This window comes from Pseudomonas sp. SK3(2021) (genome assembly GCF_016772375.1).
Taxonomy (GTDB): Bacteria; Pseudomonadota; Gammaproteobacteria; order Pseudomonadales; family Pseudomonadaceae; genus Aquipseudomonas; species Aquipseudomonas chlororaphis_I.
This window is the reverse complement of the sequence record NZ_CP061943.1, coordinates 5,513,651-5,625,581: the sequence shown is the minus strand read 5'-3', so window position 1 is coordinate 5,625,581 and position 111,931 is coordinate 5,513,651. Positions and strand designations below refer to the sequence as shown.

The following is a 111,931-nucleotide window of genomic DNA, read 5'->3' as shown; positions in this document are numbered from 1 at the left end:
TGGTCACCACCAGCTCGTCCAGCACGGAATTTTCAATGTTCTCGATTGCTCGACCCGACAGCACAGGGTGTGTGCAGTAGGCAAAGACCTTGGCAGCGCCATGCTCTTTCAGGGCCTTGGCCGCGTGGCACAGGGTGCCGGCGGTATCGACCATGTCGTCAACCAGGATGCAGGTACGGCCTTCAACGTCACCGATGATATGCATCACTTCAGAGTGATTGGCTTTCTCACGGCGCTTGTCGATGATCCCGAGATCCACGCCGAGGGATTTGGCAACGGCACGTGCACGCACGACGCCACCAATGTCCGGGGAGACGATCATCAGGTTTTCGAAACGTTGGTCTTCGATGTCATCCACCAGAACCGGGGAGCCGTAGATGTTATCTACCGGAATATCGAAGAAGCCCTGAATCTGGTCAGCATGCAGATCGACCGTGAGAACACGGTCGATGCCGACTACGGTAAGCATGTCAGCCACGACTTTCGCGCTGATAGCCACACGTGCGGAACGCGGGCGGCGATCCTGACGGGCATAACCAAAGTAAGGAATTACAGCAGTGATTCGAGTCGCTGAGGAGCGGCGGAAGGCATCAGCCATCACGACGAGTTCCATCAGGTTATCGTTGGTCGGAGCGCAGGTCGGCTGAATAATGAAGACGTCTTTACCACGGACATTTTCATTGATCTCAGCGGTAATTTCGCCGTCGGAAAACTTTCCAACAGAGATGTCACCGAGAGGGATATGCAGCTGACGTACGACACGCCGAGCCAGATCGGGGTTGGCGTTCCCCGTAAAGACCATCATCTTGGACACGCGCAGTACCTGAAGGCTGAGGGTATACCTGGATGAGTATAAGGAAAATGGCAGGGGCGGCTGGATTCGAACCAACGCATGGCAGGATCAAAACCTGCTGCCTTACCGCTTGGCGACGCCCCTGTATCTGTTGCATCAAGTGCCTGGCACTTGGTTCCTTTTAGAGCAGGTTTTGCAGCTTGCGATGCAACATCGAAACGTTGCTTCCTTTTGCTACAAACCCTGTAAGGGTCTCTGTAAGAAGGGCCGAGACTTTATCAGCTTCAGCTTTGCTTGGGAAGCCCCCAAACACACAACTTCCAGTTCCGGTCAGTTTTGCTTCGGTGAATTTACCTAGCAAATTCAATGCGTTACGTACATCTGGATAACGCCTTGCAACCACCGGCAAGCAGTCATTTCTGCTGTTTCCCTTGGGAACGGGGCGCACTTTAATGGGCGGAGTGTCACGTGTCAACAGCGGATCTGAAAAAATTTCTGCTGTACTTACAGAGACTTGCGGCACAAGCACAAGATACCAGGGCTCCTCGGGGTCTACCGGGGTGAGTTTTTCTCCCACGCCCTCGGCGAAAGCCGCATGCCCACGCACGAAAACCGGCACGTCGGCGCCCAGGGAAAGGCCCAGTGCGGCCAGGCGATCTTCGTCCCAGCCCAGTTGCCAGAGGTGATTCAGGCCCAGCAGGGTAGTCGCCGCATTGGAGCTGCCGCCACCGATGCCGCCGCCCATGGGCAGGACTTTCTCGATCCAGATGTCGATGCCCAGTGGGCAAGCGGACTGTTCCTGAAGCAGCTTGGCTGCCCGCACGATCAGGTTGCTGTCGTGGGGGACGCCGGCGAACTCCGTATGCAGGCGAATGACGCCGTCATCGCGCACGGCGAAGGTGATTTCATCGCCGTAATCGAGAAACTGAAAGATCGTCTGCAGTTCGTGATAGCCGTCTTCGCGGCGACCGAGAATGTGCAGCATCAGATTGAGTTTTGCCGGGGAGGGCAGGGTCAGTCGTGGCGCGCTCATGCTTACTGCCCCAGCTTGCGTGGTTGCCATTCCTTGATCACCAGCGTGACGTCAAGGTCGCGGCCATGCAGCTTGATCCGCTCGGGCAGCCAGTAACCGCTCTGTTGTGCGTAACTCAGGTATTCGACCTGCCAGTTGTCCTGTTCGAGATTGGACAGGCGGCTGTCGCCATCCAGGGTCAGGTGGCTCTTGCTGTCGGGGGCGGGCAGCCCGCGAACCCACCAGGCCAGATGGGAGACCGGCAGGTTCCAGCCCAGCTGTTCTTCGAGCAGGGCTTCCGGGGTTGGCGCTTCATAACGTCCCTGGTTGGCGACCTCCAGCGCGACCTGGCCGGGACGACCGGTCAGGCGGGCGGCGCCACGACCCAGCGGACCGGACAGGCGAATATCGTAGTAATCCTGGCGTTGCAGCCAGAACAGCGTGCCGCTGCCCGAATCCTTGGGCGCGCGAATGCCGATCTTGCCGTTGATCTGCCAGCCATCGAGGCCGGCCAGCTGCTGTTTGTGTTCGCGCCATAGCGCGGGGCTGCCATGGCCCTCGACGGATTCGCGGGTGCCGAAACCCGAGCAGCCGGCGAGCAGGGCGATCAAGCTGAAAACGATAAGGTGGCGCAAAAACATAGTCTTAAAGGGTCTCTGATCCGGTCAGGCGCTTGATGGTACTGCGCAGGATAGGGCTGTCGGGCTGGTCCTTGAGGAACTTGCTCCAGATCTGTTTGGCTTCGCGTTGCTTGCCGTTGGCCCAGAGCACCTCGCCCAGGTGCGCGGCGACTTCCTGGTCGGGGAAGCGCTCCAGCGCCTGGCGCAGCAGGCGTTCGGCTTCTGCGAGGTTGCCCAGGCGATAGTTCACCCAGCCCAGGCTGTCGAGTACCGCCGGATCGTCCGGGGTCAGTTGGTGGGCCTGTTCGATCAGGGCCTTGGCTTCGGCGTAGCGGGTCGTACGATCCGACAGGGTATAGCCGAGGGCGTTCAATGCCATGGCGTTGTCCGGCTCGCGCTTGATGATCAGGCGCAGGTCCTTTTCCATCTGGGCCAGGTCGTTGCGCTTCTCGGCCTGCATCGCCCGGGTGTAGAGCAGGTTCACGTCGTCCGGGTATTGCTGCAGGGCTTGCTGGAGAACCTTCCAGGCCTTGTCCCCCTGTTTGTTGGCGGACAGGGTTTCGGCTTCGATCAGGTACAGCTGGATGGCGTAGTCCGGCTGGGTGTCGCGGGCGGCGGCCAGGCGTTTTTCGGCTTCGGCGGTACGGCCGTTGTTCATCAGGATGTCGGCCTGACGCAATTGTGCCGGCAGGTAGTCGTTACCTGGGCCGACCTGGCCGTATTCCACCAGCGCGCCCTGCGGATCGTTGAGCTCTTCGGCGATGCGGCCCAGGTTCAGGTGCGCCGAGTCGACGTGGCTTTCCCGGGCGATCAGGTCTTCCAGGTAACCCTTGGCCTCTTCCCAGTCCTTGGCTTCCAGGCAGACCAGCGCCAGGGAGTAACGCAGTTCGTCGTCTTCCGGGTACTGCTGGACCAGGCTGGAGAACTGGGCCTTGGCGTCGTCCATCCGATCCTGCTCGACCAGCATGCGCGCGTAAGTCAGGCGCAGGCGCTTGTCGTCCGGGTATTTGCGAATGCTTTTTTCCAGCAGCGGCAGGGCTTCGTCGGCGCGGCTGAGGCTCTGCAGCAGGCGGGCGCGCAGGAGGATCGGGGCGATTTCACCTTCTTCCGGCGGGTTCTGCTCCAGCAGTTTCAGGGCTTCGCGGGTGTCGCCGTCCTGTTGCAGCAGCAACGCCTTGCCAAAGACCAGTTGACCGTTGTTCGGGTGTTTCTGCAGCAGGCGGTCGAAGCTTTTCATCAGGCCGTTGCGGGTGTCCTGATCGGTGTCGGCGGCCGACAGCGCGAGGAAATCGAAATGGGTATCGCCCTTGCCCAGCAGGACTTTCTCCATATAGACCATGGATTCGTCGTAGCGCCCGGTGCGGGCCAGTTGGATGGCGGCGGCGCGCTGGGCTTCCAGGTCTTGCGGGGCGTTTTTCGCCCAGATCAGCGCGGTGTCCAGCGCGGCCTGGTCGGCGCCCAGGTATTCGGCGATGCGAAACGCCCGCTCGGAGATGCCCGGGTCCTGGGTATTGATGGCTTGGGTGACATAGTTGTCCAGGGCAATGTCGAAACGATTGCGTTGGCCAGCCAGCTCCGCGCTCAGCAGGCTGAAGATCGTGTCTTCGCTGAACGAGGAGTAAACCTTGGGCTTTTCAGGAGCCGGTGTGCTGTCTTCGACCGGCGGTGTACCGTCCGGGGAAACGGGGGCCAAGGCCTGGCAGCCGCTGAGGAAGACAAAAGCGAGGAGCAACGCGGAAGATCTATTCATATAGGAAGAGGACGACTAACCTGCGGTCGGATCATCATGACACAAGCCTTCGGCCAAACATAACCGAGACTCAGCGGATGCCTTACAGAGGCAGTCTATTGGGACAATAGTCGGCAGTGGTTGTTCTGAATCTTTCGAAGTAGGACAATTGTCGGCTTCTCGACATCATCAGCGACCTTGAATGGCCTTCCTCGCACTCGGTATTAACCACAAGACTGCTTCAGTAGACGTCCGCGAGCGCGTGGCCTTTACCCCTGAGCAGTTGGTTGAGGCCTTGCAGCAGCTCTGCCGCCTCACCGACAGCCGCGAAGCTGCGATCCTCTCCACCTGTAATCGCAGTGAACTCTATATAGAACAGGATCACCTTTCGGCGGATGTCGTACTGCGCTGGCTGGCCGAGTACCACCATCTGAGCCTCGAAGACCTGCGCGCCAGTGCCTATGTGCACGAAGACGATGCGGCCGTTCGTCACATGATGCGTGTCGCCTCGGGGCTGGATTCGCTGGTGCTGGGCGAACCGCAGATCCTCGGGCAGATGAAGTCCGCCTACGCTGTGGCGCGTGAAGCCGGAACCATTGGGCCGCTGCTGGGGCGGCTGTTCCAGGCCACCTTCAGCGCCGCCAAGCAGGTGCGCACCGACACCGCCATCGGCGAAAACCCGGTTTCCGTGGCTTTTGCCGCGGTGAGCCTGGCGAAACAGATTTTCAGCGATCTGCAGCGCAGCCAGGCACTGCTGATCGGCGCCGGCGAGACCATCACCCTGGTCGCCCGCCACCTGCATGACCTGGGGGTCAAGCGCATCGTGGTCGCCAACCGTACCCTGGAGCGCGCCAGCACCCTGGCCGAACAGTTTGGAGCCCATGCCGTGCTGCTGTCGGATATCCCTCAGGAGTTGGTGCACAGCGACATCGTCATCAGCTCTACCGCCAGCCAGTTGCCGATCCTGGGCAAGGGTGCGGTGGAGAGCGCGCTGAAGCTGCGCAAGCATAAGCCGATCTTCATGGTGGACATTGCCGTTCCGCGGGATATCGAGCCGGAAGTCGGTGAGTTGGACGACGTTTACCTCTATACCGTCGACGATCTCCACGAAGTGGTCGCCGAAAACCTCAAGAGCCGCCAAGGCGCGGCGCAGGCGGCGGAAGAACTGGTGAACATCGGCGCCGAGGACTTCATGGTGCGCCTGCGCGAGCTGGCTGCGGTGGATGTGCTCAAGGCGTATCGTCAGCAGAGCGAGCGCCTGCGCGACGAGGAATTGCAAAAGGCCCAGCGCATGCTGGCCAACGGCAGCAGCGCTGAAGACGTCCTGATGCAACTGGCTCGCGGCCTGACCAACAAATTGCTGCATGCGCCCAGCGTCCAGTTGAAAAAACTGACCGCTGAAGGCCGCCTGGATGCGCTGGCCATGGCCCAGGAACTCTTTGCCCTCGGTGAGGGCGCTTCGGACTCTTCGGATAAAAAACCGCAATGAAAGCGTCACTGCTCAATAAGCTGGATGTCCTCCAGGACCGTTTCGAGGAACTGACCGCGTTGCTTGGCGACGCCGAAGTCATTTCCGATCAGGCCAAGTTCCGCGCCTATTCCAAGGAGTACGCCGAAGTCGAGCCGATCGTCGAGACCTATAAACAGGTACTCAAGGTCCAGGCCGACCTCGAGGGCGCCCAGGCGCTGCTCAAGGACAGCGACCCGGACATGCGCGAAATGGCGGTGGAAGAAGTCCGCGAGGCCAAGGAGCAACTGGTCGAGCTAGAAAGCACCCTGCAACGCATGCTGCTGCCCAAGGACCCCAACGACGGGCGCAACGTGTTCCTGGAAATCCGCGCCGGCACTGGCGGCGACGAGGCGGCGATCTTCTCCGGCGACCTGTTCCGCATGTATTCGCGTTATGCCGAGCGGCGTGGCTGGCGGCTGGAGATCCTCTCGGAAAACGAGGGCGAGCACGGTGGCTATAAAGAAGTCATCGCCCGGGTCGAAGGCGAGAACGTCTACGGCAAGCTGAAATTCGAATCCGGCGCCCACCGCGTACAGCGGGTGCCGGCCACCGAATCCCAGGGCCGCATCCATACTTCGGCCTGCACCGTGGCGGTGCTGCCCGAGCCGGACGAACAGGAAGCCATCGAGATCAACCCGGCGGACCTGCGGATCGACACCTACCGCTCCTCCGGCGCCGGTGGCCAGCACGTCAACAAGACCGACTCGGCGATCCGCATCACCCACATCCCGTCGGGCATCGTGGTCGAGTGCCAGGAAGAACGTTCCCAGCACAAGAACCGGGCGCGGGCCATGTCCTGGCTGTCGGCCAAGCTCAATGACCAGCAGACCAGCGCCGCGGCCAATGCGATCGCCAGCGAACGCAAGCTGCTGGTGGGGTCGGGCGACCGCTCCGAGCGCATCCGCACCTACAACTTTCCCCAGGGCCGGGTGACCGATCACCGCGTCAACCTGACCCTCTACTCCCTCGATGAAATCCTCGCTGGCGGCGTCGAAGCGGTGATCGAGCCGCTGCTGGCCGAATACCAGGCGGATCAACTTGCGGCGCTGGGCGAGTAAACACAATGACCATCATCGCCAGCCTGTTGCGCGCCGCCCAATTGCCCGACTCACCGACGGCCCGTCTGGATGCCGAGTTGTTGCTGGCCGCTGCCCTGGGCAAGCCGCGCAGCTTCCTGCACACCTGGCCCGAGCGGATCGTGCCCAGCGAAGCGGCACTGACTTTCGCCAGTTACCTGCAGCGGCGCCGCTCCGGCGAGCCGGTGGCCTATATCCTTGGCCAACAGGGCTTCTGGAAACTCGACCTGGAAGTGGCGCCACACACCCTGATCCCGCGTCCCGACACCGAATTGCTGGTGGAGGCGGCGCTGGAACTGCTGCCCGCCACACCGGCCAAGGTGCTCGACCTGGGTACCGGCAGCGGCGCCATCGCCCTGGCCCTGGCCAGTGAGCGCCCGGCATGGCGGGTCACCGCGGTCGACCGGGTGCTGGAAGCCGTGGCCCTGGCCGAACGCAATCGCCAGCGCCTGCAACTGGACAATGTCACGGTGCTGAGCAGCCATTGGTTCAGCGCCCTGCAAGGCGAGCGTTATCAGTTGATCATCAGCAATCCGCCCTATATCGCCGACGCCGACCCGCACCTGGCGGCCGGCGATGTGCGTTTCGAGCCGGAGAGCGCGCTGGTCGCGGGCAAGGACGGGCTGGACGATCTGCGCCTGATCATTGCCCAGGCGCCAGGGCACCTCGAAGCCGGCGGCTGGCTGATGCTGGAGCATGGCTACGACCAGGCACCGGCGGTGCGCGACCTGTTACTCGGCCAAGGGTTCGCCGAGGTGCACAGCCGTGTCGACCTGGGGGGGCATGAGCGCATCAGCCTGGGGCGGCTGTCGTGCTGAACGATCAGGAGTTGTTGCGCTACAGCCGGCATATTCTGTTGCAGCACGTCGACATCGACGGCCAGTTGCGACTCAAGGCCAGCCGCGTATTGATCGTCGGCCTGGGCGGCCTGGGCGCTCCGGTGGCCTTGTACCTGGCCGCCGCGGGTGTTGGCGAGCTGCACCTGGCCGACTTCGACACGGTCGACCTGACCAACCTGCAACGCCAGGTCATCCATGACACCGACAGCGTCGGCCTGAGCAAGGTCGATTCGGCGATGCGTCGCCTGTCCGCGATCAATCCCGAGATCCAGCTGGTGCCCCATCGTGCCGCGCTGGATGCCGACTCCCTGGCGGCCGCGGTCACGGCGGTGGACCTGGTGCTCGATTGCACCGACAACTTCTCGACCCGCGAGGCGGTGAACGCCGCCTGCGTCGCCGCCGGCAAGCCGCTGGTCAGTGGCGCGGCGATTCGCCTGGAAGGGCAGCTGTCGGTGTTCGACCCACGGCGTCCCGAGAGCCCGTGCTACCACTGTTTATATGGGCACGGCAGCGAAGCCGAGCTGACCTGCAGCGAAGCCGGCGTGGTCGGGCCGCTGGTGGGCCTGGTGGGCAGCCTGCAGGCGCTCGAGGCGTTGAAGCTGCTGGTGGGGTTCGGCGAGCCGCTGGTGGGCCGCCTGTTGTTGATCGATGCCCTGGGCACGCGCTTTCGTGAACTGCGGGTCAAGCGTGACCCAGGCTGCAGTATCTGTGGAGGCCAGCATGCGTGAAGCGCCGATCGGTGTCTTCGACTCCGGCGTCGGCGGCCTGTCGGTGCTGGCGGAGATCCAGCAGCGCCTGCCCCATGAGTCGCTGCTATATGTGGCCGATTGCGGCAACATTCCCTACGGCGAGAAAACCCCCGAATTCATCCGTCAACGTTGCAGCCTGGTCGCCGGTTTTTTCCGCGAGCAGGGTGCCAAGGCGCTGGTGCTGGCCTGCAACACCGCGACCGTGGCCGGCGTCGCCGAGCTGCGCCGGGACTATCCGGACTGGCCCATCGTCGGCATGGAGCCCGCGGTCAAGCCGGCTGCCGCCGCTACCCGCAGCGGTGTAGTCGGCGTGCTGGCCACCACCGGGACCTTGCAGAGTGCCAAGTTCGCCGCCTTGCTCGATCGTTTCGCCACCGACATCAAGGTCATTACCCGGCCATGCCCGGGCCTGGTGGAACGGATCGAGGCCGGTGACCTGCACAGCCCCGCGTTGCGCCAACTGCTGCAGGGTTATGTCGAGCCGCTGCTGGCGGCTGGCTGCGACACCATCATCCTTGGCTGCACTCACTATCCGTTTCTCAAGCCGTTGCTCAAGACGATGATTCCCGAGGACATCAGCCTGATCGATACCGGGGCCGCGGTGGCCCGCCAGCTGGAGCGCCTGCTGGGCGAGCGCGAGCTGTTGGCGGCGGGGCCTGCACGCCAGGCTCAGTTCTGGACCAGTGGCGATCCGTATCACTTCAGACATATCCTGCCGCTGCTCTGGAAAGAAGCGGGAGAGGTGCAAGGCTTCGCTTTATAAATAAATCCTGCAGGAGCGCTGATTTGCGCTGAACTTCTGTTCAAGCGCAGATTTCTATTAACGTGTCTGCGGAATCTGTACAACACCATACAAATCGTTTGAAAAGGATGTTCCTGATGAGACGAGTGTTTTGTTTGGCTGCACTTGCAGCCGCACTATTGGGGCAAAGTTTTTCGGCACAGGCGGCCGGTGTCGAGTTTTCGGTGGGGCAGACCGGCGATTCGACCCAGACCTATCGCCTGGGCATGCAATTCGATTGGGATAAAAGCTGGCTGCAAAGCGATGTCGGTCGCCTGACCGGCTACTGGAGCGGCGCCTATACCTTCTGGGATGGCGACGAGAAGTCCAGCAACCACAGCCTGTCGTTCTCGCCGGTGCTGGTGTACGAATTTGCCGGGCAGAACATCAAGCCTTACATCGAGGCGGGGATCGGCGTGGCGCTGTTCGCCAACACCGAGGTGGAGGACAACAAGCTCGGTTCGGCGTTCCAGTTCGAGGACCGCTTCGGTTTCGGCCTGCGTTTCAACGGCGGGCATGAAGTCGGTCTCCGTGCCACGCACTATTCCAACGCTGGTATCGCGACGCCCAACGACGGTGTAGAGAGCTACTCGCTGCATTACACCATGCCGTTGTAAGACCCTTTTCAGCGATACGCCGTGGCGATGCCGCGGCGTTCGTTGAGGCAGTCCGCCTCCCCCATTTCGAACTCTCGGCAGATCAGTGGCCGTTGTTCGTAGATGCTGCACAGCATGCTGTTGCGATCCAGTGCGGCGCACCAGCCATCATCCAGCCGCAGCATGACTTCGCCACCCCAATCGTCGGTGTCGATAAAACGTTCGGGCACCCCGGTTTCGGTGATCAGCATCACTTCCAGTTGGCAGCAGCAGGCCGCGCAGCTCGAGCAGGTGACCGCCGCTTCGGCGATCTGGGTGACAGGAATAGTGGTCATAGGCGCGCAGTGTAAGGCAGTGGCCGCAGGCTGTGTGAAACCACTGACGGGCGCCTGCCGCCCCCTCACTCCTGATACGTCTCGGCAACCTCTCGTGACGGCAGGTTCTTGAAGGCTGCCAGGGCGCGTTCGCGGGACATCGACAGATCGACCATCGGTGGCGGGTAACCGGCCACGCCGAACAGGCCGCCCATGGTGGCCGGGTTGTGGATATCTTTTTCATTCAGCCCCGCCAGCTCTGGCAGCCAGTGCCTGATGAAAGTCCCTTGGCTGTCGAACCTCTGCGACTGGCTCAACGGGTTGAAGATCCGGAAGTAGGGCGCCGAGTCGGTGCCGGTGGATGAACTCCACTGCCAGCCACCGTTATTCGCCGCCAGGTCGCCGTCGATCAGGTGGCGCATGAAAAAACGCTCGCCCTGGCGCCAGTCGATCAGCAGGTTCTTGGTCAGGAACATCGCCACGATCATCCGCAGGCGGTTGTGCATCCAACCGGTTTCCAGCAACTGGCGCATGGCCGCGTCGATGATCGGCAGGCCGGTGCGCGCCTGCTGCCAGGCCGCCAGCTCATCGGGGGCATCGCGCCAGGCCACGGCTTCGGTTTCCGGGCGGAAGGCCCGGTGCCGGGACACCCGTGGGTAGCCCACCAGGATGTGCTTGTAGAACTCGCGCCAGAGCAGTTCGTTGATCCAGGTGACCGTGCCGGGGCTGCCGCTGGCGAACTCGCCCCGGTTGTTTTGCAGCGCCGCGTGCAGGCATTGGCGTGGCGACAGCACGCCGGCGGCGAGGTAGGGCGAAAGCTGGCTGGTGCCGGGCTTGGCCGGAAAATCGCGCTCGGCCTGGTAGTGGTCGAGCCGGGCCTCGGCAAAATGCGCCAGGCGTTGTTGCGCCGTGGTTTCACCGGCTGGCCAGAGTGCCTGCAGGTGCGGGCCGGGTGTCGGGAACCCTTCGACCTGCCGGGGCACCGCATCGGCCTTTATCCTCAGCGCGACTTGCGCCCTGGGAGCCGCGAGCCGTGGCGGCAGGGCGCTGTGCAGCCGGTGATAGCAGACCTTGCGAAACTGGCTGAAGACCTGAAAGTAGCCGCCGCTCCTGGTCAGCACACTGCCGGGACGGAACAGCAACTGGTCGAGGTAGCTGTGGAAGCTCACGCCCTGGCTCTTCAGCAGGCTGGCCACCGCCGTATCGCGGCGACTCTCGTGAATACCGTATTCCTCGTTGACGTGCAGCGCCTCGATGGCCAGTTCCCGGCACAGCTGCAGCAGCACCTGGGGCGCCTGTTCCCAACTCGGCGCTTGGCGAACCAGCAGCGGGATGTTCAGCCGGGCCAGGTCGCTGCTCAACTGCTCCAGGTTGCGCAGCCAGAAGTCGACCTTGCACGGCGCATCGTCATGCGCCTGCCATTGCCGCGGGCTCAGCAGGTACAGGGCCACAGTCGGCCCGCGCTGGGTGGCGGCGCTCAGCGCGGTGTTGTCATGCAGGCGCAGGTCGCTGCGTAGCCAGATCAGTTGCATGGGCGTTCCTGTATTTAGAGAAGTCCTAGCCCGGTCAGGGCCTGGTGCGCCGAGAGCGGGTCTGTGGCGAGGTGCAGGTGGGCGATCTGGTTGCTGCAGGTGGCCAGTTCGGCGTGGTGGATGCTCACTGCGGGGCCGACGATGAATGTCGGGCGGTCGAGGCCGCCGAGCAGGCGGGGCAGTTGCCGCAGGTTGATCGACCGGCTCGCGTACAGCAGCACGCCGCGCGCTTTCAGGCGCTCGACGGCCAGGGCCAGCTCACCGGGGGGCAGCGGCCAGTCGAAGACTGCCACCGGGCAGTCGCTATTGCTGATCAGCCAGGCGCAGAGCCACAGGTGTGGCTCCAGCGGCAGGCCCGAATGATTGATCAGCAGCAGCGGGGCGCCTTGCAACTGGCGGTTGTTGTGATAGACCCTCATGGCGAATTTGCTGCGCAGCCAGGAATGGAAAAACACCCGTTCCATCTGCATGCCGAAGCGGCCCTGCCAGCGCTGTTCGAGTTCCTCCAGCAGCGGTAGCAGCAGGTGTTCGCACAAGGTTCGCGGCGGGTAGAGCGCCATGGCCTGGTTGACGCTTTCGTCGACCTGGCGCTCGGCCAGTTGGCTGATGGCCTGGATCAGGCCCTGGCGTTGCAGGTGCCAGTCGTTGCGGGTCGCTTCGCCGGGTGCGGGCTCGGCGTCCAGCAAGTGCTTGACCTGGCTGACCGCCACGCCGCGATTGAGCCAGGTCAGGATCTTCAGAATGCGTTGCACGTGCTCGTTCGAAAACAGCCGGTGGCCCTTGGCGGTGCGCTGCGGCACGATCAGCCCGTAACGGCGTTCCCAGGCGCGCAGGGTGACAGCGTTGACCCCGGTCTGGCGGGTTACCTCGCGAATTGGCAACCAGCCTTGCCCGTGGGTGCGATCGGATTCGCTGGCGGCTGCATCCGGGTCGTCGAACGTGGAGTCGTTCATGGTTCAGAGCGCATTACGCAGGCTGAGAGTTTCCGGATGGGGCTGCAGGTAGACCTGTTGCGCGATGTAGGGATCGGGGTGCCGGCGCAGGTGATGCTTGAGCAGGGTCAGCGGCACGACCAGCGGCACGATGCCGTGGCGGTACTGGCCGATGAGGTGCTGCATTTCCTGTTTGTCTTCGTGGCTGATGGCTTGCTTGAGATAGCCGCTGATGTGTTGCAGTACGTTGCTGTGGGTCCGGCGGGTGGCGCACTTTTTCAGGGCCACCATCAACTGGCTGAAATAACGCGGGCCGACTTGCGCCGGGTCGCCTCGGCCCATGCTGCCCAGCAGGTTGCCGAGGGTTTTGTATTGCACCGGGTTGTGGGCCATCAACAGGTACTTGTAGCGCGCGTGAAAGTCGGTCAGGCGGCGCCGGGTCAGGCCTTGCCTGAGCACATCCTGCCAGGCGCTGTAGGCGAACACCCGGGTCAGGAAGTTTTCCCGCAGCACTGGATCCTTGAGCCGGCCGTCTTCTTCCACCGGCAGGTCCGGATGGCGGCTGCAGAACGCCTGGGCATGGATACCGCGCCCGCTGAGCTCGGCGGGACGGCCCTGGTCCTGGTAGACCTTGACCCGCTCCAGGCCGCAGGACGGAGATTTCTGCATGAAGATGTAGCCGCAGAGGTTGTCCAGTTCAGCGGCCATGCGCTGGCCGTAATCCGTGAGGGCCTGGGTGACATCCATGGCTGGATTGACGCTGCCAACGGCCCGCGGTTGCCGCGGATCGCCCACCAGGCGGATCGGTTCGCGGGGGGTGCCCAGGCCGATGGCGACTTCCGGGCACAGCGGGACAAACTCGAAAAACTCAGCGAGGGCCTGGCTGCACAGGCGCGATTCCTGATGCCCGCCGTTGTAGCGCACAGGCGCACCCAGCAGGCAGGCGCTGATGGCGATTCTCGGTTTGTTGGGCATATGAAGGGCGCTCCGGATTTTTGTGTACAAAAATAAGATTTTGTACAACTTTGCCTCATCATAGGATCAAAGGTGTGCAAGTCAAAGTATTTTGTACAAGTTTGCGCCGCGGAGCCTTTCGGGCATTTCTTGCTCATCTGGAGGGCGCCGGACTGTACCCGTTCGATGAGTGGCTGACTGACTCATGAGTGCGTGCTTTCACGGAACAGTCCGATCAGCAGAAGGGTGTTTCGGGTTTTGGAGCGGAGGAGACAGGCTGCTGTCCATGGCGACAGCAGCTACGTTACGCGGGGTGATGCGCTTACAGGTTTTCGTGCAACCGGCGGGCCGCCTCCTGCCCGCTGAGCCAGGCCCCTTCGACGCGACCGGACAGGCACCAGTCGCCGCACACATAGAGTCCCAGGTCGACATCCGCCAGGGCTCCCCACTCATGGCTGCTGGCCGGGCGGGCGTAGAGCCAGCGGTGGGCAAGGCTGAAGCTCGGGGCAGGCATGGCGCTGTGCAGCAGTTCGGCGAATGCGCCGTGCAGCTGTTCGATCACCGCTTCTTTCGGCAGGTCGATGTGCTGGCGGCTCCAGGTGCTGCTGGCGTGCAGGACCCAGGTGTCGAGGCTGTTGTCGCGTCCTGGCTTGCTGCGGTTGCGGGCCAGCCAGTCCAGCGGGCTGTCCTGTACGAAGCAGCCTTCCACCGGGGTTTCCAGCGCGGTCTCGAATGCCAGGGCGACAGCCCAGGTCGGGTCCATTTTCACCCCGGCGGCGGCGCTCGCCAGCTTCGGCGCGGCGGCCAGCAGGGCGGTGGCCTGGGGGGCCGGCGTGGCGATGATCACGTGGCTGAACGGGCCGTGGGTGAAACCTTCGGCATCCTGCAGGTGCCAATGCTGTTCACCGCGGTAGACCTCGGTGATGCGGCAGGCGAAATGCACCTCCGTTTCACCCAGCAAGCCACGGGTAATGGCGCTCATGCGCGGGGTGCCGACCCAGCGGGTCTGTTCGTCCGGCGACGGGGTGAGCTGGCCGCCATGGAAGTTGTACAGCTGCGGCGCCCATTCGGCGGCCCAGCCATTGGCTTGCCAGCGCTGGACTTCGGTGACGAAGCGCCGGTCGCGGGCGGTGAAATACTGAGCGCCCATATCCAGCGCGCCGGCGTCGCTGCGCTTGCTGGACATACGCCCGCCGCTGCCGCGGCTCTTGTCGAAGAGTTGCACGACATGCCCGGCGTCTCTCAGCGCCTGGCTGGCGGAGAGTCCGGCGATGCCGGTACCGATGATTGCGATGGGTACGGTCATAGGGGCCTCGTTTACCTTTCTGTGCAGACTACGCCGTCGTTAAAATCTGTACAATTTTGTTTTTTGGTATAACTTTCGGCGCTATCGGTTTTACAGGGTGTCCTATTGTTAAACACAGAGCCTGCCCGATTGAAAAGATCCCTGCTTATAAAAATAGACTAGTGATCCGGGTAAAACGCCACGCGAGGAAGATGTCATGCACATATTGCTGACCGGCGGTACTGGTTTGATAGGACGTCAACTCTGCCGTCACTGGCTGACCCAGGGCCATCAGTTGACCGTATGGAGTCGTCGGCCTGCCGAGGTGCCCAAACTGTGTGGCACTCAGGTCCGCGGCATCGCCCGCCTGGACGAACTTGCGGAGGAACCGGTCGACGCCATTATCAACCTGGCGGGAGCGCCGATCGCCGATCGACCCTGGACCCACAAGCGCAAGGCGCTGCTCTGGAGCAGCCGCATTACCCTGACGGAAAAGCTGCTGGCCTGGCTGGAAAGCCGTAAGCAGAAACCCGGGTTGTTGATCTCCGGGTCGGCGGTGGGCTGGTACGGCGATGGCGGGGAGCGCGAGCTGAACGAGGACTCGCCCCCCGTCAGCGAGGACTTCGCCAGCCAATTGTGCATCGCCTGGGAGGAGACCGCGCAACGTGCCGAAGCCATGGGCGTGCGGGTGGTACTGATTCGTACGGGCCTGGTGCTGGCGGCCGAGGGCGGCTTTTTGTCGCGCTTGCTGCTGCCCTTCAAGCTGGCCCTGGGCGGGCCGATCGGCAACGGTCGGCAGTGGATGCCGTGGATTCATATCAAGGATCAAATCGCCCTGATTGATTTTCTTCTGCACCGCAGTGATGCCAGCGGTCCTTATAATGCCTGCGCGCCCAAGCCGGTGCGCAATCGCGAGTTCGCCAAGACCCTGGGCAGCGTCTTGCACCGGCCGGCGGTAGTGCCGGTGCCGGCCTTTGTCTTGCGCGTCGGCCTGGGGGAGTTGTCGTTGTTGTTGCTGGGGGGGCAGCGCGCGGTCCCTGCGCGGTTGTTGGCCGCCGGATTCACTTTCCAGTTCACTGATTTGCGTGCGGCCCTGGACGACTTGTCCAGCCGCCTCTGAAATAGGACGTTGCATGACCGATCACGCGTTGCTCCTGGTCAACCTGGGTTCGCCGGCCTCCACCTCGGTGGCGGATGTGCGCAGCTACCTCAATCAATTCCTGATGGACCCTTACGTGATCGATCTGCCGTGGCCGGTCCGGCGGCTGCTGGTGTCGCTGATTCTGGTCAAGCGCCCGGAGCAGTCGGCCCATGCCTACGCCTCGATCTGGTGGGAGCAGGGTTCGCCGCTGGTGGTGCTCAGCCGCCGTTTGCAGGACGCCATGGCGAGTGAGTGGAAGCACGGCCCGGTGGAACTGGCGATGCGTTATGGCGAGCCGTCCATCGAGTCGGCATTAGTGCGTCTGGTGGCCCAGGGGCAGAAGAAGATCACCCTGGCGCCGCTCTATCCACAATTTGCCGACAGCACCGTGACCACGGTGGTGGAAGAGGCCCGGCGGGTGATCCGGGACAAGAAGCTGGATGTGCAGCTTTCGGTGCTGCAACCGTTTTACGATCAGCCGGAGTACCTCGACGCACTGGTGGCCAGTACCAGGCCACACCTGCAACAGGACTTCGATCATTTGCTGCTGAGCTTCCATGGCTTGCCCGAACGGCACCTGAAAAAGCTCAATCCCGGCCACAGCCTGGAAGGCGATTGCTGCCGCGACGCGACCCCCGAGGTGGCCGCCACCTGTTACCGCGGCCAGTGCCTGAACACGGCCCGGGCGTTCGCCGAGCGCATGGGGCTGCCGGACGACAAGTGGTCGGTGTCGTTCCAGTCCCGTCTGGGGCGTGCCAAATGGATCGAGCCTTATACCGAGGCTCATCTGGATGAACTGGCCCGGCAGGGGGTGAAGAAGATCCTGGTGATGTGCCCGGCGTTCGTCGCCGACTGCATCGAGACCCTGGAAGAGATCGGCGATCGCGGTCGCGAGCAGTTCCGCGAAGCGGGAGGGGAGGAATTGGTGCTGGTGCCGTGCCTGAACGACGACCCGCAATGGGCCAAGGCATTGAACGCCTTGTGCGAGCGTGCGCCCTTGGCGTTGTAAAAGCATCGCGGGCCAGCCTCGCTCCTACGGCAATAGCGTCTGTAGGAGCGAGGCTGGCCCGTGACAGGTTTCCGGCTGACGCGGATCCTCAGATCAGCGGCTCGTCAGCCCTCTTGTTCTTCCAGCTGTCGTTGCCCGGCAGGATCAGGTTCAGCGCAATCGCGACGATGGCGCACAGGGCGATCCCTTTCAGGCCGAAGTCGTCCGGACCGGTACCGGTACCGATCAATACCCCGCCAATCCCGAACACCAGGGTCACCGAGACGATCACCAGGTTGCGGGCTTCGCCCAGGTCGATCTTGTGACGGATCAGGGTGTTCATGCCCACCGCTGCGATCGAGCCGAACAACAGGCAGAGAATCCCGCCCATCACCGGTACCGGAATGCTTTGCAGCAGTGCGCCGAACTTGCCGATAAACGCCAGGCTGATGGCGAAGATCGCCGCCCAGGTCATGATTTTCGGGTTGTAGTTCTTGGTCAGCATCACCGCGCCAGTCACTTCGGCATAGGTGGTATTGGGCGGACCGCCGAACAGGCCGGCGGCAGTGGTGGCGATGCCGTCACCGAACAGGGTGCGATGCAGGCCGGGCTTCTTCAGGTAGTCGCGACCGGTCACGCTGCCGACTGCGATCACCCCGCCGATGTGTTCGATGGCGGGTGCCAGGGCCACAGGAACGATGAACAGGATCGCCTGCCAGTTGAACTCCGGCGCGGTGAAGTGCGGCAGGGCCAGCCAGGGCGCCGCGGCGATCTTCGCGGTATCGACCACGCCGAAGTAGAACGACAGGGCAAACCCCACCAGCACCCCTGAGATGATCGGCACCAGGCGGAAGATGCCTTTGCCGAACACCGCGACGATCAGGGTGGTGAGCAGCGCCGGCATCGAGATCAGCATCGCCGTCTGGTAATGAATCAACTCGGTGCCGTCGCCGGCCTTGCCCATCGCCATGTTGGCGGCGATCGGCGCCATGGCCAGGCCGATGGAAATGATCACCGGACCGATCACCACCGGCGGCAGCAGCCGGTCGATGAAACCGGTGCCCTTGATCTTCACCGCCAGGCCCAGGAAGGTATAAACGAAACCGGCCGCCATCACGCCGCCCATGGTCGCGGCCAGGCCGAACTGGCCCTTGGCGAGAATGATCGGGGTGATGAAGGCAAAGCTGGAGGCCAGGAATACCGGTACCTGGCGCCCGGTCACGAGCTGGAACAACAGAGTCCCGAGACCCGCCGTGAACAGCGCCACGTTGGGGTCGAGACCGGTAATCAGCGGCATCAACACCAACGCGCCAAAGGCCACGAAGAGCATCTGCGCGCCAGACAGCACCTGGCGCCAGAGCGGATCGTTGAACTCATCCCGCATGCTCAGGCGTCCTTCTGCTTGGTGCCGAAGATCTTGTCGCCGGCATCGCCCAGGCCCGGGATGATGTAGCCGTGCTCGTTGAGTTTCTGATCGATGGAAGCGGTGTAGATGGTCACGTCCGGGTGAGCTTTCTCGACGGCTTCGATGCCTTCGGGGGCGGCGACCAGCACCATGGCGCGGATGTCCTTGCAGCCAGCCTTTTTCAACAGGTCGATGGTCGCGACCATGGAGCTGCCGGTGGCGAGCATCGGGTCGATGATCATGGCCAGGCGTTCGTCGATTTCCGGAACCAGTTTTTCCAGGTAAGTGTGCGCCTGCAGAGTCTCCTCATTGCGGGCCACGCCCACGGCGCTGACCTTGGCGCCCGGGATCAGGCTGAGCACGCCTTCGAGCATGCCGATACCGGCGCGCAGGATCGGCACCACGGTAATCTTCTTGCCGGCGATCTTCTCGACCTGGACAGGGCCGCACCAACCCGGAATCTCATAGGATTCGAGCGGCAGGTCCTTGGTGGCTTCGTACGTCAGCAGGGCACCGACTTCCTGAGCGAGCTCGCGGAAGTTCTTCGTGCTAATGTCGGCGCGGCGCATAAGGCCAAGTTTGTGTCGGATCAGCGGATGGCGGATCTCACGGATGGGCATAGGGAAAGGCTCCGGCGGCGGGCAAAAAAACCGGCCTAGATTAATCTATCCGAGGGTGTTGTCCTATAGACATCTCAGTACGTTAGTCCAGAAACGCTTGATTCGACCGGGCCGGATGCGTACCTTTGCTCGCTTTTCCGAAACTGCCACCCCCCTGGAGAGCGCCATGTCCGCTGATCTCGAGCATATCCGTCAAATCATGCGCGAGGCTGACTGCCTGTACACCGAAGCTGAGGTCGAGGCGGCCATCGCCCGAGTCGGTGCACAAATCAATGAACAACTGGCGGAGCGCAATCCGGTGGTGTTCTGCGTGATGAACGGTGGCCTGATCTTCTCCGGCAAGCTGCTGACCCATCTTAAATTCCCGCTGGAAGCTTCCTACCTGCACGCCACCCGCTATCGCAATGAAACCAGCGGCGGCGAGCTGTTCTGGAAATCCAAGCCGGAAGTGTCCTTCATCGACCGTGACGTGCTGATCATCGACGACATCCTCGACGAAGGTCATACCCTGGGCGCGATCATCGACTTCTGCAAACACGCCGGTGCCCGCGCGGTGCACACCGCCGTGCTGATCGACAAGGACCACGACCGCAAGGCCCGTCCCGACTTGAAAGCCGACTACGTTGGCCTGCCATGCGTGGACCGCTACATCTTCGGTTACGGCATGGACTACAAGGGTTACTGGCGCAACGCCGCCGGCATCTTTGCCGTCAAGGGCATGTAAATCATGAGCGGGCCGAGCTTTCTGGATCAGTCGCTGTTTGCCGAACTGGCCGAAAAAGCCTCGGCCAGCCCCCGTGGTCGCCACCACCACAACTTCCATCAGATGCAAGAGCCTTGTCACCGCTTGGCGGTGGGGCTGCAACCATCCACCTACATCCCTCCCCATCGCCACCTGAGCGACGACAAGGCCGAGACCCTGCTGGTGCTCAAGGGGCGCCTGGGCCTGCTGATTTTCGACGACGCCGGTCAGCTGTTGGGTAAACGTGTGCTGCAGGCGGGTGGGGATTGCCTGGGCGTCGACCTGCCGGTCGGTATCTACCACGGCCTGGTGGTGCTTGAGCCCGATAGCCTGATGTTCGAATGCAAGGCCGGGCCTTATCGTCCGGTCGGCGAAGGTGAACTGGCCGCTTGGGCTCCCCGCGAAGGTGAGCCGGGTGTGGCCGAATACCAGGCCTGGATGCGCGCCCAGTTCGACTGAGCGCCATCCTCGCTCCTGTAGCCGCTGCCGCAGGCTGCGATCGAGTGGCACGCTCGTAGCGATCTCAAGGATGTCAGAGGTCCTGCGGACCTATCGCAGCCTGCGGCAGCGGCTACAGGGTGCAAAGGACAACCCATGCTAGAGTGCATCACCCTTGCCTGGAGTCCCTCATGAGCCTGTTGATTCGCAGTTGCGCGGCCTTTGTTCTGATCCTGAGCCTGCCCCTGGCCGCCGCCCCGGCGCCCATGCACGCGCAGTTCCTGCCCCCCGATGAGCTGACCCTGCGGGATGCCGCCCCCGAGCAGCAACAGTTGTTGCAGGTCACCGAGTACTCGGTGGTCATCGGCAGCCAGCGCCAATCCAACCAGCAACCGATCCCGGTCACTTCGCCGCTGCTGGTCCGTCTCAAGGGCAAGCCGCTGAACAAGGGTGCGACCATCAGCCAGGTGCTGGTGAATTTTGACGGCGAGAGCAAAAGCCTGAAAAAACCGCAGTTCGACGACAAGACCAAGACCCTCACCCTGTTCTACCCGCTGGCCCAGTATCGGGTGGTGATGGACCTGCTGCGCAACGACACGGTGTATTGCCAGTTCCTCAGCTATGCCAACGGCCACATCTGGGCCGATCTGCACACCGGCGCGGTACGCTCGCGTTGAGGCCCGACGCGGCCTGGGGGTAAACTGCCTGCCCCGTGAAATGTCTGCGAGCTGGAGTCGGCAATGCGTAAAGATAAGAAACAAGTGATTGGTGACGAGATCGGCGATGCGCAGATCAAACTGTTCCTCGATTTCGAGCCGGCCGACGCCACTTCGCCGTCCCTGCACAAGCTGATCAAGGCCTATCGTGGCCTGCGTATCGACGACTTCGAGCGTTTCCTGGTGTTCTTCGTCGAGGCCGGCTACGACCTGGACGGCAAGGACGAACACGGCAAGGACTTCGTGGCCCTGGTCCAGGACCAGCGCAACGCCGCCGACTACATCGAACTGATCGAGAAAGCCCACGGTTGAAAGCTCGTCGCCCCGGCTGTGGTTGTCTTTAAGCGGCCATAAAAAAAACGCCCCGTTCTCCAAGAGAGCGGGGCGTTTTTCATGGGCGTGGCTTAAGCGTAGCTTTCGGCTTCGCTGCTCTGCTCGACCAGCTCCAGGCTGACGTTGTTCTCGCTATTGATCTTGCGATACAGCGTGGCGTCGGTTTCCAGGGCCTTTTCACGGGCCGGGAAGATTTCCTTGAGCTTGCTGGCCCACTCACCGGTCGCCTTGGCCGGGAAGCAGCGCTCGATCAGTTCGAGCATGATCGAGACAGTCACCGAAGCGCCTGGCGAAGCGCCAAGCAGGGCGGCGAGGGAGCCGTCCTTGGCTGCGACCAGTTCAGTGCCGAACTGCAGCACGCCGCCTTTCTTCGGATCTTTCTTGATGATCTGCACCCGCTGGCCGGCCACTTCCAGGCGCCAGTCTTCGGCCTTGGCTTCAGGGTAGAAGCGGCGCAGGGATTCCAGGCGTTGTTCCATGGATTGCATCACTTCGCTGACCAGGTACTTGGTCAGGTCCATGTTGTCGCGAGCCACGGCCAGCATCGGGCCGATGTTGCCGGCGCGAACCGACAGCGGCAGGTCCATGAAAGAACCGTGCTTGAGGAATTTGGTGGTGAAGCCGGCGTAAGGTCCGAACAGCAGGGACTTCTTGCCATCGACCACCCGGGTGTCCAGGTGCGGCACCGACATGGGTGGCGAACCCACGGCCGCCTGGCTGTAGACCTTGGCCTGGTGCCGCTTGACCACTTCCGGGTTGTCGCAACGCAGCCACTGGCCGCTGACCGGGAAGCCGCCAAAGCCTTTGCTTTCCTCGATGCCCGAAGCCTGCAGCAACGGCAGCGCCGCGCCGCCGGCACCGAGGAACACGAACTTGGCGTCGACGTCGCGGCTGTTGCCGCTGTTGACGTCCTTGATGCTCACGGTCCAGCCGTTGTCCTTGTTGCGTTTCAGACCGGTCACGCGCTTGCAGTACTTGACCTGGGCATCGGGTGCGCTGGTCAGGTGCTTGAGCAACTGGTTGGTCAGGGCGCCGAAGTTGACGTCGGTGCCGTTGATCACGCGGGTGGCGGCGATGACTTCGTCAGCCGGGCGGCCAGGCATCATCAGCGGCATCCACTCGGCCATCTTGGCCTTGTCCTCGGTGTATTCCATGTCCGCGAAAGCGTGGTGCTTGCTCAGCACTTCATAGCGCTTCTTCAGGAAGGACACACCGCTCTCGCCCTGGACGAAGCTCAGGTGTGGCACCGGGCTGATAAAGGACTTGGACGAGCCGAAGGTGCCTTTCTTGGTCAGGTAGGACCAGAACTGCTTCGACACCTCGAACTGGGTGTTGATGTGCACGGCTTTCTTGATATCGATGGAGCCGTCGGCGGCCTGTGGCGTGTAGTTCAGCTCACAGAGGCCGGCGTGGCCGGTACCGGCGTTGTTCCACGGGTTGGAACTCTCCGCGGCACCCGAATCCATCAGCTCGACGACTTCCAGCTTGATCGCGGGGTCGAGTTCTTTGAGCAGTACAGCGAGGGTGGCACTCATGATGCCGGCCCCAACCAATACGACGTCTACTGCTTCGTTATGCGCCATTAACGCGTCTCCAAAATCTGCAGCACCAAATTGACGGCATAGCTGCCAGGAGTAGGGGGCGGTTCACGTTATGCCCCGGGTCACTCATGGCCAGGATCGCCATGTCCGAATCTTCGCAATTTTTCGCAACTTCGACGGACGCTACCAACCGGGCCTGATCCGCGTATGAACGCATTTCAGGGCAGGGGGGGCAATTCGACTTATGGTCAAGAGTCCGTTTGTGCAACCAAATCCGTAGCGGACAGGCTTCAAGCGCAAGTATCTGAGGCGTGCTCGGTCCTGTGTAATCGGGCTGTTGTAGACGCTAATGGTGCCAGTACAGACGCAAAACTATTCATTTGCTCGCCACACTCTTGTGAAGTTGTGAAAACCCGTTTTTTCACGCTCTTTTGAAGACGTGAACCTCAAAAAAGGGCTGTCCAAGCCTGGCACCGGCCCGAGGGGTGAATGCCGACATGGAAACACGTGGCATTAACGGGCGAACAGCTCAGTGGCCGAGCAATGGCAGCTCTGCAGATGCGCGAAAAGCGGTGGTTTGCAAGATGAACAGCAAGCACGCCGGCTTCACTCGATCTGTGTGGGCGGCTCTCTGTGGGCAATGCGGGGGAGCTGAGGCTGATGCGTCAGCGATGCTGCGAGGCCCGATCAGGAGACGTCCTTATAATCGGGGGGAGATTGTAACGAAGAAACGCGCAGAAATGATCCTGTTTAATGACTTTTATTAGGCTTTTGGTCAGGTAGCCATCATCGGTTGCACCCGGGCGCGGGCAAGGCGTGGGCTGACACGGGCGCTGGCGGGCAGCGGCTGGTGCAACCAGTTGAGACGGATTTCCTCGATTTCCACCCAGCCGTCGCCCATTGGCGGCACTTTGCAGTGTTTGAACGCCTGGCAACGGCCCTGGGGGTCGAGCTTGGCGAAGCTGCGGTATTTCTGGCGCGGAGCGAACAAGGACCAGAGGAAATGCATGGCGATGTACCTGTTGGGCAGTTGCGATGAAGAATGCCGCCTGGGCGTTACATGGCCATGTAACGCTCGTGACGGGGAGGTTACAGCAAGCGCCTGGTACCGAACCTGTATGAGAGCTGACTGACTCGCGCCGGGCCGCTGGTTAGCGGCCGCCGACCCCCGCTATACTGCGCGCCTGTCTGTGCCTGATTTCTGGAGAAATGAGCATGTTGCAACGCCTGTTGTTCGGTTTGATCACTGTGACCAGTTTGACGCTCGCTGGTTGCGCCCATAGCCCGCAACAACTCAGCCCGGAACCGAAGCTCACTACTCAGCTCGCGCCGGTCGGCCATGGCCAGCCTGTGGTAGTGAAAGTGGTCGACGGCCGTCCGTCGCCGACCCTGGGTACCCGTGGCGGGCTTTACCCTGAAACCAGCGCGATTACCGTCCAGGGCGCGCAGATCCTGCCGAAGCTGCAGGCCCAGGCCGAAGCCGCGGTGCGCCTGCTGGGCTTTACTCCGACCGCCAACGCGCTGAACGCTCCGCAACTGACCGTGACCCTGGCCGAGCTGAAGTATCAGTCGCCCAAGGAAGGCCTGTACGTGACTGAAGCCACCATCGGCGCGACTTTCCGCTCCGATGTGCAGAACGCCAACCGCCGCTACAGCGGTCGTTACGGCGCGTCCCTGGACCAGCGTTTCGGCATGGCGCCGAACCAGGAAACCAATACCAAGCTGGTCAGCGACGTACTCAGCGATGCCTTGACCCGCCTGTTCAAGGACCCGAGCATCGGCCAGATCCTCGGCGAATGATGGTAGCCGCTGCCGCGGGCTCGGGCCGCGTTCGGACGATAAGGCCCGAAGGGCCTTGCTTGACGGTTTCGGCGCTGTACACAAAAAGCCCGGCTTCCACAGAAGCCGGGCTTTTTATTGGCTGTCGATATGTTTAAAGCCTCGCCTCACGCCGCCTCGACGTAAAAATCCAGCACGCTGACCCCTGTCAGCAGGTCGGTTTCCGGCAGGTCGGCATGCTGGTGCCCGCCGAGGGCGCAATACACCAGCCAGTGGCGGTCCTGGACGTTGAAGGCCAGGCCACCGACCAAGGCTTCCTGTTCGTCGCTGGGGGCGATCAGGTAGAGGCGATCCTGGTTTTCTGCGTGCAGCATGACAAGCTCCGTGTCGGTTTCGAGGGGCGCCACACTGGCCTGTTTGTATGACGAACGTATGACAGGGCGAATTAACCGGCCAGCGGGTTGTTATCTGTCGGAAAGCCCAGGCAGAAAGTGGGCCTTTGGGTAAAATCCGCGCCGCGAGCCGCCAGGGCTCGTTATCCGGTTTCATTCGAGGTTCGTGATGTCGCTGCAACTGATCTGGTCGCTGTTCAGCGCCCACCCCGCCAAGCTGATCAATATTCTTGCCTTGCTGTTCGCCTTTCCCGGTAGCTGGTTGTTGCACGCCACCCGACGTCGCGAACAGCGCGCGCTGGCCAATCTGGCCGCCCAGGATCGATCCCGCTCCCAGGAACTGCCGGCGCAGGTGCTGGACGATGCGACCTTGCGCATGAACCGGTTCTTCTACCGCTTCGGTTTTGCCTGCCTGGGGCTGGCATTGCTGGTGTCGTGGGTCAGCACCCGGTTCTGATAGGCCCGGCGATCGCTATCGCGAGCATGCTCGCTCCTACAAGGGGCGTTACTCGCAATCAACGTACAGAAACGACAACGGCGCCCGAAGGCGCCGTTGTCGTGTGCGGTGAGCGTTATGGCAAGGCCAGTCCCGCCTTGACCCGATACTGATTGCGCACCGGCGTCGCATATTGCAGCACCAGGTACGGGCGATACTCTTCCGGGCAGGCGTCCAGGCGCCGTTGCCACTCTTCCTGGGCCTTGGCCAGTTCGTCCGCCGGGAACACCTGGGCCGCGCTTGGCACTTGCAGCGCCGGATCGGCACCGCTCCACTGGGCGTAAGCCAGGTAGTGCACCGGGAACAGGCGGTAACCGCCGAGGATCTGCCGGTCCATCTCCGCCGCCAATTGCTTGGTGTCCTCGAACAGTTCGCTGATCGGTGCGGCGAAGTTCACGTGGACCCGGCCTTTATAGCCGGTGATGCCCTTGGCGATGCTGATGTCGTCCTCGCCTGGAGCCTTGGTATAGCTGCCGGTGGTGGCGCGGATATACAGCTCGCGGGCCTTGGCCTGATCGCAAGGATCGTATTCGTAGCTGATCGACACCGGGGTCAGGTTCAGCGACTGGATGACCTCGCCGAACGGCTCGTCCTTGCGGCTCATGTGGAACATCTTGAGGATTGCCGACTCGGTACGGTCGTCGCCGTCCTTGGCCCGGCCTTCGGCCTGGGCGATCCAGATCGACGCGCAATCGTTGCGGATCGAGTGGTTGATGTAGGCCGACAGCAGTTGGTAGGCGGCCATTTTTTCCCGGCGACCGGTGATCGAACGGTGCACGATGAAGCTCTTGTTCAGGCGCATCAGGTCGCTGACGAAAGGCTTCTGTAGCAGGTTGTCGCCGATGGCGATGCGCGGGGTCGGCAACCCAGCGTGGTACACCGCGTAATTGACGAAGGCCGGGTCCATCACGATGTCGCGGTGGTTGGCGATGAACAGATAGGCGCTGCCGGACTTGAATTGCTCGACCCCGGTGTAGGTCACGCCGTCGGTGGCCCGTTCGATGGTGTGGTCGACGTAGAACTCGACCTTGTCCTGCAGGGTCGCCACCGAAGTGACTGCGGCGAACTCACGACGCAGCCGATGAGCTATAAGGGGTTTGAGCAGCCAGCCGAAAGCGCCGGCAAAGCGCGGGAAGCGGAAGTGGGTGAGGATATCTAGAAACGCCTTGTCGCCGAGCAGCCTTGCCAGCACCGCTGGTACTTCACTGTCGTCGTAAGGTCGGATGGCATCGAATTCGCCCATCATGCTCTCTTGTTGGAAACGGCTAGGTAAGAAAAAGTTTGGATCGAAAAATAGCCGGGCGCGGTCTGAAAAGTAAGCTCAGATCTCAATAGCCCTGCAAATAGACCGGCGATTATACGCACAAGTCACTCCGGAGGCCGCGATGCTGGAAACCGAGCACTATCAATGCCCCTACTGCGGGGAAGACGCCGAGGCCGTGCTGGACCTGTCCGGGGGCGATCAGCAGTACATCGAGGACTGTCCGGTCTGCTGTCGGCCCATTGTGTTCACGCTGCAGACCGACGGTCAGGAATGGATGCTCGAGGTGCGCAGCGAAAACGAATGACGGGGGGCTTTATGCGGCGAATCTACGAACCGGAAAACCTGCTGGAAGGGGAATTGCTCCAGGGCATGCTGGCCAGCGAGGGGATCGAAGCGCATCTGGTGGGGCGGGATTTGCTCGGCGGTACCGGGGAGTTGCCGATGTTCGGCCTGCTCGGGCTGGCGGTGGATAACGACCAGGCGCAATACGCCCGGGAGCTGATCGCCGCGTACAATGCCGCGCTGCCGATACCTGGCGACGAGCCGGCCAATCATGCCGGTGTGCTGATCTGTTAGGCTGGCCGTCGATTTTCCGAGAGTTGTTTGCCCCATGTGTGGACGTTATGCCCTGTTTCGCTGGAACCAAGCGTTTGCCGCCTTGCCCGGATTCCCGGCGGATCAGCAGGCGCAGTGGAATATTTCGCCCAACGATTCGGTGCTGATCCTGCGCAGCAGCGACGGCCAGCGCAACCTCGCCCGCGCCCGCTGGGGCCTGACGCCGCCCTGGCTGACCGATCTGTCGCGCACCCCGGCCCATGCCCGTGCCGAAACCCTGGCCGAACAGCCGATGTTCCGCGAAGCCTTTCGCCAGCGCCGCTGCCTGCTGCCGGCCAACGGTTTTTACGAATGGCGCGGCGGCACCCGCAAGCGCCCGTACTGGCTGACGCCAGGGGAGGGTTCGTCGCTGTTCTTCGCGGCGATCTGGGAAGCCTATCCGGTGCAGGAACAGGTCTGGCTGAGCACCGCGGTGGTCACCCAGCCGGCGGCCAGTCAGCGTCGGCCATTGATCCTCGATGCCCAGGGCCAGGAAGCCTGGCTCGATCCCGAGACGCCCTTGCCAGTGCTGCAAGCCTTGCTGGCCAGCCCGCCGGCTGCCTTGCGCGAGCGGGTGCTGGCCAACCTGGTGAACGACCCCAAGCTCAATGCCCCGGAATGCCTGACCCCGGGCTGACGCCCTCCCTGTGGCTCCAATCCGGAATCGTGTGGCCTGAATCAGCGAGCGCTTGGCACGAAATGCCGCCCAGCTCGATCGCAGCCTGCGGCAGCGGCTACAGAGCCCGTGTCGGTTTCTTGAGTCGCGCCGCAATTCCTGTAGTTGCCGCCGAAGACTGCGCAAAGTCCGCAGGACCTCCAGCCTTCGCATGGGGCACGCCTGCTTTGCGGTCGATCGCAGTGCTTACACCTTGAACTGATTGATCAGGCGCCGCTGCTGCTCGGCCAGCTTGGTCAGGCCGGCGCTGGCTGCGCTGGACTCGTCGGCGCCGCCCGCCACTTCATTGGCCACCTGGCCGATATTGATCACGTTGCGGTTGATGTCCTCGGCGACGGCGCTCTGCTCTTCGGCGGCGCTGGCGATCTGGGTGTTCATGTCGTTGATCACCGAGACCGCTTGAGTGATGGTTTCCAGGGCCTCGGCCGCTTTCGCCGCGTGCTGCACACTTTCGTCGGTGCGGTTCTGGCTGTCTTCCATGACCCGCACCACATCGCGGGTACCTTGTTGCAGCTGTTGGATCATCGACTGGATTTCTTCGGTCGCCTGCTGGGTCTTCTGCGCCAGGTTGCGCACTTCGTCGGCCACCACGGCAAAGCCGCGGCCTTGTTCGCCGGCGCGGGCGGCTTCGATGGCGGCGTTGAGGGCCAGCAGGTTGGTCTGCTCGGCGATACCGCGAATGGCAATCAGGATCGCGTTGATGTTCTCGCTGTCCTTGGCCAGTGTCTGCACGACGCCCACGGCCCTGCCGATTTCCACGGCCAGGGCGCCAATGGCGGTCGAGGTGTCGCGCACAATCCGCATGCCCTGGCTGGCGGCCTGGTCGGCATGGTTGGCGGCTTGCGCGGCCTGGGTCGCGTTGCGCGCCACGTCCTGGGCGGTGGCGGTCATCTCGTGCACCGCGGTGGCCACCTGGTCGATCTCGGCCATCTGCTTGTGCACGCCCTGGTTGGTGCGAATGGCGATATCGGCGGTGTGTTCGGAGGAGTCGCTGACGCTCTGCACCGAGGTCACCACCTGGCTGATCATCGCCTGCAGCTTGGCCAGGAAGGTATTGAAGCCCTTGGCGATCGAGCCCAGTTCGTCGGCGCGGTCACTGCTCAGGCGGCGGGTCAGGTCGCCTTCGCCCTGGGCGATATCGTCGAGCATGGCCACCATCTGCTTGAGTGGACGGGCGATGCCGTGGCCCACCAGCCAGATCACCAGCAGGCCGAGGCCGGCGATGATCAGGCCGACCATGGCCATGCCGAAGGTGTCGGCCTGGCGCTGTTCGGCCAGGTCGTTCTGCAGTTTCTGCAGGTCGGCCATGACGGCGTCCAGCGGCAGTTGCAGCATCAGGGTCCAGCGGGCGTCGGTCTGGCCAATGCCGAACGGCAGGTACAGCTCGATCCGCCCGTGGGCCTGATCGACGTTGTAGTTCACTTCGCCGCGCTTGAGGTTGCCCAGCTTGGCGACTTCTTCGCTGTCGAGAATGTCGCTGACCTTTTCACCGAACTTGCTCGGGTCCTTGGTGTAGGCCACCAGCCGGCCATTGCCACCGATCAGGGCCATTTCGCCCACACCGTTGTAGAGCTTCTGGTTGGCGCCCAGGAGCATTTCCTGGATGAAGTTCACCGACAGGTCGGCGCCGACTATGCCCTGGAAGGCCCCGTCGAGCAGGATAGGTTGAATAAAGGAGGCGAGCATGACGATCTTGTCGCCGACCTTGTACGGCGCCGGATCGATCACGCAGGATTTCTTGCTTTCCTTGGAGCACAGGTAGTACTCGCTGGCGCGTACGCCGGTGGACAGGACTTTCTGGTCGTCCACGTCCACCAGTTTGTCCAGGCCCAGGCTGCCGTCTTCGTTGCGGAACCACCACGGCAGGAAACGCCCGTTGCTGGCATCGATACCCACCACCTTGGTGTCGACATAGGCGCTGTCGTTATGATCGATGGCATTCTTTTCCCAGCCTATATAGGCACCGAGAATCTTCGGGTTCTGCGCGACATTTTCCTTGATCAGGTTGATCAACTGTTCGCGGCTGAGATTGAGCTGTGGATTGCCGTCCGCGCCCTTGCTGCCGATCAGCGCGTTGACCCGCACCAGCCCGCCGGCGATCAGCAGGGGCGCCTCGAGTTCACGCTGGATCTGGCTGACCTGGGTCTGGGCCAGACCGACCAGCCGCTGCTCGATGACTTGCTCGAACTGAGCCCGGGTTTGCTGCTGCACCATCTCTTGGGTCCGGGCACCGGCGAACAGGGCGTACAGCACCAGGGCAACGACCACGCTGAGGACGATGGCACCGGCCAGGGCGGCTACGGAAAACTGGATCGACTTGAATTTCATAAGGGCTCCGGACGCAGGAATGACGTCTGCCCCGATGTATCGGCAAGGCCCTCGCCGACCATGAGCGAGGATTGGAAAAATGGCTGTTTTGTAGGCTGGCATGTCGCAAATGGATAGCTGCCGGCCGTTGTCGGATGCGGTGGGGAGGGGGCTGTGAATTTTTTCCTACGCGGCCCTGTATCTGAAAACAGCGTGCTACACGTCCGTTGTATCTAGCGTCGATACACAACTGAGCCTAGGATACGCGCCATGTTTTCAGGGAGTGTCTTCATGAGTAAGAAGCAGGTTTTGGGTGCACTCACCGCTGCATTGCTGCTGTCGGGTTGCCAGTCGGTCAACACCACCAACAGCGGCGCCGTCGGGGTCGATCGCAAGCAGTACATGTTCAGCATGCTGTCGAGCGATGAGCTCAACCAGTCCTACGCGCAGTCCTATCAGCAGACGATCGGCGAGGCGAGCAGCAAGAACGTACTGGACAAGTCCAGTGCCAATGCCAGGCGCATCCAGGCGATCGCCAATCGGCTGATTGCTCAGGCCCCGGTCTTCCGCCCTGATTCCGCGCAGTGGAACTGGGAGGTCAACCTGATCAAGAGCGACGAGCTCAACGCCAACTGCGGCCCTGGCGGCAAGATCATTTTCTACAGCGGGCTGATCGACAAGCTGCAATTGACCGACGATGAGATCGCCGCGGTCATGGGCCATGAAATCGCCCACGCGCTGCGCGAGCACAGTCGTGAAGCGATGTCCAAGGCTTACGGGGTCAGCGCGCTGAAGCAGATCGCCCTGATCGCTGGCGCGCCACAGGAAGCGGTCGCCGTGGGTGACAACGGGGTCAACCTGTTGATGACCCTGCCCAACAGTCGTGGCAATGAAAACGAAGCCGACCTGATCGGCCTGGAACTGGCGGCCCGCGCCGGCTACAACCCGAACGCGGCCATCACCCTGTGGAACAAGATGAGCAAGGCTTCGGAAGGTGCGCCGCCTGAGTTTCTCAGTACTCACCCGGCGTCCAACAGTCGTATTTCCTCGTTGGAAGCGGCGATTCCGAAGGTGATGCCGTTGTACCAGCAGGCCAAGAAGTCCTGACGTGATGACACGGTGAGCAAACCGGCTCCCACGCAAAAAAAGCCCCGACTGGTTCGGGGCTTTTTTGCATCCGCAGGTTTGCGCGAAAGCGCGCCTGCAGAATGAGGCGCTTACAACCAGCCGCTGCTCTGCATGGCCTTGTACACCGCGACAATGGCCAGGATGAAGAACGCCGAGGCCGCGAGGCGACGGATCAGGGTCAGGGGCAGTTTCTCTGCCGCGAAATTGCCGGCCAGTACCACTGGGACGTTGGCGATCAGCATGCCGGCGGTGGTGCCGATGATCACCAGCCACAGTTCCGGGTATTGCGCCGCGAGCATGACCGTGGCGATCTGGGTCTTGTCGCCGATCTCCGCGAGGAAGAACGCGATCAGTGTGGTCAGGAAGGGGCCGAACTTGCGGGCGGTGCTGGCTTCGTCGTCGTCCATCTTGTCTGGCACCAGGGTCCAGAGCGCGGTCGCGGTAAAGCTCGCGGCGAGGATCCAGTGCAAGGTCGCATCCGAGAAGAAGCTGCCGAACCAGGCGCCTACCGCACCGGCTGCGGCATGGTTGGCCAGGGTCGCGGCGACGATGCCGGCGATGATCGGCCAGGGTTTGCGAAAGCGCGCGGCGAGAATGAGGGCAAGCAGTTGCGTCTTGTCGCCGATTTCGGCCAAGGCAACGATCGCTGTGGGAACCAGTAGAGAATCCAGCATCAGGGCATTCCTAAGGGGCGGGTCGACACGGCTATGACACGTACAGCCTTCCCGCCCCGGGTAAGGTGTGCGTGTCATAGGTCTTGTCAAACCCTGCGGTCCGTCTGTGCGGACTCTTGGGTCGCATGCGCCATGATCTGAGGATCAAGTATGTTGACGCATGCCGGGCGAGCGTGGCGCTCGCGGGAGACTACTCCCCTAGGACGGAGCGGATTCTGCCTAGGCAAAATCCATTCGGCAAGCGTTCTTTTGCAAAAAGGTTTTCAGCCGCGCTTGGCGCTGTAGATGCGAAAACCCTGGCCTTCGGCCTTGATCGAACAAGGGCCGAGATGCTCTTCGATCAGTGGTTGATAACGCAGGAAACTGTTGGCCACCAACCGGAGTTCGCCACCGGATTTCAGATGTTTGGCTGCTTTTCGCAGCAGGTTCTCTGTCGCCTGGTAGTCCGTGTGGACCCCGACGTGGAACGGTGGATTGGTCAGGATGGTGTTCAAACCCATGGGCGCGGCATCGATGCCGTCACCGGTCAGGACTTCGGCTTGCAGGCCATTGGCGGCCAGGGTCAGGCGACTGCTGGCAGCGGCGAAGGCGTCGACATCGAGCAGGGTCACGCTGTTATGCGGGTAGCGCCGTTTGATCGCCGCGCCCAGGACCCCGGCGCCGCAACCGAAATCCAGCAGGTGGCCGCTGGGCAGTTTGTCCAGGTGTTCCAGCAACAGGGCGCTGCCGCGATCCAGGCGACCATGGCTGAACACCCCCGGCAGGCTGACCACTTTCAGCGGTCCTTCGGCCAGCGGCAGTTCATATTCCTGGGCCAGGCTTTCCAGGCTGACGGCTTGTGGCGCGTTCTCTACCGTCACTTGCCACAGCTGGCAGTGCCGCGCGCTGTCGAGCTTGCGCGGTTTGCCGAAGGGGTTGAGCTGCTTGGCCGCGCGTTCGACGCCGCTGCGTTTTTCCCCGACCAGGTACAGCTCGCGCCCGGCCAGGCGCGAGGCGAGGGCGTTGAGCAGGTAGTCGGTCAGTTCCTTGGACTTGGGCAGGAACAGCACGGCGTTGGCAAAGGCTTGCTCGGGGGCGGTCACGCCGAAGTGGCTGCGCCCGGCGAAACGCGCATCCAGCGCGGCCTGGTCGCCAGCATGCCAGCACCAGCCATGGGCGGCTGGCAGGCGGCCGAGCAGATCGTCGGCGGGCAGGCCGGCCAGCAGCAGCGAGCCTTGAAACAAGTCAGCCTGACGAAGCAGTACTTCACTGCGCGGATCCATAATCTGCTCCTGGGAAAAAAGTGGCGCAGTTTATCAACTGACGACTCGCAGCGCTGTACCGCTGAAAAACGCCTGGGCGTTTTCCGCCAGCTGGCCGACGATGCGCTGCCGGGCTTCGCGGCTGCCCCAGGCGTTGTGTGGGGTCACGATCAACCGTGGGATGTCATGGGCCAGCAGCGGGTTGCCGGTGGTTGGCGGTTCGACGCTCAACACGTCGGTGGCTGCGCCGCCCAGGTGACCACGGCGCAGGGCGTCGGCCAGGGCCTGCTCGTCGATCAGGCCGCCACGGGCGGTGTTGACTACAAAGGCCTGGGGCTTGAGCAGGGCCAGCTCCCGGGCGCCGATAAAGTGCCGGGTGTGTTCGTTGAGCGGGCAGTGCAAGGTCAGCGCATCGACTTGCGGCAGCAGTTCATCCAGCGGTAAACGATCAGGGCGGGCCGGACGACCGGGAATCTGCCCCAGCAGCACGCGCATGCCGAAGGCTTCGGCCAGGCGGGCGACGGCGCCACCCAGCTCGCCATGGCCCAGCAGGCCCAGGGTCTTGCCTTGCAGCTCGACGATGGGGAAGTCCAGCAGGCAGAACTGCCGGGCCCGCTGCCAGCGACCGTCACTGACCGCCTGGCGGTAATCGTCGAAGCGGGTGGCGAGGTTGAGCAGCAGCATGAGGGTGTGCTGGGCCACCGATGGCGTGCCGTAGCCCTGGCAGTTGGCGACTGTAATGCCTTGGGCGCGGGCGGCGGCCAGGTCGACATTGTTGGTGCCGGTGGCGGCTACCAGGATCAGTTTCAGTTCGGGGCAGGCGGCCAGGGTTTCGGCATTGATCGGCACTTTGTTGCTGATTGCCACCTGGGCTCCCTGCAGGCGCTCGACCACCTGTTCGGGGTTGCTCCGGTCATGCAGTTGCAGTTCGCCGAAGCTGTGGCGCAGCGCGCCGAGATCGAGGTCGCCGAGGTCCAGGGAGCTGTGGTCGAGGAAGACGGCGCGGCGCTTGTTAGTCATCAACTGTACCTTTTGCACGAGGGTCTGAAGGCGTAATCTGCCGAGCCTAACAGATGAAATAATTAGATACACAGGAGTGTCCATGTACCTCGCCGAGTTCTTGACCGTTGCCCTTATTCACCTGCTCGCCGTGGCCAGCCCGGGCCCGGATTTCGCCGTCGTGGTGCGCGAAAGCGTGACCCACGGTCGCCGCGCCGGCACCTGGACGGCATTGGGCGTCGGTACCGCGATCTTCCTGCACGTGGGGTATTCGCTGCTGGGCATCGGCCTGATCGTGTCGCAGTCGATCGTGCTGTTCAACGCGCTGAAATGGGCCGCCGCCGCTTACCTGCTGTACATCGGCTACAAGGCCCTGCGCGCGCAGCCGGCCAAGCCGGCTACCGAGAACCTGCACCTGGAAGCCGGCGAGCGCACTGCGCGCGGCGCCTTCACTTCCGGTTTCGTGACCAACGGCCTGAACCCGAAAGCGACGCTGTTTTTCCTCTCGCTGTTCACCGTGGTCATCAATCCGCACACGCCCTTGGCCATCCAGGCCGGCTACGGCGTGTACCTGGCGGCGGCGACGGCTACCTGGTTCTGCCTGGTGGCGCTGCTGTTCAGCCAGCAGAAAGTCCGCGCCGGTTTTGCCCGCATGGGCCACTGGTTCGACCGCACCATGGGCGCGGTGCTGATTGCCATCGGAGTGAAGCTGGCCTTTACCGAGATGCATTGAGTCGGTCTTTCCCGCTTAGGTTCTTATCGGATATTTCTGATCATTAATTGGGATTAATCGTACAATCGTCCGCTTTTATGCCACTCCGGCCGGTCGAGCCCCTTGACCGCCCGGAGGGCGCGCGAGACCGGACGCTTGATGACGATACAAAAAGTACCGCAGCAGTTGCTCTATCTGGTTTATGGCGGCAAAGAAGTTTATCGCCATGAAGCGAAATTCAGCATTCTGACGGCCCTCGACCAGAGCAAGAGTGCCGAGCCGCTGGTGATTCGGGTCATGACCGACCGTCCCGAGGATTTCCGCGGCTGGCCGGTGCACGTGGTGCCGTTGAGTACGCAAACGCTGGTCGAGTGGCAGGGCGACCAGGGCTACTACCATCGGCGCAAGGCCTGTGCCTTTGCCGCGGGCCTTGGGCTGGCGGACAAGACCCTGTTTGTCGATACCGACACCTTGTTCGAGACCGATCCCCAGCGGCTGTTCGATCGTATTGCGCCCGGCCAGTACCTGATCGATGAAGACGAGTTTCTCTGGTCCGAAGTCCGTACCCGCCCCGAGTTCGTCAAGCTCGACCGCTACCTGCAGTCCCGCGGTCGGTCGGTGCCCGACGATCAGCGCCTGTTCAACAGCGGGGTCTGTGGCCTGACGGCTGGCGACGGTCCGTTGATGCAGGCCTCGATTGCCCTGATCGATGAGTGGAGCGCGCATATCAAGGACCTGCACACCCTGGAACAGATCGCCCTGTCATTTGCCTTGCGCGGTCAATCCGTGGGCGAGAGCAAGAATTGCATCTATCACTACTTCTCCGACAAGGACTTCTTCCACGCCATGCAGGCGCTGTTCTTCCAGCGTCACGGCGAAGCCTTCCGGCCGGAGTTGTTGCGCATGCAGCGCGAGGTGCCACGGCGCAAAACCTTGCCGTCGCTGTTTCAGCGCTCGCGGATCAAGTTCTACTTGAGGCGGCAGAACAAGGACATGCAAAAGGTCGGGCGCGACCTGCTGTATGGCAGCTGTGGCCCGATCTCACCTTATGTCGAGGCTTGTCGCCATGTCTGGTGGGATCAGGGTCTGCGCCAGATCCAGCGCCGGGGCATGAGCCAGCAGGCGCCGATTCGCGCGCTGGCGCGTGGCGAATGGCCGGCCGGGTTGCCCCGGCCGCAAAACCGCGACGTGGAAAAACGCCTGCGCCACTACCTGCAACAGCGGTTGCAGCCGCACGGGCCTGCGCACGTGGCTAAGTAATGGGGCCTAGCGCCTTGAGCTGATTCAGGGCACCGAGATATTCCCGCGGATGGTTGCCGAGCAAGCGGCAGAACATCGCGCTGAAGGCCCGGGCGCTGCCATAACCCAAGGCCGTCGCCACTTGCTGCACGCTCTCGCCGGCGATCAAACGTGGCAGGGCTTCCATCAGGCGCAGTTGCTGGCGCCAGGCATTGAAGCTCATTTGCAATTCCTGCTGAAACAGCCGCGCCAGGGTTCGTGAACTGGCGCCGACCTGCTGCGCCCAGTCTTCCAGGGTATTGGCATGATCCGGCGTCTGCAGCAGCGCCTGGCAAATGGCTTGCAGGCGCCGGTCACGGGGCATGGGGATATGCAGCGGCAGGTTTTCCAGGTGGGCGACTTCTTCCAGCATCAGTTGCTGGATCAGTGGGTTTTCCGCGTGTTCGCGATCCTGTACGGCCCGCAGGATCAGCTCGCGCAGCAGCGGCGTGACCGCCAGCACACAACATTGCTGCAACGAGGGCGGCGACAGCTCGGGGGCGATGAACAGCGAACGCATGTGCACATCGCCGGCCATGAAGATTTCATGTTCCACCAGGGGCGGAATCCACACCGCGCGGGTCGGTGGCAGGACCCATGCGCCCTGGGCCGTTACCACGCGCATGGTCCCGCGCACCGCGTACAGCAGCTGTGCCTCGCGATGCCGGTGCAACTCCTGGTGGGCGCCGTCGAGATAGTCGCGTGGGTAGGCGCTGACCGGGCCGTGTTGAAAGTGGCTGATTAACATGTCTGATTTGATGACTTTATTGTCAGGAGTGCGTTTTATAGCCAACCTAGCATAACGGCATACCTACAACGAAACAGCGTGCCGTCATGAATCAGTCTCGAAACGTAATCCGCTACATCAACGCCGCCCATGTGATCGATCACATGTTCATGCTGATCTTCCCCGCCGCCGTGCTCGGTATGACCCAGGCCTTCGACCTGGACTATGCCGCGCTGATCGGTCTTTCCCTGGGCGGCTTCATTGCCTTCGGCGCCTGTTCGCTACCGGCCGGCTGGCTGGGCGACCGCTGGAGCCGGCGGCAGATGATGCTGCTGTTCTTCTTCGGTATCGGCGCTTCGGCGATTCTCATCGGCCTGAGCAACAGCTCGACGATGCTGATGGTCGGCCTGACGTTGATGGGTGTGTTTGCCGCGATCTATCACCCGGTGGGCACGGCGATGCTGGTGGCCTATGCGCAGAACCGCGGGCGGGAGATCGGCAACAACGGCATGTGGGGCAATCTCGGCGTGGCCTTTTCAGCATTGGTCACCGGGCTGCTGATGGCGCATTTCGGCTGGCGTTCGGCGTTCATCCTGCCGGGCGTGGTGGCGATTGCCCTGGGCCTGGGGTTTGCCTGGCAGGTGCGTGAAGAGCCTATCCCGGCACGGCCCCATGTGCCGCTCAAGGGCGTGGGCGGCCAGCGTATTTCCATGGCCATGGTGTTTGGCGTCCTGGCCCTGGCAACCGCGACCGGTGGGGTGGTGTTCAACGCCACCACCATGACCTACCCGAAGCTGTTCCAGGAGCGCCTGCAGGACTTGTTCGCTTCGCCGCAGACCCTGGGCCTGGTGGTCAGCCTGGCGTATGCCTTCGGCGCCGTGGCGCAACTGAGCATTGGCCGGGTGCTGCATCGCTTCAGTCTGAAATGGCCCTTTATCCTCTTGACCCTGTGCCAGGCGCCGCTGCTGTTCGGCCTGGCCGAGGTCGAGGGCTGGGCGGTCATTGTGCTGGGAGCGGCCTTTATGTTCGTGGTGTTCGGGCAGGTCACGGTGAACGATGCGATGGTCGCCAACTTCGTAGCCCCGCAGTGGCAGTCCCGGGTGTTTGCCTTGCGCTACTGTCTGTCGTTCGGCGCCAGCGCCACGGCGATTCCGTTGATTGCCTTTGTCGAGCCGCGCCAGGGGCTGGCCGGCCTGTATCTGATCCTGGGCGGTTTCGCCGCGCTGACCTTCGCCGCTGCGTTGATCTTCCCGCGTACCCCGGCGGAGGCCGCGGCGGGGCAGGTAGCTTGAGGGGCACATGAGTGTCTTCGCGTGAATCCCCGGTCGCACGAGTGCTGGCTTGGAGCTAGCATTCGTACGGCTCTGCAAATCATTCCTTTGGCTGATTTGGCAGAGCCAGCGGCGCTCTAGAGTGAGCGTTCTTCAGCCACGACCGTGCAGTCACGAAATAGGGATGCTTATGTTGCAGACTCGCGTTATTCCGCCAGCCGAAGGCGCCTACCAATACCCGCTATTGATCAAGCGGCTGCTGATGTCCGGCACCCGTTACGAGAAGACCCGTGAAATCGTTTACCGGGACAAACTGCGTTACAGCTACCCAACCCTGATCGAGCGCGTGGCCAGGCTGGCGAACGTGTTGACGGCTGCCGGGGTCAAGGCCGGGGATACCGTGGCGGTGATGGACTGGGACAGCCATCGCTACCTGGAGTGCATGTTCGCCATCCCGATGATCGGCGCGGTGATCCACACCATCAACGTGCGCCTGTCGCCGGAACAGATCCTGTACACCATGAACCACGCCGAGGATCGCTTCGTGCTGGTCAACAGCGAGTTCGTCGGGCTCTACCAGGCGATCGCCGGGCAACTGACCACGGTGGAGAAAACCCTGCTGCTGACCGACGGCCCGGAAAAGAGCGCCGACTTGCCGAACCTGGTAGGCGAATACGAGCAGCTTCTGGCCGCTGCCAGCACCCAGTACGCCTTCGAGGATTTCGACGAAAACTCGGTGGCCACCACCTTCTACACCACCGGCACCACCGGCAATCCGAAGGGCGTGTACTTCACCCACCGCCAGTTGGTGCTGCACACCATGGGCGTGGCGGTGATCATGGGCAGCATCGACAGTGTGCGCCTGCTGGGTACCCGCGACGTGTACATGCCCATTACCCCGATGTTCCACGTGCATGCCTGGGGCTTGCCTTATGTGGCGACCATGCTCGGCCTCAAGCAGGTCTATCCTGGCCGTTACGATCCGGAGCTGCTGGTGGAGCTGTGGCGCAAGGAAAAGGTCACCTTCTCCCATTGCGTGCCGACCATCCTGCAGATGCTGCTCAATGCCAAGGCGGCCCAGGGCACGGATTTCGGCGGCTGGAAGATCGTCATCGGTGGCAGCGCGCTCAACCGTGCGCTGTATGAGGCCTCCAAGGCCAAGGGCATTCAACTGACAGCGGCCTATGGCATGTCGGAAACCGGGCCGCTGGTGTCCTGTGCCCACCTCAACGAAGAGCTGCTGGCGGGCACCGAAGATGAGCGCACGACCTACCGGATCAAGGCCGGCGTGCCCGGGCCTCTGGTGGAGGCGGCGATTGTCGATGGCGACGGCAACTTCCTGCCGGTCGATGGCGAGACCCAGGGGGAGCTGGTGCTGCGCGCACCCTGGCTGACCGAAGGCTATTTCAACGAGCCGCAGAAGGGCGCGGAGCTGTGGGAAGGCGGCTGGCTGCACACCGGCGACGTGGCGACCCTCGACGGCATGGGCGTGATCGACATTCGCGACCGGATCAAGGATGTGATCAAGACCGGAGGCGAGTGGGTATCGTCCCTGGCCCTGGAGGACTTGATCAGCCGGCACCCGGCGGTACGCGAAGTAGCAGTGGTGGGTATCCCCGATCCGCAGTGGGGCGAGCGTCCGTTTGCCTTGCTGGTGCTCCGCGAAGGGCATGCGATCGAGGCCAAGGAGCTCAAGGAGCATCTCAAGCCGTTTGTCGAACAGGGGCACTTGAGCAAGTGGGCGATTCCCAGTCAGATCGCCCTTGTTACTGAAATTCCCAAGACCAGTGTCGGCAAGCTCGACAAGAAGCGCATCCGTCTCGACATCACCGAATGGCAGGCCAACAACAGCACCTTCCTTTCGACGCTGTAAACACCTCCTGCCGTGCCCGAAAGGGCACGGTAGAGCCCACCAAGCAAGCGCTTGCCTTGTCAAATCCGAATTTTCAGCCATCCTTGCCGTGCTGGCATTTGCCGGACTGGCGAAAGGACCGTTCCAGAGTGGTTGGAGGCTGCAAATCACACTTTAGAGGGATCAAGCCGTACCACCTGCTGGCTATAGTCCGCCCAAGGATTTTTAAGAACGGGGCAACCGCGCGACACGGGGCGATGCAACTTTGAACGACTTCGGGGCTGACTGGGTTCCGCCTGTTCAGAGCGTTTTTAAAAGTGCTCAACGCCATAACAATAAAGCACATGGAGTAGCGTCGATGACATCAGTAAACCAGTTCTGGCGCCGGGCGAAACTGCCTCTGGCCGTCAGTCTCGCCTCTACGCTCGCCGGACCTGCCTTCGGCGTCAGTTTCAACATCGGTGAAATCGAAGGTCAGTTCGACTCTTCTCTATCGCTGGGTGCGAGCTGGTCTACCCAGAGCCCCAACAAGAATCTGATTGGTGTCAACAATGGCGGTCATGGCCTGTCCCAGACCTCCGACGATGGCCACGCTAACTTCAAAAGCGGCGAAACCTTTTCCAAGATCTTCAAGGGTATCCATGACCTTGAACTGAAATACGGCGACACCGGCGTCTTCGTCCGGGGCAAATACTGGTATGACTTCGAACTCAAGGACGAAAGCCGCGAGTTCAAGGACATCAGCGACAGCAACCGCAAGGAAGGTGCCAAGTCCTCCGGCGGGCAGATCCTCGACGCCTTCATCTACCACAACTACTCGATCGCCGAGCAGCCGGGCTCCGTGCGTCTGGGCAAGCAAGTGGTGAGCTGGGGTGAAAGTACCTTCATCGGTGGCGGCATCAACTCGATCAACCCGATCGATGTGTCCGCCTTCCGCCGTCCTGGCGCGGAGATCAAGGAAGGCCTGATCCCGGTCAACATGTTCTACGTCTCCCAGAGCCTGACCGACAACCTCTCGGCCGAAGCTTTCTATCAGCTGGAGTGGGACCAGACTGTCGTCGACAACTGCGGCACCTTCTTCTCCCAGCCGGACATCATCGCCGACGGTTGCACCGACAACCTGCGCGTACTGAACAAACGCTCGACCATCCCATCGATTGCCCTCGGGCCACTGGCCGCCGCGGGCGTCGACGTCAACCAGGAAGGCGTTCTGGTACGTCGCGGCCCGGACCGCGATGCACGAGACAGCGGGCAGTGGGGCGTGTCCTTCAAGTACATGTACGAGCCGCTCGACACCGAGTTCGGCGCGTACTTCATGAACTACCACAGCCGTGCGCCGATCTTCAGCGCCACCGGTGCTCCGCAGGCGGTCTTCGACCGTGTCGCGGCCTTGCCGGCAGCGTTCCGCGCCCTGGGCCCACTGGTGGTGGCGGGCAGCTCCGAGTACTTCGTCGAGTACCCAGAGGACATCCGCCTCTACGGCCTGAGCTTCTCCACCACCTTGCCTACCGGTACCGCGTGGAGCGGTGAGATCAGCTATCGCCCGAACGCTCCGGTGCAGCTGAACTCCACCGATATCCTGTTCGCCGGTGTTCGTCCCCTGGGCGGAACCCTGGCCAACGCATCGCTGCTCGACGGCGTGCCGGGCCAGGACCTGCACGGCTATCGCCGTAAAGAGATCACCCAACTGCAGACCACCTTCACCCACTTCTTCGACCAGGTCATGGGCGCCAGCCGCCTGACCCTGGTCGGTGAAGTCGGCCTGACCTACGTGGGTGGCCTGGAAAGCACCTCCAAGGTTCGTTACGGCCGCGATCCGGTCTACGGCCCGGGCGAACTGCCTGCCACCGGCAGCCTGGACACCTGCTCGCAGATCCTCAACACCAGCACCATCAACGGTGCGGGTGCGGGTACGGCGACCAACAATCGCAGCCGCAATTGCAACGACGACGGCTTCACTACCTCGACTTCCTGGGGTTATCGCGGTCGTGCCATCTGGGAATACAACGACGTGTTCGCCGGTGTGAACCTCAAGCCGAACGTGGCCTGGTCCCATGACGTCAGCGGTTACTCGCCTGGCCCTGGCGGCAATTTCGAGGAGGGCCGCAAGGCCATCAGCCTGGGCCTGGATGCCGAATACCAGAACACCTACACCGCGAGCCTGGCGTACACCAACTTCTTCGACGGCAAGTACACCACGGTGGATGACCGTGACTTCGTGGCCCTCAGTTTCGGCGTGAACTTCTAAGCATTGCATTATCAGGAAGAACAAGAATATGAAAGTAACCAAGAGTCTGTTGCAGGTCGGTGTCCTCGGACTGTCGCTGCTGGCGACCGGGGTCATGGCCGCGGTGTCGGCCGATGAAGCGGCCAAGCTGGGGACCTCCCTGACGCCGATGGGCGCGGAAATGGCCGGTAACTCCGCCGGCACCATTCCGGCCTGGAAAGCCATGCCGACCAACGCCGGCAATGCGGATAGCAAAGGCTTCCTGTCCAACCCGTATGCCAATGAGCAACCGCAGTTCACCATCACCGCGCAGAACGTCGAGCAGTACAAGGACAAACTGGCACCGGGGCAGTACGCGATGTTCAAGCGCTACCCGGAAACCTACAAGATGCCGGTCTATCCCTCCCACCGCGGGGCCACAGTGCCCGCCGAGGTGTTCGCCGCGATCAAGGAAAATGCCACCAAGACCAACCTGGTCAGCGGCGGCAACGGCCTGGAAAACTTCAAGACCGCCATTCCGTTCCCGATTCCGAAAAGCGGCGTGGAAGTCATCTGGAACCACATCACCCGCTATCGCGGGGGTAGCGTGACCCGCCTGGTGACCCAGGCGACGCCACAGGCCAACGGCTCGTTCAGCCTGGTGTACTTCCAGGACCAGTTCGTATTCCGCGACAAGATGAAGGACTACGATCCGGCGAACCCGGGCAACATCCTGTTCTACTTCAAGCAGAAAGTGACTGCACCGGCGCGCCTGGCCGGTGGTGTGCTGCTGGTGCACGAAACCCTCGACCAGGTGAAGGAACCGCGTTCGGCGTGGGTCTACAACGCCGGCCAGCGTCGTGTGCGTCGCGCCCCGCAAGTGTCGTATGACGGTCCGGGTACCGCGGCCGATGGCCTGCGCACTTCCGACAACCTCGACATGTACAACGGCGCGCCGGACCGCTACGACTGGAAGCTGGAAGGCAAGAAGGAGATGTACATCGCCTCCAACAGCTACAAGCTCGACTCGCCGCAACTGAAGTACGCCGACATCATCAAGGCCGGCCACATCAACCAGGACCTGGCTCGCTACGAGCTGCGCCGTGTCTGGCACGTGGTCGCGACCCTGAAGGAAGGTCAGCGTCATATCTACGCCAAGCGTGACTTCTACATCGATGAAGACACCTGGCAGGCCGCGGTGATCGACCACTACGACGGTCGTGGCCAGCTGTGGCGCGTGGCCGAGGCGCACGCCGAGAACTACTACGACAAGCAAGTGCCGTGGTACGCCCTGGAAACCCTCTACGACCTGCAGTCCGGCCGTTACCTGGCACTGGGCATGAAGAACGAAGAGAAATCGGCTTATGACTTCGGCTTCACCGCCACCACCAGCGACTTCACCCCGGCGGCCCTGCGCCAGGATGGCGTTCGTTAACCCGCGGTAAATCGAGGCGCATCCTCGATCGACGCCCCGACTGGTTCGGGGCGTTTTTTATTGTCTGGGTTTTTCTACAAAACCCGGGTGGCCCCTGTAGGAGCGAGCTTGCTCGCGAAAAATACTCCAGACAATGCCACCTCCCGGTAAAACCGCGCTGAGCTGATCGCGAGCAAGCTCGCTCCTACAAGTATGTGGGAAGCGCTGACAAACCCGGTTGTATTCTTTTTCTATCCATCTGTAGCAAAAATCTTCAACAGGGGGCTTTTTACCGATAGTCTGCCGACATCTGTATTGCCGACAACAGCACTTCAATAAGAGTTGGCCATGACTGATCTGTCCCGTATCCAAGGGCCTGCCGGTGCGGCCATTCCCGCGCCGGAAGGGCGCTTCTACCGACCTCCCTTGCCCGACGGCTACGTACTGCGGCCGCGTCTGTGCGAGCGCTTGAGCGCGGGTCTCAATGGCCGGTTGCTGCTGGTCAGTGCGCCGGCCGGTTTTGGCAAGAGTTCGCTGGCGGTGGAGTTCTGCCAAAGCCTGCCGCCGCACTGGCGCAGCCTGTGGCTGGGGCTCAGTCGCCGGGACAGCGATCCGGGACGTTTTCTCGAACGCCTGCTCGAGGGGCTGCAACAGTATTTCGCCCAACTGGGCAGTCAATCCCTCGGGCTGCTGAAGATGCGCCAGCGCCACCAGCCCTTCGCCTTCGAAGAATGGCTGGACGGCCTGCTCGACGAGTTGGCGGCCCACCTCTCCAGTACTTCTCCCTTGTTGCTGGTGCTGGACGATTACCACCTGGCCCAGGGGCCGGTGCTCGACCGCTGTCTGCAGTTCTTCCTCAATCATTTACCCGATGGCCTGCTGGTGCTGGTGACCAGCCGCCAGCGCCCGGACTGGCACCTGGCGCGTCTGCGCCTGTCGCGGAAGCTGCTGGAACTGCACGAGCAGGACCTGCGCCTGACCTACGACGAATCCCTGACCCTGCTCGACCGGCACAGCAGTTCGCTGCGCGGCGAGGCACTGGAAAGCCTGATCCTGCGCAGCGAAGGCTGGGTAGCGGGGCTGCGTTTCTGGTTGTTGGCGGCCTCTGAGGCGGGCAGTGGCGCAACCTTGCCGCAGTCGCTGAATGGCGGCGAAGGCCTGATTCGCGACTATTTGTTGGAAGAAGTCATCGATTGCCTGCCTGCCGAAGTGCAGTCGTTCCTCTACGACACGGCGCCCCAGGAGCGCTTCTGCAGCGAACTGTGCGATGCGCTGCGCGAGTCCCACGACAGTGCAGAGATCCTGCGTTACCTGTTGGCCCACCAGGTGTTCCTGGTGCCGCTGGATGAGCAGGGGCACTGGTATCGTTATCACCACCTGTTCTCCGACCTGTTGCGCACCCGGCCCACCGCCAACGCGGTATTGCCGCCGGCCAGCCTGCACTTGCGCGCCTGTCGCTGGTTCAACGCCCAGGGCTTGCTGGACGAGGCGGTGGAGCAGGCGTTGCGCGCCGGGCACCTGGATGTGGCGGCGAACCTGGTACAGAACCTGTCCGAGGAACAACTGCTGGCGGAACAGAACGTCGGCATGCTGCTGCGCTGGAAAATGGACTTGCCCGACAGCCTGCTGATCAGCACCCCACGGCTGATCGTGCTGTACAGCTGGGCGCTGGGTCTGGCGTGCCAGTTGGATGCCGCCGAGGAGCTGGCCAGCCATTTGAGTCGTTTCCTGCCGGCCCCTTCGGCCACCGCGCAGAAATCCATGCTGGCGCAATGGCTGGCCTTGAGCGGGATCGTCGCCCGCGGACGGGGGAATCGCGAGCTGACCCTGCTGTACTGCACCGAGGCCCTGGAAACCTTGCCCCAGAAGCGCTACGGGCAGCGGTTGGTGTGCCTGTCGACCCTGTCCAACCTGGCAATCGCCGATGGTGATTTGTGGCGTGCCCGGGGGCTTAACCGCGAGTCCCTGGAACTGGCGCAGCGGGTCGGCAACCCCTTGTTCGAGGCCCTGGCCCATTACGACCGGGCCCGGGTGCTGCAAGCGCGCGGCGAGATCCTGCGGGCGCTGGATGAAGTCCGCCAGGGCTTGCAGCGCTTGTATGGCCTGTCCACGCAACGGCTGTACGCGGTACGTGCGCGGTTGACGCTGTATGAAGGGTATCTGTTGACGTTGCGCTGCCAGCCCGAGACCGGGTTGGCGCGCTTGCGGGCGGGCCTGGTCGAGGCCCGGGCCTGTCGCGATATCAGCGTGCTGATCGGCCATTGCGTGATCGCCAACCTGGAAGGTCACAACGGTGAGTTTGCCAAGGCCTTTGCCGAGCTGGCCGAGGCCGAACGCCTGATGCACATCTGGGACGTCCCGCCGATCTACTACCTGGCGATGATCACCCTGGTCAAATGCGAACTCTGGCTGGCCCAGGGGCGCACCGACCTGGCGCAGGCCTGGCTGGCTCGCCTGGGGCAGACCTACACCGGCGATCAGGCCGCCGCCGCGCCGGAATTTCATCCACAGCTGCCGCTGCACATCGAGTTGCAGCAAGCCTTGCTCGACAGCATCCAGGGTGTGCCGGCCCTGGCCGAACAGCGCCTGGACAAACTGGTGGAGCATGGCCGGGAGACCGGGCGGCAGATGCTCAATATGATGGCGTTGAATCAGAAGGTCGCGCTGTTATTGGCCCAGGGGCGCGACCCCGAGGCCCGGCAGGCCTTTGCCCAGGCGCTGGAGGCTGCCGTGGGCGGGGCATTGCAACCCTTCGAATGGGCGGTGCGGGCGCATCCGGCCTGGGTCCGCGAGCAGCTTCAGCAGGGGGCGGCGACGCCGTTGCGTCAGACCTTGCTCGAACGCCTGCCGGCCGCCGTGGTGCGCGAACCTATGGAGCAGCATTACGGCGAAGTCCTCAGTTCCCGGGAGCTGGCGGTGCTGCAACTGATCGCCCAGGGCTGTTCCAACCAGGAAATCAGCGATCAGCTGTTTATCTCGCTGCACACCGTGAAGACCCACGCCAGCCATATCAACAGCAAGCTGGGAGTGGAGCGTCGCACCCAGGCCGTGGCCCGGGCCCAGGAGCTGGGCCTGCTGGGTTAAATTCCAGCGCAAGAAACGTAGTTCTTGCGCTGGAATGTCGGTCTACAGTGCAGGCGTACCGAGACGAAGGCCTGGCCCGGGCCTGATCTCACTGGAAGATAAAGGAGGCTTGCCATGCCCTGCGTATTCAAATTGATGAACTCACCCGTCGGTCAACTGACCCTGGTTGCCAGAGGCACCAAGCTCGCCGCGATTCTCTGGGAGAGCGAGCGCGAAAACCGGGTGCGTCTCGGCCCGTTGCAGCCTGCCGACGATCATCCGGTGTTGCTGGAAACCGAACGCCAGCTCAAGGAGTACTTTGCCGGTAGCCGAAATCGCTTCGAACTGGAGCTGGATTTTGTCGGCACCGAGTTCCAGCGCAAGGTCTGGCAGGCGCTGCTGACCATTCCTTTCGGCGAAACCCGCAGCTACAGCCAGATTGCCGCACAGGTTGGCAGCCCCAAGGCCGTGCGCGCAGTCGGTGCGGCCAATGGTCGGAACCCGATCTCGATCATCGCCCCCTGCCACCGGGTGATCGGCGCCTCGGGCAGCCTCACCGGTTTTGCCGGCGGCTTGCAGGCCAAGCAGTTCCTGCTGGCGCTGGAGGAGGGCGAGCAGACATTGCAACTGGGCTTCTAGCCCTGCCGACCCCAGGCGTGACGGCAGGAGCATCTTGCCTGCAACGGCGGTTGTAGAGCGGTTGCCGCGATATCGTTCGGCATTAACTAAACAGGTAATAAGAGTTTTGTATTCTGCCGTCAAAAAAATATCACAAACCGCTCGCTATAATTCCCTGGAGATACAACTAAAGCCGTATAGCCCGCCAGCTTGATTTCTATCAAGCCATAACAGAATATAGCGCGCCAGCGTATCGGGACTTACCAACTTGGTAGGCCAGCAGCTATGTATTCACGTGCTTAGGCATAATAAAAAATCTTGCATCGTCTTCGCCCTCTCCCGAGAGGCTGAAGTAATCCTGAAATATAGCGAGCTCATGACATGGATAGTCGACTTAAATACTCTGACTTTATTCCGGCCGACGAAAGTAATTCAAATGTCTGTTTAAAATTAGAGCTTGAAAAGCTGTTGGGCGATCTGCAGGGGGCAAGTTATGCCTATTTTGCTGCTCCTCGAAACCGCGAAGTGACACCTCTTATTATTTCGAATTACCCATCGCGCTGGCTGAAAGCCTATAAGAATGCAAACTATCATTTAATCGACCCGATCATTCATCACGGTCTTAAAAGTTGCGCGCCATTTGCCTGGAGCGATGCCCTCCAGGCCGCTTCCTGTGACAAGAGCCGGGAGTTGTTTCAACGTTCCAGCCAATACCGGATCTGCTCCGGCGCCACCTTTACCCTGCATGACGCCGGCGGCATGTTCAGTTCGCTGAGCCTTTGCAATGGCGGGTCGCAAGCCGATTTTGAGCGCCGCATGGCCGACCAGCAGGGGCAGCTACAGATGGCGCTGATCCGCTTTCATAGCCGACTGTTGAGCCTGCGGACGATGGACGAGCTGTTCCCCGAGCCTCAGACCGGACCGCTTTCGGCCAGGGAGCTGGGGGTGCTCAAGTGGGTGATGATGGGCAAGGCCTACCGGGAAATCGCGCTGATCTGCGCGATTTCCGAGCGGACGGTCAAATTTCACATGTCGAACATTTCCGGAAAGCTGCAGGTCTGCAATGCCAAGCAGGCCGTCTACGAAGCTCAGCGCCAGGGCATCCTCTGATTCAGGCGCTGATCCGCTGGGGTTCGTGGAACGCTGTGTCGAGTGGGCTCAGGCGCTTTGGCCACTGGCTGGCCCGCGAGGATGGCAAGGGGCACTTGCGGGCGATGCTGGACAGCAGGCGCTGACGATTGGCGTCGCTGATCGGCATGTTCAGCAGTAGTACCTTTTCTCCCGGCGCGGCCTCGCCGGTGTCGAGTATTTCGTAGTGCCATCCGGCGCTGCGGACGATTCGTCCCATGGCATTGCTGACGACCGTGATGATCGATTCCAGGCCGCTGCGTGCGGCATGGTTGTGCATGCACAACAGCAGCATTTCGGTCAGCGGCAGATGGGCCAGGCCGAGCTGGCGCGAGCGGGTCTTGTCGACGAAGAAGCGGCTGGATTCAGCCATCAGCGCCTGCTTGGGCGGCTCGCAGCGGAAAAAGCCACGGAACGGCCCTTCGACCATGTAGGGGTCCAGGGTGTTGATCAGGCGCAGGCCGGCCAGGGGCACGCCTTTCCAGGTGCCGATCAGGTAGGTGGTGCGCTCGTTGTCATACTCATCGAACTCGATGTCATTCTTTATATTAACCTTCCAGTTCAAACGATCGGCGAATACTTCCTTGCGCAGGCCATACAAATCGGCGACCCAGGCGTGGGGTGTCGCACTATAGTCGAGCGCGTGAAATTCGATGGATTCCATATTGTGAAGTTCTTCCGTGGGATATGGCCAGTACTAAGGATTGGGCTCGCACAGTTCGCGGAGAATCAACTTGCGGCTAAGGCAAATCAATTGTGCGGCGCTTGTTAGTTTAACAATGTCTGCCCGGCGACAACCTGTACTTAGGTGCAGTTGCAGGTTGCCTGATTTGATTTTCATTACGCACTTGACCATCTGTACCTAGATACAGTTGTCCTCTCCGGGCAATTACGACAACTTATGCCGGGCAGTGGTTAAGCCCTCAATAACGCCGTAGAGCCGAGCTTTGCAATGTTGGACGGTTGTTCCAACTAGTGCGTACATGGCTTGTACTTGCGAGTACTCCACTTGCCTTAATCGTCGAATATGCCAATGGCAGTCTGAGTGCCTGGATCAGGCTTCTTCACGCTGCGTGGCATCTCCAGCCAAGACATCGAAACAGGGAAGATCATGGAAAAGTCCGCCTCTTCAGAACCGCGCCGGGTGGTTGTAACCGGTTATGGCGCCATCTGCTCGCTTGGCGAGAATGTCGAAGCCATCTGGGACGCAATGATGGATTACCAGGTCGGTTACCGTCAGCACAGCTTCGACGATCCGAGCATCCATGCGCGTTACTTTGGCTTTATCGATGACTTCGGTCGTGAAGCGATGCGTCCGTTCTCGAAGAAAATCTCCAAGATGTTGCCGTTGTTCGCCAAATACAGCCTGGTGGCCACCCACGAGGCGATCCGCATGGCGTTTGGCGACACGCCCCTGGATGAGGTCGTCTCGCCCTTCGATCGCGGCGTGATCCTGGGCACCGGCTGGGGCGGGCTCGATACCGCCAACAGCAATAACAACGAATACCGCGAGCAGGGCATCTCCACGTCCTTCGCCACCGTCATGTCGATGTGCAATGCCGCGACCGCCGGTATCACCATGAACTGGAACATGCGCGGTATCCAGAACAGCCCGGTGGCGGCCTGCGCCACGGGCACCATCGCCATTGGCGAAGCCTACGAGGCGATTCGCAGCGGCCGCGCCAAGGTGATGATCGCCGGTGGCAGCGAATCCCTGAAAGAACAGTTCAACGTCTGGTCGGTGGATGTCATCCAGGCCTTGAGCAAGGAACAGGAAAACCCACGCCTGGCCTGCTGCCCGTTCAGCAAGGGGCGCAGCGGCTTCGTGCTCTCCGAGGGCGCGGCGGTGTTGTGCCTGGAAGACTATGAACTGGCCCGGGCCCGGGGCGCGAAGATCCTCGGCGAGATCACCGGCTACGCCAACTACTCGGACGCCTACGACATGACGGCCCCGGCCGAAGACATGCAGGCCCGGGTGCGGGTGATCAATGACGTGTGCCAGCAGGCAGGCGTAGAGGCGTCGCAGATCGACTACGTCAACCTGCACGGCACCTCGACCCCGCTCAACGATGTCAATGAAACCCGTTCGATCAAGCAGGCCCTGGGGGATGCGGCATACGGCATTCCGATGTCCAGCACCAAGTCCTACACCGGGCACTTGATTGGCGCCGCCGGTTCCATGGAGGCGGTCTTCTGCCTCAAGGCCATGGCCCGGGGCACGATTCCGGCGACCATCCATATGGATGAGGCCGACCCTGAGTGCGACCTCAACTACGTGCCCAACGAACACCTGCATGGGCAGACCCTGAACAATGTGCTGAACCTGAGCTTCGGCTTCGGTGGCGCCAACGCCGGCATCATGCTGCGCAAGGTGGTCTGATCATGCAGCTGCAATTCGGAGCCGAGCAGATCGAGGCCTGGGCCGGTCTCTCCGGCGATCGCAACCCGATCCACTTCGACCGCGAGGCGGCGCGCCGCATGGACGCGGCCGATGTGGTGGTGCATGGCATGCTCGCGCTGCTGCCGGTCAAGCACCGCATGGGGCGGGTCAGCCCGGTGCTGCCCCAGGACTGGATGCAGTTCAAGGCGCTGCTCAAGACGCCAGTGCTGCGCGACAGCACGGTGGCCCTGTCGACCCGCGAACGCAGTGACAGCACAGGGTTCAAGCTGCACTCGAGCGGTGGCGACAGCGAACACGTGATCGGCCATGTACGCATCGTCGAGGCGCCAGAGTGGTCATCCACAAGCCCGGGTTTCCTGCTGGCACGCGAGGAGGTCGCGACCTGGCTCGCACGCTTTCGTGATGACCTGGGCCGGGAGCTCGATGACTGGGTCGCGCTCGACGCGCTGATCTTTTCCCACTTCATCCGTAACCATCTGGGCGTGATCTTCGATTGCCTGTCCCCGCAGTTCCGTCAACGGCAGCGGCCGAACCGGCTCGAGGATCTGTCCGATCACCTGGTGGTGCAGACCAGCCACCAGATCACCTTCTGCACATCGCTGCGCTCGCTGGGCGAGCTGCAGACCGATATTCGCTGCGAGATCGACAACATCCACCTGATCGAAAGCCCCGGCAAGGCCGTGGGCACCCTCGATCTCGGGGTGCATGTCAGCGATCGCCACGTAATGACCATCACTCTCGGCCTGATGATAAAGGCCCTTCCAACCTCCCAAGGAGCTATGCAATGACCACTGTAGAGAAAGTATTTGCCGTTGTTCGCGACCTCATCCTGGAACTCAAGGATGTCGACGAAAACGATGTGACCCTCGATACCAACATCGAAGCGATGGAGTTCGACAGCCTGGATTTCGTCGAGATGCAGGTTGTGGTGCAGAAGAAGATCGGCGTGGCCCTGGATCCCGACTCGTTCGTCAGCCGCAAGATCGCCACGCTGCGCCAGCTGTGCGAATTCGTGGTCGAGCTCAAGGAATCGGCTGCTGTCCCTGCCTGACTGGCAGGTCCACCGTTACGGATAGGAGCAAGGGAATGTCCACGCTGATCAATAGTGTGCTCGCCATTTCAGAAGCAAGAGAGTCCAAGGTCCGCAAGCTGAGCGAAGTCTCGCACCACAAGACCATGGACCACGCGACCGTGCTGCCCTGGGACCAGGAGGTCGATCGCAGCCTGTACCCGAAGGACCCCGATCACCTGTGGATCAATGGCACGCGTTTCTGCGAAGGCCTGAGCGAGGCGCAGAAACTGGAGTTGGCCTGGCTGGAAACCGGCCGTGACATCTCCATGTTCATCTGGCTGGAGCAAACCATTCCGCCGTTGTACATGGGCTATGTCACCCAGTTCCACGACCGCATCTCCCAGGACCTGCAGGAGTACCTGATGATCTTCTCCAAGGAGGAGATCGTTCACACCCTGACCTTCAAGCGTTTCATGGGCAAGGCCGGCCTGCAGCTGTGGAACCCGCCGGTGGGTCTCTATGAGTTGCTGACCGAGACGCTGCCGAAGATGGAGCCCGCGGTGGGCGTGCTGTTCACGCTGCTGATCGAGTGGGTCGCGGAAATGGGCGCGATGCACACGTCCCAGGGGCCTGGCATCGAGCCTATGACCCGGACCATGTTCCGTGAGCACCATCATGACGAGGCCCGGCACATCGCCTTCGGTCGCTGGATCAGCGAGTCGTTCTTTGAAACGGCGAGTCCCGAGTCCATCGCCCAGGTGAGGGCCATGAGTCGCCGGATCATCCCGGCGCTGATCGACATGTTCACCTACAACCCGGAAATCGCCCGGCACACCTCGTTCGAATTCCCGATCGCGGTGGATGACAAGGCGAAGATCGAGGAGGTCTGGCGCTCGGCCCATAACGCCCGGCTCAACGATGCACGCTTTGCCGAGATCTACGCCTGGGTCGACAAGCTGGGGTTGCGGCAATGAACCAGCCGTCCTGGGACGCGATCTTCGTCGGTGCCGGGATCACCAGCCTGGCCTGTGCGGCGATGCTGGTCAAACGTGACCCCGGGGTGCGCCTGCTGATGGTCGACAAGCATATTGTCGTCGGCGGCTATGCCTCCACGTTCAGCCGGCCGAAGCAGGGCGCGGTGTTCGACTGCAGCCTGCACAAGCTCAGTGGCATGGCCGAGGGCGGCAACCTCATCCGCATCCTGCGCGACCTGGGGCTGGACGAGACGCTGGACCTGGTTTACCCCCAGGACTACTTCTGCGCCTACCGGGACGGCACGGAACTGCCGCTGGCCAATGATGCGGACGGGGCGGAGCGGCAGCTGGTCGAGCGCTTTCCCCATCAGGCCGAGGCCATCGCGACCTTCTTCGAACATGTCCGGACCTACGGGCGCAACGGCTACTACCAGTTCCAGATGCTCGACGGCAGCTTCGAGCCGGACATGGCCCAGTTGCGTTTCGCCCATCGCAACCTGAAGCACAAGACCGTGCGCCAGGCACTGCACGAACTGTTCGACGACCCGTACCTGATCGAGATCCTGGCGGCGCCGGGCATCTACGTCGGCGGTTACTCGGAAGACCTGGGCTATCTGTACTACCTGCATGTGGTGTACGCCACGCTCAACCGTGGCAACGCCTATGTCGCCGGCTCTTCCCAGCACCTGTCCAACCTGCTGGCGCGGCAGATCGAACAGGCGGGCGGGCAGATCATGCTCAGCACCCGGGTCGATGGCGTGCTCACCGACGGCCAGGGCAACGCCACGGGCATCAGCACCCAGCGCGGGGTGTTCCATTCTTCGCGGGTGTACATCAACGCTTCACCGCACTACGCGGTGCAGCACCTGTTCGCCGCGGACGTGGAACTGGCGGCCACCCGGGAGAAGCTCACCGGGCTGAAGCCGGCACGCTCGACCACCACCGTGTACCTGGTGACCGACCTGCCACCGGAGCAACTGGGCTTGCAGCACAGCGAATCGATGCTGTTCGCCGATGACCCGGCGGCTGGCGCCGAGCTGCGCATGGCCGCTGCCCTCAGCGGTTATGAGGCGCAGCTCAGTGAGCGGGCTTTCTGGGAGATGTCGCCGATCGAGGTCACCAACTATCACGCCTTGGACCCGGCTGCGGGCCAGGTGGTGTGCATCAACGTGCTCGACTCGATCGCCCATTGGCCGCAGCGCCGCACCGCGCAATACCGGGCCAAGAAGCAGCGGGCCAGCGACATCCTGGTGGAGCGTCTGTTGCGCCAGGTGCCGGGGCTGCGCGGGCACGTGCTGCATACCGAGGTCGCCACGCCCCACACCTATGTGCGTTTCACCAACAACACCGACGGTTCGGGTTATGGGGCGATGGTGGGGACCGATCTCAAGGGCCATGTATTCCATCACGGCTTCCCGGTGCAGGGCGTGCAGTTCCTCAGCGCCTGGGTGGCAGGCCCCAGTTACGAAGCCGCCTTCGGCTATGCCGAGATGAAGGCCAGGCAATGGAGGCGAGCATGAGCAAGAACGAGCAGTCGACCGGTTGGCTGGGGATCGCCATTTCCAAGTTGTTCATCCGGGTCATGTTCCGTCAGGTACAGGGCTGGAAGCGTGACGTGCCCACGCGTGCGGCAGGCTTTGTGGAGATCGCGCGCGACGGCAGCCGGCTGGAGGGAGCGTCCCTGCGCACCTGCGCCATGCGCCCTCGGGGCGTGGTGCTGTTGTGTCATCCGTTCCTCAAGTACGGCATGCATTACTTTTTCGAGAACAACCTGGACCAGGCGTTTCTCGACCAGGGCTATCACGTGGTCGCCTTCAACTTCAAAGGCTTCGGCCGCAGCACCATCGGCGGCCATGCGTTCGCCGACGATGTGCTGGCGATTGCCCGGCGCGTGTCGCGGGACAACCCCGGCCTGCCGATCCACCTGGTGGGCTGTTCGTTTGGTGGCTATCACCTGTCCCATGCCCTGGCGCGGGATGCCACGCCCTTCACCTCGGCCGTGCTGGACAGCGTGCCGATTTCGGTGCGCAGCTACTTTACCCGCGGGCCGCTGCGGCTGGCCATGCGCTGGATCAGCGGTAGCCGCCTGGCGGTACCCACCGGGACCTGTGCCATCGATCACTCACTGCGTGGGGTGCGTCATCTACCGATCGCCTACTTCTACGGGCGCAACGACCACTTCATCCCGGATACCAGCGTGACTGGGCTCAGCCAGGAGTGCGAGGCGCTGCACGTGGTCGGTTTCGAGGGCTGTCGCCACCTGGAAAACCACAAGAAACACCGGGACCGCTACTTCGAGGAGATCTTCGATTTCTTCGCCCGTGCGGAAGCTCGAAAAACCGCCGTGCCGGCATGACAGCGGCAGGGATCATCAGGTCAAAGGATGTAGTTCATGGAAGTTCAGCAGTCTTCAAACGGCAAATGGGTACTGGTCAGCGGCGGCAGTCGCGGCATTGGCCGCGCACTGGTCCTGGCCCTGGCCCGGGAAGGGTATCGGGTCGCGTTCACCTACCAGTCCTCGGCCGACGCGGCCTTGCAGCTGGAGCAGGAAGTGGCCGCCAGTGGCGGCCTGGCCAGCGGGCATGCCTGTGACGGAAGGGACCACGACTCGGTCGAGGCGGTCTGCGCCCAGTTGGTGGAAACCCACGGCGAGCCCTACGGCTTGATCAACAACATGGGCGTGACCGGCGACCAGCTGTTGTTCAAGTTCGACATCGAGCGCTACCGCGACGTGGTCGCGACCAACCTCGATTCGGCGGTGTATTTCAGTAAGTGCCTGGCCCCGGCGATGGCCGCCGAGCGTCGCGGCAAGATCCTGCACATGTCCTCCGTCAGCGGGCTCAAGGGCAACAAGGGACAGATGGGGTACTCGGCGACCAAGGCGGCGATGATTGGCATCACCAAGACCATGGCCCTGGAAATGGCGCGCTTCAAGATCACCGTCAACGCCATCGCCCCAGGCTTCATTGCCACGGAGATGGTCGGGCAGATCGCCGACCCGATACGCAAGTCGATCACCGACACCATCCCCCTCAAGCGCTTCGGCGAAGTCCGCGAAGTGGCGGCCCTGGCCAGCTTCCTGCTGTCGCCCCAGGCCGACTACATCACTGGCCAGACATTCGTGATCGATGGCGGTCTGACGGCCTGATTAGCAGTTCTGATCTGGCCGCAGAGCCAGGAGAAATCATGAGTCAAGAATACGATACCGTTTTCGTCGGCGCGGGCCTTGGCGCGTTGGCGGGTGCCAGCCTTATGGCGCAGCGAGGCCAGAAAGTCCTGGTAGTGGAAAAGCACAACGTAGCCGGTGGTTACGCGAGTAATTTCCGCCGCAAGGATTTCAACTTCGATGTTTCGCTGCATTCGTTCGACGGCGTGGTGCGGGGCGCCGAGTCGTTCAATGTGATCCAGGCCTGTGGCGTGGCGGACAAGGTCGAGTTTCTCCATCACCCGACCCTGTATCGCTATCGCTCGCAGGACATCGACCTCACGGTCGGGCACCGCGACCTGGAAGGTTACAAGCGCGAGTTGTTCCGCTTCTTTCCCGAGGAGGTCGATAACATCAACCGGCTGTTCGCCGAGTCGCAGCGCAACTACAAGGACCTGTGCGGCTTCCTGTATTCGCGCAAGCCGTTCTGGATGAGGCTGGTGGCCACGCCGATGATCTATCCCCGGGTGCTCAAGTATGGGCATGAAACGGTGGATCACTACTTCTCGCGCTTCACCTCCAATGAGCGTCTCAAGGAAGTGCTGTCGGCGCAGTGGAGCTATTACGGCCTGCCGGCCAAGGACCTGGCGTTCGGCTACTTCTCCTATCCCTTCATCGACTATCTGGAGAACGGCGGTTATTCGATCAAGGGCGGCTCACAGGCCTTGTCCAATGCCTTGGTCGAGGTCATCGAGCAGCATGGCGGCCGGGTCGAGCTGGAGTCGGCGGTCAACCAGATCGTGATCGAGCGCGGCCGGGTCGGCGGCGTGGTGACGCGCAAGTCGGGCAGGGTCAAGGCGCGCAACGTCGTGGCCAATATCTCGCCTCACGCGGTGCTGGCATTGGCGGGCGAGCAGCACTTCGCTGCCAAGTACCGCTCGCGCCTGCGCGAACTCAAGCTGTCGGTGTCGGGGTTCCAGGTCTACCTGGGGCTCGATTGCCCGCTGAGCGAGTTGGGCGTGGGCGCCGAGGAGTACATTCACTTCTTCGCCCCGCCGAAAACCCAGCGTCAACAGTTCGAGCATATCCAGGCCGGAGAGCTGCATGGCGACAACACCAGTTGGTCGATCAACTACTTCTCCAACGTCGATCCCTCGATGGTCCCGGCCGGAAAGTCCAGCCTGGGCCTGTTCACCCTGACGGGCGCCGGCGAATGGCACTTCCTGGACAAGCTCGCCTACCGGCGCAAGAAGAACGAACTCACCGAGCTGCTGATCGCCAACGCCGAGCGGGTCATTCCCGGCCTGCGTCGGCACATCGAGGTCTGCGAGGCAGGCTCGCCGCGCACCATGAGCAAGTTCACCCATAACCCGGCGGGCGCGATCTACGGCTTCGAGCAGAACACCCGACAGTCCGGCCTGTTCAACCGTTTCCCGCAGAAATACCCGGTCAAGGGGCTGTACCAGGTCGGGGCCTGGACATTCCCGGGCGCAGGCTTCATCGGAACGATGTTGTCGGCGCGCTTGTTGGTCGACCGCTATTTCTGAGCGGCGACTTCCCAGTCCAACCAGACGTTTACGAGACTCACCATGACCTACGTAGTGACCGACAACTGCATCCAGTGCCGCCACACCAACTGCGTCGATATCTGCCCCGCGGATGCCTTCCACCTGGGGCCGAACTTCATCGTCATCAATCCCCAGGAGTGTGTCGATTGCGGCCTGTGCCTGCCCGAATGCCCGGAGGAAGCCATCCAGCCGGAGAACCAGCTCGATGACAGCAACCGGCATTTCCTCAAGCTCAATGCCGAGCTGGCCGAGCACTGGCCGGTGATCCTGCAGCGGATCCCGCCCCTGGCGGACCATGAGCAATGGAGCCGCAAGCCGAACAAGCTGCCCCACCTGATACATGAGGCCGAGGCGGTCGATCCGACCCGCGACCACCACCTAGCCCATGCCTGATGCGCGACTGGAACCGTAACCCATGCAAAGCTTTGATCGATTCAAGACCCTCGAGAGCGACACCTTCGACGTGATAGTGGTCGGCGCCGGCATCGGTGGCCTGACGGCTGCCGCGACCCTGGCCAACCGTGGCAAGCAGGTGCTGGTGCTCGACATGCACTATGAAATGGGCGGCTGTGCCACGGTGTTCCACCGCAAGGGCAAGGACTATGAGTTCGATGTCGGCCTGCACTACATCGGCGACTGCGGCAAGGACGGCCTGATTCCGCGGATCCTGCGCGGGGCCGGCATCGATGACGGTGAAATCCGTTTTATCGAGCAGGACCCGGAAGGTTTCGAGACCCTGTGTTTTCCCGACTTCCAGTTCGCGGTTCCCCGTGGTTATGAACGCTTTCGCGAAAAGCTGCTGGAGGCGTTCCCTAAGGAGCGGGTGGGGATCAACCGCTACTTCAAGATGCTGCAGCAGGTCTGGGATTTCATGGGCATCCACTCGCGCCCGCTGACGGCGCTGTGGGTATTGCCGCGCTCGTGGATGCTGATGCGTCACGCCAAATCGACGGTGGCGCAATTCCTCGACACCTGTACCCAGGACCAGCGCCTGCGGGCCATCCTGACCGGGCAGCTGGGGGTCTATCACCAGCCGCCGAGCCGCGCGACCATGGCCGGCCACGCGGCGGTGGTCAATCACTTCCTGCAGGGTTCCTACTACCCCTCGGGCGGTGGCCAGATGTTCTCCGACAAGCTGGGCGAGGTGGTCGAGCGCAAGGGCGGCAAGATCCTCCTGCGGTCCAAGGTCGAACGTATCCTGATCGAGAACGGTCGTGCCGTGGGCGTCGAGTTCAGCAACAAGCACCTGGGCAAACGGGTGGTCAAGGCCGATGCGGTGATCTGCAACGCCGATATCAAGCAGGCCCTGCTCGGCCTGATCGGCCGTGAACACCTCAAGCCCAAGACCGTGCGCCGTGCCGAGCAGTTCGAGATGTCACCGGCCATGGGCGTGGTCTATCTGGGCATCGACATGGACCTCAAGGTCATGGGCCTGAAGAACACCAACTATCGCATCTACCCAGGCTGCGATTACGAGAAGGCCTACCGCGAGGTGTTCGCCGGGGCGTTTCCCGAGGAGCCCCATCTGTTCATCGGCAACGCCACCATGAAAGACCCGGATAACCCGGCCATCGCGCCACCGGGCATCTATAACCTGCAACTGATGTCGGCAGTGCCTTCCACTCCGCAAAGCTGGGGCGTGACCCAGACCGAGCTGGCGGATGGCAGCTATCGGACCAACCCGGCCTACCTGGAGAAAAAAGAGTGGTACGCCCGCCAACTGATTGCCCTGGCTGAACGGGTGATTCCGGGCATGTCGAAGCACATCGTCTATCAGGAAGTCTCGACGCCCTTTTCGGTGACGCGCTTTATCGGCTCCGAAGGCGGGACCTCCTACGGCCTGGCCTTTACCCCGGAGTACTTCCTGCACAACCGGCCGGGAGCCAAGACAGAAATCCGCAACCTGTACCTGTGCGGCGCCTCCACCCGTACCGGGCATGGCATCTTTGGCGCCATGACCGGTGGCGTGGAAGCGGCCGCGGCGGTCAGTGGTCGTCACGTGCGTTACCAAGTGATGGACATCGGCACCCGCGCCGAAGCGGCGGTCCGCTGACGGCGACGTCATGGCGTACCCCGTCGGTGCGCCATGACGTCTATGCTGCAGCGCGTGAATCATTGGATTCACCGAGAATGGACTCGGATCAAGGAGCGATGGAATGACGAATGGATACAACATGGCGCTGGTGATCGGCGCCGGGCTCAGCCTGTTGGCGGCGCTGATGCATGTCGGGGTGATCATGGTCGGGCCTTCCTGGTATCGCCTGTTTGGCGCAGGCGAGCGCTTTGTGCGGGCGGCCCAGGCCGGGCGCTGGTTTCCCGCGGTGGTCACGGCCGGGATTGCCCTGGTGCTTGCCGCCTGGGCGGTGTATGCGCTGTCCGCGGCCGGGGTGATCGGCCCCTTGCCCTTGCTGCGCCCGGCGCTGATCGCGATCACCCTGGTCTACCTGCTGCGCGGCCTGTTGGGGCCGGTCGCCCTGGCAGGCACCGGACGTAGTCGGCGCTTCATCTTTGTCAGCTCGACGATCTGCCTGGTCTACGGCCTGGTGCATCTGTTCGGCCTGGTGCAAGTGTGGGGCTCCCTGGCCTAGGGGGAGGTCGGTAGAGGGCTGTGGAGTTGAAAGTCAGGGCCCATTGCGGTCACCCTTGGCGTCATCAGCCTGGCCTCAGCCCTTTAGGACTTCCATGGACATCGCAAAACCCGCACTTATCCGCGAAACCTTCCCCGTCGGCCCCTTGCAGTGCAACTGCCATTTCTTTTAATCGCGTAACTCTTTGATTTTAGTGAATGTTGTTGTTTTCTGCTTTGCAATCAATGGCTTGTTTAGATGCTATGTGCGGCATTGTTTAGCGGTGAAAGGCATGTTTTTGCACTGCCGATGTGCCAAATTTGTGCCATGCGATCACTAGGAGAATGGATTCTAGGACAGCGTATAGACCACACGTCTTCGGCCCAATCCACTACTCAACTGTGTCATCTTTGCCCAACATCATTCTCTTGGTTCTACCAGCATGCTCAAGATCATACTGACCAGCATCGGATACCTTTGTGGCATCTACTTAATTGGCGAGAAGATCCGGCGCAACGCAAAAATCGACGCCTTTTTGGGGGCTCTTGAAGGCAGCTACACACGGATCAATGAACATCTGGAAAACTCAACCGTGCTCTCGGGTCTGAGGATTCTGCGCAAGATTTATGGCTGGGCAAGCATCGCATTGTTTGGTTTTATCTTCGTCATCATGAAGGTGTTTCCCGGCAGTACGGGGGCCTTCTTAGTTGTTTTTCAGCTGTTCATGCTGACATTCCTAGGCTGGTTCTCGATCAAGTGGGCAATCGATCACAAAGCCACGCTAAGCGATCACTGGAAAACCCATTCGCTGATGGTTTTCGGCCCGCTGCTGATGGGTGTTTCTGACACATTCCTGCACACGCCATTTACCCAAGCTCTGGCCTTGTCGCTTGAGCCCCTATCAGATGCATTGCACTCCGTGGTTATCGGTCTTCATCCTATGGTCATCGGCGCACTTTATTCAGCCATCTGCCTAGCGTTCTTTTTGCTCTATTACCTGATGACCTGGATCATCACCACCCCTTTGCTAATTGCGTCAGTGCTCGCAGTTGCCCTCCCCATCCATTTCGCTCGCTTTCTGGCGGTAATTGATCGGGAAAACACTCTCCTCTGGTTGGCTGTATTCGTGGGAGGGGGCTGCGCGCTTTGGCTGACACAGCTTTAGATTTGGATTTGGCCGGTAAAAAATCTCCCTAAACCTACCGGGAGTCTGATTTCACGTTGAGCAAACCTTGCGGCATCAGCTAACCAATGCAGCCGTGAGCACAACAAAGCCATGGCTGTGGCGAGAGTCAGTCCATGCAAGCTTTGCTCACAGTCGAACAGCTTTCGGAATACCTGCAGAAATCCGTCTCTAGCATCCGGAGTGATGCAACACGCAATCCGCTGTCCCTTCCGCCCATTTGCCGCTTGCCGGGCACTAAGCGGCTCCTCTGGCGCGTTGTGGACGTTGAACAGTGGCTGGCGGAGCATGTGGCCACGGCATCTGGAATGTCGCTTGTATCTGCCTCTGTGCCGCCGAAGCGTGGTCGCCCGACTAAGGCCGAGCAGGTTGCCAATCAACGCCGCTCGGCCAAATGAGTGATGAGCATCGGGCGCATCCGGCTTCACCTCTAGCTCGCCTAGAGCAAATTCGCCGAGTGCTGCCAGGTAAAGCGCCAGTTGGGCGTGTCCCGAAGCAACTGTTCCTTCCTGGACTCAGCGAGCTTTATCGAGCAATGCCGAACCACATCGCGCGATCCAGTCTTTTTGCTCCCGTGGCCCGTGGCGCAAAGATGATGCATAAGGAAACGGTGTTGTTCAGCCGCAGAGACGCTGTCATTACGTTCTGGGGCGAACAACTGGATGAGGCGCAGGCGGATGTCTGGATGCAGGTCATGCACGAAGCTATCAAGCTGCCTCTGGGTGATCCTGTACCCATCAACAGGGCTAGCCTGCTGAGGACCATCGGCAGGCAAACCGGAAATTATGAGTACCAATGGCTTCATCGCACGATGAAGGCTCTGACTTTCGCCATGCTGATTGTCGAGGCTACAAAGCAGGGTAAACCCAAGCTTGAGGTCGGTAGAGCTGAGTCCTTGCACATGCTTGATCGATTCGCCTACGACCCCTCACGCGAGTGCTACATGGTCTATATCGATCCGAAGTGGCGGCTGCTATACGGCAATCGAGAGTTCGCTCTGATCGACTGGGAAAAGAGGCTACGGATCCGCAAGGGGCAAGACATGGCCAAGGCTATACAGCGTCTGGTTGCCACCTCTGACGAGGCGGTGCAGCGCTTTCCGCTGGTCTGGTTGAAGCAACGCTTGCAGTACTTCAGCCCGATGCGAAAGTTTAGGAAATCGCTTCAGGTTGCGATGCAAGAGCTAGAGCGAGTTGAGGTCATTGTCGCTGGGCGCATTGAGGTGAACACCAAAGGTGAGGAGCAAGCCGTGTGGGGGCGTTTATAACGCAGCCAATCCGTCGGGGTTGCGTTCCGCCTCCGTCGGGGTTGGATTCCGCTTTGTCGGGGTTACGTTCCGCTTTATCGGGGTTGGATTCCACCCCCCTTGTTGAAAGCCTTAGCTGGCGCGGGCTGCAGAGCGGGGGAACGCCCTCTACCTTTCTTCTACCTTATTTCTACCAAGAGCAGCTGTGGATAACTTGCTGGGTAGAGCTCAGCCGATTCTGAGCATGCTCATTCGTTCCTGGATTGGGCAGTGCAGGAACGGGTGAGAAGCATAAAAATCAAGGTCCTCGGCTCCTACGCTAATTCGATAGCAGGGCTCGCTTTTAAGGCGTGCTATCTCGGTATTGATAAGCTCTTCATTAATGAACTCATAGATGCCTAAAGACTTAAGCTCAGAAATAATATTGGTGTCATCAAGGCAGATGCGTACACACCGATATGGGCCAATTTCATCCGTCTTGTGAATGCTATTGATCATTTGGTGGATTCGATAAATTGCGATTGAGTCTGTGAGGTCGCGGAGTTCAAGTGTATCGCCGAAATCAATTTTCATGAGTAGTGAGCATTCGAAGTTATAAGCCGACTCGCAGAACGTTAGAGGCTGCCCAGTTAGGCATATTCCCTCGTCACTATCTTGGTCCTGGTACTCGCAACCTGTGAACCCACAGATACTCCACAGGGTCTCTACGCTTGGAGACCACATTGCGGTCCAGATTCGTGCAGGGCCCTCGTTAAAAAAGGAAAAGGTTTCCGGGAAAAGCTCTTTCAGCAACCGCAGCACCCGACGGGGTTCTTGGCTGACATCGCCCTTGAAGTATTTGTACCACTTATTAGAGTCCTTCATGTCGGGCCAGCCAAAATGCTCTGTGCGTTGATTAATCCACTCGCTGAACTGGCTGACATTCTGTGCGCCTGTTCGAATCCTCAAGCCATTCATTAGTGCGACTGTTTTTAGTTGTAACCGTTGCTTGTCTTTTGAGTTTCGTGGGCGACTCATTTATGGACTCAATTTTTTGTAAGAAATTAATTGATTTTTTACCGGTCTGTTCGTGGAAGTCAACTTTTCAAGCTGTTTTATTTAAAGGGTATAGGAGGTAGAGCTTTTCGGAGCCGTATTCGTTTTTTGTGGCTTCAAGTAAGTTGCAAGATAGAGGCAGTTAGAGTGCAGAAGGTCGTATGATAGTCGCACTCCGACTGTGCCAAGCGACAAACTAATAGCAAACTTAATCGCACGATTCGTGATGAGTGCAGGGCAAGATGTGTGAAGTTAGCTAACCTCGCGAGCGGGGTTGCCAACATTCACGAAAATTATTCGCACCGATGGTGCTCAACTTTGGGTTGCTGCCGCTATGGGGTAGGAGGCGTGATTTCGATTTAGCTGCTAAATCGAAATCCTGGAATCTATGGGCTTCGGCTTAACTTAGTACCTGAAGCCTTTGCGGTCCTGTCTTCAGATCGCTAGTGATGGATTCGGGCGAGAAAATGGCCAAAGTCGGACGTTTAGTGTCTGGCCTGTCGGGTTGAGGCCGTAGAGGTTTCCGATTAGGCATCAGGAAGTACTGGAGCAGGCCCTATTCTGACGCTATGCGGGTTGCGGACCTGACATCCGATAGGGGGGGCTTCAACTGGACGTGTTCTTATTGCGTGCGCGGGCGGTCAAATCAACTCCCAGCGCCCGCATCACTGCCAACATGGTTTTCAGTGTAGGGTTCCCGTGTTCGCTGAACGACGTGTAAAGCTGCTCTCTGGTCAGGCCCGCATCTTTGGCCAGCTCTTTCATTCCCTTGGCGCGGGCAACCACACCCATAGCCTTAGTGACATAGGCGGCGTCTCCAGTGTCCAGGGCGTCCGCGATGAACACCGCTATCGCCTCCGGGCCTTCCAGCGTTTGCGCTGGGTCGTAGTCATAAATTGGTTCGGTCATTGCGGCCTCCAATCACTTGCTAGGCGTTTCCCAGCCAGCTTGCTGGGGGGCTAGGGCGATGTACTTGCTGCAGAAGTCCTGCTCGGAAAGCGACTTTTTGTCCATGACTCCAATGCCCTTTCAAGCCTGCAGCTTTTGACGTCAGGCGGCAGTTGACGCAATGGCGCAGCTGCCTATAATTAGCAGCAACACGGCCCCTGTCGGTTGATGCGCTTCGGCGCTGAGATTGCTCAGGGGTTTTTTATTGCCTGCGATTTACCAGTCCCGGGCCTTCCAGCCATCATCTACACCCATCCGATCTAGGCCAAGATCCAGGTGTGTCAGGTCTGGGAAGTCATTTTCCAGCAACGCTTTCAGCCGTGCCCCCCAGCTCGATGAGGGATTGATGATCTTCATCAGGTGCTGAGTCATGCACAGCAGCATGAATGGGCGAGCCTGCCGCTGAGGATCGTTATGAAACGCCGCCAGTGACGGTACCTGAGCCTCTGGCGGCAGTTTCGGCTGGTCAACGATGTTGCGATTCCACAGCCGGCTATGGTGTGCGCATACGTTGCGCAGGTAGTTCAGGCTACGCAGCCAACTGGCGAAGATGCGGCCATTGCTGATGTTGTACTGCGACGAAATGGCGTCCTGATCCGCTTCGGTCATACCATCGTATAGCGTCGACAGCGTGCCGAAATCCCAAACCTCGCACGCCACCCATACGGCCAAGGGCAGGCCGTACTTGTCTTTGTTATGGCGTATGAAATCTTCTTTGGAACGGTTGATCAGCGCCGCATGCTTGCTCAGCCAGCCATGGTGTTTGGTCAAGCCTGTTTGGCCATCCAGTTTGCTGGAAAAACTCTCGTGAAACAGCTCCGGTTGCAGGTAGGCGAACTTGTGGTGCTTACCCAGGCCATGAGAGATGTCGACACGCAGGGCGATTTCAACGCGTTCGAGTGCATCCAGGACGAGCAGCCGCAGTTTCTTATCGAACACATATAGGTCGACAGCGTTCTGGAAGGTTGTACCTGGGCGAAAGTCGTCGAGCGGTAGCCGGTCTTGTTTGACCTTCTGGGGTTTTTTTCCGCTATGCGGATCGAGAGGGCAGCAGAGTTCTGTTCGCTCGCGGAAGGCAAACCAATAGCCGCTCAGCCGGTAATAGCCGATGCGCTCCAGGTAATCCAATGCCTTGGCATTGTCCGTGACGGTCATACCGCGAGCAATCAACTGGTCGAGCTGTTCCTGGTAGCTTTTCCAGGGCTTGGGATAGGTCTGGGTCACGAGAGCAGGTGAGTCATCACGATTGATAAGCTCCTACTTTACCTGAAATTACGACAGGCTCCGGTGTAGAGGTTGCCGCATGTGCAGCTGAAGAAGGGGAGAAAAATAGATCTGCCCACTTTATCTATATCTGAGGTGTAGTCTCCGTCGCTCGAAAGGCGACACTCTCCATTAGCGCGAGGCGCACACAGAGAACTTCTAACGCTAGATCGCTCATAGTTCCGGAGAGACTGCTCGATAACTCCGAGGCCAGTGCTCCATGATTTTCATCCACAACCTCGCTCTTGAAGCGATCGAATGCACGAATAAGAGAGTCGGCAGCTTCGATTAGTAACGCCTCGTCTGGCGCATCCGTTAAATTTTCCTCAATAAGTTTGATGTTTTGGCTGTAGCGCTCTAGAAGACTGGTTAAGAACTCTAGTTCTGTGGAGTTAAGTTCCCTTCCCGACTCCGCACAGACGGCGGACATGGTGCTGATAGCCTCGAATGTTTCGTCATAGAGACTTAAGCTTTCATCTCTTATTGGTTGGTAAGGCAGGTCATCTGCCCATTCGTTAGCGAAGTCTAGGTTGGGGAAAGTTGAAGAGATAAATGTCAACCCAAAGGGGGCTAGGTGGCCACAGATCACAGCGCCGTAACTGATTTTAGAGATGCTCTCCAGATCGGCTGCCGCAGAGGTGAAGATCGCTTCAGTTGCGAACCAGTCGGCAAGAGCACTCACCTTTAACAGGATGGCGAACTCAGCATTTGGCCAATAAAACCCTCTGTTTTCAGCCCGCGGACGTGAGTAGACCTCTACATCTAGGCCATGCATAGCCATTGCTATTTGAATCTCTTTTCGACGAGCAGCTAGCGTGCTCTCTGCCCTTAGGTGGGCTTCCATGGCCGCGCGTTGCAAGATGGAGTTGCGACGGCTCATCGTGCGGAAGCGGGTTGCTGCGCTGGATCGTCTTTCCGGGGCCGTTGCGGTATCGGCCAACACAGCGTGTATATCCCAAAGGGTGTCTCGCACGTGCGCCAGCGTTTCAAGAGGAGGTTCACTAGTCATGCGCCATGCCTCGGGACGTAATAGTGCTTCTGCGTCGCGCGCAAGATCGGCTGTCCTTACCGCCATGAGCAGCGGCTTTTCAGAAACGCCATTGGTAAGTTCGTCCATGAGTTGCTGCAGGCCGGTGACGAAGCTATGAGGCTTGTCGCTATCGCTTAACTGGCCCATTTCTAACGGGCCTGAGATAGCATCTTCGATGCTAGGAGGCTGAATAAACGTTGTGAGCCAGTTGCGTACTTGGAGAAATAGTTTCCACTTCTGCCCTGGGGTTTCCATTCGGCAATAAAAGTCGCCTGCCTCTCGTAGTTTGAGTCCGATTTCCTTGATGGCTTGAGCAAGTGAGGTTGCCCGCTGAGTTTCTGTTGGGGCGGCTATCAATCTATGTATCGCCCGCCCCTGAGCACGGTTCCATGCAACCCTAGCGGGCGCAACCAATGCCTGACGAGGCATGCGCTTCCTGTTTATAGACTGGTCTCTATAGCCGACGGGGTGTCCGTTGGGGAAAAGTGCATCTGAGATCAGGAGCTCGGCGTTAGGGACTGCTGCTGCCATGGCAGCGCAGAGGCGCACCACCTCGGCGTTTAGGTCTGGTTGAATCTCAGGGTGAATAAAGCGGATGTAGCCTGTGACACTGCATTTTCCCTCAACCTGCCCGATCACTGGGCGGGTCACCCAAGGGGTTTCGTTGTATATCCGATCAAGAAGAACCTCCGATCCGCCAGCCGCATCCACAACCTTTTGGGCCGTCTCTAGATCAACTTCCCTTAATGTCGTTAGAAGGGCAATTAACTCATCCAAAGGCTCGTCAGCCAGACTGCCTTCTGGGACGCAGCTGACAGATGGGGGGTACTTACAACCCGTTATTGGTAGAAGGGCTGCAGTCAGCTCATTTATGTCATTAACGTCGAGAGGTGATGGGCACCAGCTACCAGCCATCTTTTCGAAGAGTGTTTTGCGTAAGTCAGGAACGTCGACCTTGGCGAAGACAGCCTGGGCTTCGATGACTTTTGCGAACATATCGAGACCACCCAGCTCTGGCTTTGCAAGGGTGAGCATGAAAGTGAAACTGCTAAGGCGATCATCAATCCCTGTTGATCGAGAGATTTCTAGCCATCGTTCGGCAATCCGGTCAGCAGTTGCGAGTCCTAGGCCATAGACAATCGGGATCCAGCAGTCTTTCTGGCTCGGCCTAAATCGAGCAGTCAGCCCTTCTAAGAGTGCTGTTTCTTCTTCAGGCCACCGCCTTAAAACCCTTACGATAAAGGCTGCGAATGTGCTGGCCGAAAGCGTTTCAGCGGCTGCTGAGACTGCTTTGCTGCGGGGCTCGTACAGGATTTCCCGGATTGCTTCGTCAAGATATGTGGAGCGAATCTCATGTAGCCCTGACAGTGTCCCGTTGGGTTGCGCGCGCACTGCGTGTTCGTCGATCAGCCGCTGAAGTGCTGCTGCAAATTGAAACTCATCCAGCCCAGAAAGTGTTTGGAGCAGATGTGGGTCTACAGCGGCCCCTTGTGCTGCGGCAAAAGAGATAGTTCGTAGGAGCGTTAGCTCGCCGCTGCGCCCTTCTGCGAGACGTCGCCGCACTTGTTCGCGAATTGTTTCTTCAAGGCGCTGACCGGCAGTAAGGAGATGGGTGTATTCGAGAAGCAAGCCCTTGCTAAGTTCAAAGGGCTCCTGCCAGTGACTGAAGGCTACTGAATCGGACGCCTGAAGCGTCTTCCAGATACGATTTGCTAAGTCTTCATCCAGAGTGGGGCGAACCGTGGGGGTGCGGGCTGCGGTTGAGAGGGTGAAGAGGTCCTCCTCCCGAACTGTTCCAATAGCAAGGATACCGGCGTGCGCTTCGACCTCTCGAACCAGCGTATCCCACCCCGCAGTTTCCTGACGCCCCACGTCATCAATCACGAAGCCTACAGGACGGTTAGGTTCTGCCTCCAAGAGCTTTGCGAGCTGAACTAGTTTTGCTACATCGGTGGATTGCAGCTCTCGAACACGGTACCAGCGCACAGCGTGACGTGTGTGGTGCGCTGACAGCCAGGCCAGTGCCGACTTACCGGCTCCGGAGGGGCCTGCAACTAGTGTAAATCTTTTAGCTTCAAGGCCACTCAGGACGTCAGTCATTAGCTCCGGTCGCGCAAAAACCAAGCCGCTTCCGACGTGCCCTGGAGCAACATTGATACCTTTGTAGAAGCCAGCGGCTGGCATGGGGGCGCCAAAGTCGGCTAGCTCTGCCAGGCCAGCTGTCAGTGCTAAATATCCGTTAGGATCGATGACTCCGTGGACCCCATCAATCCGCATTTGAACATCACTGCGATCTAGCGTTATCGGAGCTTCGCTGGAGGCAGAATAGTTGCTATCAGCCGCATGCCCGGCCTTTTCCCTGAGTTGCTGGAGCGCGAGTCTTACGCCGGCGGGGGGCAGCGGCGCATTGGTTAGAGCCTTGCAGCCCTGCTCCAGTGGGTCGGTCTCTACTACAAGGTGGATGTGCGCAAGCAACGCTTCGACTAGGCCTGTCTCGTGAGGGCCTAGGGCGTCTGATAAAAGGCTCTCGAACTTACTCAGCTCTTGACCGCTATCTGCGAGCGAGACTTGCCAACCGGTATGCTCTATCCCTTCAATTGGTCGTTCCAGTACCAGGGCCAGCCGAATTCTGGGCTTTTTAAGCCAGTCAGATGGTAGATCTTTGGCGCTTTTGGCTAAGTGTCTGGCTGCTTCAAGTTGAGTGAAGGTGCCGTGAGGATCGTGCCGGGCCTTGAGCTGGGCCCTAAATTCATATTCCGGACCATGTAAGGTTAGATCATCGATGCCTTCTGGTATTAGATGCGTCCAAGCAGCATCGCCGCGCCAGGCCAGCACTGTGAGCCAGGTAGCGACCGCATCTTGATATCGAAAGCCGCGGCCGGAGCGGGCTCCTGATCGTGTTTTCTTCCAAAGCTCTGCATCAATCAAAAATGGCTGGGCTGAACCAGTAGCTGCCATTGCATTTCCTCTTCCCTGAATACGCTAATCAATGCGTTGTACCCCCCCAGATTCGATAATTTGCAATCCGGGATGGTGCTTTGCTTTGGAGTCAAAACTTGGGCTGTGCGTGATTTAAGATGGTCTCAGCGCAATTTTTTAGCTAGATCTTCCATCCTCGGATGGTAATAACGCATCAGCATGCGTGTGTCTTGGTGTCCGGTGATTTTGGTCAGTTCGTGTAGCGGGAAAATCTCGGCCAGGCGCGAGGTGGCCTCATGGCGCAGGTCATGGAAGCGAAAGTCCATCAGAAACGGATCGTCGCTGATGTGTTTGTCGATCTTGCCCTGGGAAAGCTTTTTCTGTTTGAGGTGAAGGTTTAGCCCTGCCACGTAGGCGTTGCGAGCATCGGCGATGGCGTCCGCGAATGCCTTGGTGATTGAGTCTGGTCGGCTCTTAAAGCAGCGGCCATCGTCGCGCTCGTCGAGACTTTCCAGTATCTCCACCGCTTTGCTGGAAAGGGGGACGCCACGGGCGGAACCGTTCTTGGTCATGGGCAATATGGCGACCCGCTTGTCCAAGGTTACGTTGGCTCTTAGTAGGCCGGTTATCTCGCTCCGGCGCATAGCCGTTTCCACGGCGAAGGCGACGATCTTCGGCAGCTCGGCCGAGCGCGAGTGACGGCAGATCATTTCCAGCTCGTCCAGGTGTTCGCACACCAGCTTTCCAGCTTTGCGTGACCAGACGTCTGCACTAAGAATTCGTCGTTCGCGGGCGTCATCGACGCTCGGTTGGCGGATCAGTTCGACGGGGTTGCTTAGTGACTCCATACGCCACTCTTTGCGGGCGATGGTGAAGACGTGAGAGATCAGTGCCAGCTCGCGGCGCACGGTGGAGGGGGCCAGGCCTTCTTCGAGGCGCATGTCGCGATAAGTGGCCATGTCGGAGCCGCGAATGCTGGCAAGCGAGCGAAGGGCGAGAGGGTGGCGTTGCATGGCCTGGATGCGCGATAGCTCGGAGGCGCTGCTGCGCTTCTTGCTGGTCACCTCCTTGGCGTACAGCTCCAGCGCGTTGGAGAAAGAGGTGGCCTCGGCTTCGTTGCGGCTGACGAACACGCCGGCGTCCATTTCGCGTTCGATCATTGTCGCCCAGGTTTTTGCCTCTGCCTGGGTATTGAATGTACGGGTCTGTTGGGGCCACCCTTTACGTCTGATTTGGGCGTGCCACTGGTAAGGGCCTTTCTTCCTGAACGTCGCCATCTTCAACCGCACTGTGCCAAAATTGTGCCATCAATCTTACAGGAACACCCATGGAAGCCGCAAAGACCGCGCTAATACGAGAAACCTTCCCCGTCGGCCCTTTGCAGTGCAACTGCACGATCATCGGCGACCCCGTTACAAAAAAGGCGATAGTCGTCGACCCGGGCGGCAATCCCGACCTGATCATGGCGCGGCTCGACGCACTGGGGCTGAAGGTGGTGAGCATCATTCATACCCACGCCCACCTGGATCACTTCCTGGCCTCCGGGCAGATGAAGGAGAAAACCGGCGCGACCCTGCACCTGCACAAGGAGGATCAGTTCCTCTGGGACAACCTGGAGATGCAGTGCAGCATGTTCGGCGTGCCTTACACGCCGGTACCGGCGCCGGATCGCTGGCTGGCGGACGACGAAGAGCTGGCCTGCGGTTGCGGCGTGGCCCTGCATACGCCGGGGCATACCCCAGGTTCCATGAGCTTCTGGTTCGCAGAGGCTAAGCTACTGATTGCCGGCGACACCTTGTTCAAGCGCGGGGTAGGGCGCACGGACCTGTGGGGTGGCGACCAGGCCACCCTCGTGCGTTCGATCAAGCAGCGTCTGTACACCCTCGATGAAGGCGCGACCGTGGTGGCCGGGCATGGTCCGGACACCCGCCTGGGCGATGAAATGCGTGAGAATCCCTTTGTCAGGGCCTGACATTTGCTGTCAAAAGTTTCACGGAATTTTTGTCATTGGCCGTGTTCAAACGCCTGCAAAGGTCTGTTGCCAACGTCCGCTGCATCACAGAATGAAAAAAGTAGGAGCTTCTCCATGTTCACCTCGCGTCGTTTGATCGTTGTTGCTACCGCTGTGGCCTTGTTGTCCGGCTGTGCTTCGCCTAACCCCTATGACAATCAGGGGCAGGCCGACGGCTCCACGGGCATGAGCAAAACTGCAAAATACGGTGGCCTGGGTGCCTTGGCCGGTGCGCTGGCCGGTGCCGCCATCGACCACAACAACCGTGGCAAGGGCGCGCTGATCGGCGCCGCGGTAGTGGGTGCGTCCGCCGCCGGCTACGGCTACTACGCCGACCAGCAGGAAAAGAAACTGCGTGCCAGCATGGCCAATACCGGGGTCGAAGTGCAGCGCCAGGGCGATCAGATCAAGCTGATCATGCCGGGCAACATCACGTTCGCCACCGACTCGGCGAACATCGCCCCAAGCTTCTATCAGCCACTGAACAACCTGGCCAACTCCCTCAAGGAGTTCAACCAGAACCAGATCGAAATCGTTGGCTACACCGACAGCACCGGCAGCCGCCAGCACAACATGGACCTGTCCCAGCGTCGCGCCCAGAGCGTGGCGACCTACCTGACCTCGCAAGGTGTCAGCGGTGCCAACCTGTCGGCCCGTGGCGCTGGCCCGGATAACCCGATCGCCAGCAACAGCGACGTCAATGGCCGTGCGCAGAACCGTCGGGTGGAAGTGAACCTCAAGGCGATTCCTGGCCAGCAGTATGGTGGTCAGCAGCAACAGCCGGGTACGGTTCAGCAGTATCCGTAACTGGTCGTTTGAATGAAGAAATGCCCGATCCTGTGATCGGGCATTTTTGTGTGTGGCCTTTGCCGGCCTCTTCGCGGGCTTGCCCGCGAAGAGGTCCGATCAGCCGCTATCCAATCACCAGATACAAAAAAGCCCCCGGACAACCGAATTGTCCGGGGGCTTTTTATTGGACGCAAAGCCTGCTTATTTCTTCAGGCCATAGTGCTCATCGAGCATGCCAGGCGCGTTAGGCGTCTTTGGCGCGTAGTCCCGTGGCGGTTCCTGGTCGCGTGGTGGCGTCAGGCGTTCCCGTGGAGCCTGCACCGAGTCGGAGTGCAGCGCGGCCAGCAGGCGTTGGCGGGTCTGCTCGTCCAGGGCCAGGCGGTTGGCGCCCTCGGCGAGATGGTCCTGCACTTCCTGATAGCTTTGAGTGAGTTTTTTCACCAGGGTGGCGGTGCTGTTGAAGTGGGTGACCACTTCGTTCTGATAGCTGTCAAAACGTTCCTGAATATCATCCAGCTGACGTTGCGTGCGGTTAGGCGCGGCATTCGGCAGCAGGCGAGCGACCAGAAATCCAATGGCGACACCCGCGATCAGGGCAAGAGTCGGCAACAACCAAACTAAGAGCGAGTGTTCCACGAGTCCTTCCTCTATAAACGGCTTTGCTTTACGTTAACGGCTCGAACCTGCGCTGTATACCGCGATTCACTCGCAATAGATTGGCACAGACAATTTGCTAGACGAGTCGACCCGATTCGAGGTCACGGAGTTCCTTCCTTGCTTATGCGTGAAACCCCCGTAGTGATTGCCGGCCCGGTCGGCCAACTGGAAGCCCTGTATCTGGATGTCGCCGACGCCCGTGGCGTGGCGCTGATCTGCCATCCGAACCCGGTGCAGGGCGGGACCATGCTCAACAAGGTGGTCTCGACCCTGCAACGTACGGCGCGCGATGCCGGCCTGATCACCTTGCGTTTCAACTACCGTGGCGTCGGCGCCAGTGAAGGCAGCCACGATATGGGCAGCGGTGAAGTCGACGACGCGCAGGCGGCTGCCGAATGGCTGCGGGCCAGGCACCCGGACCTGCCGATGACCCTGCTCGGCTTCTCCTTCGGCGGCTTCGTCGCGGCCAGTCTCGGCGGGCGCCTGGAAGCCCGCGGTGAACAGCTCAAGCACCTGTTCATGGTCGCCGCCGCCGTGATGCGTCTGCGCGATACCGACCCGTTGCCGCAGCACTGCCCGCTGACCCTGATCCAGCCGGAAGCCGATGAAGTGGTCGACCCGAAACTGGTCTACGCCTGGTCCGACGCGCTTGAGCGCCCCCATGAGCTGCTGAAAGTGGCAGAATGCGGACACTTTTTTCATGGCAAGCTCACCGATCTCAAGGATCTGGTGCTGCCTCGCCTCTCGAATTGATTGCAGTCTGATAAGCGATTACCCATGACTACTCGTACGCGTATCCTCACCGGCATCACCACCACCGGCACGCCGCACCTGGGCAACTACGCCGGCGCCATCCGCCCGGCGATCCTCGCCAGCCGCGACAGCAATGCCGATTCGTTCTACTTCCTGGCCGACTATCACGCCCTGATCAAGTGCGATGACCCGCTGCGTATCCAGCGCTCGCGCCTGGAAATCGCCGCGACCTGGCTGGCCGGTGGCCTGGATGTGGAGCGCGTGACTTTCTATCGCCAGTCGGACATCCCGGAAATCCCGGAGCTGACCTGGTTGCTGACCTGCGTGGCGGCCAAGGGCCTGCTCAACCGCGCCCACGCCTACAAGGCTTCGGTGGATAAAAACGTCGAGGCCGGCGAAGACCCGGATGCCGGCATCACCATGGGCCTGTACAGCTACCCGGTGCTGATGGCCGCGGACATCCTGATGTTCAACGCGCACAAGGTGCCGGTCGGCCGCGACCAGATCCAGCACGTGGAAATGGCCCGTGACATCGGCCAGCGCTTCAACCACCTGTTCGGCCAGGGCAAGGAGTTCTTCACCATGCCCGAGGCGCTGATCGAGGAAAGCGTCGCCACCTTGCCGGGCCTCGATGGCCGCAAGATGTCCAAGAGCTACGACAACACCATCCCGTTGTTCAGCAGCGCCAAGGACATGAAGGACGCGATCTCGCGCATCGTCACCGACTCCCGTGCTCCTGGCGAAGCCAAGGACCCGGACAACGCGCACCTGTTCACCCTGTTCCAGGCCTTCGCGACACAGGCCCAGGCTGACGAATTCCGCAGCGAACTGCTGCAGGGCCTGGGTTGGGGCGAGGCGAAGAATCGCCTGTTCCAGCTGCTGGACAACCAGCTGGGCGAGGCGCGCGAGCGTTATCACCAGTTGATCGAACGCCCTTCGGACCTGGAAGACATCCTCCAGGCGGGTGCCAAGAAAGCCCGCTCCGTGGCCACGCCATTCCTCAACGAACTGCGCGAGGCCGTGGGCCTGCGTTCATTCGTCAACCAGGTGCAAGTGGCGGCGACCACCAAGAAGAAAGCGGCCAAGGCCGCGCGCTTCGTCAGCTTCCGCGAAGACGACGGCAGCTTCCGTTTCCGCCTGCTGGCCGCCGATGGCGAGCAACTGTTGCTGTCGCGCAACTTCGCCGACGGCAAGACTGCGGGGGCGGTGACCAAGCAATTGCAAGCTGGCCAGGCGCTGGATCTGCGCAGCGAAGCGCTGAGTTTCAGCGTCTGGCTGGAAGGTGAGTGCGTGGCCGACAGCCCGGCCTTTGCCGACGCGGCGGCCCGCGATGCGGCGATCGATGCGCTGCGCGTCGCCCTGACGCCTGTGCAGGACTAACCGCAATCTCCCGACCAAGGGCTGATTGCCATTCTCAAGGGCCGTCGCTACAGTGACGGCCCGTTTTTGTTGCCTTGCTAACGAATTATGACGCCCCTAGAACGATACCAAGCTGATCTGAAACGCCCGGAGTTCTTCCACGACGCTGCGCAGGAAACCGCCGTGCGTCATTTGCAGCGCCTGTACGACGATCTGATCGCAGCGTCGAACAACAAGCCGGGCCTGCTGGGCAAGCTGTTTGGCAAGAAAGACCAGGTGCCGGTCAAGGGCCTGTACTTCTGGGGCGGGGTAGGGCGTGGCAAGACGTATCTGGTCGATACCTTCTTTGAAGCCCTGCCGTTCAAACAGAAGGTTCGTACGCACTTCCACCGCTTCATGAAGCGTGTGCACGAAGAGATGAAGACCCTGGGCGGCGAGAAGAACCCGCTGACCATCATCGCCAAGCGCTTTGCCGATGAGGCCCGGGTGATTTGCTTCGACGAGTTTTTCGTCTCTGACATTACCGACGCCATGATCCTCGGCACGCTGATGGAAGAGCTGTTCAAGAACGGCGTGACCCTGGTGGCCACCTCGAACATCGTGCCGGACGGCCTGTACAAGGATGGCCTGCAACGTGCGCGCTTCCTGCCGGCCATTGCCCTGATCAAGCAGCACACTGAAATCGTCAACGTCGACAGCGGAGTCGATTACCGTCTGCGTCACCTGGAGCAGGCCGAACTGTTTCACTTCCCGCTGGACGAGGCGGCCCACGAAAGCCTGCGCAAGAGCTTCCGCGCGCTGACGCCGGAATGCACCCAGGCGGTGGAAAACGATGTGCTGATCGTCGAGAACCGCGAAATCCGCGCCCTGCGTACCTGCGATGACGTGGCCTGGTTCGACTTCCGCGAACTGTGCGACGGTCCGCGCAGCCAGAACGACTACATCGAGCTGGGCAAGATCTTCCACGCCGTGCTGGTCAGCGGTGTCGAGCAGATGAGCGTCGCCACCGACGACATCGCCCGTCGCTTCATCAACATGGTCGACGAGTTCTATGACCGTAACGTCAAGCTGATCATTTCCGCTGAAGTCGAGCTCAAGGACCTGTACACCGGCGGTCGCCTGACCTTCGAGTTCCAGCGCACCCTCAGCCGTCTGCTGGAAATGCAGTCCCACGAGTTCCTCTCGCGGGCGCACAAGCCTTAACGGTTGTCCGGATAAAAGAAGGGCCTGCATTGCAGGCCCTTTTTCATTTACGCGGCTTGTTGGTGAAACTGCTGCCGGTACTGGTTCGGCGACAGCTCGGTGTGCTGGCGGAACAGGCGGGCGAAGAAGCTCGCATCGTCATAGCCGACCTCGTAGCTGATGGTCTTGATGCTCTTGCGCGTTCCCGAGAGCAGGCCCTTGGCGGTTTCGATACGCAGGCGTTGCAGGTAATGCAGGGGCTTGTCGCCGGTGGCGGTCTGGAAGCGCCGCATGAAATTGCGAATGCTCATGCCATGTTCCCGGGCCACGTCCTCGAAGCGGAACTTGTCGGCGAAATGCTCTTCGAGCCAGTGCTGGATCTGCAGGATGATCACGTCCTGGTGCAGCTTCTGGCCGCCGAAGCCGATACGTCCCGGGGAATAGCTGCGCTGTACTTCGTAGAGAATGTCGCGGGCCACGGCCTGGGCGACGTTGGCGCCACAGAAACGCTCGATCAGATAGATGTACAGGTCGCAGGCCGAAGTGGTGCCGCCAGCGCAATACAGGTTGTCCGCGTCGGTCAGGTGCTTGTCCTGATTGAGCTGGACCTTGGGGAAACGCTCGCTGAAGGCATTGAAGAAGCGCCAGTAAGTGGTGGCTTCCTTGCCGTCGAGCAACCCGGCCTCGGCCAGCCAGAACACCCCGGTGGCTTCGCCGCAGAGCACCGCGCCACGGGCATGTTGCTGGCGCAACCAGGGCAGGATCTGTGGATAACGTTGGCAAAGGGTTTCGAAATCGTCCCAGAACGCCGGGAGGATGATCACATCGGTATCTTCCAGGGCGCCGTCCACCGGGAGCATCACGTTGCTGAAACTGCACACCGGTTTTCCGTCCGGGCTGACCAGGCGGGTTTCGAAGGCCGGGACCAGGCCCTGGCCCAGTTGCTTGCCGTAGCGCAGGCTGGCCAGATGGAAGAAATCCTTGGCTTGCATGAGGGTGGAGGCGAAAACGCGGTCGATCGCCAGGATGCTGACGCGCCGCAAGGGCGTGGAGGTTTGGTTAGACATAATTCAATTGTTCTTATAGGGGAAAGTGGTCACCAGACGGCTGGATCGTCTTATTTTTTGTCGGATGTGTCCAGTGTCCTGTGTCGTGCGCCTAGGCTTAGGCTCTGTGGGCCAATCCCGGCTAACAATAACGACAGGTGGCCCCATGATTCCCAGAACCTTGTTCAGCTCCGAGCACGAACTCTTTCGTGACAGCGTACGTACCTTCCTGGAAAAGGAGGCCGTGCCGTTCCATGGGCAATGGGAAAAACAGGGCTACATCGACCGCGCCCTGTGGAGCAAGGCGGGTGAGGCGGGAATGCTCTGTTCCCATCTCCCCGAGGAGTACGGCGGGCTGGGGGCTGACTTTCTCTATAGCGCGGTGGTGATCGAGGAGGTGGGGCGTCTCGGCCTGACCGGCATCGGCTTCTCCCTGCATTCCGATATCGTCGCGCCCTACATCCTGCATTACGGCAGCGAGGCGCTGAAGCACAAGTACCTGCCGAAACTGGTATCCGGCGAGATGGTCACGGCAATCGCCATGACCGAGCCGGGCGCCGGTTCCGACTTGCAGGGGGTGAAGACTACCGCGGTGCTGGACGGTGACGACTATGTGATCAACGGCTCCAAGACCTTTATCACCAACGGTTACCTGGCCGATCTGGTGATCGTCGTGGCCAAGACCGACCCCAAGGCCGGTGCCAAGGGCACCAGCCTGTTCCTGGTGGAGGCGGATACGCCCGGTTTCTCCAAGGGCAAGCGCCTGGAAAAGGTCGGCATGAAGGCCCAGGACACTTCCGAGCTGTTCTTCCAGGACGTCCGCGTACCCAAGGAAAACCTGCTGGGGCAGGCCGGGATGGGCTTTGCCTATCTGATGCAGGAGCTGCCGCAGGAACGCCTGACGGTGGCGGTGGGTGGCCTGGCATCAGCCGAGGCGGCATTGCAGTGGACCCTGGAATACACCCGCGAACGCAAGGCCTTCGGCAAATCGATCGCCGATTTCCAGAATACTCGTTTCAAGCTGGCGGAAATGGCCACCGAGATCCAGATCGGCCGGGTCTTCGTCGACCGCTGCCTGGAATTGCATCTGCAAGGCAAGCTCGATGTGCCAACTGCCGCAATGGCCAAGTACTGGGGCACGGACCTGCAGTGCAAGGTGCTTGACGAGTGCGTGCAGTTGCACGGCGGCTACGGCTTCATGTGGGAGTACCCGGTGGCCCGGGCCTGGGCGGATGCGCGAGTGCAGCGGATCTATGCCGGGACCAACGAGATCATGAAGGAAATCATCGCGCGCTCCCTGTAGCGCATTGTCTGCTGTGCAGGGGCGAGCTTGGCGGGCTCGCTCCCACAGGAGGGCGGATTACGGCGCGGGGTTCGGGTGGTCCTTGTGGATCGCCTCGATGCCGGCCAGCACCTCATTCGACAGCTTCAGCTCGAGACTGGCGATGTTGCTGTCCAGTTGCTCGAGTGTGGTCGCGCCAATGATGTTGCTGGTGACGAACGGTTGCTGGGTGACGAACGCCAGGGCCATTTGCGCCGGGTCCAGACCGTGCTCGCGGGCCAGCGCGACATAACGGCTGCAGGCGGCTTCCGATTGCGGGTTGAAGTAGCGGCTGAAGCGGCTGTACAGGCTCAGGCGGCCTTTGGCCGGGCGCGCGCCGCCTTCGTATTTGCCGGAGAGGAAGCCGAACGCCAGTGGCGAATAGGCCAGCAACCCACACTGCTCGCGAATGGCGATTTCCGCCAGGCCCACTTCAAAGCTGCGGTTGAGCAGGTTGTATGGGTTCTGGATCGATACCGCCCGTGGCCAGCCGCGGCTCTCGGCCAGGGCCAGGAACTTCATGGTGCCCCAGGGCGTTTCATTGGACAGGCCGATGTGGCGGATCTTGCCGGCCTTGACCTGTTCGTCCAGGGCTTCGAGGGTTTCCTCAAGCGGGGTGAAGTCTTCTTCCTTGTGCTTGTAGCCCAGTTGGCCGAAGAAGTTGGTGCTGCGCTCCGGCCAATGCAACTGGTAGAGGTCGATCCAGTCGGTCTGCAAGCGCTTGAGGCTGGCGTCCACGGCTTGGACTATGTGCTTGCGGTTGTGTTTGAGCTGCTTGTCGCGGATGTAGTCGATGGTGTTGCCGGGGCCGGCGATCTTGCTGGCCAGGATCCAGTCGGCACGATCGCCGCGAGCCTTGAACCAGTTACCGATGTAGCGTTCGGTGGTGGCGTAGGTTTCAGCCTTTGGCGGCACCGGATACATCTCGGCGGTGTCGATGAAGTTGATCCCCGCAGCCTTGGCCCGCTCGATCTGGGCGAAGGCCTCGGACTCGCTGTTTTGCTCGCCCCAGGTCATGGTTCCCAGGCAGATTGCACTCACGTTCAGGTCGGTCCGGCCTAGCTGGCGATAGTCCATCGGGTGCTCCTTCGGCAAAACAATCATAAAAGCAGGTTGAATTTTTTTTCGCAATCTGCATAATTCCGCAGCTCTTTCTGCAGTGGAAGTGATGCGCCGCCTGCCGAAGAATCTTGCCGTATAACGGACGCGCTGACCCGAGCCCCCGATAGCGTCTGTATCCGGCTGCCTTTGACTTGTCAAAGTACGCACTATTCAGTAAGATCCGCCGTCTAATTTACAGGGCGGCCCCTGAGGCTATAAAGAATGAAAACTTTTACTGCTAAACCGGAAACAGTTAAGCGCGACTGGTTTGTCGTCGACGCTGCTGGTCAGACCCTGGGTCGTCTGGCCACCGAAATCGCGAGCCGTCTGCGTGGCAAGCACAAGCCTGAGTACACCCCTCACGTCGACACCGGTGACTACATCGTCGTGATCAACGCTGAGCAAGTACGTGTTACTGGCGCTAAAACCACTGACAAAATGTACTACTCCCACTCCGGTTTCCCGGGCGGCATCAAGTCGATCAACTTTGAAAAGCTGATCGCCAAGGCCCCTGAGCGCGTGATCGAGACCGCGGTAAAAGGCATGCTGCCTAAGAACCCGCTGGGTCGCGACATGTACCGTAAGCTGAAAGTCTATGCGGGCGCTGCACACCCTCATACTGCTCAGCAGCCCCAAGAACTGAAGATTTAACGGAATAGTTCATTATGTCGGCGACTCAAAATTACGGCACTGGCCGTCGCAAGACTGCAACCGCACGCGTTTTCCTGCGTCCGGGCACTGGCAACATCTCCATCAACAACCGCTCCCTGGATAACTTCTTCGGCCGCGAAACTGCCCGCATGGTAGTTCGTCAGCCGCTGGAACTGACCGAGACTGTCGAGAAGTTCGACATCTACGTCACCGTTATCGGCGGTGGTGTGAGTGGCCAAGCTGGCGCTATCCGCCACGGCATCACTCGCGCTCTGATGGATTACGACGAAACTCTGCGCAGCGCTCTGCGTAAAGCTGGCTTCGTAACTCGCGACGCCCGTGAAGTTGAACGTAAGAAAGTTGGTCTGCGTAAAGCGCGTAAGCGTCCGCAGTACTCGAAGCGTTAATTCGCTTTCGCGTTCAAAAGAACGCCCAGTCTCCTCATGGAGCTGGGCGTTTTTTTATGGGTGATTATTTTGCGCTGTGACAACTTGCCACATCTGCAGAGCCCCTATACTACAAGGCTTGGGGCAGAGCCAAGTTGGTAATTACCTTGTCAGAGTAGGGGCTTTTCATTACCATTCGGCAAAATTTTTATAAGTTCAGATTTTTACTTAGTAGATGCCTGATTTAACAGGCCACAAAGCTGATGGGAGAGGACTGAATGAGCAATGACGGCGTGAATGCAGGCCGGCGTCGCTTCCTTGTAGCAGCCACATCCGTGGTGGGTGCTGCAGGAGCGGTGGGGGCTGCGGTCCCGTTCGTGGGGTCATGGTTTCCCAGTGCCAAGGCGAAAGCCGCAGGGGCACCGGTGAAAGTGAATATCAGCAAGATCGACCCAGGTCAGCAGATGATTGCTGAGTGGCGTGGTCAGCCGGTATTCATCGTCCGCCGTACACAGGAAATCCTGGGGAATCTCAAAAAGATCGAGGGTCAACTTTCCGACCCCGACTCCAAGAACTCTGTCCAACCAACCTACGTCGACCCGCAAGTGCGTTCGATCAAGCCAGAGATTCTGCTGCTGATCGGTATCTGCACCCACCTGGGTTGCTCACCGACCTTCCGCCCTGAAGTGGCGCCTGCGGATCTGGGCAAGGATTGGGTAGGTGGCTATTTCTGCCCTTGCCACGGTTCCCACTACGATCTGGCTGGCCGCGTCTACAAGTCGCAACCCGCGCCTTTGAACCTGCCAGTGCCCCCGCATTCCTATGAGTCGGACGACCTTATTGTCATCGGCGTCGATACGGAGAAAGCGTGATGAGCAAGTTCATGGATTGGGTCGATGCGCGCTTCCCCGCGACCAAAATGTGGGAAGACCATCTCAGCAAGTATTACGCCCCGAAGAACTTCAACTTCTTCTATTTCTTTGGTTCCCTGGCTCTGCTGGTTCTGGTTAACCAGATCGTCACCGGTGTCTGGCTGACCATGAGCTACACCCCATCGGCTGAAGAGGCTTTCGCTTCCGTCGAATACATCATGCGCGACGTCGAGTACGGCTCGATCCTGCGCCTGCTGCACTCCACCGGCGCCTCGGCGTTCTTCATCGTGGTCTATCTGCACATGTTCCGTGGCCTGCTCTACGGTTCCTACCAGAAGCCGCGTGAGCTGGTATGGCTGTTCGGCATGCTGATCTACCTGGCGCTGATGGCCGAGGCCTTCATGGGCTACTTGCTGCCTTGGGGGCAAATGTCCTACTGGGGCGCCCAGGTGATCATCTCGCTGTTTGGTGCGATCCCGGTCATCGGCAACGACCTGACCCAGTGGATTCGTGGTGACTATCTGATTTCCGGAATTACCCTGAACCGCTTCTTCGCCTTGCACGTAGTGGCCCTGCCGATCGTGATTCTCGGTCTGGTGGTACTGCACATCCTGGCGCTGCACGAAGTCGGTTCGAACAATCCGGATGGCGTGGACATCAAGAAGCACAAAGACGAAAACGGCGTACCGCTGGATGGCATTGCTTTCCACCCGTACTACACCGTGAAAGACATCGTCGGCGTGGTGGTGTTCCTGTTCATCTTCTGTTCGATCGTGTTCTTCTTCCCGGAAATGGGTGGTTATTTCCTCGAGAAGCCGAACTTCGAACAAGCCAACCCATTCAAGACACCTGAGCATATTGCCCCGGTTTGGTACTTCACCCCGTTCTACGCGATTCTGCGTGCGGTTCCGGACAAGCTCTTGGGTGTGATTGCGATGGGCGCGGCGATCGCTGTGCTGTTCGTGCTGCCATGGCTTGACCGCAGCCCGGTCAAATCCATGCGCTACAAGGGCTGGCTGAGCAAGATCTGGCTGGTGGTGTTCTGCATCTCGTTCGTGATCCTGGGGATCCTGGGGGTTCTGGCGCCGACTCCAGGTCGTACGCTGCTGTCGCAGGTATGTACCTTCTTGTACTTCGCCTACTTCATTCTGATGCCGTTCTACACCAGGCTCGAGAAGACCAAACCGGTTCCGGAAAGGGTGACTGGCTGATGAAAAAGCTATTTGCTGTACTGATTCTTGCTGCTATGCCTGTACTGTCCTTCGCGGCCGCACAAGGTGGTCCCGAGCTGGAAAAAGTCGACATCGACGTCTCCGACAAGGCCGCCATGCAGGATGGCGCGCGGACATTCGCCAACTACTGCATGGGCTGCCACAGCGCCAAGTTCCAGCGCTATGAGCGCGTTGCCGACGATCTGGGGATTCCTCATGATCTGATGATGAGCAAGCTGGTGTTCACCGGTGCGAAAATCGGTGATCACATGAGTATCGGCATGCAGCCTGCTGACGCCAAGACCTGGTTCGGTGCGGCTCCGCCCGACCTGACCCTGGTGGCTCGTGTACGTGGTACCGACTGGCTCTATGGCTACCTGCGCTCCTTCTACGAAGACCCGGCGCGCCCATGGGGCGTGAACAACAAGGTTTTCCCGAACGTGGGCATGCCTAACGTTCTGGTCGGCCTGCAAGGGCGTCAGGTTGTTGGCTGCAAACAGGTTCAGATCGTCGAAGATGGCAAGAAGCAATATGATCCGCTGACCGGCACCGCTTTGACCCATGAGGCCTGCGATCAGCTGACCGTGCTGCCAAAAACCGGCACGCTCACCGAAGAGCAGTTCGACGAGAAGGTCAAGAATCTGGTGACCTTCCTGGCCTACTCGGCCAACCCGGTCAAGCTGGAGCATCAACGTATCGGCACCTATGTGTTACTGTATCTGGCCTTCTTCTTTGTATTCGCCTATCTGCTCAAGCGCGAATACTGGAAAGACGTTCATTGATAAAGCTGTAGTTCATTGCTGTTAATCGTGCGCGCCCAAGGGCGTCTCTGAAGGTGTAACGAGTCTGGATCATCCAGGCGTTACGGGAGGCGCCCTCTGGGCGCGCTCGTTTTTCTGCTTCCGATAATTTCAACAAGCGAGGAGGATCGCCATGGGCGTGACCAATCGGTTGGCCTGTTACTCCGACCCCGCCGACCACTATTCCCACCGGGTACGTATCGTGCTCGCAGAGAAGGGTGTCAGCGCCGAGATCATCAGTGTGGAGACGGGGCGTCAGCCGCCGAAGCTGATCGAAGTGAACCCTTACGGCAGTCTGCCCACCCTGGTCGATCGTGACCTGGCGTTGTGGGAGTCGACCGTCGTGATGGAATATCTGGATGAGCGTTACCCGCACCCGCCACTACTGCCGGTTTACCCTGTGGCGCGTGCCAACAGCCGTCTGCTGATCCACCGGATCCAGCGTGACTGGTGTGGGCTGGTGGACCTGATCCTGGATTCCCGGACCAAGGAAGCGGCTCGGACTCAGGCGCGTAAAGAGCTGCGCGAGAGCCTGACCGGCGTTTCGCCGCTGTTCGCGGAGAAGCCGTTTTTCCTCAGCGAGGAACAAAGTCTGGTGGATTGCTGCCTATTGCCAATACTCTGGAGATTACCGATTCTGGGTATTGAATTGCCACGGCAAGCCAAGCCGTTGCTTGATTACATGGAGCGCCAGTTCGCTCGTGAGACGTTCCAGGCAAGTCTGTCTGGCGTCGAACGCGACATGCGCTAAGGCTTAAGGAGCCGCTATGAACTCCAGTCGACCTTATCTGGTCCGCGCGCTCTACGAGTGGATTGTGGACAACGATTGCACCCCGCATATGCTGGTCAATTCCGAATACCCGGCGGTGCAAGTGCCTCAGGGTTTTGCCAGTGACGGACAGATCGTCCTGAATATTTCGCCGAGTGCCGTACGCCATCTGCACATGGATAACGAGGTGGTGACTTTCGAGGGGCGCTTCGGTGGTGTCCCGCATAGCTTGTACGTCCCTGTGCCGGCGATCCTGGGCATTTACGCCCGGGAAAATGGTCAGGGTATGGTGTTCGATCTGGAGTCGCCCGTGGGTGACGAGGACGATGAAATCGAGCCGGATGATGATATCCCGCCACCGGATAACGAGCCGCCACGTCCAAGCGGTCGACCCAGTCTGAAGGTCGTGAAGTAATAAAAAAGGCGATCCATCCGGATCGCCTTTTTTGTACCTGTACCTTTCGCTTATATCAGTCGATGTATTCGAACAGTTTGACGATTTTCTGCACGCCGGAAACGCCCTGTACCAGATTGGTCGCCTGGGTGGCTTCTTGTTGGGTCAGCAGGCCCATCAGGTAGACGATGCCGTTTTCCGTCACGACCTTGATGCGCGAGCCTGGAATACTGGCGTCGGTCAGCATCTGGGTCTTGATCTTGGTGGTCAGCCAGGCATCGTTCTGCCGGGCCAGCAGGGAGGAGGGCGGGAGGACCTGCAGTTCGTTGTGGACCTTCTTCACTCGTTGCACGGCGCTGGCGGCCTGTTCGGCGAGTGTCTTGAGGTCGGCGCGCGGGGTCTGGCCAGCCAGCAGGACGATGCCGTTGAAGCTGGTCACCACGATGTGCGAGTTATGGTCCAGGTCCGGACTGGCCTTGGCGACATTCACTTCGACTTTGGTCTGGATCAGCGAGTCATCGATCTTGCTGCCGAAGGTGCGGGTGCCGCGGTCATCTTCGATCGGGCTTTCGCGGGTGGCAGTAATCACCGAGCTGCAACCGCTGATGCTCAAGGCTAGGGTCAGGGCCAGTAGGCCAAGGCGATTAGGGGTCATTCTTCACTCCCGAACAGTTGGCTGTCGATCAGGTCGCAGAGGCAGTGGATCGCCAGCAGGTGGACTTCCTGGATACGTGCAGTGACGTTGGCCGGCACGCGAATCTCGACATCTTCCGGCAATAGCAGGGATGCCATGCCGCCGCCATCGCGACCGGTCAATGCTACGACAATCATTTCGCGATCATGTGCGGCCTGGATCGCTTGAATGATGTTCGCCGAGTTGCCGCTGGTGGAAATCGCCAGCAGGACGTCGCCGGGCTGGCCCAGGGCGCGAATCTGCTTGGAAAAGACTTCGTTATAGCTGTAGTCATTGGCGATCGAGGTGATCGTCGAGCTGTCGGTGGTCAGCGCGATGGCTGGGAGGCTCGGGCGTTCGCGCTCGAAACGGTTGAGCAGTTCGGAAGAAAAGTGCTGGGCATCGCCGGCCGAGCCGCCGTTGCCGCAGGAAAGCATTTTCCCTTCGTTGAGCAGTGCGTTGACCATGACTTGGCTGGCTTGCTCGATGTGCGGTGCAAGTACGTCCATCGCCTGCTGCTTGGTGTTGATACTGGCCTGAAAAAGCTGGCGAATTCGGGATTGCATGTCCATCTGTGTGACCTTAAGTAGCGCGGCTTTCTGGCACATGAATGTGCTGCCCGCAAAGCAAAGAGCAAAAATGTTGAGTGAAAATGTCCGGCTCGGCCCGAGAGCGTCGATCAGCTTTCAAAGGCATTCCGTAGCCAGTTCAAATGAGTTGTCGTGCCTGGGGCGCTGTCTATGGCGACCACATCGAAACGGCAAGGGTAGTTGGACCAGCGCGACTCGCGCTGTAGGAAAAACTGTGCGGCGAGTATCAGTTTCTGACGCTTGCGTGCATCGATACTGCCCAGAGCGCCACCCCATTGCGTGTGTTGTCTGTAGCGGACTTCGACGAATACTACTGTATCGCCGTCAAGCATGACCAGATCAAGCTCGCCGCGTTTGCACAGCCAGTTCTGCGCCAGCAGGCGCAGCCCCTGTTGTTCAAGATGCCGGAGCGCTTGGGCTTCGGCATCCTGTCCGCTTTGCTGGCGTGACCGTTGTGGCATTAACGCTGGGTGTCGGGCAGGCGAGTGATCTGGCCGCTGACGAACTCGGCCCATGGCAACTGGCGTTGAACGCGCTGGCTCGGGCTCATGGTCAGGCTGCCCGACAGGCCTTCGATGCGGCTGTCCGGCAGTGCCTTGAGTTGCCCCAGGCGTGGCGCCAGGCGGTAGGCGTCGGCGCCCATCGCATACAGTCGGCCCAGGCTGCCACCGGCTTGTGGCCACTGCGCGGCGACCTGGCGGCGCAGTGGGTCATTGGCGTCCAGCAGCCAAGGCGTTTCGCAGAAGCGTACGCCGTTCATGTCGTTGTACTGGTTCTGATCGCCGTTGGCGCTGAAGACATGGGAGGTGGCATAGACGGGTACATCGCCGGCGTACTGAAAGTTCAGGGTCGGTTTGATCTGTTGTGCCTGTTGCGGCGTGGATGCCAGGAAAATGAACTCGATGTCCTGGCGGCGCGAAGGTTGTGCGGCCACCTGAGTACCGGCGACGTTCTGCAGGCTCTTGGCGCGGGCTTCGCTCTGGCGCAGTTGGAACAGGTCGGCAATCTGTTGGGCCAGGGCTACTGGCTGATCGACGCGTTCGATACCGACTACGCTGCCGCCGTTGCTTTCCCAGTCCTGGCGGAAAGCCTTGAGTACCCGATCGCCCCATTCGCCGCGTGGCACCAGGACGGCAGCGCGGTGCAGGCCGTCGGCGCGGGCGCGCCGGGAGACTTCGCGAGCTTCGTCTTCGGCGGCCAGGCCGAACTGGAACAGTTGCGCCGGGCCTTGCTCGCCTTCGCTGTAGTTCAGCGCCAGGGTAGTGATAGGCAGTTGCGGGCGTGCGGCGAGCTGCTTGACCAGCGGTTTTTCCAGAGGGCCGACGACCAGTTGCACACCATCTGCCTGGGCCTTGCGATAGAAGTCATCCAGCGAAGTCAGGCGCGAGCTGTCGTAGAACTCGATACTGGGTGGTTTCTGTCCGGCTTGCTGGGCTTGATAGTGTGCGGCCATGAAGCCGTCGCGCAGGGCCTTGGAGACTGCGGCCAGCGGGCCGTCCTGCGGTAGCAGCAGGGCGATCTTGGACAGCGGCTGGCTGGCCAATTCCTTGAGTTTGGTCAGCGGTAGCGGCAGTTGAATGGCGGCCGGGTGCTTGGGGTTCTGTGCGCGCCAGTTGTCGATGGCGGCCTGCTGTTGTTCCAGGGTGCCGGCAGTCTTCACCGTCAATGCCAGGCTCATCCAGCCACCCAGATCGTCGTTGCTGACGGCTTGCAATTGATCGGTCGGCAAGCTGGCAATCAATGCCCAGATGGCTTCATGGTTCTTGTTCGCGGCGTCATCCTGGAGCAGTGGTGCAATGAAAATGCGCTCCCGTGCCGCGGCGAGGGCCTGGCCATCGGCCTCGAGTGCGCGAGCATGGACGGTGCCGGTGCGGATCTGCTGCTCTTCCGGCAGTTCGCTCAGGCGTTGCAGGCTCGGGTGGCTCAAGGCCGTCAGGGCCGCCTTTGGCTGGTTGCGAGTCATGGCCAGTTCGGCTGCCAGGGTGCTGGCGAAAACCTGCTGGCCGGGCTTGAGTTGTTCCATTGGCACTTGTTGCAGGATTTGCGCGGCCTGGCCGGCGTTGCCCTGGCGATAGGCCAGGTCGGCAGCGCTCAAGCGCAGCAGGGCTGCCTTGTCGGGTGTTTTGCTGTTGGCGGCCTGTTCGAGCAGTTGCTCGATACTGGCATCCGGGGTCCGTGGAAGTTCGCCAAGGCTGGAGGAGGGCGAGCTGGCGCAAGCTGCCAGGAGGGCAGCAAGGCATAAGGCAGAGAACAGCCGCAGGCAAGCGATCATGTAAGTGTTCCTGATACTCGATCAAATAAGCGTGGAATTGTACCCAAGCACTGGCCGGGGCGCGATGTTACTGGCAATAAACCGTCTATTTTAGGTCGTGCAAATGTTGCAGCGCTTTAGAACGGCTGGTGTTGTCGCAGGCGCGAGGTGCCTGCGATACGCATTCCGAAAGCTTCTACGCGCTACAATGTCGCTTTTACCGATCAAGAGGTGTGCGCTTTGACTGCTCCAGGTCCTTTGAATTCCGCTGCTGGCTCGCTTTATGTGGTGGCGACGCCCATCGGCAACCTGGACGACATCAGTGCCCGGGCCTTGAGGATCTTGCGCGAGGTGGCATTGATCGCTGCCGAGGATACGCGTCACTCGCAGCGCTTGATGCAGCACTTCGGGATTTCCACGCCCCTGGCTGCTTGTCATGAGCATAACGAGCGGGATGAAGGTAGCCGCTTTCTGACCCGTCTGTTGGCGGGAGACAGCGTTGCACTAATATCCGACGCAGGCACGCCGTTGATCTCTGATCCGGGTTACCACCTGGTGCGTCAGGCGCGGGCGGCAGGTATCAATGTCGTTCCGGTTCCTGGGGCTTGTGCCCTGATTGCGGCCTTGTCGGCGGCGGGGCTGCCTTCCGATCGTTTTATCTTCGAAGGGTTTCTGCCGGCCAAGGCGGTAGGTCGGCGCGGTCGTCTTGAGCTATTAAAGGAAGAGCCGCGCACACTGATTTTCTATGAGGCGCCGCATCGCATTCTCGAGTGCCTGCAGGATATGGAATTGGTCTTCGGTGGAGAGCGCCCGGCATTGCTGGCGCGGGAATTGACCAAGACCTTTGAAACCCTCAAGGGGCTGCCGCTTTCGGAGTTGCGAGCTTTTGTCGAGGCGGACAGCAATCAGCAGCGCGGCGAATGCGTGGTGTTGGTGGCGGGATGGTCGGCGCCGGAAAGTGATGAGGTCGTGAGCGGTGAGGCGATGCGGGTTCTCGACCTGCTGCTCAAGGAGATGCCGCTCAAGCGGGCTGCGGCATTGGCAGCGGAAATTACCGGCGTGCGCAAGAATGTTCTCTATCAGGTGGCGCTGGATAAACAGAAAGGCGAGTAAACGCGATCGGCGGAATGGCAAAAGGCTTTTATCACTTGTTCTTCCGCCGCTCTGCCGTTAACCTGCGCGGCGGAGAGTCGATTGGACAGTCGCTGCCCTCTATGAAAATTAGAGGGGGGAGGAAAGTCCGGGCTCCATAGGGCGGAGTGCCAGGTAATGCCTGGGAGGCGCGAGCCTACGGAAAGTGCCACAGAAAATAACCGCCTAAGCACTTCGGTGCCGGTAAGGGTGAAAAGGTGCGGTAAGAGCGCACCGCACGTCTGGCAACAGTTCGTGGCTAGGTAAACCCCACTCGGAGCAAGACCAAATAGGGTTCCAAGGCGTGGCCCGCGCTGGAACCGGGTAGGTTGCTAAAGATGTCCAGTGATGGCCATCGTAGAGGAATGACTGTCCTCGACAGAACCCGGCTTACAGATCGACTCTCCACCTTTTCCTTCCCTGCTTAAATCAATAGCAGAAGCGCTTTTGTAATACCGAAAAGATCTTACTCTTAACAAATTACTTTAACTTCACGATACAGCTTCTTGAGCTGATTGAAGTTATTGCGCCAAATCCTTCGCCAAATTCCTGTTACCCCTCCTTTTGGTCTCCTAAATCTCCGTTCTATAAGGCTTTTCCGTCGCTCCGTGCCTTGACGGTGTGGTGGGCGCATTCCTATAGTGTGCGCAAGTGGCGGAAAGTGGCATAAAGTGGGTTTTTTGGACGTAAAACGCTAAAATTTGGAGAAACGCTGACGTGTTTCGCGGAGCTAACGCTATCAGTCTCGACGCAAAGGGCCGTCTCGCCATGCCGAGCCGGTACCGTGACGAGCTCGTTTCGCGTAGTTCCGGGCAACTTATCGTCACTATTGATGCCGTTGATCCGTGTTTGTGTGTCTACCCCCTCGATGAGTGGGAAATTATTGAAACCAAGCTGCGTGCGCTGCCTTCGCTGCGGGAAGAAAACCGTCGCTTGCAGCGTTTGTTGATTGGTAATGCCGTCGACCTCGAACTCGATGGCAGTGGTCGTTTTCTGGTTCCACCGCGTCTGCGCGAATACGCCAAGTTGGATAAGCGCGCAATGTTGGTAGGCCAACTGAACAAGTTCCAGCTGTGGGACGAGGATGCCTGGAATGCTGTTTCTGCAGCGGACCTGGCAGCTATTCAACAACCGGGCGCCATGCCTGATGAACTGCGTGATTTGATCCTGTGACTATTGATAGCGGCTTTAACCACATCACCGTACTGCTTGACGAAGCCGTCGAGGCTCTCGCCGTACGTCCTGATGGCTGCTATCTGGATGGCACCTTCGGTCGCGGCGGCCATAGTCGTTTGATCCTCAGCAAGCTTGGGCCGGATGGTCGGCTGCTCGGATTCGACAAAGATCCTCAAGCGATTGCCACCGGGCAAGCGCTAGCGGCCGAAGACGGCCGCTTTGTCGTTGTGCAGCGCAGCTTTGCCGAGCTGGGTTCGGAAGTGGCCGAGCGCGGCCTGGATGGCAAGGTCAGCGGCGTGCTGCTCGACCTGGGTGTGTCTTCGCCGCAGCTCGATGATCCTGAGCGCGGCTTCAGTTTTCTCAATGATGGTCCCTTGGATATGCGCATGGACCCGTCCCGCGGCATCAGTGCGGCGGAGTTCGTCAATACTGCACCGGTGGAAGAAATCGCCCGTGTGTTCAAGGAATACGGCGAAGAGCGTTTCTCCGGTCGCATGGCCCGCGCCGTGGCTGAGCGCCGCGACATCAAGCCGTTCGAGCGCACCGCCGACCTGGCGGAGGTCTTGAAAGTTGCCAACCCGGCTTGGGAAAAGGGCAAGAACCCGGCTACCCGCGCGTTCCAGGGGCTGCGCATTCACGTCAACAACGAACTGGGTGATCTGGAAGCCGGCCTTGAAGCCGCGCTGGAATGCCTGGAAGTCGGCGGTCGCTTGGTGGTTATCAGTTTCCACTCGCTGGAAGACCGCATCGTCAAATTATTCATGCGCAAGCTGGTGAAGGGCGAAGCGGACAACCTGCCTCGAAATCTACCGGTACGCCATGTGGCTTTCGAGCCGAAAATCAAAATCCATGGCAAAGCACAGACGGCCTCCGATGCCGAGCTCAAAGCCAATCCGCGTGCCCGTAGTGCTGTTATGCGCGTTGCGGAGAAGCTGCGGTGAGCAAGCTCTTCGCCAAGCCACTTCCAGGCGGAAGCTTTTTCATGCTTCTGCTGTTCATCGGCGTTCTGGTGTCCGCGATTGCGGTGTCCTACAGCGCGCACTGGAATCGCCAGCTGCTCAATACGCTTTATGGCGAGTTGAGTGTGCGCGACAAGGCGCAAGCGGAGTGGGGACGACTGATTCTCGAGCAAAGCACCTGGACCGCCCATAGCCGGATCGAAGTGCTGGCCACCGAACAACTGAAAATGCGTATTCCCGGCGCGGCAGAAGTCCAGATGGTGGCGCCATGATGAAGCTTGAAGGCGCACTCTTTCCCTGGCGGTTCCGCCTGGTGCTGGGCTTGCTCGGCATCATGGTGGCGGCGATCGCCTGGCGCATCATCGATCTGCAGGTCGTCGATCGCGACTTCCTCAAGGGGCAGGGCGACGCGCGCAGCGTTCGGCATATTCCGATCCCGGCTCACCGTGGCCTGATCACCGACCGTAACGGCGAGCCGCTGGCGGTCAGTACGCCGGTGACCACCCTGTGGGCGAACGCCAAGGAAATGCAACTGGCCAAGGACAAGTGGCCAGCATTGGCTGCTGCCTTGGGGCAAGATCCCAAAGCGCTGGCCGAGCGCCTTGAGGCACAAGCCAATAAAGAGTTCATCTACCTGGTGCGTGGCCTGACGCCCGAGCAGGGTCAGCAGGTGCTCGATCTCAAGGTGCCAGGGGTCTATGGCATCGAAGAGTTCCGGCGCTTCTATCCGGCCGGTGAAGTGACCGCGCACATGGTCGGTTTCACCGACATCGACGACCGCGGTCGCGAGGGGGTCGAACTGGCCTATGACGAATGGCTGGCCGGGGTCCCGGGCAAACGCCAGGTCATCAAGGACCGGCGCGGCAGACTGATCAAGGATGTCCAGGTCACCAAAAACGCCAAGGCCGGCAAGCCCTTGGCGTTGTCGATTGACCTGCGTCTGCAATACCTGGCCAACCGCGAACTGCGCAATGCCATCGTCGAGAATGGCGCCAAGGCCGGCAGCCTGGTCATCATGGATGTGAAGACCGGCGAGATCCTGGCCATGGTCAACCAGCCGACCTACAACCCGAACAACCGTCGCAACCTGCAACCGGCGATGATGCGCAACCGCGCCATGATCGACGTGTTCGAGCCGGGTTCGACCATGAAAGCCATCTCCATGAGCGCGGCGCTGGAAACCGGCCGCTGGAAACCGAGCGACACCGTCGAGGTGTATCCAGGCACGCTGCAGATCGGCAAATACACTATTCGCGACGTATCCAAGACCGAAGGCGCGGTGCTCGATCTCACCGGGATCCTGATCAATTCCAGTAACGTCGGCATGAGCAAGATCGCCTTCGATATCGGCGGCGAAGCGATCTTCCGCCTGGCCCAGAAAATCGGCCTCGGCCAGGATACCGGCCTCGGCTTCCCGGGCGAACGTGTCGGCAACCTGCCGAACTACCGCGAGTGGCGTAAGGCCGAGACGGCCACGCTGTCGTACGGTTACGGCATCTCGGTGACCGCGATCCAGTTGGTTCACGCCTTCTCGGCGCTGGCCAACAACGGTCGCATCGCACCGCTGACTCTGATCAAAACCGACAAGACCCCGGAAACCACCCAGGTGATTCCGGAGAAAGTCGCCAAGACCATGCAAGGCATGTTGCAGCAGGTGATCGAGGCTCCGCGTGGCGTGTTCCGTGCCCAGGTGCCGGCTTATCACGTGGCCGGCAAGAGTGGTACCGCGCGTAAGACGTCGGTCGGCACCAAGGGTTATGCCGAGAACTCCTACCGCTCGCTGTTCGCCGGTTTCGGCCCGATGAGCGATCCGCGTTACGCCATCGTCGTGGTGATCGACGAGCCGAGCAAGGCCGGCTACTTCGGTGGCCTGGTATCGGCACCGGTGTTCAGCAAAGTGATGTCCGGCACCCTGCGTCTGATGAATATCTCGCCGGACAACCTGCCACCCACCCAACAAGCCAATGCGGCACCAGCTAAAGGAGGGCGCGGCTGATGTCTCTTAGCCTGAACAAGATTTTCGCCCACGCTGGTCGTGATCTGCTGATTCGCGAACTGACCCTGGACAGCCGCAATGTGCGCGCCGGCGATCTGTTTCTCGCGGTTCCTGGCGGCAAGTTCGATGGCCGTGCACACATCGCCGATGCCTTGCAGCGCGGTGCGGCTGCAGTGGCTTATGAAGTCGAAGGCGCGACCGTTCTGCCGATTACCGACGTGCCGCTGATTCCGGTCAAAGGCCTGGCGGCGCAGCTGTCGGATATCGCCGGGCGTTTTTATGGCGACCCGAGTCGTCAGCTCAACCTGATTGGCGTGACCGGCACCAACGGCAAGACCAGCGTGACCCAGTTGGTCGCGCAAGCGCTCGACCTGCTGGGCCAGCACTGCGGTATTGTCGGCACCCTCGGCAGCGGTTTTTATGGTGCACTGCAAAGCGGGATGCACACCACGCCGAATCCGATTGCCGTGCAGGCCACCCTGGCCGACCTGAAAAAGGCCGGTGCCAAAGCTGTGGCGATGGAAGTGTCGTCCCATGGTCTGGACCAGGGGCGGGTCAGTGCCCTGGCTTTCGATGTGGCGGTGCTGACCAACCTGTCGCGCGACCACCTGGATTATCACGGCACCATGGAAGCCTATGGCTCCACCAAGGCCAAGCTGTTCGGCTGGAGCGACCTGGGGTGCCGTGTCATCAACCTCGACGATGAGTTCGGTCGGCTGCTGGCCAGTGACGAGCAGGATTCGCGGTTGATCACCTACAGCCTCGAGGATCCGCGGGCCTATCTGTACTGCCGCGAAGCGCAATTCGATGACGAAGGCGTGCGTGCAACCCTGGTGACTCCGCAGGGTGAGCATCATCTGCGCAGCACCTTGCTCGGTCGTTTCAACCTGAGCAACGTCCTGGCTGCTGTCGGCGCCTTGCTTGGCCTGGATTACGCCCTCGACGAAATCCTCCACATACTGCCGAAACTGGAAGGTCCGGCCGGTCGCATGCAGCGCCTGGGTGGCGGTTCGCAACCGCTGGTGGTGGTCGATTACGCCCATACCCCGGATGCCCTGGAAAAAGTATTGCTGGCCCTGCGTCCCCACGCCAAGGGCCGTTTGCTGTGCCTGTTCGGCTGCGGTGGCGATCGCGATCGCGGCAAGCGTCCGCTGATGGCGGAAGTAGTCGAACGCCTGGCCGATGGTGTGCTAGTCACCGACGACAACCCGCGTACGGAAGATCCAGCGCAGATTTTCGACGACATTCGTGCCGGTTTCAGTGCGGTCGACAAGATCGAGTTCGTCTCCGGTCGCGGTCCGGCCATCGCCCAACTGATCGCCGGCGCTTCGGCCGATGACGTCATTGTCCTGGCCGGTAAAGGCCATGAGGACTATCAGGAAATCAACGGCGTGCGTCTCGACTTCTCCGATCTGGTGGAAGCCGACCGGGCGCTGACCGCGTGGGAGGTGGCCCATGCTTAAGGCCCTGAAACTCAGTGAACTGAGCGGACCGCTGGCGGGGCGTCTGCTGGCGGGTGATTGCAGCTTCGATGGCGTGAGCATCGACAGCCGGGCGATCAAGCCGGGCCAGCTCTTTATTGCCCTGGCCGGCCCGCGTTTCGACGGGCACGACTACCTGAATGAAGTCGCCACCAAAGGCGCCGTCGGTGCCCTGGTCGAACGCGAAGTACCAGATAGCACGCTGCCGCAGTTGCTGGTCAGCGATACCCGGCGGGCTCTCGGCCAGTTGGGAGCGTTGAATCGCGCGGCTTTCACCAAGCCTGTCGCGGCGATTACCGGCTCCAGCGGCAAGACCACGGTCAAGGAAATGCTCGCGAGCATTCTGCGTACGCGCGGGCCGGTGCTTGCCACGCGCGGCAACCTGAACAATGACTTGGGCGCACCCTTGACTTTGCTGGAACTGGCCCCGGAGCACACTGCGGCCGTGATCGAGCTGGGGGCTTCGCGCATCGGCGAAATTGCCTACACCGTGGCGATGACCAAGCCGCATGTCGCCATCATCAATAACGCCGGTACTGCTCATGTTGGCGAGTTTGGCGGGCCGGAAAAAATCGTCGAGGCCAAAGGCGAAATCCTTGAAGGGCTGGATGCTTCCGGTATCGCCGTGCTCAATCTCGACGACAAGGCCTTCCCGATCTGGAAAGCTCGCGCCGCCGGCCGTCAGGTGCTGAGTTTTGCCCTGACCAACAATGCCGCCGACTTTTACGCCTCGGATATCCAGCGCGATGCCCGTGGCTGCCCGAACTTCACCTTGCACGCGGGTAACGGCTCCGAGCGGATCCAGTTGAACCTGTTGGGCACCCATAACGTGGCCAATGCCCTGGCCGCCGCCGCTGCCGCTCATGCCCTGGGCGTGTCGCTGTTCGGCATCGCCACCGGGCTCAACGCGGTGCAGCCGGTCAAGGGCCGCACCGTCGCCCAGCTGGCGAAAAACGGCATGCGGGTCATCGACGACACCTATAACGCGAACCCCACGTCAATGTGCGCGGCGGTTGATATACTCGCCGGCTTTTCCGGCCGCACCGTCCTGGTGCTCGGAGATATCGGCGAGTTGGGCGATTGGGCGGAGCAGGGGCACCGCGAAGTGGGTGCTTATGCCGCTGGCAAGGTGTCGGCGCTCTACGCCGTGGGTCCGATGATGGCCCACGCGGTCGCAGCCTTCGGTGAGCACGCCCGACACTTCGCCAGCCAGGCCGAGCTGATCGCAGCCCTGGGCGCCGAGCAAGATACAAACACCACTATTTTGATCAAGGGATCGCGCAGCGCGGTGATGGAAAACATCGTCGCGGCTTTGTGTGGTTCCAGCACGGAGAAACATTGATGCTGCTGCTGCTAGCGGAGTACCTGCAACAGTTCTACAAAGGCTTCGCGGTCTTTCAGTACCTGACCCTGCGCGGGATTCTCGGGGTACTGACTGCACTGGTGCTGTCCTTGTGGCTGGGGCCGTGGATGATCCGCACTTTGCAGACCCGTCAGATCGGCCAGGCCGTGCGTAACGACGGTCCGCAATCGCACCTCTCCAAGTCGGGCACCCCGACCATGGGCGGCGCGCTGATCCTTTCGGCAATCGGTATCAGCACCCTGCTGTGGGCCGACCTGAGCAACCGTTATGTGTGGGTGGTGTTGCTGGTCACCTTGTTGTTCGGCGCCATCGGCTGGGTCGATGACTATCGCAAGGTGATCGAGAAGAACTCCCGTGGTTTGCCTAGCCGCTGGAAGTACTTCTGGCAGTCGGTATTTGGCCTGGGCGCGGCGGTCTTCCTGTATGTCACCGCGCAAACCCCGGTCGAAACCACCTTGCTGATCCCCATGCTCAAGGACGTCAGCATTCCGCTGGGCATCGGCTTCGTGGTCCTGACCTATTTCGTGATCGTAGGCTCCAGCAATGCGGTCAACCTGACCGATGGCCTCGACGGCCTGGCAATCATGCCGACCGTGATGGTGGGCGGCGCCCTGGGCATCTTCTGCTACCTGTCGGGTAACGTGAAATTCGCCGAGTACCTGCTGATTCCCTATGTCCCGGGCGCGGGTGAACTGATTGTGTTCTGCGGCGCGCTGATCGGTGCCGGGCTGGGCTTCCTGTGGTTCAACACCTATCCGGCACAGGTCTTCATGGGCGACGTCGGCGCACTGGCGCTGGGCGCGGCCCTGGGCACCATCGCGGTGATCGTTCGCCAGGAAATCGTCCTGTTCATCATGGGCGGCGTGTTCGTGATGGAAACCCTGTCGGTGGTCATTCAGGTTGCCTCCTTCAAGTTGACCGGTCGTCGTGTATTCCGCATGGCGCCGATTCACCACCACTTTGAACTCAAGGGCTGGCCCGAGCCGCGTGTGATCGTCCGTTTCTGGATCATCACCGTGATTCTCGTGCTGATCGGCCTTGCCACCCTGAAGCTGAGGTAGAACGAGTGTCTCTGATCGCTTCTGACCACTTCCGCATCGTTGTCGGTCTCGGCAAGAGCGGCATGTCCCTGGTTCGCTTCCTGGCGAACCGGGGCGTGTCGTTTGCCGTAGCCGATACGCGGGAAAATCCACCGGAACTGGCCACGCTGCGCCGTGACTATCCGCATGTGGAAGTGCGTTGTGGCGAGCTGGACGTAGACTTCCTGTGCCGTGCCGACGAGCTCTACGTGAGCCCCGGCCTGGCCCTGGCGACCCCGGCCCTGCAAGCCGCCGCTGCCCGTGGGGTGAAACTCTCCGGCGATATCGAGCTGTTCGCGCGTAACGCGAAGGCGCCGATCGTCGCCATCAGCGGTTCCAATGCGAAAAGCACCGTGACCACCCTGGTGGGGGAAATGGCAGCAGCGGCGGGCAAGCGGGTCGCCGTGGGTGGAAACCTGGGTACCCCGGCCCTGGACTTGCTCAGCGACGACGTCGAGCTGTACGTCATGGAACTGTCCAGCTTCCAGCTGGAGACCACCGATCAGCTGGGTGCCGAAGTGGCCACCGTGCTGAATATCAGCGAAGACCACATGGACCGCTACAGCGGCCTGCCGGCGTATCACCTGGCCAAGCACCGGATCTTCCGGGGCGCCCGGCAAGTGGTGTTCAACCGCCAGGATGCCCTGACCCGGCCATTGATCGGCGAAGGCCTGCCGTGCTGGACCTTCGGCTTGAGCAAACCCGACTTCAAGGCGTTCGGCCTGCGGGAGGAGAACGGCGAGAAATACCTGGCCTTCGAATTCCAGAACCTGATGCCGGTGCGCGAGCTGAAGATCCGCGGCGCCCATAACCAGGCCAACGCCCTGGCGGCGCTGGCCCTGGGGCATGCGGTCGGCCTGCCGTTCGACGCCATGCTCTCGGCCCTGCGTACCTTCGCCGGCCTCGAGCACCGTTGCCAGTGGGTTCGCGACCTGGATGGCGTGGGTTATTACAACGACTCCAAGGCCACCAACGTTGGCGCCGCACTGGCGGCCATCGAAGGCCTGGGCGCGGACATCGAAGGCAAGATCGTGCTGATCGCCGGTGGCGACGGCAAGGGTGCCGAGTTCAAGGACCTGCGCGACCCGGTGGCGGCCAACTGCCGCGCCGTGATCCTGATGGGTCGCGATTCCGACAAGATCGGCGAGGCCATCGGCGATGCCGTGCCGCTGATTCGTGTCGGCTCCCTGGTCGAAGCCGTGGCGCAATGCCGTACCACCGCCCAGGCCGGTGACGTGGTGCTGCTGTCGCCGGCCTGTGCCAGTTTCGACATGTTCAAGAATTACGAAGACCGTGGCCACCAGTTCGTCCGCGCCGTGGAGGATCTGGCATGAACCTGAGAGACATCATCAAGCCTTATCCATCGCCGATCATTACCGGGCGCGGCGTCGACCTCGACTTCCCGATGCTCGCCGGCTGCCTGACGCTGCTCGGCCTCGGGTTGATCATGATTGCCTCGGCCTCCACCGAAGTGGCGGCGGCGCAGTCGGGTAGTGCCCTGTACTACATGATTCGCCACCTGATCTATGTGGTGCTGGGCCTGGGTGCCTGCATCGTCACCATGATGATTCCGATCGCCACCTGGCAACGCCTGGGCTGGATGATGCTGCTCGGGGCCTTCGGTTTGCTGGTGATGGTGATCATTCCGGGGATCGGCCGCGAAGTGAACGGTTCGATGCGCTGGATCGGCTTCAGTTTCTTCAACGTCCAGCCTTCCGAGATTGCCAAGGTATTCGTGGTGATCTACCTCGCCGGTTACCTGGTGCGTCGCCAGAAAGAAGTGCGCGAAAGCTGGATGGGCTTCTTCAAGCCGTTCATCGTGCTGTTGCCAATGGCCGGCCTGCTGCTGATGGAACCGGACTTCGGTGCCACCGTGGTGATGATGGGGGCCGCGGCGGCGATGCTGTTCCTCGGTGGGGTCGGGCTGTTCCGTTTTTCCTTGATGGTGGTGCTGGCGGTCGCGGCGGTGGTCTTGCTGATTCAGATGCAGCCCTATCGAATGGCGCGCCTGACCAACTTTGCCGACCCTTGGGCCGACCAGTTCGGCGCGGGATACCAGCTGTCCCAGGCCTTGATCGCTTTTGGCCGTGGCGAGTGGCTGGGCGTTGGCCTGGGCAATAGTGTGCAGAAGCAGTTCTACCTGCCGGAAGCCCACACCGACTTCGTGTTCTCGGTCCTGGCCGAAGAGCTGGGCGCCGTCGGTTCCCTGTGTACGGTGGCGCTGTTCGTCTTCGTCTGTATCCGTGGCATGTACATCGGCCTGTGGGCCGAGAAAGCCAAGCAGTTCTTTGCCGCCTATGTCGCTTATGGCCTGTCGTTCCTGTGGATCGGCCAGTTCCTGATCAACATCGGGGTGAACGTCGGTTTGCTGCCGACCAAAGGCCTGACCTTGCCGTTCCTCAGTTATGGCGGCAGTTCGTTGGTGATCTGCTGCGCCTGTCTTGGCCTGCTGCTGCGCATCGAGTGGGAAAGTCGGACCCACCTGGGCAGCGAAGAGATGGAGTTCAGCGAGAGCGACTTCGCCGAGGAGCCAAGCCATGGGCGCTAATGTGCTGATCATGGCCGGCGGCACCGGCGGTCACGTGTTCCCGGCGCTGGCCTGTGCCCGTGAGTTCCAGGCGCGCGGTTATACCGTGCACTGGCTCGGCACCCCGCGTGGCATCGAAAATGAGCTGGTGCCGAACGCCGGCCTGCAACTGCACCTGATCAACGTCAGCGGCCTGCGGGGCAAGAGCAAGCTGTCGCTGCTCAAGGCGCCATTCGTGCTGCTCAAGGCGGTGCTGCAGGCGCGCCGGATCATTCGTCAGCTCAAGCCGGTCTGCGTGCTGGGCTTTGGCGGTTATGTGACCGGTCCTGGCGGCGTCGCGGCAAAACTATCCGGTGTGCCGGTGATCGTTCATGAACAGAACGCGGTCGCCGGTACCGCCAATCGGCTGCTGGTGCCGTTGTCGGCCCGAGTCTGCGAAGCTTTCCCGGACACCTTTGGTGCCTCCAGCAGCCGGCGTACCACCGGCAACCCGGTGCGCACCGAGCTGTTCCTCGATACACCGCGCGAGGCTTTGGCCGGACGCAAGGCGCGTTTGCTGATCCTGGGTGGAAGCCTGGGAGCAGAGCCGTTGAACAAGTTGCTGCCTGAAGCCCTGGCGCTGGTCTCCCCCGAGTTGCGTCCGGAAGTGTTTCATCAGGCCGGCAAAAACCATGATGAAGTGACTGCAGAGCGCTATCGCGCCGCTGGCGTCGAGGCGCAGGTGCAGCCGTTCATCAAAGACATGGCCCAAGCCTACGGCTGGGCTGACCTGGTGGTCTGTCGCGCGGGCGCGTTGACCGTCAGTGAACTGGCTGCCGCCGGTCTGCCTTCGATGCTCGTGCCTTTGCCTCACGCCATCGACGATCACCAGACCCGCAATGCCGACTATTTGGCCCGTGAAGGCGCTGCCTTCCTGATGCCGCAGAGAACGACTGGCGCAGCGGACCTTGCCGCTCGCCTGACAGAGGTTTTGATGCAACCGGAACGACTCAACAGCATGGCCGACGCAGCTCGTCGCCTGGCCAAACCCGATGCCACCCGTAGCGTGGTCGATATCTGCCTGGAGGTGGCCCATGGTTGAGAATCAGAAAGCCATGCCACAACCGGAAATGCGCCGCATCCGTCGCATCCACTTCGTCGGTATCGGCGGCGTGGGCATGTGCGGGATCGCCGAAGTACTGCTGAACCTGGGCTACCAGGTCTCCGGCTCCGACCTCAAGGCGTCGCCGGTTACCGAGCGCCTGGAGTCCTTCGGTGCGCAGATCTTCATCGGCCACCGTGCCGAGAACGCCGCCAACGCCGATGTACTGGTGGTGTCCAGCGCCGTGAACACCTCCAACCCGGAAGTGGCCACTGCCCTGGAACGCCGCATCCCGGTGGTGCCGCGTGCGGAAATGCTGGCCGAGCTGATGCGCTACCGCCACGGCGTCGCCGTGGCCGGTACTCACGGCAAGACCACCACCACCAGCCTGCTGGCCTCGGTATTCGCCGCCGGCGGCCTGGATCCGACCTTCGTCATCGGTGGCCGGCTGAACGCAGCCGGGACCAATGCACAGCTGGGCACCAGCCGCTACCTGATCGCCGAAGCCGATGAAAGCGACGCCAGCTTCCTGCACTTGCAGCCGCTGGTGGCCGTGGTGACCAACATCGACGCCGACCATATGGCGACCTACGACGGTGACTTCAACAAGCTGAAGAAAACCTTCGTCGAATTCCTGCACAACCTGCCGTTCTATGGCCTGGCCGTGCTGTGCCTGGACGACCCGGTGGTGCGTGAGATCCTGCCGCAGGTCAAGCGTCCGACCGTCACCTACGGTTTCAACGAAGACGCCGATGTCCGTGCGATCAATGTGCGCCAGCAGGGCATGCAGACCTTCTTCACCGTGCTGCGTCCCGATCGCGAGCCGCTGGATGTCTCGGTGAACATGCCGGGCAACCACAACGTGCTGAACGCGCTGGCGACCATCTGCATCGCCACCGACGAAGGCATCAGCGATGAAGCCATCGTCCAGGGCCTGTCGGGCTTCCAGGGCGTGGGGCGACGCTTCCAGGTCTACGGCGAGCTGCCGGTGGAAGGCGGCAACGTGATGCTGGTGGACGACTATGGCCACCACCCGACCGAAGTCGCGGCGGTGATCAAGGCCGTGCGTGGTGGCTGGCCTGAGCGCCGCCTGGTGATGGTCTACCAGCCGCACCGTTTCAGCCGCACCCGCGACCTGTACGACGATTTCGTCCAGGTGCTGGCGGACGCCAACGTCCTGCTGTTGATGGAAGTCTATCCGGCGGGCGAAGAGCCGATCCCGGGGGCGGACAGTCGTCAGCTGTGCCACAGCATCCGTCAGCGCGGTCAGCTGGACCCGATCTACATCGAGCGTGGGGTCGACCTCGCGCCGCTGGTCAAGCCGCTGCTGCGTGCCGGTGACATCCTGCTGTGCCAGGGCGCCGGCGATATCGGCGGTCTGGCGCCGAAGCTGTTGAACAGTCCGTTGTTCGCGGGTGCCGTGCCTGCCGGTCAGGGGAAGTCGAAATGACCGCCGCCTACGCCTCTCTGTTTTCGACCCTCGCGCCGAAGGATTTCGGCCGTGTCGCCGTGCTGTTCGGCGGCAAGAGCGCCGAGCGCGAAGTCTCGCTGAAGTCCGGCAACGCCGTGCTCGAAGCCTTGCAGGGCGCCGGTGTGGACGCCTTCGGCATCGACGTCGGTGACGACTTCCTGCAGCGCCTGCTGAACGAGAAGATCGACCGCGCCTTCATCATCCTCCACGGTCGTGGCGGCGAAGACGGCAGCATGCAGGGCCTGCTGGAATGTATGGGCATTCCCTACACCGGCAGCGGCATCCTGGCTTCGGCGCTGGCGATGGACAAACTGCGTACCAAGCAGGTTTGGCACAGCCTCGGTATTCCGACGCCACGCCACGCCGTACTTGGCTCCGAGGCCGATTGTATTTCCGCGGCTACGGAACTGGGCATGCCTTTGATCGTCAAACCGGCGCATGAAGGTTCCAGTATTGGTATGGCCAAAGTGACATCCGCGTCCGAACTGATCGACGCATGGAAAGCGGCCAGCACCTACGACTCGCAAGTCTTGGTTGAACAATGGATTCAAGGTCCGGAGTTCACCATCGCCACGCTGCGCGGCCAGGTATTGCCACCGATCGCCCTGGGCACGCCCCACACGTTTTACGACTACGACGCCAAGTACCTGGCTTCCGATACCCAGTACCGGATCCCGTGCGGCCTCGACAGCGACAAAGAGCAGGAGCTCATGGACCTGACGGCGAAAGCCTGCGGGGCGCTTGGTATCGCCGGTTGGGCGCGTGCCGACGTGATGCAGGACGCCGACGGCCAGTTCTGGTTCCTGGAAGTGAATACCGCTCCCGGCATGACCGATCACAGTCTGGTTCCGATGGCGGCGCGTGCCGCCGGTCTGGATTTCCAGCAACTGGTTCTGGCCATCCTGGCGGAGAGTGTCGTCCGTAACGCAGAGCCGCGAGGTTAAGGCCATGCAAGGCGCCCAGCTACGTCATCAGCAACCCGCTCCCGGCCGCAAGCCGGTGCCGCGTGGTGCCAGCCGGATGGTGGCCAAGGAGCCGATGTCGGCGCGCCTGCCGAAAGCCAACTTTGGCGTGCTGAAAAGCCTGATGTGGCCGGTGCTGCTGGTTGCGCTGGGCTTCGGCACTTACGAGGGCGCGCAACGCCTGTTGCCCTATGCCGACCGGCCGATCACCAAGGTCGCGGTGCAGGGCGACCTGAGTTACATCAGCCAGCAGGCGGTGCAGCAGCGGATCGCGCCCTACGTCGCGGCGAGCTTCTTCACCATCGACCTGGCGAGCATGCGTACCGAGCTGGAACAGATGCCATGGATCGCTCATGCCGAGGTACGGCGTGTGTGGCCGGACCAGGTGGTGATTCGCCTGGAAGAACAACTGCCGGTGGCCCGTTGGGGCGACGAGGCGCTGTTGAACAACCAGGGCCAGGCCTTCACCCCGCGTGAACTGGCGAACTACGAGCACTTGCCACAGTTGTTCGGCCCACAGCGGGCCCAGCAGCAGGTGATGCAGCAGTACCAGGTGCTGAGCCAGATGCTGCGCCCAATGGGCTTCTCCATCGCCCGTCTGGAGTTGCGCGAGCGCGGCAGCTGGTTCCTGACCACGGGGGCCGGCAGCGCCGGTCCTGGTATCGAGCTGTTGCTCGGACGCGATCACCTGGTGGAGAAGATGCGCCGCTTCATTGCCATTTATGAAAAAACGCTGAAAGAACAGATTACGAACATCGCGCGCATCGATCTGCGTTATGCCAACGGCCTGGCCGTCGGCTGGCGGGAACCTGTAGCGCCCACGACGGCCCAACCCGCCGTCGCGAAGAATTAAGAAGAGGCAGGACCATGGTAAACGTGCAAAGCGGCAAAATGATCGTCGGTCTGGATATCGGCACCTCCAAGGTGGTGGCGCTGGTAGGCGAGGTCGCGGCCGATGGCACGCTGGAAATCGTCGGTATCGGCACCCATCCATCGCGCGGCCTGAAGAAGGGCGTGGTGGTGAATATCGAGTCCACCGTTCAATCGATCCAGCGCGCGGTAGAAGAAGCGCAACTGATGGCCGGTTGCCGTATCCACTCGGCGTTCGTCGGCGTGGCGGGCAATCACATTCGCAGCCTGAACTCCCACGGCATCGTGGCGATTCGTGATCGCGAAGTGAGTTCGGCGGACCTGGAGCGGGTACTCGACGCGGCGCAGGCCGTGGCGATTCCGGCCGACCAGCGGGTGCTGCACACCCTGCCGCAGGATTACGTGATCGATAACCAGGAAGGCGTGCGTGAGCCCCTGGGCATGTCCGGCGTGCGCCTGGAAGCCAAGGTGCACGTGGTGACCTGCGCGGTGAATGCCGCCCAGAACATCGAAAAGTGCGTGCGTCGCTGCGGCCTGGAAATCGACGACATCATTCTCGAACAGTTGGCCTCGGCCTATTCGGTACTGACCGACGACGAGAAAGAGCTGGGCGTGTGCCTGGTGGATATCGGTGGCGGTACCACCGACATCGCGATCTTCACCGAAGGCGCGATTCGCCATACCGCGGTGATCCCGATTGCCGGCGACCAGGTGACCAACGACATCGCCATGGCGTTGCGTACGCCGACCCAGTACGCCGAAGAAATCAAGATCCGTTATGCCTGCGCCCTGGCCAAGCTGGCCGGTGCCGGTGAAACCATCAAGGTGCCAAGCGTCGGCGACCGTCCACCGCGCGAGCTGTCCCGCCAGGCCCTGGCCGAAGTGGTCGAGCCGCGTTACGACGAGCTGTTCACCCTGATCCAGGCCGAACTGCGTCGCAGCGGCTACGAAGACCTGATCCCGGCCGGCATCGTGCTGACCGGCGGCACTTCGAAAATGGAAGGCGCGGTCGAACTGGCCGAAGAGATTTTCCACATGCCGGTCCGCCTGGGCGTGCCGCACACCGTCAAGGGCCTGTCCGACGTGGTGCGTAACCCGATCTATTCCACCGGCGTGGGCTTGCTGTTGTACGGGCTGCAGAAGCAGTCCGACGGTATCTCGTTCTCCGGCATTGGCAGCCGGGACAGCTACAGCAGCGACGAACCCAAGGCAGCCTTGCTCGATCGCATCAAGAGCTGGGTGCAGGGCAACTTCTGAAGATTTACCGCAACACCGTTGTAAGCAGTAGGCGAAAAAACTAGAGAAATGAAAGGAGAGGGAAAATGTTCGAACTCGTAGACAACGTCCCCGCAAGTCCGGTAATCAAGGTTATCGGTGTCGGCGGTGGCGGCGGCAACGCCGTCAATCACATGGTCAAGAGCAACATCGAAGGCGTCGAATTCATCTGCGCCAACACTGATGCTCAAGCGCTGAAAAACATCGGCGCGCGGACCATCCTGCAACTGGGCACCGGCGTGACCAAGGGCCTGGGTGCGGGTGCCAATCCAGAAGTCGGCCGTCAAGCCGCCCTGGAAGACCGCGAGCGTATCGCTGAAGTGCTGGCGGGCACCAACATGGTGTTCATCACGACCGGCATGGGCGGTGGTACCGGTACCGGTGCCGCGCCGATCATCGCCGAAGTGGCCAAGGAAATGGGCATCCTCACCGTTGCGGTGGTGACTCGTCCGTTCCCGTTCGAAGGCCGCAAGCGCATGCAGATCGCCGATGAGGGCATCCGTGCGCTGAGCGAAAGCGTCGATTCGCTGATCACCATTCCCAACGAAAAGCTGCTGACCATCCTCGGCAAGGACGCAAGCCTCTTGTCGGCTTTCGCCAAGGCCGACGACGTTCTGGCCGGTGCCGTTCGCGGTATCTCCGACATCATCAAGCGTCCGGGCATGATCAACGTCGACTTCGCCGACGTACGTACCGTGATGAGCGAAATGGGCATGGCGATGATGGGCACTGGCTGCGCCAGCGGTCCGAACCGTGCACGTGAAGCGACCGAAGCGGCAATCCGCAACCCGCTGCTGGAAGACGTGAACCTGCAAGGCGCACGCGGCATCCTGGTGAACATCACCGCAGGCCCCGACCTGTCCCTGGGCGAGTACTCCGACGTGGGTAGCATCATCGAAGCCTTCGCTTCCGAGCACGCCATGGTCAAGGTCGGTACCGTTATCGATCCGGACATGCGCGACGAGCTGCACGTGACCGTGGTTGCCACTGGTCTGGGCGCGAAAATCGAGAAACCTGTGAAGGTCATCGACAATACCGTGCAAACCTCCATGGCCGCTGCACAGGCGCCAGCCCCTGCCCGTCAGGAACTGCCGTCGGTCAACTACCGTGATCTGGACCGTCCGACCGTCATGCGCAACCAGGCCCAGGCCAGTGCTGCGACTGCGGCGAAGCTGAATCCGCAAGATGATCTGGACTATCTGGACATCCCGGCTTTCCTGCGTCGCCAGGCCGATTGATGGAATGTATCAGGGGTATTAGGGTGATTGGTGTTCAGCAAAGGTCTGGTCTGCTATTATCGCCAGCCTTTGTTGATACCAGTTCGCAATTTGCGCTGAAGCGGCCCAAGCCATGATTAAACAACGCACCCTGAAGAATATTATCCGTGCCACAGGTGTAGGCCTGCACTCTGGGGAAAAGGTTTACCTGACCCTCAAGCCTGCGCCTGTCGACACCGGCATTGTGTTTTGTCGTGCCGACCTGGACCCTGTGGTGCAGATTCCTGCTCGCGCGGAAAACGTTGGTGAAACCACTATGTCGACCACCCTGGTCAACGGTGACACCAAAGTGGACACGGTGGAGCACTTGCTCTCGGCCATGGCTGGCCTGGGCATCGATAACGCCTACGTCGAGCTCTCCGCGTCCGAAGTCCCGATCATGGATGGCAGCGCTGGACCCTTCGTATTCCTGATTCAATCTGCCGGCCTGGAAGAACAGGACGCAGCCAAGAAGTTCATCCGCATCCTTCGTGAGGTGACGGTGGAAGACGGCGACAAGCGCGCCACTTTCGTGCCTTTCGACGGTTTTAAAGTGAGCTTCGAGATCGATTTCGATCACCCGGTTTTCCGTGACCGCACCCAGAGTGCCAGCGTGGACTTTTCCAGCACGTCGTTCGTGAAGGAAGTCAGCCGCGCCCGTACCTTTGGTTTCATGAGTGATATCGAGTACCTGCGCAAGCACAACCTCGCACTCGGCGGCAGCGTGGAAAACGCCATCGTGGTCGACGCGGATGGTGTACTGAACGAGGACGGCCTTCGCTACGAAGACGAGTTCGTGAAGCACAAGATCCTCGACGCAATTGGTGACCTCTACCTGCTGGGCAATAGCCTGATAGGTGAGTTCAAAGGCTTCAAGTCGGGCCATGCACTGAACAACCAGCTTCTGCGCAAGCTCATTGAGCAGAAGGACGCTTGGGAAGTCGTGACCTTCGAAGATGCCAGCACCGCACCGATCTCTTACATGCGTCCGGTTGCGGCCGTGTAAGTAACACTCTCTTTCCTTTTGTTTTTAAAGGCTGCCTTCGGGTGGCCTTTTTTTATGCCCGCAGGTTTCTGTGCGCCGAGTGATGTTGTCGCAGGCAGTTCCTGCGGACAGCGCAGGGCATGCGGGAGCGAGGTCAGCCCGCCACCACCCGGTTTCGCCCCTCGGCCTTGGCCTGGTACAGCGCCTTGTCGGCCATCGAGCACAATGCTTTCAGGCTGGACTTCGGCGTGCCCGCCCAGGTGCTGAGGCCGATGCTGATGGTGATTGGCGAGGCGCCGTCCTGGATCGGCGGCAGGCGCTCGATCGCCAGGCGAATATGTTCGGCGATACGCCGGGCGCCTTCGTTATCGGTCTCTGGCAGGACCACGGCGAACTCTTCGCCGCCGTAGCGTGCGGCCAGGTCGCCGGGGCGACGGATAGTGTCACTGATCACCCGGGCGACAATGCGCAGGGCTTCATCGCCGAGCGGGTGGCCGTGGCGGTCGTTGAAGGCCTTGAAGTGGTCCACGTCCAGCATCAGCAGCGACAGGGCGCTGTGGGAGCGCTGCGCGCGTCCCCATTCGCGGGCCAGGGCCTGATCCAGACTACGGCGGTTATCGAGGCCGGTGAGGGCATCGGTGGCGGCCAGTTGCGCGAGTTCCTGCTCGGCGCTCTGGCGCCGGCGCAATTCCCGGCACAGCAGCCAGGTCAGCCACAGCAGGCCCAGGCACAGCGCACCGGTGGCGCCGCCGACCACCAGCGCGGTGCGCTGCCAGGAGGCAAATACTTCATTGCTGGAGAGCGCCACGATCACAATCAGCGGCAGGTCCCCGACCTGGGCGAAGGTATACAAGCGTGGTTGCTGGGTGCTGGACATGCCTTTGAAGCTGCCGTTCCCCTCGCGCAGGATGCGGATGAAATTGGGCCGTTGGCTGAAGTCCTGGCCGATCAGGTTGTCCGCACGCGGCGGTTCCTGAGCCAACAGGATACCGTCGCGACTGATCAGGTTGACCGAGCTGTCGTGGCCGACATTCAGGCTTTTGAACAACTGGCTGAAGTAGTCCAGGCGCATGGCTGCTTCGGCCACGCCGAGGAACTCCCCGCGTTCGTTGGAAACCCGCCGGCTGAAACTGATACGCCAGTCCAGTTCGGGTGGGCGAGCGCGGAACGGTCGGCTGATCAGCATGCCCGGATCGGGGTTATCCACATGGGACTGGAAATACTCCCGATCGGCAAAGTTGCCCTTGCGCGGTTCGACCGAAGCGGAGTCGGCGAGCACGTCGCCATGCGAGTCGAGCAGCAAGATGTCGCCCTTGTAGGGCGCCGCGGTGGCCCGATCGAACAGCGCCATATGGCGAATGGTCGGCGAGACCTGTTTCAGGTCGTCACGTTGCGAGGCGCTGATCAGCCCACGCAGTGATACGTCGTACAGTTCGACGTTGCGCAGCACGTCGGCGTCGATCAATTGCACGATGTTGGAGGCCGCGCGAGTGGCAGCCATTTCGGCGCTACCGCGTTCACGAATCAGCAAGAAGGTCACGATGCTCAGGATGGAGATGACCATCAATGAGCTTCCGAGAATCAGCATCCTTTCCGACCGGTTCGAGGTGGTCGTGTTGCGGGGTGTCGCACTACTCACACTCATGGTTCTGACTTCTGCGTTGTGTACGTTTTCTATAAAGGGTGTTTCGGGTGAAGCGAGCAGAGTTGCAGAGACCGATCGCGCCTGCGCGCGCATGTATAAATCGCAGACAAAAAAAAGGCCAGCAAAATGATGCTGGCCCTTTGCTGACTGGCGCTTAGAACACATTGAATGGGTAATCGATGATCACCCGGTATTCGTCGGTGTCGTTGTCCAGCGCGCCATAACCGTTGCCGCCACGGTTGGTGGCCCACTGCAGGCGGACCGCCAGATCCTTGGCCTTGCCACCTTGCACCACGTACTTGAGGTCGAGGTCGCGTTCCCAGTGCTTGGCGTGCTCGCCGCCGGCGCTGTACCAGTGGGCGTAGCCACGGCTGTGCGGGTCGACCTTGGCCAGGTCCAGCTCGCCGCGCGAGTAGGAGAGCGCCGAAGTCAGGCCCGGCAGGCCGAGGCCGGCGAAGTCGTAGGCGTACTTGAGTTTCCACGAGCGCTCGTTGGGTCCGTTGAAATCCGAATACTGCTGGGAATTGTCCAGATAGATGCTGTCGCCCTGGTTGATGTAGTCGAACGGTGTGTTGCCGTTCACACGCTGGTAGGCGGCGGTGAGGCTGTGATGGCCCACGCCCAGGGTGAAATGCAGGCTGTAGGTGTTGTTGTCGATGTCGCCCAGCAGCGCGTCGCCAGTGTCCTGGGTGTGATAGAAGTGCAGGCCCGGGTTCAGGGTCACCAGCTCGTTCAGCGCATAGCTGTAGTCGAGGTCGTAGTAGTACTGGTTCCAGGTGTCCTTGAGTTCGGCGGCGTACAGGCTGCTGGTCAGCCCGTTCACGCCGCTCCAGGCCACGCCGGCCCAGTTCAGGTGGCGGCTTTCATCGCCGTCCAGCAGTTTGCCGTAGGCTGTGTCGATACGCTGGCGGCCGCTCTGGTTGTAGAGCTTGGTGAAGCTGGCCTGGCCGCCTTCGAGCAGCCAGCCGTCGAAGCTGTGGTTGCTCAGGCTGACCCCGCGGAAGGTCTGCGGCAGCATGCGGCTCTGGCCGCCGGCGATCACCGGATTGTTGAGGAACAGATCGCCAGCCTTGAGCTCGGTGCCGAAGGCACGGATTTTCAGGGTGGCGCCAGCGCTGGAAAACGACATCGGCGCTTTGCCGCTGCCGTCGCTGACCGGCAGGATGCTCGAACCGTCGGTACCGCCACCGCCATCGAGTTTCAAGCCGAGCATGGCATTGGCATCGAGGCCGAAACCGACCGTGCCCTGGGTATAACCTGACTCGAAGATCCCCAGGAACCCCTGGCCCCACTCGATATTGTCATCGTTCTGCTGGTGGCGGTTGCGATTCATGTAGTAGTTGCGGGCATTGAGCTTGAGGCTTGCGCCTTCGACGAAGCCTTCTGGGCTGGCCTCGTCGGCGGCCTGGACACTGGGGGCGATAGTTGCAGCCATTGCAATGAATAACGGGCTGAGAGTGGAAGTGACCTTCACCGGTATAAAGCTCCTTGGATGAATGATGACAGTTGTTATTGTCGATTCGGGTGTTTCTTGTTCTGGGTGAAACGAATGAAACAGCCAGTTCTACATGGCAAAAAAAAGCCGCTGTTATCAGCGGCTTTAAGACAACTTACTCCAGGGTTAGAGCAGAGAAGTTGTCGAGGGAAACGAGTCGGTAGCGGGTATCAGCTGTCTTTCTGAACTTCCGGCTGGCGTTGTTCCGCCGTGATGTTCTGCGGCTGCTCGCCGTTCTGTCGCTTGGCAGCCAGCGCTTCCCGGGCGTCCTGGAATGCAGCGGCGCGTGCGGCGTTATGCGCGGCGAACGTCTGCGATTCTTCGGCCATGGCCATAGGGGCCAAGAACAGGGAGGACAAAACAAAGGCGCTGGCAATAGCCATACTGTTGGACATTTCTGAAGACCTTCTTGCAGAGCAAGTTCGAATTAGGTGCGACAAAAATATAACTTCAGGGCTGTTGGAAAAAGCGCCGAACAGGATAAGCACTGTTACGCCAAAAGCAATAGTTGACGGCGCTTCCGTAGGAGCCAGGCTTGCCGGCGACAGAGGCAATGGGATGTATCTGACTTCTCTCAGATCGGCAAGTAGATGCCGAAGGTGTTCAT

General features: G+C 60.9%; 108 protein-coding genes, 1 tRNA gene, 1 other RNA gene, 2 pseudogenes and 1 riboswitch (2 of these 113 cut by a window edge). Of the genes and pseudogenes, 73 read left to right on the top strand and 39 right to left on the bottom strand.

Annotated elements, in window-relative coordinates:
- From IF690_RS24855 to IF690_RS24835, 5 genes are all read right to left on the bottom strand, one after another.
- A protein-coding gene (locus IF690_RS24855; protein ID WP_003171603.1) for a ribose-phosphate pyrophosphokinase crosses the window boundary here: on the bottom strand, positions 1-814 show its 5' portion. 128 nt of this gene lie to the left of the window's left edge; 814 of the gene's 942 nt are visible here — the first part of the coding sequence; it begins with the start codon at positions 812-814; its stop codon lies off the left edge, out of view.
- A 48-nt stretch (positions 815-862) separates the two neighbouring features.
- A tRNA-Gln gene (locus IF690_RS24850) sits at positions 863-937 on the bottom strand.
- Between the two features lie 37 nt (positions 938-974).
- Complete coding sequence (ispE, locus tag IF690_RS24845; RefSeq protein WP_202701722.1) at positions 975-1,826, bottom strand: 4-(cytidine 5'-diphospho)-2-C-methyl-D-erythritol kinase; 852 nt, start codon at positions 1,824-1,826, stop codon at positions 975-977.
- 2 nt (positions 1,827-1,828) lie between these two features.
- A complete protein-coding gene (lolB, locus tag IF690_RS24840; RefSeq protein WP_202697759.1) occupies positions 1,829-2,446 on the bottom strand; it encodes a lipoprotein insertase outer membrane protein LolB in 618 nt (205 codons plus the stop codon).
- A gap of 4 nt (positions 2,447-2,450) precedes the next feature.
- The gene (locus IF690_RS24835; protein WP_202697758.1) at positions 2,451-4,175 is read right to left on the bottom strand and encodes a tetratricopeptide repeat protein; all 1,725 of its coding nucleotides are present in this window, start codon (positions 4,173-4,175) and stop codon (positions 2,451-2,453) included.
- Positions 4,176-4,356: 181 nt separating this feature from the next.
- Between IF690_RS24835 and hemA the strand changes: the two genes are divergently transcribed.
- The 6 genes from hemA (at position 4,357) to IF690_RS24805 (ending at position 9,726) form a co-directional block, all read left to right on the top strand.
- Complete coding sequence (gene hemA, locus IF690_RS24830; protein WP_009050788.1) at positions 4,357-5,643, top strand: glutamyl-tRNA reductase; 1,287 nt, start codon at positions 4,357-4,359, stop codon at positions 5,641-5,643.
- Positions 5,640-6,722 carry a peptide chain release factor 1 gene (prfA, locus tag IF690_RS24825; RefSeq protein WP_023967391.1) on the top strand — a complete coding sequence of 361 codons (1,083 nt, stop codon included), beginning with the start codon at positions 5,640-5,642 and terminating at the stop codon, positions 6,720-6,722. Before hemA ends, prfA begins: the two co-directional genes overlap by 4 nt.
- A gap of 5 nt (positions 6,723-6,727) precedes the next feature.
- Positions 6,728-7,558: a peptide chain release factor N(5)-glutamine methyltransferase gene (gene prmC / locus IF690_RS24820; RefSeq protein ID WP_202697757.1), complete on the top strand. Its 831-nt coding sequence runs from the start codon at positions 6,728-6,730 to the stop codon at positions 7,556-7,558.
- Positions 7,552-8,307: a molybdopterin-synthase adenylyltransferase MoeB gene (locus tag IF690_RS24815; RefSeq protein ID WP_202697756.1), complete on the top strand. Its 756-nt coding sequence runs from the start codon at positions 7,552-7,554 to the stop codon at positions 8,305-8,307. Before prmC ends, IF690_RS24815 begins: the two co-directional genes overlap by 7 nt.
- The gene (gene murI / locus IF690_RS24810) at positions 8,300-9,091 is read left to right on the top strand and encodes a glutamate racemase (protein WP_202697755.1); all 792 of its coding nucleotides are present in this window, start codon (positions 8,300-8,302) and stop codon (positions 9,089-9,091) included. The genes IF690_RS24815 and murI overlap by 8 nt, the downstream gene beginning before the upstream one ends.
- Before the next feature lie 116 nt (positions 9,092-9,207).
- Positions 9,208-9,726 (top strand): acyloxyacyl hydrolase, encoded by a 519-nt coding sequence (locus IF690_RS24805; protein ID WP_202697754.1) that lies wholly within the window; start codon positions 9,208-9,210, stop codon positions 9,724-9,726.
- A gap of 8 nt (positions 9,727-9,734) precedes the next feature.
- Here IF690_RS24805 and IF690_RS24800 read toward each other — a convergent pair whose 3' ends face one another.
- The 5 genes from IF690_RS24800 to IF690_RS24780 all read right to left on the bottom strand — a co-directional run bounded on the left by IF690_RS24800 (position 9,735) and on the right by IF690_RS24780 (position 14,743).
- The gene (locus IF690_RS24800; protein ID WP_202697753.1) at positions 9,735-10,040 is read right to left on the bottom strand and encodes a YkgJ family cysteine cluster protein; all 306 of its coding nucleotides are present in this window, start codon (positions 10,038-10,040) and stop codon (positions 9,735-9,737) included.
- Positions 10,041-10,105: 65 nt separating this feature from the next.
- The gene (gene phrB, locus IF690_RS24795) at positions 10,106-11,551 is read right to left on the bottom strand and encodes a deoxyribodipyrimidine photo-lyase (RefSeq protein WP_202697752.1); all 1,446 of its coding nucleotides are present in this window, start codon (positions 11,549-11,551) and stop codon (positions 10,106-10,108) included.
- A gap of 14 nt (positions 11,552-11,565) precedes the next feature.
- On the bottom strand, positions 11,566-12,504 hold the full coding sequence (locus tag IF690_RS24790; protein WP_202697751.1) for a MerR family transcriptional regulator: 939 nt from the start codon (positions 12,502-12,504) through the stop codon (positions 11,566-11,568).
- Between the two features lie 3 nt (positions 12,505-12,507).
- Entirely contained in the window at positions 12,508-13,458 is a 951-nt protein-coding gene (locus IF690_RS24785; protein ID WP_202697750.1) for a YbgA family protein, read from the bottom strand.
- A gap of 301 nt (positions 13,459-13,759) precedes the next feature.
- Positions 13,760-14,743: an NAD(P)/FAD-dependent oxidoreductase gene (locus tag IF690_RS24780; protein WP_202697749.1), complete on the bottom strand. Its 984-nt coding sequence runs from the start codon at positions 14,741-14,743 to the stop codon at positions 13,760-13,762.
- 196 nt (positions 14,744-14,939) lie between these two features.
- Between IF690_RS24780 and IF690_RS24775 the strand changes: the two genes are divergently transcribed.
- Together IF690_RS24775 and hemH are read left to right on the top strand one after the other, a co-directional pair.
- On the top strand, positions 14,940-15,842 hold the full coding sequence (locus IF690_RS24775; RefSeq protein ID WP_202697748.1) for a TIGR01777 family oxidoreductase: 903 nt from the start codon (positions 14,940-14,942) through the stop codon (positions 15,840-15,842).
- A 13-nt stretch (positions 15,843-15,855) separates the two neighbouring features.
- On the top strand, positions 15,856-16,872 hold the full coding sequence (gene hemH, locus IF690_RS24770) for a ferrochelatase (RefSeq protein ID WP_202697747.1): 1,017 nt from the start codon (positions 15,856-15,858) through the stop codon (positions 16,870-16,872).
- 88 nt (positions 16,873-16,960) lie between these two features.
- On the opposite strand, the gene IF690_RS24765 is transcribed toward hemH, so the two are convergent.
- Positions 16,961-18,235: a uracil-xanthine permease family protein gene (locus tag IF690_RS24765; protein WP_202697746.1), complete on the bottom strand. Its 1,275-nt coding sequence runs from the start codon at positions 18,233-18,235 to the stop codon at positions 16,961-16,963.
- Between the two features lie 2 nt (positions 18,236-18,237).
- Positions 18,238-18,876, bottom strand: coding sequence for a uracil phosphoribosyltransferase (gene upp / locus IF690_RS24760; RefSeq protein ID WP_007928379.1), 639 nt, complete (start codon positions 18,874-18,876; stop codon positions 18,238-18,240).
- Between the two features lie 166 nt (positions 18,877-19,042).
- On the opposite strand from upp, the gene IF690_RS24755 reads away from it, so the two are divergent.
- The 4 genes from IF690_RS24755 to IF690_RS24740 all read left to right on the top strand — a co-directional run bounded on the left by IF690_RS24755 (position 19,043) and on the right by IF690_RS24740 (position 21,084).
- Entirely contained in the window at positions 19,043-19,600 is a 558-nt protein-coding gene (locus IF690_RS24755; protein ID WP_007928381.1) for a hypoxanthine-guanine phosphoribosyltransferase, read from the top strand.
- A 3-nt stretch (positions 19,601-19,603) separates the two neighbouring features.
- Complete coding sequence (locus tag IF690_RS24750; protein ID WP_202697745.1) at positions 19,604-20,077, top strand: WbuC family cupin fold metalloprotein; 474 nt, start codon at positions 19,604-19,606, stop codon at positions 20,075-20,077.
- 170 nt (positions 20,078-20,247) lie between these two features.
- Complete coding sequence (locus tag IF690_RS24745; RefSeq protein WP_202697744.1) at positions 20,248-20,733, top strand: hypothetical protein; 486 nt, start codon at positions 20,248-20,250, stop codon at positions 20,731-20,733.
- Between the two features lie 63 nt (positions 20,734-20,796).
- Complete coding sequence (locus IF690_RS24740; protein ID WP_202697743.1) at positions 20,797-21,084, top strand: PA4642 family protein; 288 nt, start codon at positions 20,797-20,799, stop codon at positions 21,082-21,084.
- 92 nt (positions 21,085-21,176) lie between these two features.
- Here the strand turns inward: IF690_RS24740 and mqo are convergent, their stop codons facing one another.
- Both mqo and IF690_RS24730 read right to left on the bottom strand, forming a co-directional pair.
- Positions 21,177-22,688 (bottom strand): malate dehydrogenase (quinone), encoded by a 1,512-nt coding sequence (mqo, locus tag IF690_RS24735; protein ID WP_202697742.1) that lies wholly within the window; start codon positions 22,686-22,688, stop codon positions 21,177-21,179.
- A gap of 733 nt (positions 22,689-23,421) precedes the next feature.
- A complete protein-coding gene (locus IF690_RS24730) occupies positions 23,422-23,655 on the bottom strand; it encodes a hypothetical protein (RefSeq protein ID WP_202697741.1) in 234 nt (77 codons plus the stop codon).
- A 206-nt stretch (positions 23,656-23,861) separates the two neighbouring features.
- Between IF690_RS24730 and IF690_RS24725 the strand changes: the two genes are divergently transcribed.
- Positions 23,862-24,446, top strand: coding sequence for a YajG family lipoprotein (locus IF690_RS24725; protein ID WP_009045547.1), 585 nt, complete (start codon positions 23,862-23,864; stop codon positions 24,444-24,446).
- 146 nt (positions 24,447-24,592) lie between these two features.
- Here the strand turns inward: IF690_RS24725 and IF690_RS24720 are convergent, their stop codons facing one another.
- A complete protein-coding gene (locus IF690_RS24720) occupies positions 24,593-24,799 on the bottom strand; it encodes a hypothetical protein (RefSeq protein ID WP_009050770.1) in 207 nt (68 codons plus the stop codon).
- A gap of 187 nt (positions 24,800-24,986) precedes the next feature.
- Between IF690_RS24720 and IF690_RS24715 the strand changes: the two genes are divergently transcribed.
- Positions 24,987-25,274 (top strand): hypothetical protein, encoded by a 288-nt coding sequence (locus IF690_RS24715; protein WP_023967359.1) that lies wholly within the window; start codon positions 24,987-24,989, stop codon positions 25,272-25,274.
- 115 nt (positions 25,275-25,389) lie between these two features.
- Here the strand turns inward: IF690_RS24715 and IF690_RS24710 are convergent, their stop codons facing one another.
- Complete coding sequence (locus IF690_RS24710) at positions 25,390-26,559, bottom strand: 1-acyl-sn-glycerol-3-phosphate acyltransferase (protein WP_202697740.1); 1,170 nt, start codon at positions 26,557-26,559, stop codon at positions 25,390-25,392.
- Positions 26,560-26,698: 139 nt separating this feature from the next.
- Between IF690_RS24710 and IF690_RS24705 the strand changes: the two genes are divergently transcribed.
- Genes IF690_RS24705 through IF690_RS24695 form a run of 3 tightly spaced genes read left to right on the top strand, consistent with a single transcriptional unit; the run spans position 26,699 to position 27,808 of the window.
- A complete protein-coding gene (locus IF690_RS24705; RefSeq protein WP_124322244.1) occupies positions 26,699-26,881 on the top strand; it encodes a CPXCG motif-containing cysteine-rich protein in 183 nt (60 codons plus the stop codon).
- Between the two features lie 11 nt (positions 26,882-26,892).
- Positions 26,893-27,153, top strand: a complete 261-nt coding sequence (locus IF690_RS24700; RefSeq protein ID WP_202697739.1) for a putative signal transducing protein — start codon at positions 26,893-26,895, stop codon at positions 27,151-27,153.
- Positions 27,154-27,187: 34 nt separating this feature from the next.
- Positions 27,188-27,808 carry an SOS response-associated peptidase gene (locus IF690_RS24695; protein WP_053280831.1) on the top strand — a complete coding sequence of 207 codons (621 nt, stop codon included), beginning with the start codon at positions 27,188-27,190 and terminating at the stop codon, positions 27,806-27,808.
- Between the two features lie 225 nt (positions 27,809-28,033).
- Here the strand turns inward: IF690_RS24695 and IF690_RS29385 are convergent, their stop codons facing one another.
- Both IF690_RS29385 and IF690_RS29380 read right to left on the bottom strand, forming a co-directional pair.
- Positions 28,034-28,777 carry a methyl-accepting chemotaxis protein gene (locus tag IF690_RS29385; RefSeq protein WP_370686835.1) on the bottom strand — a complete coding sequence of 248 codons (744 nt, stop codon included), beginning with the start codon at positions 28,775-28,777 and terminating at the stop codon, positions 28,034-28,036.
- A 111-nt stretch (positions 28,778-28,888) separates the two neighbouring features.
- Positions 28,889-29,086: pseudogene (locus IF690_RS29380) on the bottom strand (HAMP domain-containing protein); the annotation flags it as partial.
- Between the two features lie 1,359 nt (positions 29,087-30,445).
- On the opposite strand from IF690_RS29380, the gene IF690_RS24685 reads away from it, so the two are divergent.
- A complete protein-coding gene (locus IF690_RS24685) occupies positions 30,446-31,261 on the top strand; it encodes a M48 family metallopeptidase (RefSeq protein WP_202697737.1) in 816 nt (271 codons plus the stop codon).
- A 110-nt stretch (positions 31,262-31,371) separates the two neighbouring features.
- On the opposite strand, the gene IF690_RS24680 is transcribed toward IF690_RS24685, so the two are convergent.
- From IF690_RS24680 to IF690_RS24670, 3 genes are all read right to left on the bottom strand, one after another.
- Positions 31,372-31,956 carry a TMEM165/GDT1 family protein gene (locus IF690_RS24680; RefSeq protein WP_009045541.1) on the bottom strand — a complete coding sequence of 195 codons (585 nt, stop codon included), beginning with the start codon at positions 31,954-31,956 and terminating at the stop codon, positions 31,372-31,374.
- An 88-nt stretch (positions 31,957-32,044) separates the two neighbouring features.
- A riboswitch (yybP-ykoY riboswitch) is annotated at positions 32,045-32,168 on the bottom strand.
- A 51-nt stretch (positions 32,169-32,219) separates the two neighbouring features.
- The gene (locus tag IF690_RS24675; protein WP_202697736.1) at positions 32,220-33,218 is read right to left on the bottom strand and encodes a methyltransferase; all 999 of its coding nucleotides are present in this window, start codon (positions 33,216-33,218) and stop codon (positions 32,220-32,222) included.
- Positions 33,219-33,251: 33 nt separating this feature from the next.
- Entirely contained in the window at positions 33,252-34,217 is a 966-nt protein-coding gene (locus IF690_RS24670; protein ID WP_202697735.1) for a 2-hydroxyacid dehydrogenase, read from the bottom strand.
- 82 nt (positions 34,218-34,299) lie between these two features.
- Here IF690_RS24670 and IF690_RS24665 point away from each other — a divergent pair, with 82 nt between their 5' ends.
- Together IF690_RS24665 and IF690_RS24660 are read left to right on the top strand one after the other, a co-directional pair.
- On the top strand, positions 34,300-34,929 hold the full coding sequence (locus IF690_RS24665) for a LysE family translocator (protein ID WP_009050760.1): 630 nt from the start codon (positions 34,300-34,302) through the stop codon (positions 34,927-34,929).
- Positions 34,930-35,067: 138 nt separating this feature from the next.
- Positions 35,068-36,168 (top strand): hypothetical protein, encoded by a 1,101-nt coding sequence (locus IF690_RS24660; protein WP_202697734.1) that lies wholly within the window; start codon positions 35,068-35,070, stop codon positions 36,166-36,168.
- Here IF690_RS24660 and IF690_RS24655 read toward each other — a convergent pair.
- Positions 36,161-36,934, bottom strand: a complete 774-nt coding sequence (locus IF690_RS24655; RefSeq protein WP_202697733.1) for an AraC family transcriptional regulator — start codon at positions 36,932-36,934, stop codon at positions 36,161-36,163. The two genes, IF690_RS24660 and IF690_RS24655, sit on opposite strands and share 8 nt — an antisense overlap.
- 86 nt (positions 36,935-37,020) lie before the next feature.
- On the opposite strand from IF690_RS24655, the gene IF690_RS24650 reads away from it, so the two are divergent.
- The 7 genes from IF690_RS24650 to IF690_RS24620 all read left to right on the top strand — a co-directional run bounded on the left by IF690_RS24650 (position 37,021) and on the right by IF690_RS24620 (position 48,447).
- Positions 37,021-38,205 (top strand): MFS transporter, encoded by a 1,185-nt coding sequence (locus IF690_RS24650; protein WP_202697732.1) that lies wholly within the window; start codon positions 37,021-37,023, stop codon positions 38,203-38,205.
- A 169-nt stretch (positions 38,206-38,374) separates the two neighbouring features.
- Positions 38,375-40,057, top strand: coding sequence for a fatty acid--CoA ligase (locus IF690_RS24645; RefSeq protein WP_202697731.1), 1,683 nt, complete (start codon positions 38,375-38,377; stop codon positions 40,055-40,057).
- Positions 40,058-40,394: 337 nt separating this feature from the next.
- A complete protein-coding gene (locus IF690_RS24640; RefSeq protein WP_202697730.1) occupies positions 40,395-42,284 on the top strand; it encodes a DUF1302 domain-containing protein in 1,890 nt (629 codons plus the stop codon).
- A gap of 28 nt (positions 42,285-42,312) precedes the next feature.
- Positions 42,313-43,677 (top strand): DUF1329 domain-containing protein, encoded by a 1,365-nt coding sequence (locus tag IF690_RS24635; protein ID WP_202697729.1) that lies wholly within the window; start codon positions 42,313-42,315, stop codon positions 43,675-43,677.
- 327 nt (positions 43,678-44,004) lie between these two features.
- Positions 44,005-46,740, top strand: coding sequence for a winged helix-turn-helix domain-containing protein (locus IF690_RS24630; RefSeq protein ID WP_202697728.1), 2,736 nt, complete (start codon positions 44,005-44,007; stop codon positions 46,738-46,740).
- Positions 46,741-46,854: 114 nt separating this feature from the next.
- Positions 46,855-47,358 carry a methylated-DNA--[protein]-cysteine S-methyltransferase gene (locus IF690_RS24625; RefSeq protein ID WP_202697727.1) on the top strand — a complete coding sequence of 168 codons (504 nt, stop codon included), beginning with the start codon at positions 46,855-46,857 and terminating at the stop codon, positions 47,356-47,358.
- 360 nt (positions 47,359-47,718) lie between these two features.
- Positions 47,719-48,447 carry a helix-turn-helix transcriptional regulator gene (locus tag IF690_RS24620; protein WP_202697726.1) on the top strand — a complete coding sequence of 243 codons (729 nt, stop codon included), beginning with the start codon at positions 47,719-47,721 and terminating at the stop codon, positions 48,445-48,447.
- 1 nt (position 48,448) lies between these two features.
- On the opposite strand, the gene IF690_RS24615 is transcribed toward IF690_RS24620, so the two are convergent.
- Positions 48,449-49,129, bottom strand: coding sequence for an acyl-homoserine-lactone synthase (locus tag IF690_RS24615; protein ID WP_202697725.1), 681 nt, complete (start codon positions 49,127-49,129; stop codon positions 48,449-48,451).
- Between the two features lie 447 nt (positions 49,130-49,576).
- Between IF690_RS24615 and IF690_RS24610 the strand changes: the two genes are divergently transcribed.
- The 15 genes and pseudogenes from IF690_RS24610 (at position 49,577) to trfA (ending at position 62,582) form a co-directional block, all read left to right on the top strand.
- A complete protein-coding gene (locus tag IF690_RS24610; RefSeq protein ID WP_202697724.1) occupies positions 49,577-50,845 on the top strand; it encodes a beta-ketoacyl-[acyl-carrier-protein] synthase family protein in 1,269 nt (422 codons plus the stop codon).
- A 2-nt stretch (positions 50,846-50,847) separates the two neighbouring features.
- The gene (locus IF690_RS24605; RefSeq protein ID WP_202697723.1) at positions 50,848-51,654 is read left to right on the top strand and encodes a MaoC family dehydratase; all 807 of its coding nucleotides are present in this window, start codon (positions 50,848-50,850) and stop codon (positions 51,652-51,654) included.
- Positions 51,651-51,917, top strand: a complete 267-nt coding sequence (locus IF690_RS24600) for an acyl carrier protein (protein WP_009050743.1) — start codon at positions 51,651-51,653, stop codon at positions 51,915-51,917. The genes IF690_RS24605 and IF690_RS24600 overlap by 4 nt, the downstream gene beginning before the upstream one ends.
- A gap of 35 nt (positions 51,918-51,952) precedes the next feature.
- Positions 51,953-52,852: a diiron oxygenase gene (locus tag IF690_RS24595; RefSeq protein WP_202697722.1), complete on the top strand. Its 900-nt coding sequence runs from the start codon at positions 51,953-51,955 to the stop codon at positions 52,850-52,852.
- The gene (locus IF690_RS24590) at positions 52,849-54,372 is read left to right on the top strand and encodes a phytoene desaturase family protein (protein ID WP_202697721.1); all 1,524 of its coding nucleotides are present in this window, start codon (positions 52,849-52,851) and stop codon (positions 54,370-54,372) included. Before IF690_RS24595 ends, IF690_RS24590 begins: the two co-directional genes overlap by 4 nt.
- Positions 54,369-55,208 (top strand): alpha/beta hydrolase, encoded by an 840-nt coding sequence (locus IF690_RS24585; protein WP_202697720.1) that lies wholly within the window; start codon positions 54,369-54,371, stop codon positions 55,206-55,208. Before IF690_RS24590 ends, IF690_RS24585 begins: the two co-directional genes overlap by 4 nt.
- Before the next feature lie 36 nt (positions 55,209-55,244).
- Complete coding sequence (locus IF690_RS24580) at positions 55,245-56,000, top strand: SDR family NAD(P)-dependent oxidoreductase (RefSeq protein ID WP_053269877.1); 756 nt, start codon at positions 55,245-55,247, stop codon at positions 55,998-56,000.
- Between the two features lie 38 nt (positions 56,001-56,038).
- On the top strand, positions 56,039-57,544 hold the full coding sequence (locus IF690_RS24575) for a phytoene desaturase family protein (RefSeq protein ID WP_202697719.1): 1,506 nt from the start codon (positions 56,039-56,041) through the stop codon (positions 57,542-57,544).
- A gap of 42 nt (positions 57,545-57,586) precedes the next feature.
- The gene (fdxA, locus tag IF690_RS24570) at positions 57,587-57,958 is read left to right on the top strand and encodes a ferredoxin FdxA (protein ID WP_202697718.1); all 372 of its coding nucleotides are present in this window, start codon (positions 57,587-57,589) and stop codon (positions 57,956-57,958) included.
- 22 nt (positions 57,959-57,980) lie between these two features.
- Complete coding sequence (locus IF690_RS24565; protein ID WP_202697717.1) at positions 57,981-59,618, top strand: phytoene desaturase family protein; 1,638 nt, start codon at positions 57,981-57,983, stop codon at positions 59,616-59,618.
- Between the two features lie 103 nt (positions 59,619-59,721).
- Positions 59,722-60,153, top strand: coding sequence for a hypothetical protein (locus IF690_RS24560; protein ID WP_202697716.1), 432 nt, complete (start codon positions 59,722-59,724; stop codon positions 60,151-60,153).
- 94 nt (positions 60,154-60,247) lie between these two features.
- A pseudogene (locus IF690_RS29090) lies at positions 60,248-60,313 on the top strand (MBL fold metallo-hydrolase); the annotation flags it as partial.
- A gap of 261 nt (positions 60,314-60,574) precedes the next feature.
- Complete coding sequence (locus tag IF690_RS24555) at positions 60,575-61,297, top strand: hypothetical protein (protein WP_202697715.1); 723 nt, start codon at positions 60,575-60,577, stop codon at positions 61,295-61,297.
- A gap of 134 nt (positions 61,298-61,431) precedes the next feature.
- On the top strand, positions 61,432-61,713 hold the full coding sequence (locus tag IF690_RS24550; RefSeq protein ID WP_202697714.1) for a helix-turn-helix transcriptional regulator: 282 nt from the start codon (positions 61,432-61,434) through the stop codon (positions 61,711-61,713).
- On the top strand, positions 61,710-62,582 hold the full coding sequence (gene trfA / locus IF690_RS24545; protein WP_202697713.1) for a plasmid replication initiator TrfA: 873 nt from the start codon (positions 61,710-61,712) through the stop codon (positions 62,580-62,582). Before IF690_RS24550 ends, trfA begins: the two co-directional genes overlap by 4 nt.
- A 207-nt stretch (positions 62,583-62,789) precedes the next feature.
- Here the strand turns inward: trfA and IF690_RS24540 are convergent, their stop codons facing one another.
- The 5 genes from IF690_RS24540 to IF690_RS24520 all read right to left on the bottom strand — a co-directional run bounded on the left by IF690_RS24540 (position 62,790) and on the right by IF690_RS24520 (position 70,916).
- Positions 62,790-63,578, bottom strand: a complete 789-nt coding sequence (locus tag IF690_RS24540) for a hypothetical protein (protein ID WP_202697712.1) — start codon at positions 63,576-63,578, stop codon at positions 62,790-62,792.
- 624 nt (positions 63,579-64,202) lie between these two features.
- Positions 64,203-64,505 (bottom strand): addiction module antidote protein, encoded by a 303-nt coding sequence (locus IF690_RS24535; RefSeq protein ID WP_202697711.1) that lies wholly within the window; start codon positions 64,503-64,505, stop codon positions 64,203-64,205.
- Positions 64,506-64,760: 255 nt separating this feature from the next.
- Positions 64,761-65,768 carry an Abi family protein gene (locus IF690_RS24530; protein WP_202697710.1) on the bottom strand — a complete coding sequence of 336 codons (1,008 nt, stop codon included), beginning with the start codon at positions 65,766-65,768 and terminating at the stop codon, positions 64,761-64,763.
- 124 nt (positions 65,769-65,892) lie between these two features.
- Positions 65,893-69,795, bottom strand: coding sequence for a hypothetical protein (locus tag IF690_RS24525; RefSeq protein WP_202697709.1), 3,903 nt, complete (start codon positions 69,793-69,795; stop codon positions 65,893-65,895).
- Between the two features lie 125 nt (positions 69,796-69,920).
- Complete coding sequence (locus IF690_RS24520) at positions 69,921-70,916, bottom strand: tyrosine-type recombinase/integrase (protein ID WP_252189511.1); 996 nt, start codon at positions 70,914-70,916, stop codon at positions 69,921-69,923.
- A 167-nt stretch (positions 70,917-71,083) separates the two neighbouring features.
- Here IF690_RS24520 and IF690_RS24515 point away from each other — a divergent pair, with 167 nt between their 5' ends.
- Together IF690_RS24515 and IF690_RS24510 are read left to right on the top strand one after the other, a co-directional pair.
- The gene (locus IF690_RS24515) at positions 71,084-71,728 is read left to right on the top strand and encodes an MBL fold metallo-hydrolase (protein ID WP_202697707.1); all 645 of its coding nucleotides are present in this window, start codon (positions 71,084-71,086) and stop codon (positions 71,726-71,728) included.
- Positions 71,729-71,842: 114 nt separating this feature from the next.
- Positions 71,843-72,574: a YiaD family glycine zipper/OmpA-like lipoprotein gene (locus tag IF690_RS24510; protein ID WP_009050733.1), complete on the top strand. Its 732-nt coding sequence runs from the start codon at positions 71,843-71,845 to the stop codon at positions 72,572-72,574.
- A 183-nt stretch (positions 72,575-72,757) separates the two neighbouring features.
- On the opposite strand, the gene IF690_RS24505 is transcribed toward IF690_RS24510, so the two are convergent.
- Entirely contained in the window at positions 72,758-73,192 is a 435-nt protein-coding gene (locus tag IF690_RS24505) for a Z-ring associated ZapG family protein (protein WP_202697706.1), read from the bottom strand.
- Positions 73,193-73,336: 144 nt separating this feature from the next.
- On the opposite strand from IF690_RS24505, the gene IF690_RS24500 reads away from it, so the two are divergent.
- The 3 genes from IF690_RS24500 (at position 73,337) to zapE (ending at position 76,528) form a co-directional block, all read left to right on the top strand.
- Positions 73,337-73,966 carry an alpha/beta hydrolase gene (locus tag IF690_RS24500; RefSeq protein WP_202697705.1) on the top strand — a complete coding sequence of 210 codons (630 nt, stop codon included), beginning with the start codon at positions 73,337-73,339 and terminating at the stop codon, positions 73,964-73,966.
- A gap of 24 nt (positions 73,967-73,990) precedes the next feature.
- Positions 73,991-75,346 carry a tryptophan--tRNA ligase gene (locus IF690_RS24495; RefSeq protein WP_202697704.1) on the top strand — a complete coding sequence of 452 codons (1,356 nt, stop codon included), beginning with the start codon at positions 73,991-73,993 and terminating at the stop codon, positions 75,344-75,346.
- Between the two features lie 87 nt (positions 75,347-75,433).
- Complete coding sequence (gene zapE, locus IF690_RS24490; protein WP_007928431.1) at positions 75,434-76,528, top strand: cell division protein ZapE; 1,095 nt, start codon at positions 75,434-75,436, stop codon at positions 76,526-76,528.
- Between the two features lie 47 nt (positions 76,529-76,575).
- Here zapE and IF690_RS24485 read toward each other — a convergent pair whose 3' ends face one another.
- Entirely contained in the window at positions 76,576-77,475 is a 900-nt protein-coding gene (locus tag IF690_RS24485) for a GlxA family transcriptional regulator (protein ID WP_202701720.1), read from the bottom strand.
- Between the two features lie 244 nt (positions 77,476-77,719).
- Between IF690_RS24485 and IF690_RS24480 the strand changes: the two genes are divergently transcribed.
- Positions 77,720-78,856: an acyl-CoA dehydrogenase family protein gene (locus IF690_RS24480; protein ID WP_502710155.1), complete on the top strand. Its 1,137-nt coding sequence runs from the start codon at positions 77,720-77,722 to the stop codon at positions 78,854-78,856.
- Between the two features lie 57 nt (positions 78,857-78,913).
- On the opposite strand, the gene IF690_RS24475 is transcribed toward IF690_RS24480, so the two are convergent.
- Positions 78,914-79,951 carry an NADP(H)-dependent aldo-keto reductase gene (locus tag IF690_RS24475; protein WP_025806198.1) on the bottom strand — a complete coding sequence of 346 codons (1,038 nt, stop codon included), beginning with the start codon at positions 79,949-79,951 and terminating at the stop codon, positions 78,914-78,916.
- A gap of 246 nt (positions 79,952-80,197) precedes the next feature.
- Here IF690_RS24475 and rplM point away from each other — a divergent pair, with 246 nt between their 5' ends.
- The 7 genes from rplM (at position 80,198) to IF690_RS24440 (ending at position 85,079) form a co-directional block, all read left to right on the top strand.
- On the top strand, positions 80,198-80,626 hold the full coding sequence (gene rplM, locus IF690_RS24470) for a 50S ribosomal protein L13 (RefSeq protein WP_007928449.1): 429 nt from the start codon (positions 80,198-80,200) through the stop codon (positions 80,624-80,626).
- 14 nt (positions 80,627-80,640) lie between these two features.
- Positions 80,641-81,033, top strand: coding sequence for a 30S ribosomal protein S9 (rpsI, locus tag IF690_RS24465; RefSeq protein WP_003228056.1), 393 nt, complete (start codon positions 80,641-80,643; stop codon positions 81,031-81,033).
- Positions 81,034-81,290: 257 nt separating this feature from the next.
- Positions 81,291-81,884 (top strand): ubiquinol-cytochrome c reductase iron-sulfur subunit, encoded by a 594-nt coding sequence (gene petA / locus IF690_RS24460; protein WP_009045522.1) that lies wholly within the window; start codon positions 81,291-81,293, stop codon positions 81,882-81,884.
- Positions 81,884-83,095, top strand: a complete 1,212-nt coding sequence (locus IF690_RS24455; protein WP_007928456.1) for a cytochrome b — start codon at positions 81,884-81,886, stop codon at positions 83,093-83,095. Before petA ends, IF690_RS24455 begins: the two co-directional genes overlap by 1 nt.
- Positions 83,095-83,877 (top strand): cytochrome c1, encoded by a 783-nt coding sequence (locus IF690_RS24450; protein WP_202697703.1) that lies wholly within the window; start codon positions 83,095-83,097, stop codon positions 83,875-83,877. Before IF690_RS24455 ends, IF690_RS24450 begins: the two co-directional genes overlap by 1 nt.
- Before the next feature lie 151 nt (positions 83,878-84,028).
- Positions 84,029-84,646: a glutathione S-transferase N-terminal domain-containing protein gene (locus IF690_RS24445; protein ID WP_202697702.1), complete on the top strand. Its 618-nt coding sequence runs from the start codon at positions 84,029-84,031 to the stop codon at positions 84,644-84,646.
- Between the two features lie 16 nt (positions 84,647-84,662).
- Positions 84,663-85,079, top strand: a complete 417-nt coding sequence (locus IF690_RS24440) for a ClpXP protease specificity-enhancing factor (RefSeq protein WP_202697701.1) — start codon at positions 84,663-84,665, stop codon at positions 85,077-85,079.
- Positions 85,080-85,134: 55 nt separating this feature from the next.
- Here the strand turns inward: IF690_RS24440 and IF690_RS24435 are convergent, their stop codons facing one another.
- From IF690_RS24435 to IF690_RS24420, 4 genes are all read right to left on the bottom strand, one after another.
- Positions 85,135-85,713 carry a BON domain-containing protein gene (locus IF690_RS24435; RefSeq protein ID WP_009050725.1) on the bottom strand — a complete coding sequence of 193 codons (579 nt, stop codon included), beginning with the start codon at positions 85,711-85,713 and terminating at the stop codon, positions 85,135-85,137.
- Positions 85,710-86,303: a phosphoheptose isomerase gene (locus IF690_RS24430; protein ID WP_202697700.1), complete on the bottom strand. Its 594-nt coding sequence runs from the start codon at positions 86,301-86,303 to the stop codon at positions 85,710-85,712. Before IF690_RS24430 ends, IF690_RS24435 begins: the two co-directional genes overlap by 4 nt.
- Positions 86,304-86,410: 107 nt before the next feature.
- Complete coding sequence (locus IF690_RS24425) at positions 86,411-86,782, bottom strand: YraN family protein (RefSeq protein WP_202697699.1); 372 nt, start codon at positions 86,780-86,782, stop codon at positions 86,411-86,413.
- The gene (locus IF690_RS24420; protein WP_202697698.1) at positions 86,782-88,593 is read right to left on the bottom strand and encodes a penicillin-binding protein activator; all 1,812 of its coding nucleotides are present in this window, start codon (positions 88,591-88,593) and stop codon (positions 86,782-86,784) included. The genes IF690_RS24425 and IF690_RS24420 overlap by 1 nt, the downstream gene beginning before the upstream one ends.
- A 237-nt stretch (positions 88,594-88,830) precedes the next feature.
- On the opposite strand from IF690_RS24420, the gene rsmI reads away from it, so the two are divergent.
- From rsmI to lpxC, 18 genes are all read left to right on the top strand, one after another.
- Positions 88,831-89,685 (top strand): 16S rRNA (cytidine(1402)-2'-O)-methyltransferase, encoded by an 855-nt coding sequence (gene rsmI, locus IF690_RS24415; protein WP_202701710.1) that lies wholly within the window; start codon positions 88,831-88,833, stop codon positions 89,683-89,685.
- Positions 89,686-89,758: 73 nt separating this feature from the next.
- Positions 89,759-90,112, top strand: an RNA gene (gene rnpB / locus IF690_RS24410) — RNase P RNA component class A.
- A gap of 308 nt (positions 90,113-90,420) precedes the next feature.
- Positions 90,421-90,876, top strand: a complete 456-nt coding sequence (gene mraZ, locus IF690_RS24405; RefSeq protein WP_003205355.1) for a division/cell wall cluster transcriptional repressor MraZ — start codon at positions 90,421-90,423, stop codon at positions 90,874-90,876.
- Positions 90,873-91,820, top strand: a complete 948-nt coding sequence (gene rsmH / locus IF690_RS24400; protein WP_164486524.1) for a 16S rRNA (cytosine(1402)-N(4))-methyltransferase RsmH — start codon at positions 90,873-90,875, stop codon at positions 91,818-91,820. The genes mraZ and rsmH overlap by 4 nt, the downstream gene beginning before the upstream one ends.
- Entirely contained in the window at positions 91,817-92,110 is a 294-nt protein-coding gene (gene ftsL, locus IF690_RS24395; RefSeq protein WP_009050721.1) for a cell division protein FtsL, read from the top strand. The genes rsmH and ftsL overlap by 4 nt, the downstream gene beginning before the upstream one ends.
- Entirely contained in the window at positions 92,110-93,834 is a 1,725-nt protein-coding gene (locus tag IF690_RS24390) for a peptidoglycan D,D-transpeptidase FtsI family protein (protein WP_164486318.1), read from the top strand. The genes ftsL and IF690_RS24390 overlap by 1 nt, the downstream gene beginning before the upstream one ends.
- On the top strand, positions 93,834-95,297 hold the full coding sequence (locus IF690_RS24385; protein WP_202697697.1) for a UDP-N-acetylmuramoyl-L-alanyl-D-glutamate--2,6-diaminopimelate ligase: 1,464 nt from the start codon (positions 93,834-93,836) through the stop codon (positions 95,295-95,297). Before IF690_RS24390 ends, IF690_RS24385 begins: the two co-directional genes overlap by 1 nt.
- Positions 95,290-96,657, top strand: a complete 1,368-nt coding sequence (locus IF690_RS24380; RefSeq protein ID WP_202697696.1) for a UDP-N-acetylmuramoyl-tripeptide--D-alanyl-D-alanine ligase — start codon at positions 95,290-95,292, stop codon at positions 96,655-96,657. Before IF690_RS24385 ends, IF690_RS24380 begins: the two co-directional genes overlap by 8 nt.
- The gene (mraY, locus tag IF690_RS24375) at positions 96,657-97,739 is read left to right on the top strand and encodes a phospho-N-acetylmuramoyl-pentapeptide-transferase (protein WP_023967283.1); all 1,083 of its coding nucleotides are present in this window, start codon (positions 96,657-96,659) and stop codon (positions 97,737-97,739) included. The genes IF690_RS24380 and mraY overlap by 1 nt, the downstream gene beginning before the upstream one ends.
- Before the next feature lie 5 nt (positions 97,740-97,744).
- Entirely contained in the window at positions 97,745-99,091 is a 1,347-nt protein-coding gene (gene murD, locus IF690_RS24370; RefSeq protein ID WP_023967281.1) for a UDP-N-acetylmuramoyl-L-alanine--D-glutamate ligase, read from the top strand.
- A complete protein-coding gene (gene ftsW, locus IF690_RS24365) occupies positions 99,088-100,305 on the top strand; it encodes a putative lipid II flippase FtsW (RefSeq protein WP_135006900.1) in 1,218 nt (405 codons plus the stop codon). The genes murD and ftsW overlap by 4 nt, the downstream gene beginning before the upstream one ends.
- Positions 100,295-101,365: an undecaprenyldiphospho-muramoylpentapeptide beta-N-acetylglucosaminyltransferase gene (murG, locus tag IF690_RS24360; RefSeq protein WP_009050717.1), complete on the top strand. Its 1,071-nt coding sequence runs from the start codon at positions 100,295-100,297 to the stop codon at positions 101,363-101,365. Before ftsW ends, murG begins: the two co-directional genes overlap by 11 nt.
- A complete protein-coding gene (gene murC / locus IF690_RS24355) occupies positions 101,358-102,815 on the top strand; it encodes a UDP-N-acetylmuramate--L-alanine ligase (RefSeq protein WP_009050716.1) in 1,458 nt (485 codons plus the stop codon). Before murG ends, murC begins: the two co-directional genes overlap by 8 nt.
- Complete coding sequence (locus tag IF690_RS24350) at positions 102,812-103,780, top strand: D-alanine--D-alanine ligase (protein WP_202697695.1); 969 nt, start codon at positions 102,812-102,814, stop codon at positions 103,778-103,780. The genes murC and IF690_RS24350 overlap by 4 nt, the downstream gene beginning before the upstream one ends.
- A 4-nt stretch (positions 103,781-103,784) precedes the next feature.
- Positions 103,785-104,651 carry a cell division protein FtsQ/DivIB gene (locus IF690_RS24345; protein ID WP_007922133.1) on the top strand — a complete coding sequence of 289 codons (867 nt, stop codon included), beginning with the start codon at positions 103,785-103,787 and terminating at the stop codon, positions 104,649-104,651.
- A 14-nt stretch (positions 104,652-104,665) separates the two neighbouring features.
- Positions 104,666-105,925 (top strand): cell division protein FtsA, encoded by a 1,260-nt coding sequence (gene ftsA, locus IF690_RS24340; protein ID WP_202697694.1) that lies wholly within the window; start codon positions 104,666-104,668, stop codon positions 105,923-105,925.
- A gap of 65 nt (positions 105,926-105,990) precedes the next feature.
- Positions 105,991-107,181, top strand: a complete 1,191-nt coding sequence (gene ftsZ / locus IF690_RS24335; protein WP_007922129.1) for a cell division protein FtsZ — start codon at positions 105,991-105,993, stop codon at positions 107,179-107,181.
- A 112-nt stretch (positions 107,182-107,293) separates the two neighbouring features.
- Entirely contained in the window at positions 107,294-108,205 is a 912-nt protein-coding gene (lpxC, locus tag IF690_RS24330) for a UDP-3-O-acyl-N-acetylglucosamine deacetylase (RefSeq protein WP_009045509.1), read from the top strand.
- A gap of 133 nt (positions 108,206-108,338) precedes the next feature.
- On the opposite strand, the gene IF690_RS24325 is transcribed toward lpxC, so the two are convergent.
- The 4 genes from IF690_RS24325 to IF690_RS24310 all read right to left on the bottom strand — a co-directional run.
- The gene (locus IF690_RS24325; RefSeq protein ID WP_202697693.1) at positions 108,339-109,829 is read right to left on the bottom strand and encodes a GGDEF domain-containing protein; all 1,491 of its coding nucleotides are present in this window, start codon (positions 109,827-109,829) and stop codon (positions 108,339-108,341) included.
- Positions 109,830-109,983: 154 nt separating this feature from the next.
- Entirely contained in the window at positions 109,984-111,264 is a 1,281-nt protein-coding gene (locus IF690_RS24320) for an OprD family porin (RefSeq protein ID WP_202697692.1), read from the bottom strand.
- Between the two features lie 230 nt (positions 111,265-111,494).
- Positions 111,495-111,719: a hypothetical protein gene (locus tag IF690_RS24315; RefSeq protein WP_202697691.1), complete on the bottom strand. Its 225-nt coding sequence runs from the start codon at positions 111,717-111,719 to the stop codon at positions 111,495-111,497.
- A 179-nt stretch (positions 111,720-111,898) separates the two neighbouring features.
- Positions 111,899-111,931, bottom strand: the 3' portion of a protein-coding gene (locus IF690_RS24310; RefSeq protein ID WP_202697690.1) for a heavy metal sensor histidine kinase. Its footprint extends 1,332 nt past the window's final position; the window shows 33 of its 1,365 coding nt (coding positions 1,333-1,365); the start codon falls outside the window, past its right edge — the gene reads right to left on this strand; its stop codon occupies positions 111,899-111,901.

Coding starts and splice junctions, on each gene's coding strand:
- ispE (WP_202701722.1), bottom strand. CDS start 1,826: ATGAGCGCGCCACGACTGACCCTGCCCTCCCCGGCAAAACTCAATCTG.
- lolB (WP_202697759.1), bottom strand. CDS start 2,446: ATGTTTTTGCGCCACCTTATCGTTTTCAGCTTGATCGCCCTGCTCGCC.
- IF690_RS24835 (WP_202697758.1), bottom strand. CDS start 4,175: ATGAATAGATCTTCCGCGTTGCTCCTCGCTTTTGTCTTCCTCAGCGGC.
- hemA (WP_009050788.1), top strand. CDS start 4,357: ATGGCCTTCCTCGCACTCGGTATTAACCACAAGACTGCTTCAGTAGAC.
- prfA (WP_023967391.1), top strand. CDS start 5,640: ATGAAAGCGTCACTGCTCAATAAGCTGGATGTCCTCCAGGACCGTTTC.
- prmC (WP_202697757.1), top strand. CDS start 6,728: ATGACCATCATCGCCAGCCTGTTGCGCGCCGCCCAATTGCCCGACTCA.
- murI (WP_202697755.1), top strand. CDS start 8,300: ATGCGTGAAGCGCCGATCGGTGTCTTCGACTCCGGCGTCGGCGGCCTG.
- IF690_RS24805 (WP_202697754.1), top strand. CDS start 9,208: ATGAGACGAGTGTTTTGTTTGGCTGCACTTGCAGCCGCACTATTGGGG.
- IF690_RS24800 (WP_202697753.1), bottom strand. CDS start 10,040: ATGACCACTATTCCTGTCACCCAGATCGCCGAAGCGGCGGTCACCTGC.
- phrB (WP_202697752.1), bottom strand. CDS start 11,551: ATGCAACTGATCTGGCTACGCAGCGACCTGCGCCTGCATGACAACACC.
- IF690_RS24790 (WP_202697751.1), bottom strand. CDS start 12,504: ATGAACGACTCCACGTTCGACGACCCGGATGCAGCCGCCAGCGAATCC.
- IF690_RS24785 (WP_202697750.1), bottom strand. CDS start 13,458: ATGCCCAACAAACCGAGAATCGCCATCAGCGCCTGCCTGCTGGGTGCG.
- IF690_RS24780 (WP_202697749.1), bottom strand. CDS start 14,743: ATGACCGTACCCATCGCAATCATCGGTACCGGCATCGCCGGACTCTCC.
- IF690_RS24775 (WP_202697748.1), top strand. CDS start 14,940: ATGCACATATTGCTGACCGGCGGTACTGGTTTGATAGGACGTCAACTC.
- hemH (WP_202697747.1), top strand. CDS start 15,856: ATGACCGATCACGCGTTGCTCCTGGTCAACCTGGGTTCGCCGGCCTCC.
- IF690_RS24765 (WP_202697746.1), bottom strand. CDS start 18,235: ATGCGGGATGAGTTCAACGATCCGCTCTGGCGCCAGGTGCTGTCTGGC.
- upp (WP_007928379.1), bottom strand. CDS start 18,876: ATGCCCATCCGTGAGATCCGCCATCCGCTGATCCGACACAAACTTGGC.
- IF690_RS24755 (WP_007928381.1), top strand. CDS start 19,043: ATGTCCGCTGATCTCGAGCATATCCGTCAAATCATGCGCGAGGCTGAC.
- IF690_RS24750 (WP_202697745.1), top strand. CDS start 19,604: ATGAGCGGGCCGAGCTTTCTGGATCAGTCGCTGTTTGCCGAACTGGCC.
- IF690_RS24745 (WP_202697744.1), top strand. CDS start 20,248: ATGAGCCTGTTGATTCGCAGTTGCGCGGCCTTTGTTCTGATCCTGAGC.
- IF690_RS24740 (WP_202697743.1), top strand. CDS start 20,797: ATGCGTAAAGATAAGAAACAAGTGATTGGTGACGAGATCGGCGATGCG.
- mqo (WP_202697742.1), bottom strand. CDS start 22,688: ATGGCGCATAACGAAGCAGTAGACGTCGTATTGGTTGGGGCCGGCATC.
- IF690_RS24730 (WP_202697741.1), bottom strand. CDS start 23,655: ATGCATTTCCTCTGGTCCTTGTTCGCTCCGCGCCAGAAATACCGCAGC.
- IF690_RS24725 (WP_009045547.1), top strand. CDS start 23,862: ATGTTGCAACGCCTGTTGTTCGGTTTGATCACTGTGACCAGTTTGACG.
- IF690_RS24720 (WP_009050770.1), bottom strand. CDS start 24,799: ATGCTGCACGCAGAAAACCAGGATCGCCTCTACCTGATCGCCCCCAGC.
- IF690_RS24715 (WP_023967359.1), top strand. CDS start 24,987: ATGTCGCTGCAACTGATCTGGTCGCTGTTCAGCGCCCACCCCGCCAAG.
- IF690_RS24710 (WP_202697740.1), bottom strand. CDS start 26,559: ATGATGGGCGAATTCGATGCCATCCGACCTTACGACGACAGTGAAGTA.
- IF690_RS24705 (WP_124322244.1), top strand. CDS start 26,699: ATGCTGGAAACCGAGCACTATCAATGCCCCTACTGCGGGGAAGACGCC.
- IF690_RS24700 (WP_202697739.1), top strand. CDS start 26,893: ATGCGGCGAATCTACGAACCGGAAAACCTGCTGGAAGGGGAATTGCTC.
- IF690_RS24695 (WP_053280831.1), top strand. CDS start 27,188: ATGTGTGGACGTTATGCCCTGTTTCGCTGGAACCAAGCGTTTGCCGCC.
- IF690_RS29385 (WP_370686835.1), bottom strand. CDS start 28,777: ATGGCCGAGATCGACCAGGTGGCCACCGCGGTGCACGAGATGACCGCC.
- IF690_RS24685 (WP_202697737.1), top strand. CDS start 30,446: ATGAGTAAGAAGCAGGTTTTGGGTGCACTCACCGCTGCATTGCTGCTG.
- IF690_RS24680 (WP_009045541.1), bottom strand. CDS start 31,956: ATGCTGGATTCTCTACTGGTTCCCACAGCGATCGTTGCCTTGGCCGAA.
- IF690_RS24675 (WP_202697736.1), bottom strand. CDS start 33,218: ATGGATCCGCGCAGTGAAGTACTGCTTCGTCAGGCTGACTTGTTTCAA.
- IF690_RS24670 (WP_202697735.1), bottom strand. CDS start 34,217: ATGACTAACAAGCGCCGCGCCGTCTTCCTCGACCACAGCTCCCTGGAC.
- IF690_RS24665 (WP_009050760.1), top strand. CDS start 34,300: ATGTACCTCGCCGAGTTCTTGACCGTTGCCCTTATTCACCTGCTCGCC.
- IF690_RS24660 (WP_202697734.1), top strand. CDS start 35,068: ATGACGATACAAAAAGTACCGCAGCAGTTGCTCTATCTGGTTTATGGC.
- IF690_RS24655 (WP_202697733.1), bottom strand. CDS start 36,934: ATGTTAATCAGCCACTTTCAACACGGCCCGGTCAGCGCCTACCCACGC.
- IF690_RS24650 (WP_202697732.1), top strand. CDS start 37,021: ATGAATCAGTCTCGAAACGTAATCCGCTACATCAACGCCGCCCATGTG.
- IF690_RS24645 (WP_202697731.1), top strand. CDS start 38,375: ATGTTGCAGACTCGCGTTATTCCGCCAGCCGAAGGCGCCTACCAATAC.
- IF690_RS24640 (WP_202697730.1), top strand. CDS start 40,395: ATGACATCAGTAAACCAGTTCTGGCGCCGGGCGAAACTGCCTCTGGCC.
- IF690_RS24635 (WP_202697729.1), top strand. CDS start 42,313: ATGAAAGTAACCAAGAGTCTGTTGCAGGTCGGTGTCCTCGGACTGTCG.
- IF690_RS24630 (WP_202697728.1), top strand. CDS start 44,005: ATGACTGATCTGTCCCGTATCCAAGGGCCTGCCGGTGCGGCCATTCCC.
- IF690_RS24625 (WP_202697727.1), top strand. CDS start 46,855: ATGCCCTGCGTATTCAAATTGATGAACTCACCCGTCGGTCAACTGACC.
- IF690_RS24620 (WP_202697726.1), top strand. CDS start 47,719: ATGGATAGTCGACTTAAATACTCTGACTTTATTCCGGCCGACGAAAGT.
- IF690_RS24615 (WP_202697725.1), bottom strand. CDS start 49,129: ATGGAATCCATCGAATTTCACGCGCTCGACTATAGTGCGACACCCCAC.
- IF690_RS24610 (WP_202697724.1), top strand. CDS start 49,577: ATGGAAAAGTCCGCCTCTTCAGAACCGCGCCGGGTGGTTGTAACCGGT.
- IF690_RS24605 (WP_202697723.1), top strand. CDS start 50,848: ATGCAGCTGCAATTCGGAGCCGAGCAGATCGAGGCCTGGGCCGGTCTC.
- IF690_RS24600 (WP_009050743.1), top strand. CDS start 51,651: ATGACCACTGTAGAGAAAGTATTTGCCGTTGTTCGCGACCTCATCCTG.
- IF690_RS24595 (WP_202697722.1), top strand. CDS start 51,953: ATGTCCACGCTGATCAATAGTGTGCTCGCCATTTCAGAAGCAAGAGAG.
- IF690_RS24590 (WP_202697721.1), top strand. CDS start 52,849: ATGAACCAGCCGTCCTGGGACGCGATCTTCGTCGGTGCCGGGATCACC.
- IF690_RS24585 (WP_202697720.1), top strand. CDS start 54,369: ATGAGCAAGAACGAGCAGTCGACCGGTTGGCTGGGGATCGCCATTTCC.
- IF690_RS24580 (WP_053269877.1), top strand. CDS start 55,245: ATGGAAGTTCAGCAGTCTTCAAACGGCAAATGGGTACTGGTCAGCGGC.
- IF690_RS24575 (WP_202697719.1), top strand. CDS start 56,039: ATGAGTCAAGAATACGATACCGTTTTCGTCGGCGCGGGCCTTGGCGCG.
- fdxA (WP_202697718.1), top strand. CDS start 57,587: ATGACCTACGTAGTGACCGACAACTGCATCCAGTGCCGCCACACCAAC.
- IF690_RS24565 (WP_202697717.1), top strand. CDS start 57,981: ATGCAAAGCTTTGATCGATTCAAGACCCTCGAGAGCGACACCTTCGAC.
- IF690_RS24560 (WP_202697716.1), top strand. CDS start 59,722: ATGACGAATGGATACAACATGGCGCTGGTGATCGGCGCCGGGCTCAGC.
- IF690_RS24555 (WP_202697715.1), top strand. CDS start 60,575: ATGCTCAAGATCATACTGACCAGCATCGGATACCTTTGTGGCATCTAC.
- IF690_RS24550 (WP_202697714.1), top strand. CDS start 61,432: ATGCAAGCTTTGCTCACAGTCGAACAGCTTTCGGAATACCTGCAGAAA.
- trfA (WP_202697713.1), top strand. CDS start 61,710: ATGAGTGATGAGCATCGGGCGCATCCGGCTTCACCTCTAGCTCGCCTA.
- IF690_RS24540 (WP_202697712.1), bottom strand. CDS start 63,578: ATGAGTCGCCCACGAAACTCAAAAGACAAGCAACGGTTACAACTAAAA.
- IF690_RS24535 (WP_202697711.1), bottom strand. CDS start 64,505: ATGACCGAACCAATTTATGACTACGACCCAGCGCAAACGCTGGAAGGC.
- IF690_RS24525 (WP_202697709.1), bottom strand. CDS start 69,795: ATGGCAGCTACTGGTTCAGCCCAGCCATTTTTGATTGATGCAGAGCTT.
- IF690_RS24520 (WP_252189511.1), bottom strand. CDS start 70,916: ATGATCGAACGCGAAATGGACGCCGGCGTGTTCGTCAGCCGCAACGAA.
- IF690_RS24515 (WP_202697707.1), top strand. CDS start 71,084: ATGGAAGCCGCAAAGACCGCGCTAATACGAGAAACCTTCCCCGTCGGC.
- IF690_RS24510 (WP_009050733.1), top strand. CDS start 71,843: ATGTTCACCTCGCGTCGTTTGATCGTTGTTGCTACCGCTGTGGCCTTG.
- IF690_RS24500 (WP_202697705.1), top strand. CDS start 73,337: ATGCGTGAAACCCCCGTAGTGATTGCCGGCCCGGTCGGCCAACTGGAA.
- IF690_RS24495 (WP_202697704.1), top strand. CDS start 73,991: ATGACTACTCGTACGCGTATCCTCACCGGCATCACCACCACCGGCACG.
- zapE (WP_007928431.1), top strand. CDS start 75,434: ATGACGCCCCTAGAACGATACCAAGCTGATCTGAAACGCCCGGAGTTC.
- IF690_RS24480 (WP_502710155.1), top strand. CDS start 77,720: ATGATTCCCAGAACCTTGTTCAGCTCCGAGCACGAACTCTTTCGTGAC.
- IF690_RS24475 (WP_025806198.1), bottom strand. CDS start 79,951: ATGGACTATCGCCAGCTAGGCCGGACCGACCTGAACGTGAGTGCAATC.
- rplM (WP_007928449.1), top strand. CDS start 80,198: ATGAAAACTTTTACTGCTAAACCGGAAACAGTTAAGCGCGACTGGTTT.
- rpsI (WP_003228056.1), top strand. CDS start 80,641: ATGTCGGCGACTCAAAATTACGGCACTGGCCGTCGCAAGACTGCAACC.
- petA (WP_009045522.1), top strand. CDS start 81,291: ATGAGCAATGACGGCGTGAATGCAGGCCGGCGTCGCTTCCTTGTAGCA.
- IF690_RS24455 (WP_007928456.1), top strand. CDS start 81,884: ATGAGCAAGTTCATGGATTGGGTCGATGCGCGCTTCCCCGCGACCAAA.
- IF690_RS24450 (WP_202697703.1), top strand. CDS start 83,095: ATGAAAAAGCTATTTGCTGTACTGATTCTTGCTGCTATGCCTGTACTG.
- IF690_RS24445 (WP_202697702.1), top strand. CDS start 84,029: ATGGGCGTGACCAATCGGTTGGCCTGTTACTCCGACCCCGCCGACCAC.
- IF690_RS24440 (WP_202697701.1), top strand. CDS start 84,663: ATGAACTCCAGTCGACCTTATCTGGTCCGCGCGCTCTACGAGTGGATT.
- IF690_RS24435 (WP_009050725.1), bottom strand. CDS start 85,713: ATGACCCCTAATCGCCTTGGCCTACTGGCCCTGACCCTAGCCTTGAGC.
- IF690_RS24430 (WP_202697700.1), bottom strand. CDS start 86,303: ATGGACATGCAATCCCGAATTCGCCAGCTTTTTCAGGCCAGTATCAAC.
- IF690_RS24425 (WP_202697699.1), bottom strand. CDS start 86,782: ATGCCACAACGGTCACGCCAGCAAAGCGGACAGGATGCCGAAGCCCAA.
- IF690_RS24420 (WP_202697698.1), bottom strand. CDS start 88,593: ATGATCGCTTGCCTGCGGCTGTTCTCTGCCTTATGCCTTGCTGCCCTC.
- IF690_RS24390 (WP_164486318.1), top strand. CDS start 92,110: ATGAAGCTTGAAGGCGCACTCTTTCCCTGGCGGTTCCGCCTGGTGCTG.
- IF690_RS24385 (WP_202697697.1), top strand. CDS start 93,834: ATGTCTCTTAGCCTGAACAAGATTTTCGCCCACGCTGGTCGTGATCTG.
- IF690_RS24380 (WP_202697696.1), top strand. CDS start 95,290: ATGCTTAAGGCCCTGAAACTCAGTGAACTGAGCGGACCGCTGGCGGGG.
- mraY (WP_023967283.1), top strand. CDS start 96,657: ATGCTGCTGCTGCTAGCGGAGTACCTGCAACAGTTCTACAAAGGCTTC.
- ftsW (WP_135006900.1), top strand. CDS start 99,088: ATGAACCTGAGAGACATCATCAAGCCTTATCCATCGCCGATCATTACC.
- murG (WP_009050717.1), top strand. CDS start 100,295: ATGGGCGCTAATGTGCTGATCATGGCCGGCGGCACCGGCGGTCACGTG.
- murC (WP_009050716.1), top strand. CDS start 101,358: ATGGTTGAGAATCAGAAAGCCATGCCACAACCGGAAATGCGCCGCATC.
- IF690_RS24350 (WP_202697695.1), top strand. CDS start 102,812: ATGACCGCCGCCTACGCCTCTCTGTTTTCGACCCTCGCGCCGAAGGAT.
- IF690_RS24345 (WP_007922133.1), top strand. CDS start 103,785: ATGCAAGGCGCCCAGCTACGTCATCAGCAACCCGCTCCCGGCCGCAAG.
- ftsA (WP_202697694.1), top strand. CDS start 104,666: ATGGTAAACGTGCAAAGCGGCAAAATGATCGTCGGTCTGGATATCGGC.
- ftsZ (WP_007922129.1), top strand. CDS start 105,991: ATGTTCGAACTCGTAGACAACGTCCCCGCAAGTCCGGTAATCAAGGTT.
- lpxC (WP_009045509.1), top strand. CDS start 107,294: ATGATTAAACAACGCACCCTGAAGAATATTATCCGTGCCACAGGTGTA.
- IF690_RS24325 (WP_202697693.1), bottom strand. CDS start 109,829: ATGAGTGTGAGTAGTGCGACACCCCGCAACACGACCACCTCGAACCGG.
- IF690_RS24320 (WP_202697692.1), bottom strand. CDS start 111,264: ATGGCTGCAACTATCGCCCCCAGTGTCCAGGCCGCCGACGAGGCCAGC.
- IF690_RS24315 (WP_202697691.1), bottom strand. CDS start 111,719: ATGTCCAACAGTATGGCTATTGCCAGCGCCTTTGTTTTGTCCTCCCTG.